The sequence below is a fragment of the Lwoffella lincolnii genome (assembly GCF_002014765.1).
GTDB lineage: Bacteria > Pseudomonadota > Gammaproteobacteria > Pseudomonadales > Moraxellaceae > Psychrobacter > Psychrobacter lincolnii.
In genome coordinates this window covers 173,015-284,277 of the sequence record NZ_MUYT01000001.1, presented here as the reverse complement: position 1 = coordinate 284,277, position 111,263 = coordinate 173,015, and the positions used below count along the sequence as shown (strand labels likewise).

General features: G+C 42.7%; 90 protein-coding genes and 2 tRNA genes (1 of these 92 cut by a window edge). 39 read left to right on the top strand and 53 right to left on the bottom strand.

Going from position 1 to position 111,263, the window contains the following annotated elements; all coding sequences use genetic code 11:
• Positions 1–149 precede the first annotated feature (149 nt).
• The 4 genes from B0682_RS01330 to B0682_RS01315 all read left to right on the top strand — a co-directional run bounded on the left by B0682_RS01330 (position 150) and on the right by B0682_RS01315 (position 6,505).
• Positions 150–1,352, top strand: a complete 1,203-nt coding sequence (locus B0682_RS01330) for an acyl-CoA desaturase (protein ID WP_078306290.1) — start codon at positions 150–152, stop codon at positions 1,350–1,352.
• Positions 1,352–2,878, top strand: a complete 1,527-nt coding sequence (locus B0682_RS01325; RefSeq protein ID WP_078306289.1) for a protein adenylyltransferase SelO — start codon at positions 1,352–1,354, stop codon at positions 2,876–2,878. Before B0682_RS01330 ends, B0682_RS01325 begins: the two co-directional genes overlap by 1 nt.
• Positions 2,879–3,064: 186 nt before the next feature.
• A complete protein-coding gene (locus B0682_RS01320; RefSeq protein WP_078306288.1) occupies positions 3,065–5,392 on the top strand; it encodes an NADP-dependent malic enzyme in 2,328 nt (775 codons plus the stop codon).
• 300 nt (positions 5,393–5,692) lie between these two features.
• On the top strand, positions 5,693–6,505 hold the full coding sequence (locus tag B0682_RS01315; protein ID WP_078306287.1) for a hypothetical protein: 813 nt from the start codon (positions 5,693–5,695) through the stop codon (positions 6,503–6,505).
• A gap of 98 nt (positions 6,506–6,603) precedes the next feature.
• On the opposite strand, the gene B0682_RS01310 is transcribed toward B0682_RS01315, so the two are convergent.
• Positions 6,604–7,269 (bottom strand): 4'-phosphopantetheinyl transferase family protein, encoded by a 666-nt coding sequence (locus tag B0682_RS01310; RefSeq protein ID WP_158077836.1) that lies wholly within the window; start codon positions 7,267–7,269, stop codon positions 6,604–6,606.
• A 108-nt stretch (positions 7,270–7,377) separates the two neighbouring features.
• On the opposite strand from B0682_RS01310, the gene xseA reads away from it, so the two are divergent.
• Positions 7,378–8,868: an exodeoxyribonuclease VII large subunit gene (gene xseA / locus B0682_RS01305; protein ID WP_078306317.1), complete on the top strand. Its 1,491-nt coding sequence runs from the start codon at positions 7,378–7,380 to the stop codon at positions 8,866–8,868.
• A gap of 39 nt (positions 8,869–8,907) precedes the next feature.
• A complete protein-coding gene (gene xseB, locus B0682_RS01300) occupies positions 8,908–9,147 on the top strand; it encodes an exodeoxyribonuclease VII small subunit (RefSeq protein WP_078306286.1) in 240 nt (79 codons plus the stop codon).
• Positions 9,148–9,197: 50 nt separating this feature from the next.
• On the opposite strand, the gene B0682_RS01295 is transcribed toward xseB, so the two are convergent.
• From B0682_RS01295 to cysS, 6 genes are all read right to left on the bottom strand, one after another.
• Positions 9,198–10,280 carry a purine nucleoside phosphorylase YfiH/LACC1 family protein gene (locus tag B0682_RS01295; RefSeq protein WP_078306285.1) on the bottom strand — a complete coding sequence of 361 codons (1,083 nt, stop codon included), beginning with the start codon at positions 10,278–10,280 and terminating at the stop codon, positions 9,198–9,200.
• A 79-nt stretch (positions 10,281–10,359) separates the two neighbouring features.
• Positions 10,360–11,379, bottom strand: a complete 1,020-nt coding sequence (locus tag B0682_RS01290) for an RluA family pseudouridine synthase (protein WP_078306284.1) — start codon at positions 11,377–11,379, stop codon at positions 10,360–10,362.
• Between the two features lie 15 nt (positions 11,380–11,394).
• Positions 11,395–12,054, bottom strand: a complete 660-nt coding sequence (pdxH, locus tag B0682_RS01285; protein WP_205760085.1) for a pyridoxamine 5'-phosphate oxidase — start codon at positions 12,052–12,054, stop codon at positions 11,395–11,397.
• Positions 12,055–12,108: 54 nt separating this feature from the next.
• Positions 12,109–13,527, bottom strand: coding sequence for a phosphoglucosamine mutase (glmM, locus tag B0682_RS01280; RefSeq protein ID WP_078306282.1), 1,419 nt, complete (start codon positions 13,525–13,527; stop codon positions 12,109–12,111).
• A gap of 112 nt (positions 13,528–13,639) precedes the next feature.
• A complete protein-coding gene (gene guaB, locus B0682_RS01275) occupies positions 13,640–15,112 on the bottom strand; it encodes an IMP dehydrogenase (protein ID WP_078306281.1) in 1,473 nt (490 codons plus the stop codon).
• A gap of 375 nt (positions 15,113–15,487) precedes the next feature.
• Positions 15,488–16,936 (bottom strand): cysteine--tRNA ligase, encoded by a 1,449-nt coding sequence (gene cysS / locus B0682_RS01265; RefSeq protein WP_420845495.1) that lies wholly within the window; start codon positions 16,934–16,936, stop codon positions 15,488–15,490.
• A 405-nt stretch (positions 16,937–17,341) separates the two neighbouring features.
• Here cysS and rluB point away from each other — a divergent pair, with 405 nt between their 5' ends.
• Positions 17,342–18,256: a 23S rRNA pseudouridine(2605) synthase RluB gene (rluB, locus tag B0682_RS01255; protein ID WP_078306277.1), complete on the top strand. Its 915-nt coding sequence runs from the start codon at positions 17,342–17,344 to the stop codon at positions 18,254–18,256.
• 80 nt (positions 18,257–18,336) lie between these two features.
• Here rluB and B0682_RS01250 read toward each other — a convergent pair whose 3' ends face one another.
• From B0682_RS01250 to B0682_RS01240, 3 genes are all read right to left on the bottom strand, one after another.
• Positions 18,337–18,912: a hypothetical protein gene (locus B0682_RS01250; protein ID WP_078306276.1), complete on the bottom strand. Its 576-nt coding sequence runs from the start codon at positions 18,910–18,912 to the stop codon at positions 18,337–18,339.
• Between the two features lie 114 nt (positions 18,913–19,026).
• Entirely contained in the window at positions 19,027–19,575 is a 549-nt protein-coding gene (locus tag B0682_RS01245; protein ID WP_078306275.1) for a hypothetical protein, read from the bottom strand.
• 404 nt (positions 19,576–19,979) lie between these two features.
• Complete coding sequence (locus B0682_RS01240; RefSeq protein WP_078306274.1) at positions 19,980–20,621, bottom strand: MarC family protein; 642 nt, start codon at positions 20,619–20,621, stop codon at positions 19,980–19,982.
• A 308-nt stretch (positions 20,622–20,929) separates the two neighbouring features.
• Here B0682_RS01240 and B0682_RS01235 point away from each other — a divergent pair, with 308 nt between their 5' ends.
• From B0682_RS01235 to B0682_RS01220, 4 genes are all read left to right on the top strand, one after another.
• Positions 20,930–21,838, top strand: a complete 909-nt coding sequence (locus tag B0682_RS01235; protein WP_078306273.1) for a LysO family transporter — start codon at positions 20,930–20,932, stop codon at positions 21,836–21,838.
• A 131-nt stretch (positions 21,839–21,969) separates the two neighbouring features.
• Positions 21,970–23,259, top strand: coding sequence for an aspartate kinase (locus B0682_RS01230; RefSeq protein ID WP_078306272.1), 1,290 nt, complete (start codon positions 21,970–21,972; stop codon positions 23,257–23,259).
• 332 nt (positions 23,260–23,591) lie between these two features.
• The gene (csrA, locus tag B0682_RS01225; RefSeq protein WP_078306271.1) at positions 23,592–23,837 is read left to right on the top strand and encodes a carbon storage regulator CsrA; all 246 of its coding nucleotides are present in this window, start codon (positions 23,592–23,594) and stop codon (positions 23,835–23,837) included.
• A gap of 14 nt (positions 23,838–23,851) precedes the next feature.
• Positions 23,852–24,226: a HopJ type III effector protein gene (locus B0682_RS01220; RefSeq protein WP_078306270.1), complete on the top strand. Its 375-nt coding sequence runs from the start codon at positions 23,852–23,854 to the stop codon at positions 24,224–24,226.
• Positions 24,227–24,312: 86 nt separating this feature from the next.
• Here the strand turns inward: B0682_RS01220 and B0682_RS01215 are convergent, their stop codons facing one another.
• Together B0682_RS01215 and B0682_RS01210 are read right to left on the bottom strand one after the other, a co-directional pair.
• A complete protein-coding gene (locus B0682_RS01215) occupies positions 24,313–24,627 on the bottom strand; it encodes a YeaC family protein (RefSeq protein WP_078306269.1) in 315 nt (104 codons plus the stop codon).
• 2 nt (positions 24,628–24,629) lie between these two features.
• Positions 24,630–25,628, bottom strand: a complete 999-nt coding sequence (locus tag B0682_RS01210) for an NAD(+) kinase (RefSeq protein WP_078306268.1) — start codon at positions 25,626–25,628, stop codon at positions 24,630–24,632.
• A gap of 339 nt (positions 25,629–25,967) precedes the next feature.
• Here B0682_RS01210 and B0682_RS01205 point away from each other — a divergent pair, with 339 nt between their 5' ends.
• The gene (locus tag B0682_RS01205) at positions 25,968–26,687 is read left to right on the top strand and encodes a Bax inhibitor-1/YccA family protein (protein WP_078306267.1); all 720 of its coding nucleotides are present in this window, start codon (positions 25,968–25,970) and stop codon (positions 26,685–26,687) included.
• Positions 26,688–26,834: 147 nt separating this feature from the next.
• On the opposite strand, the gene B0682_RS01200 is transcribed toward B0682_RS01205, so the two are convergent.
• Both B0682_RS01200 and B0682_RS01195 read right to left on the bottom strand, forming a co-directional pair.
• Positions 26,835–26,911 (bottom strand) — tRNA-Asp (locus B0682_RS01200).
• A gap of 84 nt (positions 26,912–26,995) precedes the next feature.
• Positions 26,996–27,071, bottom strand: a tRNA-Val gene (locus B0682_RS01195).
• 874 nt (positions 27,072–27,945) lie between these two features.
• Between B0682_RS01195 and B0682_RS01190 the strand changes: the two genes are divergently transcribed.
• The 3 genes from B0682_RS01190 to asd all read left to right on the top strand — a co-directional run bounded on the left by B0682_RS01190 (position 27,946) and on the right by asd (position 30,892).
• Positions 27,946–29,121 (top strand): glycosyltransferase, encoded by a 1,176-nt coding sequence (locus B0682_RS01190; protein WP_078306266.1) that lies wholly within the window; start codon positions 27,946–27,948, stop codon positions 29,119–29,121.
• 182 nt (positions 29,122–29,303) lie between these two features.
• Positions 29,304–29,426 carry a hypothetical protein gene (locus B0682_RS09705; RefSeq protein WP_276206608.1) on the top strand — a complete coding sequence of 41 codons (123 nt, stop codon included), beginning with the start codon at positions 29,304–29,306 and terminating at the stop codon, positions 29,424–29,426.
• Positions 29,427–29,758: 332 nt separating this feature from the next.
• Positions 29,759–30,892: an aspartate-semialdehyde dehydrogenase gene (asd, locus tag B0682_RS01180; RefSeq protein ID WP_078306264.1), complete on the top strand. Its 1,134-nt coding sequence runs from the start codon at positions 29,759–29,761 to the stop codon at positions 30,890–30,892.
• A gap of 161 nt (positions 30,893–31,053) precedes the next feature.
• On the opposite strand, the gene B0682_RS01175 is transcribed toward asd, so the two are convergent.
• The 8 genes from B0682_RS01175 to prfA form a co-directional block, all read right to left on the bottom strand.
• On the bottom strand, positions 31,054–31,959 hold the full coding sequence (locus B0682_RS01175) for a LysR family transcriptional regulator (RefSeq protein WP_078306263.1): 906 nt from the start codon (positions 31,957–31,959) through the stop codon (positions 31,054–31,056).
• A 220-nt stretch (positions 31,960–32,179) separates the two neighbouring features.
• Positions 32,180–34,189 (bottom strand): DNA polymerase III subunit gamma/tau, encoded by a 2,010-nt coding sequence (dnaX, locus tag B0682_RS01170; protein ID WP_240494801.1) that lies wholly within the window; start codon positions 34,187–34,189, stop codon positions 32,180–32,182.
• A 42-nt stretch (positions 34,190–34,231) separates the two neighbouring features.
• Complete coding sequence (locus B0682_RS01165) at positions 34,232–35,593, bottom strand: hypothetical protein (RefSeq protein WP_143823216.1); 1,362 nt, start codon at positions 35,591–35,593, stop codon at positions 34,232–34,234.
• Between the two features lie 55 nt (positions 35,594–35,648).
• Positions 35,649–37,172, bottom strand: a complete 1,524-nt coding sequence (lysS, locus tag B0682_RS01160; RefSeq protein ID WP_078306261.1) for a lysine--tRNA ligase — start codon at positions 37,170–37,172, stop codon at positions 35,649–35,651.
• Positions 37,173–37,311: 139 nt separating this feature from the next.
• Positions 37,312–37,512, bottom strand: a complete 201-nt coding sequence (locus B0682_RS01155) for a hypothetical protein (RefSeq protein ID WP_078306260.1) — start codon at positions 37,510–37,512, stop codon at positions 37,312–37,314.
• A gap of 12 nt (positions 37,513–37,524) precedes the next feature.
• Positions 37,525–37,767 (bottom strand): hypothetical protein, encoded by a 243-nt coding sequence (locus B0682_RS01150; protein WP_078306259.1) that lies wholly within the window; start codon positions 37,765–37,767, stop codon positions 37,525–37,527.
• A gap of 5 nt (positions 37,768–37,772) precedes the next feature.
• On the bottom strand, positions 37,773–38,258 hold the full coding sequence (locus tag B0682_RS01145) for a YfbM family protein (protein ID WP_078306258.1): 486 nt from the start codon (positions 38,256–38,258) through the stop codon (positions 37,773–37,775).
• A 41-nt stretch (positions 38,259–38,299) separates the two neighbouring features.
• Positions 38,300–39,382, bottom strand: coding sequence for a peptide chain release factor 1 (prfA, locus tag B0682_RS01140; protein WP_078306257.1), 1,083 nt, complete (start codon positions 39,380–39,382; stop codon positions 38,300–38,302).
• A gap of 345 nt (positions 39,383–39,727) precedes the next feature.
• Between prfA and B0682_RS01135 the strand changes: the two genes are divergently transcribed.
• Complete coding sequence (locus B0682_RS01135; RefSeq protein ID WP_078306256.1) at positions 39,728–40,159, top strand: RDD family protein; 432 nt, start codon at positions 39,728–39,730, stop codon at positions 40,157–40,159.
• Between the two features lie 144 nt (positions 40,160–40,303).
• On the opposite strand, the gene B0682_RS01130 is transcribed toward B0682_RS01135, so the two are convergent.
• The 4 genes from B0682_RS01130 to lpxK form a co-directional block, all read right to left on the bottom strand.
• Positions 40,304–40,657 carry a PilZ domain-containing protein gene (locus B0682_RS01130; RefSeq protein ID WP_078306255.1) on the bottom strand — a complete coding sequence of 118 codons (354 nt, stop codon included), beginning with the start codon at positions 40,655–40,657 and terminating at the stop codon, positions 40,304–40,306.
• A 47-nt stretch (positions 40,658–40,704) separates the two neighbouring features.
• Positions 40,705–41,811 carry a hypothetical protein gene (locus B0682_RS01125; protein ID WP_078306254.1) on the bottom strand — a complete coding sequence of 369 codons (1,107 nt, stop codon included), beginning with the start codon at positions 41,809–41,811 and terminating at the stop codon, positions 40,705–40,707.
• On the bottom strand, positions 41,812–42,669 hold the full coding sequence (gene kdsB / locus B0682_RS01120) for a 3-deoxy-manno-octulosonate cytidylyltransferase (RefSeq protein WP_078306253.1): 858 nt from the start codon (positions 42,667–42,669) through the stop codon (positions 41,812–41,814).
• Positions 42,670–42,745: 76 nt separating this feature from the next.
• Positions 42,746–43,924 carry a tetraacyldisaccharide 4'-kinase gene (gene lpxK, locus B0682_RS01115; protein ID WP_078306252.1) on the bottom strand — a complete coding sequence of 393 codons (1,179 nt, stop codon included), beginning with the start codon at positions 43,922–43,924 and terminating at the stop codon, positions 42,746–42,748.
• A 109-nt stretch (positions 43,925–44,033) separates the two neighbouring features.
• On the opposite strand from lpxK, the gene B0682_RS01110 reads away from it, so the two are divergent.
• Positions 44,034–46,472: an AAA family ATPase gene (locus B0682_RS01110; RefSeq protein WP_078306251.1), complete on the top strand. Its 2,439-nt coding sequence runs from the start codon at positions 44,034–44,036 to the stop codon at positions 46,470–46,472.
• A gap of 66 nt (positions 46,473–46,538) precedes the next feature.
• Here B0682_RS01110 and gloB read toward each other — a convergent pair whose 3' ends face one another.
• The 7 genes from gloB to B0682_RS01075 form a co-directional block, all read right to left on the bottom strand.
• Positions 46,539–47,315 carry a hydroxyacylglutathione hydrolase gene (gloB, locus tag B0682_RS01105; RefSeq protein ID WP_078306250.1) on the bottom strand — a complete coding sequence of 259 codons (777 nt, stop codon included), beginning with the start codon at positions 47,313–47,315 and terminating at the stop codon, positions 46,539–46,541.
• A gap of 25 nt (positions 47,316–47,340) precedes the next feature.
• Positions 47,341–48,354 carry a LysM peptidoglycan-binding domain-containing protein gene (locus tag B0682_RS01100; RefSeq protein WP_078306249.1) on the bottom strand — a complete coding sequence of 338 codons (1,014 nt, stop codon included), beginning with the start codon at positions 48,352–48,354 and terminating at the stop codon, positions 47,341–47,343.
• Between the two features lie 340 nt (positions 48,355–48,694).
• Positions 48,695–49,849, bottom strand: coding sequence for a 3-phosphoserine/phosphohydroxythreonine transaminase (gene serC, locus B0682_RS01095; RefSeq protein WP_078306248.1), 1,155 nt, complete (start codon positions 49,847–49,849; stop codon positions 48,695–48,697).
• 138 nt (positions 49,850–49,987) lie between these two features.
• On the bottom strand, positions 49,988–50,758 hold the full coding sequence (locus tag B0682_RS01090; RefSeq protein WP_143823215.1) for a hypothetical protein: 771 nt from the start codon (positions 50,756–50,758) through the stop codon (positions 49,988–49,990).
• Between the two features lie 62 nt (positions 50,759–50,820).
• Complete coding sequence (locus B0682_RS01085; RefSeq protein ID WP_078306246.1) at positions 50,821–51,360, bottom strand: NUDIX domain-containing protein; 540 nt, start codon at positions 51,358–51,360, stop codon at positions 50,821–50,823.
• A gap of 21 nt (positions 51,361–51,381) precedes the next feature.
• A complete protein-coding gene (locus tag B0682_RS01080; RefSeq protein WP_078306245.1) occupies positions 51,382–51,777 on the bottom strand; it encodes a LapA family protein in 396 nt (131 codons plus the stop codon).
• 224 nt (positions 51,778–52,001) lie between these two features.
• Positions 52,002–52,298 carry an HU family DNA-binding protein gene (locus B0682_RS01075; RefSeq protein WP_078306244.1) on the bottom strand — a complete coding sequence of 99 codons (297 nt, stop codon included), beginning with the start codon at positions 52,296–52,298 and terminating at the stop codon, positions 52,002–52,004.
• A gap of 290 nt (positions 52,299–52,588) precedes the next feature.
• Here B0682_RS01075 and hemE point away from each other — a divergent pair, with 290 nt between their 5' ends.
• The 6 genes from hemE (at position 52,589) to tadA (ending at position 59,319) form a co-directional block, all read left to right on the top strand.
• On the top strand, positions 52,589–53,755 hold the full coding sequence (gene hemE / locus B0682_RS01070; protein ID WP_078306243.1) for a uroporphyrinogen decarboxylase: 1,167 nt from the start codon (positions 52,589–52,591) through the stop codon (positions 53,753–53,755).
• A gap of 295 nt (positions 53,756–54,050) precedes the next feature.
• A complete protein-coding gene (locus B0682_RS01065; RefSeq protein ID WP_078306242.1) occupies positions 54,051–54,839 on the top strand; it encodes a hypothetical protein in 789 nt (262 codons plus the stop codon).
• Positions 54,840–54,877: 38 nt separating this feature from the next.
• On the top strand, positions 54,878–55,369 hold the full coding sequence (locus tag B0682_RS01060) for an ATP-dependent Clp protease adaptor ClpS (RefSeq protein ID WP_240494800.1): 492 nt from the start codon (positions 54,878–54,880) through the stop codon (positions 55,367–55,369).
• A gap of 156 nt (positions 55,370–55,525) precedes the next feature.
• Positions 55,526–57,988, top strand: coding sequence for an ATP-dependent Clp protease ATP-binding subunit ClpA (clpA, locus tag B0682_RS01055; protein WP_078306241.1), 2,463 nt, complete (start codon positions 55,526–55,528; stop codon positions 57,986–57,988).
• A 34-nt stretch (positions 57,989–58,022) separates the two neighbouring features.
• Positions 58,023–58,775, top strand: a complete 753-nt coding sequence (ung, locus tag B0682_RS01050) for a uracil-DNA glycosylase (RefSeq protein ID WP_078306240.1) — start codon at positions 58,023–58,025, stop codon at positions 58,773–58,775.
• Between the two features lie 13 nt (positions 58,776–58,788).
• Positions 58,789–59,319, top strand: coding sequence for a tRNA adenosine(34) deaminase TadA (gene tadA / locus B0682_RS01045; protein ID WP_078306239.1), 531 nt, complete (start codon positions 58,789–58,791; stop codon positions 59,317–59,319).
• A 40-nt stretch (positions 59,320–59,359) separates the two neighbouring features.
• On the opposite strand, the gene B0682_RS01040 is transcribed toward tadA, so the two are convergent.
• The 3 genes from B0682_RS01040 to B0682_RS01030 all read right to left on the bottom strand — a co-directional run bounded on the left by B0682_RS01040 (position 59,360) and on the right by B0682_RS01030 (position 66,829).
• Positions 59,360–61,000, bottom strand: a complete 1,641-nt coding sequence (locus tag B0682_RS01040) for a surface lipoprotein assembly modifier (RefSeq protein WP_078306238.1) — start codon at positions 60,998–61,000, stop codon at positions 59,360–59,362.
• Position 61,001: 1 nt separating this feature from the next.
• A complete protein-coding gene (locus tag B0682_RS01035; RefSeq protein WP_078306237.1) occupies positions 61,002–64,001 on the bottom strand; it encodes a lactoferrin/transferrin family TonB-dependent receptor in 3,000 nt (999 codons plus the stop codon).
• A gap of 215 nt (positions 64,002–64,216) precedes the next feature.
• Positions 64,217–66,829 (bottom strand): transferrin-binding protein-like solute binding protein, encoded by a 2,613-nt coding sequence (locus B0682_RS01030; RefSeq protein WP_078306236.1) that lies wholly within the window; start codon positions 66,827–66,829, stop codon positions 64,217–64,219.
• A 386-nt stretch (positions 66,830–67,215) separates the two neighbouring features.
• Here B0682_RS01030 and cmk point away from each other — a divergent pair, with 386 nt between their 5' ends.
• The 3 genes from cmk (at position 67,216) to B0682_RS01015 (ending at position 70,428) form a co-directional block, all read left to right on the top strand.
• The gene (cmk, locus tag B0682_RS01025) at positions 67,216–68,019 is read left to right on the top strand and encodes a (d)CMP kinase (RefSeq protein WP_078306235.1); all 804 of its coding nucleotides are present in this window, start codon (positions 67,216–67,218) and stop codon (positions 68,017–68,019) included.
• Positions 68,020–68,226: 207 nt separating this feature from the next.
• Positions 68,227–69,897 carry a 30S ribosomal protein S1 gene (rpsA, locus tag B0682_RS01020; RefSeq protein ID WP_078306234.1) on the top strand — a complete coding sequence of 557 codons (1,671 nt, stop codon included), beginning with the start codon at positions 68,227–68,229 and terminating at the stop codon, positions 69,895–69,897.
• A 120-nt stretch (positions 69,898–70,017) separates the two neighbouring features.
• On the top strand, positions 70,018–70,428 hold the full coding sequence (locus tag B0682_RS01015; protein ID WP_078306233.1) for a hypothetical protein: 411 nt from the start codon (positions 70,018–70,020) through the stop codon (positions 70,426–70,428).
• A gap of 57 nt (positions 70,429–70,485) precedes the next feature.
• On the opposite strand, the gene B0682_RS01010 is transcribed toward B0682_RS01015, so the two are convergent.
• The 3 genes from B0682_RS01010 to B0682_RS01000 form a co-directional block, all read right to left on the bottom strand.
• Positions 70,486–71,850, bottom strand: coding sequence for a serine hydrolase domain-containing protein (locus tag B0682_RS01010; RefSeq protein WP_078306232.1), 1,365 nt, complete (start codon positions 71,848–71,850; stop codon positions 70,486–70,488).
• A gap of 77 nt (positions 71,851–71,927) precedes the next feature.
• Positions 71,928–72,893 (bottom strand): MaoC/PaaZ C-terminal domain-containing protein, encoded by a 966-nt coding sequence (locus B0682_RS01005; protein ID WP_078306231.1) that lies wholly within the window; start codon positions 72,891–72,893, stop codon positions 71,928–71,930.
• Positions 72,894–73,018: 125 nt separating this feature from the next.
• On the bottom strand, positions 73,019–74,419 hold the full coding sequence (locus B0682_RS01000; RefSeq protein ID WP_078306230.1) for a 3-oxoacyl-ACP reductase: 1,401 nt from the start codon (positions 74,417–74,419) through the stop codon (positions 73,019–73,021).
• Between the two features lie 257 nt (positions 74,420–74,676).
• Here B0682_RS01000 and B0682_RS00995 point away from each other — a divergent pair, with 257 nt between their 5' ends.
• A complete protein-coding gene (locus tag B0682_RS00995) occupies positions 74,677–76,320 on the top strand; it encodes an acetyl-CoA C-acetyltransferase (protein WP_078306229.1) in 1,644 nt (547 codons plus the stop codon).
• A gap of 203 nt (positions 76,321–76,523) precedes the next feature.
• The gene (ppk2, locus tag B0682_RS00990) at positions 76,524–77,531 is read left to right on the top strand and encodes a polyphosphate kinase 2 (protein ID WP_240494799.1); all 1,008 of its coding nucleotides are present in this window, start codon (positions 76,524–76,526) and stop codon (positions 77,529–77,531) included.
• Between the two features lie 269 nt (positions 77,532–77,800).
• On the opposite strand, the gene B0682_RS00985 is transcribed toward ppk2, so the two are convergent.
• Complete coding sequence (locus B0682_RS00985; RefSeq protein ID WP_078306228.1) at positions 77,801–78,955, bottom strand: beta-ketoacyl-ACP synthase III; 1,155 nt, start codon at positions 78,953–78,955, stop codon at positions 77,801–77,803.
• A 186-nt stretch (positions 78,956–79,141) separates the two neighbouring features.
• Between B0682_RS00985 and B0682_RS00980 the strand changes: the two genes are divergently transcribed.
• On the top strand, positions 79,142–79,792 hold the full coding sequence (locus B0682_RS00980) for an AAA family ATPase (RefSeq protein ID WP_078306227.1): 651 nt from the start codon (positions 79,142–79,144) through the stop codon (positions 79,790–79,792).
• Here the strand turns inward: B0682_RS00980 and lpxB are convergent.
• Complete coding sequence (lpxB, locus tag B0682_RS00975) at positions 79,756–81,204, bottom strand: lipid-A-disaccharide synthase (RefSeq protein ID WP_240494798.1); 1,449 nt, start codon at positions 81,202–81,204, stop codon at positions 79,756–79,758. The two genes, B0682_RS00980 and lpxB, sit on opposite strands and share 37 nt — an antisense overlap.
• Before the next feature lie 217 nt (positions 81,205–81,421).
• Between lpxB and B0682_RS00970 the strand changes: the two genes are divergently transcribed.
• Both B0682_RS00970 and B0682_RS00965 read left to right on the top strand, forming a co-directional pair.
• Positions 81,422–82,519, top strand: coding sequence for a 3-deoxy-7-phosphoheptulonate synthase (locus B0682_RS00970; protein WP_078306226.1), 1,098 nt, complete (start codon positions 81,422–81,424; stop codon positions 82,517–82,519).
• A gap of 42 nt (positions 82,520–82,561) precedes the next feature.
• Complete coding sequence (locus B0682_RS00965) at positions 82,562–83,836, top strand: exonuclease SbcCD subunit D C-terminal domain-containing protein (protein WP_078306225.1); 1,275 nt, start codon at positions 82,562–82,564, stop codon at positions 83,834–83,836.
• A gap of 55 nt (positions 83,837–83,891) precedes the next feature.
• Here the strand turns inward: B0682_RS00965 and B0682_RS00960 are convergent, their stop codons facing one another.
• Complete coding sequence (locus tag B0682_RS00960; RefSeq protein WP_143823214.1) at positions 83,892–84,527, bottom strand: thermonuclease family protein; 636 nt, start codon at positions 84,525–84,527, stop codon at positions 83,892–83,894.
• A gap of 212 nt (positions 84,528–84,739) precedes the next feature.
• Between B0682_RS00960 and B0682_RS00955 the strand changes: the two genes are divergently transcribed.
• On the top strand, positions 84,740–89,194 hold the full coding sequence (locus tag B0682_RS00955; protein ID WP_078306223.1) for an AAA family ATPase: 4,455 nt from the start codon (positions 84,740–84,742) through the stop codon (positions 89,192–89,194).
• A 39-nt stretch (positions 89,195–89,233) separates the two neighbouring features.
• Here B0682_RS00955 and B0682_RS00950 read toward each other — a convergent pair whose 3' ends face one another.
• The 3 genes from B0682_RS00950 to mfd all read right to left on the bottom strand — a co-directional run bounded on the left by B0682_RS00950 (position 89,234) and on the right by mfd (position 93,841).
• Positions 89,234–89,410 (bottom strand): oxidoreductase-like domain-containing protein, encoded by a 177-nt coding sequence (locus B0682_RS00950; protein WP_078306222.1) that lies wholly within the window; start codon positions 89,408–89,410, stop codon positions 89,234–89,236.
• A 315-nt stretch (positions 89,411–89,725) separates the two neighbouring features.
• Complete coding sequence (locus B0682_RS00945) at positions 89,726–90,163, bottom strand: hypothetical protein (RefSeq protein WP_078306221.1); 438 nt, start codon at positions 90,161–90,163, stop codon at positions 89,726–89,728.
• 42 nt (positions 90,164–90,205) lie between these two features.
• Positions 90,206–93,841 carry a transcription-repair coupling factor gene (gene mfd, locus B0682_RS00940; RefSeq protein WP_078306312.1) on the bottom strand — a complete coding sequence of 1,212 codons (3,636 nt, stop codon included), beginning with the start codon at positions 93,839–93,841 and terminating at the stop codon, positions 90,206–90,208.
• Positions 93,842–94,119: 278 nt separating this feature from the next.
• On the opposite strand from mfd, the gene queA reads away from it, so the two are divergent.
• A complete protein-coding gene (queA, locus tag B0682_RS00935; RefSeq protein ID WP_078306220.1) occupies positions 94,120–95,340 on the top strand; it encodes a tRNA preQ1(34) S-adenosylmethionine ribosyltransferase-isomerase QueA in 1,221 nt (406 codons plus the stop codon).
• Positions 95,341–95,597: 257 nt separating this feature from the next.
• Positions 95,598–96,749: a tRNA guanosine(34) transglycosylase Tgt gene (gene tgt, locus B0682_RS00930; protein WP_078306311.1), complete on the top strand. Its 1,152-nt coding sequence runs from the start codon at positions 95,598–95,600 to the stop codon at positions 96,747–96,749.
• 169 nt (positions 96,750–96,918) lie between these two features.
• On the opposite strand, the gene B0682_RS00925 is transcribed toward tgt, so the two are convergent.
• The 3 genes from B0682_RS00925 to B0682_RS00915 all read right to left on the bottom strand — a co-directional run bounded on the left by B0682_RS00925 (position 96,919) and on the right by B0682_RS00915 (position 98,933).
• Positions 96,919–97,314, bottom strand: coding sequence for a GNAT family N-acetyltransferase (locus B0682_RS00925; protein WP_078306219.1), 396 nt, complete (start codon positions 97,312–97,314; stop codon positions 96,919–96,921).
• Between the two features lie 25 nt (positions 97,315–97,339).
• Positions 97,340–97,552 (bottom strand): Fe-S cluster assembly protein IscX, encoded by a 213-nt coding sequence (gene iscX / locus B0682_RS00920; protein WP_078306218.1) that lies wholly within the window; start codon positions 97,550–97,552, stop codon positions 97,340–97,342.
• Between the two features lie 133 nt (positions 97,553–97,685).
• The gene (locus tag B0682_RS00915; RefSeq protein ID WP_078306217.1) at positions 97,686–98,933 is read right to left on the bottom strand and encodes an NnrS family protein; all 1,248 of its coding nucleotides are present in this window, start codon (positions 98,931–98,933) and stop codon (positions 97,686–97,688) included.
• A gap of 287 nt (positions 98,934–99,220) precedes the next feature.
• Between B0682_RS00915 and B0682_RS00910 the strand changes: the two genes are divergently transcribed.
• Positions 99,221–101,497 carry a nitric-oxide reductase large subunit gene (locus B0682_RS00910; protein ID WP_078306216.1) on the top strand — a complete coding sequence of 759 codons (2,277 nt, stop codon included), beginning with the start codon at positions 99,221–99,223 and terminating at the stop codon, positions 101,495–101,497.
• Positions 101,498–101,620: 123 nt separating this feature from the next.
• Here the strand turns inward: B0682_RS00910 and B0682_RS00905 are convergent, their stop codons facing one another.
• Complete coding sequence (locus B0682_RS00905; protein WP_078306215.1) at positions 101,621–102,139, bottom strand: Rrf2 family transcriptional regulator; 519 nt, start codon at positions 102,137–102,139, stop codon at positions 101,621–101,623.
• A 393-nt stretch (positions 102,140–102,532) separates the two neighbouring features.
• Here B0682_RS00905 and nirK point away from each other — a divergent pair, with 393 nt between their 5' ends.
• From nirK to B0682_RS00890, 3 genes are all read left to right on the top strand, one after another.
• Positions 102,533–104,041 carry a copper-containing nitrite reductase gene (nirK, locus tag B0682_RS00900; protein ID WP_078306214.1) on the top strand — a complete coding sequence of 503 codons (1,509 nt, stop codon included), beginning with the start codon at positions 102,533–102,535 and terminating at the stop codon, positions 104,039–104,041.
• A gap of 265 nt (positions 104,042–104,306) precedes the next feature.
• Entirely contained in the window at positions 104,307–105,143 is an 837-nt protein-coding gene (locus B0682_RS00895) for a formylglycine-generating enzyme family protein (protein ID WP_078306213.1), read from the top strand.
• Positions 105,144–105,295: 152 nt separating this feature from the next.
• Positions 105,296–105,994, top strand: coding sequence for an SCO family protein (locus B0682_RS00890; protein WP_078306212.1), 699 nt, complete (start codon positions 105,296–105,298; stop codon positions 105,992–105,994).
• A gap of 138 nt (positions 105,995–106,132) precedes the next feature.
• Here B0682_RS00890 and B0682_RS00885 read toward each other — a convergent pair whose 3' ends face one another.
• Both B0682_RS00885 and B0682_RS00880 read right to left on the bottom strand, forming a co-directional pair.
• Positions 106,133–106,993, bottom strand: a complete 861-nt coding sequence (locus B0682_RS00885; RefSeq protein WP_078306211.1) for a mechanosensitive ion channel family protein — start codon at positions 106,991–106,993, stop codon at positions 106,133–106,135.
• 47 nt (positions 106,994–107,040) lie between these two features.
• A complete protein-coding gene (locus B0682_RS00880; RefSeq protein WP_078306210.1) occupies positions 107,041–107,931 on the bottom strand; it encodes an energy transducer TonB in 891 nt (296 codons plus the stop codon).
• 284 nt (positions 107,932–108,215) lie between these two features.
• Here B0682_RS00880 and B0682_RS00875 point away from each other — a divergent pair, with 284 nt between their 5' ends.
• Entirely contained in the window at positions 108,216–108,920 is a 705-nt protein-coding gene (locus tag B0682_RS00875; RefSeq protein WP_078306209.1) for a hypothetical protein, read from the top strand.
• A gap of 79 nt (positions 108,921–108,999) precedes the next feature.
• Here the strand turns inward: B0682_RS00875 and B0682_RS00870 are convergent, their stop codons facing one another.
• On the bottom strand, positions 109,000–109,926 hold the full coding sequence (locus B0682_RS00870) for a ferredoxin--NADP reductase (protein ID WP_078306310.1): 927 nt from the start codon (positions 109,924–109,926) through the stop codon (positions 109,000–109,002).
• A gap of 89 nt (positions 109,927–110,015) precedes the next feature.
• Positions 110,016–111,263, bottom strand: partial view of an NADH-quinone oxidoreductase subunit N gene (locus tag B0682_RS00865; protein ID WP_078306208.1) — the 3' portion only. The gene runs 348 nt beyond the window's last position; only the last 1,248 of its 1,596 coding nucleotides appear in the window; its start codon lies off the right edge, out of view; the stop codon is at positions 110,016–110,018.

Here is a 111,263-nt window from a genome sequence, read left to right as displayed (position 1 = left end):
GGCAACGGAGGATAAAAATAATGCGTTACAAGTGTTCACTAGAATTAATATTTTTAGTAAAATAAGCTCAGTTATTTAAAATCATGACATTGCACGATGATTGATTGATGAATATTTGATAAATGATTGATGATTAAGGAACATCTCCCATGAGCACACACCGTAAACATGATACCGCCAACCAACATGAACATGATTTTACCCACGCTTCTATCAACTGGATACCTGCTGTGATATTGGTCAGCACACCTTTACTGGCACTGATTTTAGTACCTTGGTATCTATGGACACATCAATTTAACGCATCAGTTTGGTGGCTATTTGCCTTTATGATGGCATGGACAGGTTTGAGCATCACCGCAGGCTATCACCGTTTGTTAGCTCACCGTGCTTATACCGCTCACCCCATGGTTAAATATTTTTTGCTTTTGGGAGCAACTTTTGCGGTGCAAAGTTCGGCATTTGACTGGTGTTCTGGACATCGTACACATCACCGCCATGTCGATGATGAACACAAAGACCCCTACTCTGCTCGCCGTGGTTTTTGGTTTAGCCACATTGGTTGGATGTTAAAAAATTACCCCAGCGGACAGTTTGATTATAAAAACATTCCCGACTTACTCAAAGACCCAATATTACAAATTCAGCACAAATACTATGGCATTTGGGTATTACTAACCAACATCGGTATCATGACACTGGTGGGTTGGTTGATTGGTGATATTGCAGGCACATTGATTATTGCAGGCTTGCTACGCTTGGTATTGACGCATCATTTTACTTTTTTTATCAATTCTTTATGCCACATGTTTGGCTCACGCCCTTATACCGACAGTAACACCGCTCGTGATAACTTTGTGTTGGCAATTTTTACCTGGGGGGAAGGTTATCATAACTATCATCACTACTTTCAATACGACTACCGTAATGGCGTTAAATGGTGGCAATACGACCCAACCAAGTGGTTAATTTTGGCACTATCAAAAGTTGGCTTAGCCAATGATTTACGCACCGTTGATGATGCCACCATCAAACATGCTGAAGTTCAGATGCAGTTTACTCGTGCCAATGCTCGTATGGACAAAATCACCAGCATGAATATTAATTTAATGGACTTTGATAACATCAAAACCAAAATTACCAATGAGTATCATGCCTTTAATGCCACGGTCGAAGAATGGCAAGCATTAAAAAAGAAAAGCATTGAAATGAAAAAAAATGAATTCTCAGAACGGTTGCATGAAGTAGATGAAGCACTTAAAGATCAATACAAGCAAATCGAACAAAAAATTTATGCCCACAGTCAGCAGTTAGAAAGTGTGCTTAAACAATTATATCGAGTATCGGTCTGATGCAATTTTGCAACCAATACAATCAGCTAGACCAAAGACTTTATCATCGTCAAGCCCCCAATCCTTTGCCCAATCCAGTCATTGGGCATTTTAATCATCAAGTGGCAGAGCATATTGGCTGGTCTCAAGATGTCAATTTAATGACAAATTGGGTGGACATCATCGCAGGGCAACACATACCAGACGGCTTTGCCCCCCTTGCCATGGCGTATGCTGGGCATCAATTTGGACATTGGGCAGGTCAACTTGGTGATGGACGTGGCTTACTGATGGCTCAAGTCATCGACAATCATGGTAAGCTGACAGACTTACATCTTAAAGGTGTGGGGCGTACCCCTTATTCACGCATGGGTGATGGTCGTGCGGTATTACGCAGTACCATTCGAGAATATCTGGGTGGTCATGCCCTCACTCATTTGGGCATTGCGTCATCAAATGCGTTGGGCTTTGTCAGCTCTGATTTGCCAGTGTATCGTGAGCAGGTTGAGACCGCTGCTGCCTTGATGCGAGTGGCGGATTGTCATATACGGCTTGGGCATCTTGAATGGGTGGCAAGTTATGCCCCTGATTTGTTTGATGGATTTATTGACCATGTCATGCAGACTTATTTTTCTGATTGTCAAGATGCCCCACTGCCTATTTTGGCGATGACCGAGCAAATCATTCGCAAAACTGCCCAACTGATGGCGTATTGGCAAGCTTACGGCTTTATTCATGGGGTAATGAATACCGATAATTTATCTTTAACAGGAGCAACGATAGACTTTGGCCCTTATGCCTTTATGGAACGACTAGACCCCCACTGGATTAGCAACCATTCTGACAGCTTTGGGCGATACACCCATGCCAATCAACCAAGCATGGCTTTGTGGAACTTACAAACCACATTGCCACATTTATTGCGTTACCGTGTGGGCAGTGTGCAAAGTCTGTCTCGAGCTAAGCTGGACATGGCGTTAGGGCAGTTTGAAAAAGAATTCATCACCAAATATCGTCATCTGATGTGTCAGCGTTTGGGTTTGGGTTTAAATCACAGGTTAGAGCAGGATTTGACCAACGCAACCAGCCATGATAATGGCCATAAAAATAACCATGATGAACTGGCACGTGATTTTGTGATGCTGATTCATCAAAACCAGTTGGATTATAATAACAGCTTTCGTGGTCTGTTAGGATTGTTTGATGGGGCAAGCGGTGTCCACCAATTTTTATCACAACAATTTGAAAAACAGTTGAGTGCCACTGCAAAAATCACATGGCAGGCTTGGCGACAGCGTTATCTGACGGCAATAACAGACGAAACAAAAACCATCAATCAACTTAGCAACACAAATCCTTTGTACATTGTGCGTAATGGCATGCTAGAACGTGCCATCACACAAGCAAAAGCCCAAGATTTTAGCGAAGTTGACAGACTGTATCATTTGCTTGCCAAACCATTTGATGAGCATGGCTTTGCTTGTGATACCGACCTGTTGGTCTTACCAAAGGGACAAAGACCGGTGGCGTTGAGCTGTTCATCTTAACCTATAGCCAATGGCAACCATATAATGATAGAATGTTTTTATCAGTTTTTAAAAAATACAACTTAACTTATTAACTTAACTTCAACACCTTATGACTTTAATACTTTAACTTTAATACTTTAACACTTTAACACATTATTTTTTACTCCATTCACACTCACCACATTAACGGATAACAGACAGCTTATGAGCAACACCACCTACACCACCCATGCCGATACCACACAGGCGGTTGACCAACAAAGTTTAGAACAATCCGCCCTACACTATCACCAACACCCAAGGCCTGGTAAAATCTCAGTTACCCCAACCAAACAAATTGCCAACCAACGTGATTTGGCATTGGCATATTCTCCAGGGGTCGCCGTCCCCTGTTTAGAAATCGAAAAAAACCCCAAGATGGCAGCCAAATACACCGCACGTGCCAACCTTGTTGGTGTCATCACCAATGGCACTGCCGTTTTGGGTTTGGGCAACATAGGCGCATTGGCGTCTAAACCTGTCATGGAAGGCAAAGGTGTGTTGTTTAAAAAATTTGCTGGCATTGACGTATTCGACATTGAAATTGCTCAAAATGACCCTGATAAATTCATCGAAGCGGTGGCAGCACTTGAACCAACCTTTGGCGGCATCAACCTAGAAGACATCAAAGCCCCAGAATGCTTTAAAATCGAAAAAGAGCTCAGAGAACGCATGAACATTCCTGTGTTCCATGATGACCAACACGGCACATCGATTATCGTAGGCGCTGCCCTACTCAATGCCTTGATACTGACCAACAAACGCATCGAAGACATCACCGTGGTTTGTTCTGGTGCAGGAGCAGCTGCCATTTCATGTCTTGACCTGATGTGTGCATTGGGTGTCAATAAAAATAACATCTATGTTGCCGACTCAAGGGGCATCATCAGCACAGATCGTGACAATCTAGACCCGTCAAAACAACGCTATGCCAGAGCCACAGATGCCAAAACCATTAATGACATCATCGATGGCACAGACATGTTTTTAGGCTTGTCCATGGCAGGCATCTTAACCCAAGATATGGTTAAACGCATGGCAAAAGACCCCATTATCTTTGCCCTAGCTAACCCAAATCCTGAAATCATGCCCGAAGAAGCCCACGCTGCTCGCCCTGATGTCATCATGGCAACAGGTCGCTCTGATTATCCCAACCAAGTCAATAATGCCTTATGCTTCCCTTATATTTTCCGTGGGGCATTGGACGTGGGAGCAACAACAATCAACGAAGAGATGAAAATTGCTTGCGTAAAAGCCATTGCTGCCATGGCTCATGTCGAAGCAACGCCAACCAATTATGCTAAAAAAGAGGTCGATAAACTAAAAAGCTTTGGCAAAGAGTATCTGATTCCAGGACCACTTGAACCCAACCTAATTCTTGAAATTGCCCCTGCGGTTGCCAAAGCCGCCATGGATTCAGGCGTGGCAACACTGCCCATCGAAGATTTTAACGCCTATCGGCAAAAGCTGTCTGAATTTGTCTACAACTCAGCTTTAATCATGAAACCTGTGTTTGCTAAAGCAAAAACCGCTCCCAAACGCATTGTCTTTAGCGAAGGTGAAGACATCAATGTGTTGCGTGCCGTACAAGTGGTGGTAGATGAAGGCATTGCCAAGCCAATTTTAGTGGGGCGGCCAGAAGTGATTATTGACCGCATCAATAAATTGGGCTTACGACTACAAAAAGACCAGCATTTAGAAATTGTCAATCCCAACAGCGACCCACGCTACAATGACTACTGGCAATTTTATTATAAAAACAATCAACGACGTGGGGTCAGCATTGAGCTTGCTCGCCGTGATGTGCGTCGCAAAACCACCCTTATCGGAGCATTATTGGTAGAAAAAGGCGATGCAGACGGTCTAATTTGTGGGACGTTTGGCCATTATGGACTACATCTGTCTTACATCAAAAATGTCATTGGTAAAAAAGAAGACGTCAATGATTTTTATTCGATGTCAGCGGTATTGATGCAAGACCGCACCATTTTTATTGCTGACCCATACATTCACGAAAATCCCACGGCTGAACAGATTGCTGAGATGAGCATCTTAGCAGCCCAAGAAATGCGACGCTTTGGCATCACACCTCGTGTGGCACTTTTGTCTCACTCTAACTTTGGCACATCAGACAAACAAGATGCTTGTAAGATGCGTAACGCTCATGACATCTTAACACGCATGAATGTGGATTTTGAGTTTGATGGTGAAATGCACGGCGACTCAGCACTTAATGAAGTCTTACGTCAACAAGAATTCCCATTCACTACACTCAAAGGCTCAGCCAATTTACTTATCATGCCATCACTGGATGCTGCCAACATTGCGTTTAACTTACTAAAAGCCGCCACAAACAGTGCCGCCATTGGACCCATCTTACTGGGGGCAAACAAACCTGTGCATATCCTAACACCATCAGCAACCGCTCGTCGTATTGTCAACATGACAGCATTGGCAGTGCATCAAGCACAAACGCAAAATGAACAGGGCTAAGTGCATTGGGTAATTTTAATTGCATCGATTTAACGGCATTCACTTCACCCAACAACAGGAGCATGACTACATTAGATTACATAATTTTGAGATTTGGTTACATTTAAACGGAAAAGTTAACAATTAACTTTGCACATGACCGCTAAAATATGACATAATATTTCAAGGTTAATGAATTTATAGATTTTATGGATGATGCTAGGGGCATGCTAACTGGCATCATCATACATTTCTAATTATCATCAAAACATCACCAACAGTTACTTTTGGTGACTGATTTTTCAACGTTAAGGACTTAATATGAAAGTACTTTCTTATTCTGCCATCGCTGCTGCTGTATTGGCATCTACTTCTTCTATGGCTGCCATACAAGTGGGCGAAAGTGCCACTAATTTTTTCCAAACTGCCACACACCCAGCCGCCATCAGTGCTGAGATTGGCACATTAGGTTATGGTGCTAATATTGCTTGGGGTGTGAATGAATCAACCGAGCTACAAGCAGGTTGGAGTGGTATGGACCTTAAGGGTGATACCAAACTAAACGCCAACGACTCTTGGATTAATTATGATAAAGTTTTGGGTGAAGGCTATGGTGATTTTAAAGGTAAATTAGACTATAAAGTTAAATATAGCAACCCTTACTTAGCCGTACAAATGCGTCCATTCAAAAATTCCTTTACCGTGGGTACAGGGGTAATGGTGCCTAAAAATGAGCTTAATATTAAAGTAACTTCAGAATCTACTGGCACTGACAATTCTATCAGTTTTGATAATAATAAAAATAAATTTACTCTTAGCGATGAAGCTGCCATTGAAGTACGTGCTAAAAATAAAAACCGCCTAGCCCCTTATGCCACTCTTGGTTTCCGTCCTAATATCGGCGATCGTTGGGGTGCATTTGCTGAAGTGGGTGCAGCTTATATGGGTGATTTTAAATCCACTACCAAGGTAACTGGTACCGTCAAACAAACCACAAAAGATGGCCAGAATGTAGCACAAGCTCAAGCAATCGAAAATGCTAAGCAAGAACTTGAAAATAAAATTACAAATAGTGTCAAGACTGATCTTAAGTGGTACCCAATCGCTAAAGTTGGTGTGACTTATCGCTTCTAAGCATTAAGCAACACTTAAAAAATATCGTAAAATACAGCAAAACATAAAAGGTGAGCAAAATTGCTCAGCTTTTATGTTTGTGTTCTTTTTTATTTATTTCATGATGTTGGTTTCAGCAAGATAACCAAATCGTTAAATGGCAAGTCGCTAAATTGCAAATCATTAAGCTGATGGCAATAAAAATGATAACTGCCATACCCTTTGATTTCCAACTTTATGGGCTGCTTACAAACAAGGTGATTTAAACCATCGGATTGACTATTTGCTGATAATATGGCATCTAACACATTTATCTTTAACCCATCTATCAAACTTATTTGCTCAATTTTTATCAAACATTCTTTTATTTGCCATAATAATTTACAACAAGCATCACTTTGATGCTTTGGCAACGTTGTTAGGTAATCACACTCATCTTGGCAAAAAAATCGCTCTGCCACCTTGATGCTAACAGGATTTTTCTCTATGTCTATTCCCACTGGCTCATTAGACACCACAACTGCCACATACGCTTTACTGTGACTAAAAGACACCCATTTACCATCGTCTAATCGATAAGGATAGTTGCTGTCATTGAGTTGTGTGTGAATGTGATAATAAGCCAATAACTTGGTCAGTAATTCTCTGACTGCTTGGCTTTGTATGAATTTTTTATCAGCCTTTTGATGCTTTTTATTTTGATGTTCTTTATGCAGATAAAATTGTGCCTGCCCAAACCAAACCGCATCATGATAAAAGAGATGTTGATTTTTTAACCCAAACAATGCAATTCTCATTAAATTAAAGTAAAATGAATAACATGAAGGACACACCCTCACACATTGCCCCACACATTATTAAAACCCATAATATTAAAACCCATAATCAATGCCATGACTGATGACCAACCTGACTCATATCAATCTGATTCGCATCAATCTGATTTGCTTCAGCAAACATTATCCATATCCGAAACAGAACAAGCCAAACATAAGTCTGATGATGAGTTTGATGACACGGTACTTAATTTATCTGACTATCTGTCTGCTGTCTCCATGGTGCTTAGCCACACGTTTAATCATAAAGTATGGGTCAAAGCAGAAATCCGCAATCTGTCGTCAAAGTCTGGGCATTACTATTTTGAACTGGCAGAAAAGTCAGATGATGGTAGCGTTGTGGCAAGTTGCCGAGCCACCTTATGGCGTTATCAAGCAAGTGGGGTATTGGACAAATTTCGTCATGCCACAGGGTCAGAGCTGACTGCCAATCTTAGCGTCATGCTCAAAGTGGCTGCCAATTTTCATCGTCTATATGGTTTTTCTTTAAACATAGATGACATTGACCCTAATTATACGTTGGGTGATTTGGCAAGGCAATATACCGCCATGATTGAACGTTTGGACAATGAAAATTTACTACATGCCAATCAAAAAATCCCCAAGCCTTTTGATATTCAACATGTGTTGGTCATCGCTCCCCAAGATGCAGCAGGTTTGGGAGATTTTCGCAAAGAGTCTGATTTATTAGAACAGCATGGCGTATGCCAGTTCCATTATTATCATGCCACCTTTCAAGGCAATCATGCTCCCAAAGAAATCCAAGAAGCCATCACATTGGCATTTAGACAGTTAACTTCTCGACCTGATGTTGTGGTCATCATTCGTGGTGGTGGTTCGGTGGGGGATTTGGCGTATCTTAATGACTATGAGCTTGCGGTATTGGTTGCAAAGTTACCTGTGCCTGTCTGGGTGGGAATCGGTCATGCACGAGACCGAGTCATCTTAGATGATGTGGCACAGCGTCGTTTTGATACCCCATCTAAAGTGATTACTGGCATCATCAACCAGCTACAAACCATCACGAATCAAGCTCAGCAAGCATTCATCAACATACAAACCACTGCTAACCGCTTGACCTCTTTGGCTCATACGCTGAATCACACACAAATGATGCACATCAAATCTGCCAGTATGCAACAAACTGCCATTGCCAAAACCCAATGCGTGTCTTATTTGCAGTTGGTTAAAAGACAGTCACACGTTGCAATCCACCAAGTTCATCAACGGTGTGATGCTCATATCAATCAGGTGAAACAACATGCTTTTTATGACTTAAAATCCACTTCCAACCAAGCTGACCAACAGCTTTTACAGGTCAAACAATCAGCATACTGGCAGTTAGCAACTGCTAAAAAACAAACGCAACACCAACAACAGATGATATTAACACAACACCCTAAGCGAGTGTTAGAGAAAGGCTATGTGCTTATCAAAGACCACCATGGCAAAGCAATCAGTACGGTTAAAAACTTAAATCTCGGTCAGCAGATTCAGTTAGAATTTAAAGATGGGCAAGCAAATGCCACCATCATATCCCCATCATAAAGGTAATCCCATATAAAAAATTCCATTAAAGGAACTCCCATGAAACAAACCACAAGCCCAACTCGTAAACGCAAAAATGGCCCAAAAACCTTCAAAGATGCTTACGATATTTTACAAACCAATGCGACTTTACTACAAACTCAACAAGAACCAGACATCGATAATCTGATGACAATCGTGGAAGAGTCCATCACGGCTTATAAGGTTTGTCAAAATCGGATAGAATCTGTACAACAAGCCTTGGACAGTGCATTTTCCCCAGATGACAACGATAAATAACGATAAATAAAAATGACAGATAACAATAATAGATAACAACAATAAACACATCAACATCTGACAATCAACATGGCCATTCTGCCAGTGTGCTTCTGCCCCATGTGCGTGGCTCTACGGTGTGAATAATAGGCATCATCAGCATAGCCACAAGGTGCTTGGCGGTTGTATAACTGTATGTTAATTTGAGCTTGCCTACCGATTTGCTCGAGTTGCCAAATGGCGAGTGCTTGGATATTCAGCCAAGTCTTTTGGGGTTGAGCATGTGCCTGAGTGATTAGATTAAATAGTTTGTTGTCAGCATTGTGATTTTTTACGATGCTATTATGTGCGTTGTTATGTACATTGTTGTTTGCATGACTTATGTGTTCGCTGGATAAATCGGCATGGTGTGCCAAACTTTGGCTGACAAGCTTGTGAGCTAAGTCAATGCCCACTTCATAGTTTTGTCCACCGATACATGCTCCCATAAATGCCTTTATTGTTAGCCCAGCAGGGTTTGGACAAGAATGGTTAGATGGTTGCTGATTGTTTGTGGCTGATTGTAAGGCTTTGGCTGATTGCAAAACAGTGTTGATGGTTTTTTTAATAATGCCATTTGCCAAGCCCTGCCAGCCTGCATGAATGCAAGCAATCATACCCAAATCAACAAAGTGCAGACAAATCGGCACACAATCAGCGGTCATGATGGCTAATGCCACGCCTTTATTACGGCTAAACAAGGCATCAGCATTGGGAGCTTTGATGGATAACATCTGTTCATCACCATCAATGATGGCATTGCCATGTACCTGATTTAGCCAATGAATTCGGTGAATGACATTATCACCATTGGTGGTGGGCTTATCATTGACATTAATATTGACATTGATACTGACATTGGTGGATTGTTGGCTCAAATTTGCCAATAAATACGCTCGATTTGCCAATACCTTATTGGCATCATCTTGCACATGTAACCCAAGATTAAACGCCCCATATGGTGCGTCATCAGCAATCATCGCATCATTTAAAACAAGTGTATTATCTGTATCTGTGTTGTTTTTTGCAAGGGTCTGCACCACCATGATGTCGTTGTCTTGATGAATGACTCGCCAAGGTTTAAAATCAGGCTTAAAATAAGGTGATGGTTGCATGTTGATGTCTCACGGATTCGTCTTACAGATGACATGATGGAGATTACATGGTGGCAAAGAGATAAACCAAACACACACATCACTCCTTTAGAGTGTTAATCAACGCTTGCATGTCTTGGGGTGGTGGTACAGTAACTTTAATGAGTTGACCACTTTTTGGGTGTAAAAAACCCAACTCGTAAGCATGCAAGGCTTGTCTTGGGAAATCTTTGATTGCTTGCCTTTGAATGGGGCTGAGACTGGCTCGCAACTGGTTACGTGAGCCATAGAGCGAATCACCCACCAACGGACAGCCAATATGACTTAAATGCACACGAATTTGATGGGTACGCCCTGTTTTTAGCTCAACATCAAGCAGACTATGGCATTCGTTAAGTTTAGTGATGGTAACAATATGCGTTTGGGCCTCTTTGCCATGTGCTTGCACGCTCATCTTGGTGCGAACGGTGGGGTGACGGGCGATGGGTTCGTCTATGATGCGATGGCGTGATAGGTGCTGAGCATCGCCTACCACCACACATTGATAATGGCGATAAAGGCTTTTATCTTTAAGCTGGTCGGTCAGATGTTGTTGAGCATATTTGGTTTTGGCAATCATCAACAGACCTGATGTGTCTTTATCGATACGATGCACCAACCCCGCTCTGGGCAATGGGGCAAAATCAGGATAATGAAACAGCAACGCATTGACCAATGTGCCTGTCCAATTGCCCGCACCTGGGTGCACCACCATACCAACAGGTTTATTAACCACAAGCACGCTGTCATCTTCATACACCACATCAATCGGCAAATCTTCTGGTAAGTCATCGCCATGCTCTTGTACGCTGGCATTTAGTAGCAGTTCATCACCTAAGCTTAAGCGGTATTTGCTTTTCTTAATCTGTGCATTGACTGTCAATTCACCAGAAGCTATCCAGTTTTGTAGCTGTGCCCTTGAATGTTCCGAAAAGACCAATGCCGCCGCTTTATCCAAACGCATGCCAACGGTATTGGCATCAACTTCATGCCGTCCTGTGATGGGTGGGTGGCATGCTTGAGCGACGGCCAAAGAATGACGGTCAGATAAAAATTCAAGTTCTTCTTCTGTCATCGTCATCTCATCACCATGACTTTAAGGCAACAAACGATGGACATCATATCCTTGTCCGTTATCTTTTTTACGATAAACGATGCGGTCGTGCATTCGATTGGCTCGACCTTGCCAAAACTCAACTTCGCTGACATCTAATTGATAGCCACCCCAAAAAGATGGCATGGCAATGACATCATCATCTGCATGTTGTTGCTTTAATTGCTCAAATTTATCTTCCATGACTTGTCTATTACTGACTTGTCCGCTCTGTGGGTTGCTAACCCAAGCGGCTATTTGGCTATCAATTGGGCGTTTATGAAAATACTTTTGTGATTTATCGACATCTAATTTACTGACTTGACCAGACAGACGTACTTGCCTTTCTTGACTTTGCCAAAAAAACAAGGCTTCAGCATTGGGATTTTGGGTCAAATCAATGCCCTTTGCACTGTCATAATTGGTATAAAATACCAAAGCAAAGCCATCTGTTGTCTGTTTTATTTCACGCAATAACACGATGCGTACTGCAGGTTTGCCATCAGTACCACAAGTTGCTAGGCTCATGGCGTACGGCTCAGCAACCTTGGCATCAATGGCGTGTTTTATCCAGCCTTCAAACAATGCCTTGGCATCGTTTGGTAAGCTGGTTTCATCAAGTTGTCCTTGTTCGTAAGACAAGCGTTGTTCTGAAAAATCCATGGTCATTATCATCCTCATTGTGATGTGTGTTATGGTGTGTGTACTGCATGTGTGTCATGCCAGTTCTGTTTTAATCAACTCTGCCAGCTCATTTGCCAGCACATCGCATTCTATTTCATCATCAGATTCAACCATCACTCGAATGATGGGTTCTGTACCTGATTTGCGAATAAGCAGACGACCACGCCCAGCCAACTGTTTATTTGCTTGATCAAATCGATTCACTAACGTTGGTGATTGATATGGGTCTTGTATGTGTTCTGGTCTAACATTGACCAAAATTTGTGGCCATGGTTTAAAGCCTTCTAGCAACTGAGCCAGTGATTTATCTTGTGCCACCATCAATGCCAGTACTTGTAAGGCAGCCACCAAGGCATCTCCTGTGCTGCTTTTATCCAAGCAAATAATATGCCCTGAGCTTTCTCCCCCCAACTGCCAACCACGTGCTTCAAGCTCTTGTGATACATAGCGATCACCCACCTTAGCACGGATAAACTCAATGCCCTGCTCTGCCAATGCCACCGCCAATGCCATGTTGGTCATCAATGTACCAACCACCCCATCAGGCTTGTCATCACCTTGAAGTGCTAAAACATACAAGATGCCATCACCATCTACCACCGATCCTGTGTGGTCAACCATGATGATGCGGTCGCCATCACCATCTAAGGCGATACCAACATCTGCTTTGTGTGCCAGCACTTGCTCTTGTAGGCTTTTGGGGTGAGTTGAACCACAATCAGCGTTGATATTAACGCCATTTGGCTCATGATGAATGGCAACAACCCTTGCCCCAAGCTCTCTGAATACTCTGGGAGCAACGCCATACCCTGCGCCATTGGCACAATCCACCACAATGGTCAAATTATCCAAGCTTAATTGATAAGGGAATGTGCCTTTGCAATATTCGATATAACGCCCTTTAGCATCGTCAATGCGGTGGTTTTTTCCTAATGATTTGGCATCTGTGCTGATAAATACTGATGGCAAAGATGCCAAGCCCAACTGTGTATAAAACTGGGCTTGTTGTTGCATTAAGGCATCAAGTTTGGCATTGATGTTCTCTTGCATGTCATCAGATATCTTTTTTCCTTCACTTGAAAAAAACTTGATGCCATTGTCTTCAAACGAATTATGCGATGCAGAAATCACCACCCCAATATCAGCATGAAAGCTGTGAGTCAGATGGGCAATGGCAGGTGTGGGCAATGGTCCTAGCATATACACATCCACCCCAGCAGCATTAAATCCTGCTTGCAATGCCGCTTCTATCACATAACCTGATAGCCGTGTGTCTTTACCAATCAACACGCTGGGAATCTTATTGCCATGCTTATCACCATGGTTGTCATGATGACCATTTTGTTCAACCAATACTTGACCTGTCACATAACCTAACGCCATCACAAAATCAGGGGTGATGGGAAACACACCAAAGCGACCACGAATACCATCAGTGCCAAAATAACTCATCTGCCCATCTCCTGCTGCTTAGTTTTCTACCACTTAGTTTTCTATTACTTAGGATAAACGTCTTTTTGCCAAAATGTTTGGTTTTTACTTTTTTTACTTGCCATTATCCAGATTATCCAATGCGATAATTTGGGGCTTCTTTGGTGATTTGCACATCATGCACATGTGATTCTTTCATGCCTGCTGACGTCACACGCACAAACTTAGGGTTTTTACGCATCTCTTCAATGGTGGCACTGCCTGTATACCCCATCGATGAGCGTAAGCCACCTGCCATTTGGCTGATGATGCCACTGACTGGCCCTTTATAAGGCACACGTCCTTCAATACCCTCTGGCACAAGCTTCTCCACGCCGTCTTTGGCATCTTGAAAATAGCGATCTGACGAGCCATTTTGACCAGACATTGCCCCCAAACTGCCCATGCCACGATAAGCTTTATAATAGCGACCTTGGAACAATTCAACCTCTCCTGGGGCTTCTTCTGTGCCAGCTAATAATGAGCCAACCATGATACACGATGCCCCAGCAGCGATGGCTTTTGCCATATCACCAGAGAAACGAATACCACCATCAGCAATCAATGGAATGCTGTCTTTTAAAGCAGTCGCAACATCATCAATGGCAGAGATTTGTGGCACACCAATGCCAGCAATGATGCGAGTGGTACAAATTGACCCCGGCCCAATGCCCACTTTGACCGCATCTGCCCCAGCATCACGCAAAGCAAGTGCCGCATCACCTGTGGCAATGTTGCCACCGATGACTTGAATGTGAGAGAAGTGTTTTTTAATCCAAGCGACCCGCTCAATCACGCCTTTAGAATGACCGTGAGCGGTATCCACCACTATCACGTCCACATCATTGGCCACCAAAGCTTCAATGCGTGCTTGCGTGTCTACCCCCGTCCCCACAGCAGCCCCCACACGCAACCTGCCTTTGTCATCTTTACAGGCATTAGGGTTGTTTTCTGCTTTGGCAAAATCATTGACGGTAATCAATCCTTTAAGATTAAAATCATCATCAATGACCACGACTTTTTCAATGCGATGTTCGTGCAAGAGTTTTTTGATGTTCTCGTTATTTTCACCCTCTTTGACCGTTACCAGTTTATCTTTTGGTGTCATGACATTGGCAACAGGTTGATTAAGATTGGTCTCAAATCGCAAATCTCTATGCGTTACGATGCCCACCACTTTATCACTGCCTGCTTCGACCACAGGAACACCACTGATGTTATGCTCATTTGTCAGCCGTAACAGCTCACCAACACGGACATCAGGGGTAACGGTAATCGGATCAACCACCGTACCTGCTTCAAATTTCTTGACTCGACGCACTTTAGTGGCTTGTTCTTCGATGCTCATGTTTTTATGCAAAATACCCATGCCACCCAGTTGTGCCATGGTAATTGCCATGCTAGATTCGGTAACCGTATCCATGGCAGCGGAGATGATGGGCAGATTAAGCTGAATGCCTTTGGTCAAGCGAGTGCGTAAATCCACTGATTTTGGTAATACCTCAGAGTAGGCAGGTAATAAAAGAACATCATCAAAGGTTAATGCTTCATTGACAATTCGTAACATAAGAATAGACACCTGTCATTTGCTTGTAATTAACTCAATAACTAATAAATAACTAATAACCGTGATTCGCTTTATAAGCCATTAATTTTATCAGCCATCAACTTTTTAAACTAAGTCTTTAAACTAAGAATTTGGGAAACTCATAACCACAAAAGGCTGAACAGTTGCCTGCCCAGCCTTTTGATGTCGTTTGTTGGTATAAACTGTTGGTACGAATATGAATAAGTTCAACTGACACCACCAGATAATTTTTTAGATTAACTGCATATATTATGCCAATCATGGCGTTTATGCAAATAGATTTTATGCAAGCTGACAAAAACATCTGAGCAAGCCCAATCAGTCAACCAAACCAGACTCATCATGTCATGACCATTAAATCCTTCTCCATGTCGTCCCTTGTCTACCATCTTCCAATTCAATGCCTTGAGCCAAAAGTTCAGCACGAATGGCATCAGCTTGAGCATAGTTTTTGCTTGCTTTGGCATCAGCACGTTGTTGGATTTTCGCTTCGATTTGCTCGCCACGTAATCCAGCATCACCACCAACCAACGCTTGCAAAAATTCTTGTGGCGATGACTGTAATATATTTAAAGGCATGGCCAGATATTTGAGTTTGGCGTACAAATCCATGACTAAGTTTTTATCTTCATTTTTAATGGCGACATTCAACTCTTTGGCCAAGCCAAAAAGCACGGTCAATGCTGCTGGCACATTAAAGTCATCATTCATCGCCGACTCAAATTGGCTTATCCTGTTATCCGTTTGTTTAAAGTCCGTTTGTCTCAACGCATCTGCCGATAGGTGGGGTGCAATTTCATGCTCCAAAAACTGCTCAGCCGATTTTAACGCATGATATAAACGGCTTAAGCTGGCGTGTGCTTCGTCAAGGGCTGTGTCAGAAAAATTCACCTGACTGCGATAATGACTGGATAAAATAAAATAACGCACCGTTTCAGGGTGATACTTACCAATCACATCACGAATGGTAAAAAAATTACCCAAAGATTTGCTCATTTTTTCACCATCTACATTAATAAAACCAACATGTATCCATGTGTTGGCATAATGGCAATCTGTTGCAGCTTCAGATTGGGCAATTTCATTTTCATGATGCGGAAATTGCAGGTCATGTCCACCACCATGAATGTCAAAAGTATTGCCCAAACACTGCGTACTCATGGCAGAGCATTCAATGTGCCAACCAGGGCGACCTGCTCCCCAAGGCGATGCCCACTGTGGTTCACCTACTTTGGCGGCTTTCCATAACACAAAGTCGTATGGGCTTTTTTTGCTTTTAGCAACTGCCACTCGCTCACCTGCCTGCATGTCGTCAAGTTTACGTTTGGACAGTTTGCCATAATCAGCAAAGCGGTTGACGGCATAATACACATCGCCATCATCACCCACATAAGCGAACTGCCTATCCATTAAGGTGGCTATCATGCCCTGCATGTCATCAATAAAATCGGTGGCTTTAGGTTCTTTATCAGGGCGTTGACAACCCAACGCATCAGCATCTTCGTGCATGGCGGTAATAAAGCGAGCGGTCAAGTCGTGAATAGACTCGTTGTTGTCATTGGCACGCTGAATGATTTTGTCATCAATGTCGGTGATATTACGCACGTAAGTCACATCATAACCCCGATGTCGTAGCCAACGAACAATGACATCAAACGCAACCATGACCCGTGCATGTCCGATATGACAATAATCATACACCGTCATGCCACACACATACATGCCAACTTTGGGAGCGTGTATAGGGACAAAGGGGCGTTTTTTACCCATCAATGAATCGTATATCACCATATCATTTATCATCATGTCATTTTGGCTTGCACTCATATCACTTTCAACCAACCATTATTACTTTCAAAACCATTATTACTTTCAAAACCATGATTACTTTCAACCATGATTACTTATATTACTTTCAACCAACATCATCATAAAAAGACTCAAACACTGATGATTGTCTGTCATCTGACTAATCGCTGGTTGCTGGTCTATTTTAATCAATTACCTTGCAAAAAGCCATTTACCCAACCATCAAAACTATCAAAATGCTTAAGATTGTTATAAAATGGCAGTTTTATGATTATGTTTATTCTTATTTTTAGTTTATTCTGACTGTTTGATTTGCTTGATGAAACACCAATCAAGCCAAACCTATCCTTTGGCATCTGCACACATTGTGAAATGTCTAACGCCAAATTTGGAGCCACCATGTCCCACGACAATACCACAGACAATACCACACAGACCAGCCATGCCAGTATCACCGCCAGCATCGCCACAGGCAATACCGAAAAATTACAAAAAACACTGGCAAGATTGGGCTTAGGCTCAAGACGGCAGATGGAAGACATCATCAAATCAGGGCGAGTGTCTATCAATGGGGTGATTGCCAGCATTGGCGACCGTGTTGGCAAAGGTGATGATATCCGTGTTGATGGCCGCCCCATTAAATTTAAAAGCGAAAACGAAAAACGCCGCCGAGTGCTGGCATATTACAAACCCGAAGGTGAAATTTGCTCTGCCCATGACCCCGAAGGTCGCCCCACCGTTTTTGACCGCTTACCCAAGCTTACCAATGACCGTTGGGTAATGGTCGGTCGCTTAGACATCAACTCCACAGGCTTGTTACTGTTTACGAATGATGGTGAGTTGGCACATCGGCTGATGCACCCATCTAATGAAGTGGTGCGAGAATACGCCGTTCGAGTACTTGGTGAAGTTACTCCAGAGATGGCACGCAACCTAACACAAGGCGTGCAACTAGAAGATGGGCCGGCTCAATTTGACAGCATTGTCGAAGGGGGGGGTGAAGGGGTCAACCGCTGGTATCATGTGCGGTTAAAAGAAGGGCGTAACCGTGAAGTCAGACGATTATTTGAATCACAAGGCTTGAGGGTATCACGACTATTACGCACCCAATATGGCACAGTCAATCTGCCCAAAGAACTAAGAACAGGGCGGTTTATTGAATTGGATAAAAAAGACATTCATTCTTTAATTGAGTTGGTCAATCTTCGCCCACGTCAAGGCACAGGGCTTTATGGCATGGCAAAACGCAAAACTGAACGCATCAAGAAAAACCCACTCAAAGCTCGCCGTGGCAAGCATGTGCATCGTCGCTAGCCAATCAATGATTTTGACAGGTTGAGTTTTGACAGGCTGGCAGCAAACCACTGACCACTTTTTAATTATTTTATGTCCAATCACCTTATATCAAGGTAGCGTTTGATGACATTGAGTTCATGTAAACTGTCTGATTCATGGTCATCAAGCAGAGCATCTAATCGACTTTCAACATTCATCATGATATGCTCAAGCAGTTGCAAAGATTCATCATCTGCCTTGGGCATATCAACTTTTTTTACATCAACCTTGTTTACATCAAACTTTGACACATCAAATGAATGTTTAGACAATCGCTCATGTTGATAACGGTGATAATGACCAATCGCCTGTGGCAACTCATTTTGTAACAGCCTCACCAATACAAAACGTCTCTCATCAGGGTAATGTAAAGATGGCTTATCATGATAAGATTGTAAACGTTGAGCTTTTTGGTCTATTTGAGCCAGTCTTTGTCGCATGGTAACTGGCAACGCCATAAGCTGATTTTTATCAAGTGGCAGATGCAACAACACTGGCTGATACTGCTCAGGTGGCACATAAATCATCGTTCCGGGCGTGATTCCCACCGCTTTATGAAACGCAAACCAACCTTTACGCAACACATACGCACCACCCACACCCAATACCGCCACAATCCCAAGCACTACCCCCATAATCTGCCCCCATATTTACCACATCGCTTATTTTACCGCATCGCTTCATCACATCACTGAACATCAACTTATCACATAACATCAACTTAACTTAGGGCTATCACACCATAAGACTTACCGTTGTGCTTCATCAAAACGTGACTTAAGATAACGATTGGCTATCAACAGCTTTTGCCCATCTTGATGATAAATGGCATCGGTCATGTCATCAAATTGGGCATTAATGGTATTTAGCACGTCTAATAAAGCCTGTTTGCCTGTGATACCCGATTGTGCAATGGTGATGGTTTTGGTTCTATCATCACCCAAGTCATTTAAACGCCGATAATCTGACACCGCTTGTGGGATATGTTCTTCAAGCAGTTTTTTTATCATCACATAACTTTCTGTGACGGCATCATGGTCATCTATTTTACCGTCATTGTTGGTATCGCCATAAAGCAATTTGAGCCTTTCACCCTTGGCATTAATGGCATCTAAAGTCATTTTTACATCGCTGGGTAAAGATTTTTCTGGAATGTACCCAAGTTTGGGCATGGCATGATACTCAAGCATTTTAGGTTGGGTGAGTTTTTTGAAACCTTTATAACCCAAAAAAACCCCTGCCATGGGAAGCACACCATACAAGATAAACGCAATGAATATAGCAGTCGTTTGGGTCATGGGATACCTTTACCTTTATACATATCTTTATGGTTCAATATGGTTCAATCATTAAATAATGGCATTGCAACTCAACCATACTCAATTACTTTACCATACTCAATTACTTTCTACTGCCAATTGTGGGCTGTTCCGCTTGAGCCAGTAAAACAAACGCACAGAAAATAAAAAACAAAATTTCTCATAAAATACCTCATATGGTATATGGTACAACACCAAATCATTAAATATTTTTTAAACACTTGATGAAACTTTATCACCCATTAAATGAAACATGATTGGATTGGCACAAGAACAAACAGTCATTGGAATAAACTGCCATTACCATCAACAATCACAAATCATCGTGTACAATATAATACGATATCTTTTATCCATAAGTAAGGATTGGTAACTGTGGTAAGCTAGCCTAACTGTGGAAAGATGGTACGAAGACCATTCACCAATATCTCAACTGCCACGGCAGCCAATAACATGCCCATGATGCGACTAACGATGTTAAGCCCTGTATCACCCAAAAAATGGCTGACCCGACCTGCTGCCATCAAAGACAAATAACAAAACACACTGATAAACAACCCTGCCACAATAATAGAGCCTGTCTGCCAAATGCCAGAGACTTGTGATGAATAAATAATCACCGTCGAGATGCCCCCTGGCCCTATTAACATGGGAATGGCAAGCGGTACAACAGCTGATGCCGCTGATGGGACAACTTCCTGAACATGATTAAGGTCAAGATTTTCTTCATTGGGCTTGACTGGATTGCCTTCGCCATTCATCATATTCAAAGCAATCAAAAATACCAATATGCCACCTGCCACCTGAAATGAGCCAACAGAAATGCCCAAAATCTTAAGCATGCTCTCCCCTGCAATGGTAAAAAAGCTGATGGTAACAAACACCGTCAACGCAGCAATTTGGGCAACATGACGACGAGCAGTCAAATCATAATCACGAGTTAAGTCCACAAAAATGGTCAAAGCACTAAATGGGTTAATCAACACAATAAAGGCAAGAATGATTTTGATGATTTCGGTATCCATAAAGCTGACCAATAAGAAAAAATAAGTATTTGGCAAAAAAGCTTGGTAAAATAAGCTTAGTAAAATAAAAGAACAAACCCATACGGTTTAAAGCAACAAATTCTAGCACAAATGCGATGATTTTTGTTTGTTATGCTGTTAATTGACATGCAATTGACATGCCGTTGTTTGTCATGCTGTTTCATTGTGCAAGGCAGTCGATAATCAAGACAATCGATAATATTGGCATTCAATCGCTGATGCGATAATATGGTAAGTCTATTATTGCCAGTTTACTATTGCCATTTTATTGTTGCTTTCGAGCCTGTATGTCCAATTTTACCAGTCTTATTTTGATATTATTGCCGTTATTTTTGGGATATGTGTTGCCCATCAACAAAAACATGCATGCCAAAACCGACACGGCTTTACGCCATGTGGTGCTATTATTATTGCTATTGCTTGGGATTGAGTTGGCACAGGTTAATAATCTGCTGAGTCAGCTTTGGCAAATTGGTCTGTCAGTGCTGTTGCTGATGTTTTTAACCATTGGTTTTGGACTGATTGGGCTGATGCTTTATGACAAATGCCAACCTTGGCAACGACAGTTTAACCACAAATCCAACATACAAATACTTGGTATTGCTGGCACAGCCATGCAAGTGGGCAGTGTGTTTGTTGGCATGAGTTTGGGTCATCTTATGCCAGAAAGCTTACTGCCACCAAAAGACAGCGTGCGTTATGTGCTGATGCTGTTGCTGCTTTTGGTGGGCCTTTCGCTAAAAGGCTCTGGCATTGGACTAAAAACCGTCCTGCTCAATCGCCGTGGCGTGGCAATCAGCATGATATTTACCATCAGCGTGCTGTTCGGCGGGGTTGTCTTTGCATGGCTGATGCCTGAAGTCAGTCTGTATCAAGGGCTGGCTTTGGCATCAGGCTTTGGTTGGTATTCACTGTCTGCTGGCGTGATTGGTGATGCTTATGGAGCAGTTTGGGGCAGTGTGGCACTGTTTAATGACTTGGGGCGAGAGTTTTTTGCCTTAATGTTCATTCCACTGCTGATGACACATTCGCCCAGTGCTGCTATTGGCAGTGGCGGGGCAACCAGCTTAGATTTCACCTTACCTATTATCCATCAATCAGGTGGCAAAGAAGCAGCCGCTTTGGCAGTCAGCTTTGGCTTTATCATCAATCTATTATCACCCATTTTGATGACAGTATTTGCTCAGTTGGGATAAATTGTGGTATAAAGAACGGCTTGAGTTTTTAATATCAGTGGCTTTTTAATATGGTTGCTATTTTTAATAGGTTGTGAAATTAAGTTCTTAAAATTTAAGTTTTATAAAATTCAGCAAGTAAGGTAGCTTAAATGGCATTGATTGTTCAAAAATATGGCGGTACTTCCATGGGCAGTATTGACCGAATCAAACATGTGGCAAAACGAGTCAAATGCTGGCACGACAATGGACATCAGACAGTGGTGGTGGTCTCTGCCATGAGTGGCGAAACCAACCGCCTAATTGACTTAGCTCATCAAATCAGCCCAAATCCTGACCCTCGTGAATATGACCAAATGGTATCCACAGGCGAACAAGTGTCTATTTCTTTATTGGCAATGGCACTTAAAGAAGCGGGGGTTGATGCGGTATCTTACACAGGGGGGCAGGTTGCCATCAAGACCGACAGCACCCATAATAAGGCTCGCATTGATGCTATCGACGACAGCAAACTAAAAACTGCCTTAGACGCTGGCAAAGTGGTCATTGTTGCAGGATTTCAAGGGGTGGATAAACAAGGCAATGTCACCACCTTAGGGCGTGGTGGCTCAGACACCACAGGTGTGGCATTGGCAGCTGCCTTAAAAGCCGATGAATGCCAAATCTATACCGATGTGGACGGAGTCTATACCACGGACCCTCGTATCACCTCAAAAGCCAAAAAACTTGACAAAATCACCTTTGAAGAAATGCTAGAAATGGCAAGCTTGGGCTCAAAGGTTTTACAAATCCGCTCAGTTGAATTTGCAGGCAAATATCAAGTACCGCTTAGGGTATTATCCAGCTTTGATGACAATATTGATGGCAAATTTGACGATAATTTTAAACAAAACGTGGGCACACTAATTACCATAGATGAAGGAAACAACATGGAAAAAGCCGTCATTTCAGGCATTGCCTTTAATCGTGATGAAGCCAAAATTGTGGTGCGTGGCGTGCCTGACAATCCTGGCGTTGCCTCTGCCATCTTAAGCCCAATCGGTCGAAGCAACATCGAAATTGATATGATTGTACAGAACATCTCAGACAACGGTCTGACTGATTTTACCTTTACCGTGCATCATAACGACTTAGATAAAGCCTTACATATCCTGAACACCGAAGTCAAAAATGACATCGGTGCAAAAGCCATCATTGGTGATGACAAAGTGGTTAAGGTGTCATTGGTGGGTGTGGGCATGCGTTCACATGCTGGCGTGGCAAGCACCATGTTTCAGACATTGGCAGAAAACAACATCAACATTGAGATGATATCTACCAGTGAAATTAAAATCTCAGTACTGGTACAAGAACAACATCTAGAAAAAGCAGTCAAATCACTACACACCGCCTTTGGCTTAGACAGAGAATCTGGCGTGAGTGAAGTGGCTGGTTTGGATTGATGTTCTTGTTGATGTTCTTGAGCGAAATGGCTTTTTTTCTGCGTCAATGTTATGACCTTTTTGCCAAAATTCGTTATACTATGCTGCAACAAAGGTTTTAACTGTTTGGCTCATTAATGTCTGAACAGTAACCATCTCATATCTAGGCGGTTAATGTCTAAACATTGTTGTATTCAACAATCAATGGACTGATTGTGTCCGCCTGGCATTGGGTAAGCCATTAAACGCAAAACCGATGAAATATAAAACCCCATAACATAACAACCGTAAAACATAATAACCGTAAAACATAACAACCATTGCCAGATATAAAGGACATTAGGAGCATATCAATGTTAATTCTGACTCGCCGTGTTGGCGAAACTTTGATGATTGGCGACCAAGTCAGCGTGCGTGTGCTTGGTGTTAAGGGCAATCAAGTACGCTTAGGTGTCAATGCACCCAAAGACATCGCCGTGCATCGTGAAGAGATTTATCAACGTATCCAACACGAACGCACCATGCACAACCAAATGCAACATTTGGAAGAACCCAACTATCCCACATCATTTGATGATGAAGATTATTTTAATCGCTAAAGGAGCAATCCAACATGGGCGTGCGTTCAACTGACATTTCTGCCATTTTAAATGCCATTGATAACAAAACCATGCGGTTCGATGATGTGATTAATTATATTGATGATTATTATCGTTATGTGCCAGTAACGTTTGTCAATGGTGAACAGCACAATGCGATTGGTGAAAACGAAAAAAGTGCCAAAATATTTGCCTTAGCCAAATTACATGGACTATCACAACTCGATACGCTAAAGCTATTTGCTGAGCATTATGATGCTGTCAAATCAACCCCCAATGGTACTGACCACGCCAATATCCGTAACTTTTTGCATTGGGGCTGGCAAGGCTTTTTAATGCAAGATAATCCCTTATCACTCCGTCCTGATGTCAATGTCAACAATATTTGATGTTTGATGTCAGATTTTGTTGATTGTTGTTGATGTTGATTGTTATTGATGGACGTGATGAGATGGGTGGGGTGCCATTCGTGTGATTAAGGACTTTTTTTAAAGCTAACAGGCTGTATTGCTCCTTTTGGGTTAGGTAAGTTTGGGTAATGTTGGTCATGCTCTATTTGACAATCAGCCCCCACCATCTCACCTTCATCATCAACAGGTCGGGTAATGTAGCCAATGCGTTCATGAATCGGTAGGTTTTCATGTTCCCATATCATCACCGCTTGTAGGCAAATTTGTCTTTGTTCATCGCTAAGCTTATGCCCATCTTCCCACTTACCTATCTCTATGGCAGTGCGAAATTTATCAACAATTTGAGGGGTTAGAGCATTTAAAATCTCTTGTTTTTGCATCTTTATTCCTTATCCATATCATCTGGCAATACAAAATCTTCAGCAGGGACATTCCAGTTTAGCTTGGTGCGACAAGCTTTATAAAAATCAAATCCGGGGGGGTGTAACAAAGTGAGTTTGTCAGGGTGCTTGCGAATATGTAAGCGTTGGTTTTGGTTCAGTGGCACGCTGGTTCTACCATCGGCACTGACCATCGGTTGGGTGCGATTATCACGATGAATCTGGATAATCACTTCACTTGAGCCACTGACCACAATGGGGCGACTTGACAGCGTGTGTGGGTGCATCGGTACCAAACAAATGGCATCCATGCTTGGATACACAATTGGTCCACCACCAGATAAAGCATAGGCAGTTGACCCTGTGGGCGTGGCGACAATCAGACCATCGCTGTGCTGACGATACACGTCATGCCCATCAATATCCAGCTGAAAATCAATCATATGCACCGACTTGCCAGCATGTAACACCACGTCATTGAGTGCCATGTCTTGATGCACAATCTCCCCATTTTCTTGTATCTCAAGTGTTAATAAAAATCTATTATCCAGCTCATAATTACCCATCAACACTTGAGTGAGTTTTTTGGTGATGTCTTCTGGATTAACATCTGCCAAAAATCCCAGTCTGCCACGATTGACTCCCAGCACAGGCACCCGATAGCAAGCCAATGCTTCGGCAGCATGCAAAATAGAACCATCACCACCCACCACGATGACCAAATCACAAACTTCACCAATCATCTGCCTTTTAACAATCTGCACGGCTGGTAATTGAGTCAAATCCAAAGTGGGCAAATTGGCGGTATTCACGTCCATGATAAGGCTAAGCCCAAACGTTTTATGAATCACTTGCCCAATCTGTACCAACGATTCTGTCACACTGCGTTTGCCTGCTCGCCCCATTAAGCCAATACGGCGAAAGGCAGGGTGCTGATATAAATCTACTGGGGGTATGTCTGATGGGTGGTCAGATTGAGTTTTGTTATTAATATTAACCATGGTTCATCTTTATCAAAGCAATCTTTATCAAAGCAATTTGACGCTTATTATACTGATTATTGTTAAAATTGGGTATGTCATTGTTTTTATCAAGCCAACCTTTTATGCCACGACAAATAACACACCCTAACCAAACAACATAAACAATAAACACAAATTTATTCATGGATTTCATACAATGATGATGTGTGCAATCATGGCTTTTAGACAATATTGACAATTCTCATATTGACATTATTAGCCATATTGCTTAAGTTTATCTGTTTCTTTTGTCTGTATTTTTGGTTGCAGATATTTTTTATCTATAATAGATTTTTATTTATCAATAGGATAATACATATGGCAAATCCGATTATTTCTCGTGCTGAGTTGGCGGTAGGCGGTCGTGCCATGACTGTCAAAGGTGTGATACAAAAAACCGCTTTTGTACTTGGCTTAACTGGCGTCAGTGCCATTGGATTTTTCTTTTATGCTCTGTCAGCATCGTTGAGTTTTGGCTTTATCCAAATGGTGGCATTTGGCAGTATGTTTGCCGCTTTTGGGTTGGGGTTATTTATGACCTTTAAACCCCACATGGCTCGCACGCTGGCAGTGCCTTATGCGGTTTTAGAAGGGTTGTTTTTGGGGGGCATTTCGCTGTTTTTTATGCGAATGTATCCCACCGTGCCAGTAACCGCCTTGTGTGCAACCTTTGTTACCGCAGCGGTGATGCTGGGGCTATACCGCTCTGGGGTGATTAAAGTCACTCAAAAGTTCCGCTCTATTTTGATGTCAGCGGTCATCGCCATCATGCTTTTGTATTTGGTACAGTGGGGCTTTGTTGCCTTTGGCTCTAGCTTGCCATTTTTATTTGATGGTGGTCTGGTTGCCGTTGGTTTTAGCTTATTTGTGGTGGTGATTGCTTCATTTAGTTTGTTGCTGGATTTTCATAACATTGACCGTGGCGTACAAATGGGCATTTCAGAAGATTTTGAATGGCTATTTAGCATCGGTATTTTGGCAACTTTGGTATGGATGTATGTGGAGTTTTTACGCTTGTTAAGCTATCTACAAGAATAATCCGCCATCAACGTCGTCATGTCCACATAAAACCCCAGCATTGCTGGGGTTTTTTATGTTTGTTAGTTAGGTTGATTAGATTTATTGATGATAAAAACCCCACACTGGGGGTTAGTGTGGGGCGAAACTTATGACAAGTTTTGAATATGGCGCAGCGGACGGGACTCGAACCCGCGACCCCCGGCGTGACAGGCCGGTATTCTAACCAACTGAACTACCGCTGCTTAAGTTGCTTTGATTAAACTGGTGAGCAATTTATCACTTAAGCTTAACCAATTACCTAACCAAAAAAGGCATGAGCAAGATGCTGGTGGGTGGTGACGGGATCGAACCGCCGACATTCTGCGTGTAAGGCAGACGCTCTACCAACTGAGCTAACCACCCTTGCTCTATCCTTGCTTGTGGGAGTGTATTATATAGATTTTACGTTGGCTGTCAAACTTTTTTTGCATTTTTTTAAATTTTTCACATGAAGCCTATGGTTAGCCATTTAGGGTCAGCCATTTGGCACAAGAGCATCCATTCAACACGTTCACCCTTTAACTCGCCCTTAAAAGAGCGTTAAGATTAACGCTCACCAAGCCCTATCCAAGTAAAACCAGATTATAATCTAAAATTGTCTAGCTACTTACCTAAAGTGATATATAGTAAATCTTAAATTATAATAAAAAAATAGGAACAAACGGTAACCTATGCTAATTATCGATATTGTCTAGATACAACTCTTATAAAGCGACAACGGTTACATAGCTTTTTCATACATCAATGGTGTTTTTTGCCACTTCATTTTGACTCACATAAACCGACTCTTGAGCAGATTTGTCATCCATGATGGCTTGGTTGACACTGGCAGTCAGTCTGCCATCTGCCCATAACGGCTGTCTGATGGCTAGCCTTACTGATTAAGACATTGATTTAAGCATCGCTTTAATTGGGTAGAAGCTTAGATACTCAACATGGCGATATGAGCAACTAAGGTCTTAACTGATGGTATTGACAGTAATACAACCACCAAATCATAAGTTTCTTTATTATCATTATCATGAATGCTACCTGATACTAATCATATTTGATGATGCAATAAAAATAAATAGAAGTGGACAGATTTGCAATAACTGGCAGTATCGTTATTTATAACAAAAATTACTATAAATGGTAAATGTTGGTTATAATAGTGCGTCATTGATGCCTAATTGGTTTTTATGTCACCTTATTTTTGCTTTTTTAAGCGACCACTCCTTTTTATTAGGCATTTACTATGATTGTCATGCGTCTGTTGTCTTCACTCAAACATGATGAATCTGAGCGAGGCATTTATCAGCTGGGGCGTAAGGTCATCAAAAATGGTGGTCAATCCATCATCATCGCCAGTGCTGATATGAATGACGACTTGGTTAAACGCCTTATCCGAGAAGGCAATCAATATCACCAACTTGAGATGAAAAAAAAATCTTGGCTGTCTTTATTAAAAATAAGGGCTTTACGCAAACTGATTGAACAGTATCAACCTGACATCATTCATATGCACTCACGCACACCTGCATGGGTATTGTATTGGGCATTAAGAAAAGCCAAGCTTAATAAAAACCCCAAATTAGTCAGCACCATGTATGGTTTTTATCCCATCAACCGCTATGCCAGAGCCTTACTGATGTCTGATGTCATCATCACCGTTTCAGACAGCGTTACCCAATACTTAATGGCAGGGCTGTCTGAGCATCAACTGGCAGATAAATCGATTGTACGCATCTATCGTGGTGTGGACACTCGCATGTATCCTTATCGCTACAACCCATCTGTGTATTGGTTACGGCGTACTTTTGCTGAATTCCCTGAACTTGAACATAAAAAATGGTTGCTGTTTCCTACCCTAATTGGCAAACAATATGGGCAAGAATGGCTGATTGATATTTTGGGTAATTTGGCTGAAACATATCCAAACTTGCACATCATCATCATGGATGACGACAAAGATAATGGCGACATTGTGTATGAAGAATTTCGCCAACGTGCGTATGCGTTAGAACTGCAAGACCACATTAGCTTTGTGGGCAGTCGGCGTAATGACATGCGTGAGTGGCTGGCCGCTGCCAATGTGGTGGTGGCATTGGCAAATGAACCTGAATCCATTGGCATCACCATCTTACAAGCCCTGCATTTAGGCACACCTGTGGTTGGTTGGGATAAAGCGGCGTATTCTGAGATTTTAAGACCACTTTACCCACAAGGGTTAGTCAAACAGCAAAATGCCACTACTTTAATTAAAATCATCAAAAATCAACTGGACATTGTTAGTCGACCACCCATGCCACAAGAGTTTGAGTTAACACAAACCATTGATGATACTTTTGCCGTCTATCAACATCTGATAGACGGTGAACCAATACCGCCTTTTTTTAGCCAACCAACCCAAATCGCCAAAAACAGTGCATAATAAAGAGCATAAAAAAAACCCAAGCGAGGGCAAACGCTTGGGGTCTAGGAGGAGACTTAGCCATGAGCTTAGTTTTATGAGCTTAGTTTTATGAACTTAGCGATAAACTGAGTCATTAACCGAGTTATGAACTTGCTATTTTTACTTTTACGTCAATGTCGCTTTTTGCCAAAAGCGAAACTTTGCCAAAAGCGAAACAACGACACGACGCAAACGACATTCCTTATCAAATCAAACCCAATCCATTCAACCAAAAAGTGGCAAGTAGAAAGAAGTTTAATCTCAACACTGACATCAATCCTTGATTTCCTTGTGCTGATGGGGACATTTTAGCAAATTGTGCCAATTTGCCCAGCTGACAAAAGCGGATTGTGTTGTAAGCATTTGCTGACATTTTTGTGTTGATATTTTTGTGTTGATATTTTTGACTTCATCATACAATCATAAAATCTCTCAACATAAAATTTCTCAACATAGATGCGAACAGATAAAAAGTTTGCTAATATGGCAAATTGGCAATTGCCATCATGTGTCTTTTTATTCATGTCTCTTTTATTTATTTTATTCATTATTTATTCATTGATTTTTTTATTCATTGATTGATTGTGATTTATATTGTCAAGAAGGATTAACGCTTATGAGTGAACTGTCGGTAGGATTTGTGGGTTGGCGTGGCATGGTTGGCTCAGTTCTGATGCAACGCATGCAGGCTGAGAAGGATTTTACAGGCATTATTCCGACGTTTTTTTCTACCAGTAATGCTGGCGGTGATGCCCCTAACTTTGATGGTGTGCCTGCCAGCAAACTTAAAGACGCTCACGACATTGATGCCTTAAGCCAATGTGACGTCATCATCACCTGTCAAGGTGGCGACTACACCAACCAAGTGCATAAGCCCTTACGAGATTCTGGGTGGCAAGGTTATTGGATTGATGCTGCCAGCAGCTTACGCATGGCAGAAGACAGTGTGATTGTGCTAGACCCCATTAATGGTGAGTTGATTAAAGATGCCCTTAATCATGGGGTAAAAGACTTTATCGGTGGTAACTGTACCGTGTCTTTGATGTTGATGGCAATTGGGGAGTTGTTCAAACAAGACTGGGTAGAATGGGTGTCTTGCATGACTTATCAAGCCGCCAGTGGTGGTGGTGCAAACAACATGCGAGAGTTGATAGCAGGCATGGGGGTTTTACATGACAGCGTCAAAGATAAATTGGCCGACCCTGCCAGTGCCATTTTGCAGATTGATAAAACCATTATCGATACTCAACGTGGCGATAACTTCCCCACACAATACTTTGGTGTGCCATTAGCAGGCAGTCTTATCCCTTATATTGATGGCCAATTAGACAATGGTCAGTCAAAAGAAGAATGGAAAGGCAGTGTTGAGAGTAATAAAATCTTAGGCAAAACCGATGCCAATCGCATTGCCATTGATGGGCTGTGCGTGCGTATCGGGGCAATGCGTTGCCACTCATTGGCGATGACCATTAAGCTTAAACACAATGTGCCATTACAAGACATTGAACATGCGTTAAAAAACAGCGACAACGCTTGGCTAGATGTGGTAGAAAATGACAAACAAGCCACCATGGAGCGTCTGACTCCTGTTGCCGTTTCTGGCACATTGACTGTGGCAGTGGGGCGTTTGCGTAAGCTGAACATGGGTGAGCAATACTTAAGCGCCTTTGCGGTGGGCGACCAATTACTTTGGGGAGCGGCAGAACCATTACGCCGTATGCTTGGCATCATTAAAAATCATAAAGCATAAAACAGCACACCGAACATAAAACATGATTCTTTAAGCTCATTTAAACTGAATTCACCCTTTTAAGCCAACAACCCCCTTAAACCAATCAGGGTTAAGGGGGATTTTAAGGCAGGTGTCATCAATGATGAATCAGCGTCGTCCATTGATGATTTATTCATGCTTTATTCATTGATGTTTTGAAAATACGCTTGTAACATTTCTAAACAACGCTCAACTTTAACAGGCTGGCGTTCTTTTTTTAGCGTGGCGGCATACAACACACTACTGGGCAAATCGTAATTAGGTAAGACTTCAATTAACTCACCTGATTGTAGATAAGGCTTGGCATCTAACGCCATCAATCGCACCAAACCATAGCCTTGTAATGCCATGGTGGTTGCCATCATCACATTATTGGTGGTAAAACGACTGCTCATTTTAATGCGAGTTTTTTTATTGCTGTCGTGTTCAGCAAAATCCAGCAGATGCCCATCTTTCATCAGCTCAATGCCAATGAATAAATGTGAAGATAAATCTTTTGGGGTTTGTATGGGTTCGTGTTTATTTAAATAACTGGGCGATGCCACCAATACTTGTCGCACATTGGCAAAAAAGTGAGCACTAAGGCGAGATTCAAGCGACATTGAGCCAATACGGATAGACAAATCAACACGCTCTTCAATCATATCAATGTAGCGATTATCTGCCAAAAAATCGATATTTAGCTCGTTATGGCGACTAACCCAGCCAGATATGGCTGGCAAAATGTGATTAACCCCCAACTGTGGCGTGGTGGCGATGCGTAATGTTCCTGCCAAATCATCTCGCAGTTGATTGACACGCATTCGACCTTCTTCAGCGGCGCTAACCACATCTTTAGCAGCGGTATAAAAACCCTGCCCTGCTTCGGTTAGGTTAAGTTTGCGAGTGGAACGGTGGAGCAAAATAACGCCCAAGTCTTCTTCAAGGGCGCGAATTTGCTGACTAACAGCACTGGTGGTGATGCCCAATGATTTAGCAGCCCCACTGAACGAGCCATGGTCAACAACGCTTGCAAATACTGCCATTCCACGCAAATTCTCTAACATATCTTTTCTAACCTTATTTAACCCTAAGTTACTAAGCCTAAGTTACTAAGCCTAAGTTACTTATCAATAAAAAATTCATACAGTTATTATGACAGATTATATATGAATAACTTATCCATTTAGACACATTCTAAGCACATAAAATGACACTTTATCGAAAATTGGTTAACATTATTAAACAACTATCAGTTTTTTAAATCAGGTAATTTTTAGACATTATTCAGATGTCCTTTACTTGTCTTTTAGATGTCTCATATTGAGAATATGCCCTAAGTTTTATCTGATTAATCGTTGCTCCTGACTGCTGTTTTAATTGTTGCATGACAGGTGTTTGTTCCAGAAGTTTAATGGCTTGTTGCTCTGCCAAATTTTGTCGATGTTTTTGTCTTTCTTTTGGTAATTTAGGCTCGTCTGTTTTTTGCATCATATCGGCTAACGATGCGTCAGCGGTTAGCTGAAAATTGGCATTGGGGAAATCTTGTTGCAACACGCCCACCAATCGCTCAAAAACGTTGATAAAGTTTTTGGCTTGTGTCTGGCTGACAAACACACTTTCGCCCTGCATATCACCTGTCATGACCCCTTGATTGGCAAGTGCCAATTCATCTGTGCTAAGACGCTCTTCTTGTCTGGCAAGAAATAGCCAGTAATCCCATTTTTTTTCATTCCATTGTCCAGTCAAGTCAGCTGGAGGACATTGCAACAACGACCTTGGGTCATTGGCAGATACTGACGCTGGTTCGGTCGGTAGTTTGGTTGGCGTTGCTGCGGTTAATTCTGTTTCGGTTAAAGATTGTTCAATTGGTTCGATTATTGTTGGCGTTGATGTGTTACTTTGTTGATGTCCGTGTTGATGTCCGTCATCATTGTTTGGAACATCACCATTGGCGTGATGACTGTCATGAGGATTGCCATGATTTTCGTTATCATTTTGTATGCCGTCATTTAAGGCATGCTTTTGGTTATCAGATGACTCATCATATTGATGCTGATGCTCATCATGTTCATGATGATACTCATGTTCATGATTGTGTTTATGTTCATGATTGTGATGATGGCTGACATGACCCACCCATGCTTCATTTGAACCAAGTGGTCTAAAGGCAAGCAAACGCAATAGACACATCTCCAACGCTTGTGTCGGTGAATGAGCCAATGACAAAGATTCACGAGACTTGTTGACGATTTCATAATACAGTTGCAAAGTCTCACTGGGAATTTGCCAAGCCAGCTGTTGGCGTTTAGCTAACTTCTGGGGTGATATGCCCAAGTCCATCTCTGGCAATAGCTGTAATAACGCCAAGTGGTGCAAAAGGTCTGATAACTCATTTAACACATTGCCAGCATCCAAGCTCTTTTGTCGCATCTGCATTAAGATGCCCATGACACCATGACGGTCGTCATGATGAATGGCCGTCAGCAAAGCTTGTAAATCGGTGGCGTTAATCACGCCCAACATATCAACAACCAACGCTTCTGTTAATTGCCCATCAGCAAAAGCAATGGCTTGATCAGTCAATGACAGCCCATCTCGCACTGAGCCATGTGCTGAATGTGCCAATTGCCATAAGGCTTCTGGTTGATGGCTGATTTGCTCTTTATCCAACACATGTTGCAAATGGCCAAAAAGCTGAGACTCGGTTAATGGTCTTAACACAAACTGCAAACAACGAGAAATCACGGTAATTGGTAGTTTTTGTGGGTCGGTGGTGGCAAGCAAAAATTTCACATGCTCTGGTGGCTCTTCTAAGGTTTTGAGCAAGGCATTAAAACTGTGGGTAGAGAGCATGTGTACTTCATCAATCAAATACACTTTATAACGACCTTGTGTTGGGGCGTAAGGCACGTTTTCCAACAACTCTCGGGTGTCTTCAACCTTGGTACGAGAAGCAGCATCAATCTCAATTAAGTCAATAAATCGCCCTTGATCTATTGCCACACAATGACCACAAACCCCGCATGGTGTACTGGTCATGCCCGTCTCACAATTAAGACATTTTGCTAAAATGCGAGCGATGGTGGTCTTGCCCACACCACGAGTGCCTGTAAATAGATACGCATGGTGCAGGCGATTTTGCTCAATGGCGTTGATTAATGCACGACTGACATGCTCTTGCCCAACCAATTCATGAAAATTGTGTGGGCGATATTTTCTTGCCAACACCTGATAAGGCATTGTTAAAGAAGCGTTGGCGGTTGGTTGCGTGGCTTGGGTTTGGGCTTGGTTCATTAAAAATTTATCAAGAATTTATTAAAGGTTAAAGGTTAAAAATCATCTTTGAGCTTGTTTTAGTTCGGTGAGCTGACGATGCAAATAACGCTCCAGTTCTGACATTTTAGATGCAGGTTGATGATACACGTCCATGGTTACGTTAACTTGCCCTTCTTCATTTGCTTGAGACATGTCAAATCCCAACAAAAATAAATCATTCATCACAGGGTCTTGCAACTCGCTGTTTAAGTCAATCAGCAAGTCCATGTTATCTTGGTTGATTCTTTGCCGTGTCAGTAAGCTATTGGAATCTTTGGCATAGACAATCAACATGTATGGACGACCAAACTCGCTATAGGAATGCTGATACAACACATATCCTTGACGGCGGTCTTCTAATGGCATGTTGGCATAATCAAGCACATCTTCCATCAGCTTCATACGAGTGTATAGCGATTCTTGCACCAATAAGCTGAGCATCTGCTTGGCTTTATCATCTAAGGTCATGGTGTTTTCATAAAGTCGCTGGGTCAGCTGACGCACCAATTTGACCCAAATATTTGAGCAAACCATCATTTTTTCTATCAGTTGTTTGGTGATGTGTTCATCACCTTTTTGCATGGCATTGACCAAACGAGTGTCATGTTTATCCAACATACCAATGCTGATAAGTTCATTTTCAACTTGCCATGCTCGCTGATAAAACTCAGGCGAATGAATGAAGGTCTGTGCCAACACCATTTCATTGGGATACACCGTCATATTAACCAACGCTTGACGGTGATATTCAAAAAATGCCACCAAATCATCAGGGGTGTTTAGTATTTGAATGATTTGCACAAAGCTTTTTAATCCATATACCAACAGCACCCGATGTGCATCGTCATAATCTAGCACGCACTGCTCTTGAAAATACGCACTGCCAAACTGGTGGTTGATTTGATAATCTTGTTCATTAAAGGTGACTGATAAATCTGACAGTCCCACAAAAAACGTCTTTGGCGACTGACCGCTTTGCTGAGTGTCTTTATGATTTGGCGGGCGTTGGTTTGGCAGGCGTTGCTGAATGTTAAGGTGTCGTTTTATCAAATCATTCACTGACGCTTGGCTGTGTTGGTGTAGGGCATTTTTAGACACATGCTCAGTATCTGAAAAAAATCCGATTTTGTCATACAACAGATAAATGCGAGCATTACCTATTTTAAGCACCGCATCATAACCTGCATTGAATGACGTTGCCAATTCCAATTGCACATACATGGATAAAAACGTGTCATTTAAAATGCTTTCAAAACCCATCACCACCGCTTGGCTATGCTTTGGTTTGGACTGTTCGGTATCTGTTTGCGATGATGGGCTGACCACCGTATTGGGTTTTGAAACGGTGGCTGTTTGGTGAGATTGGTGGTGGTTGATTTTCATGGCGACTTGTTGCCCTTGTGTTAAAATCATTGTTCTTATGTTGACATCAGTGCCATCACTGCTCCTTACGCCTCATGTGGGGGAACAAAATCACATCTCGGATACTTGGGGCATCGGTAAATAACATCACCAAACGATCAATGCCAATACCCTCCCCTGCTGTGGGTGGCAAACCGTATTCTAACGCTTCAATAAACTCAGCGTCATAGTGCATGGCTTCATCATCGCCTGCGTCTTTTTCTGCCACTTGTTGTCTAAAGCGTTCGGCTTGGTCTATTGGATCATTCAGCTCACTAAAGCCATTGGCTATCTCTCGCCCACCAATAAACAACTCAAAACGGTCGGTAATTTGTGGGTTGGCATCATTACGGCGAGCCAGTGGTGATGTTTCTGCTGGGTATTCAGTGATGAACGTTGGCTGACGCAATCTGGTTTCTGCGGTTTCTTCAAACACAATGGTTTGTAATTTGCCAATACCAAAGATGTCTTTCACTTCCTGATTGAGCTCATTTTTGACATAATCTGCCAAATACGCACGGTCGTTAATTTTGCTCATGTCAAAGTTTTGTGCATATTTTTCAATGGCTTTGGTCATTGGCAAACGAACAAAAGGGGCTTTTAAGCTAATCGCTTCTTGTTGATAATTCAGTTCTGTTGTGCCAAGAATGTCATTTGCCAAAGTCTCAAGCATCTCTTCGGTCAACTTCATCAAATCTTGATAATCAGCATAAGCTTGATAAAACTCAATCATGGTAAATTCTGGGTTATGGCGAGCCGATACGCCTTCATTGCGAAAATTTCGGTTAATCTCAAACACCCGTTCAAAGCCACCAACCACAAGGCGTTTAAGGTACAACTCTGGGGCAATTCGCAAAAATAACGGCATGTCTAACGCATTGTGATGAGTAACAAACGGACGAGCCACCGCTCCGCCTGGAATGACGTGCATCATTGGCGTTTCAACTTCCATAAAGCGTTCACCAAGCATGAACTTGCGAATGCCTGCAATGACTTGGCTACGCACGATAAAAGCATGACGACTGTCATCATTGGTCATCAAATCAAGATGACGACTGCGATAACGGGCTTCGGTGTCGCTTAAACCGTGAAATTTATCAGGCAGTGGACGCAAAGATTTGGTTAATAACTCAAGGGTCTCAATATGCACATACAAATCACCTTTGCCAGAACGACCAATATGACCATTGACCGCCACAATATCACCCAAATCCAAGCTTTTGATTAAGGCAAGTGTGTCATCATTCAATTCTTTGCGAGCAACATACAACTGAATACGCCCAGTCATGTCTTGCAGTACCATAAATGAGCCACGGTTAAGCATGATTCGCCCTGCCACTTTGGCATAGACTTTTTCGCCATTTTCAATGGTTTCTTTATCCACATTAGCGAATTTTTCTTGCAAATCTTGGGCGTAATCTTCACGCTTAAAAGTATTTGGATAAGCAGTTTTGCCATTGGCTTGGGCTTTTGTTTGCAATTCTTGCAATTTGGTAAGTCGTTGAGCAATTAAATCATTTTCGCTGATTTGCGTTTCTGGGGTTTGGGGCTCTTTTGACATAATTAAAACCTTAGTTAAATTTAAAAATTAAATTGTTTGTTTAAATAAGTGTAAGGTGCGTATCACGCACCATAATTAACTATTTTTCTAAAAATTGGTGCATAATACACACCTTGCGATTTAGCTTGGTTGTATTTTGTTAATCCACACACAAAAACCCACCAAATTGACCTTTATTGACCGTGCCATAACAACCAAATGGCACATTATTGCTTGGGCATACGCCTTTGACAAGTGTGCCAACTTCATCATCAAAAGATTGTCCATCAGTAACACACCGCCCTGCTTGGCATTGACTACCGTCCGTACACACTTTTTCTTTGTCGGTAAATTCCACCACACAAAAATCAAATTATCCTAATCCTTGTGGGCTAATTTTTTCACCTTGTCTTTGGCATTTGGCAATCTCGCTAGGGGTTGCGGTTTTGCCTTGTGGGTGTTTGATGTCTTTGGCAGTTAAAGGTTTATTAGCCAATAGGGTTTGGTTTATTGGTTTTGGCGTCTCGTTATTTGTTTTATTATCCATTGTCAAGTGATTTTGGGTACAAGCCGATAGCAAACCAATCAACGAAAAGTAAAGGATTTTTTTAAGCATTTTGATTATCCAATATATGATAAAACCACATAGCTTTTATCTGATGCTATTTGATAAAATTTAACAAGATTGGCAAAATAATCTTGCAAACCTTCTTTAATATCATCAATTTCACTGTCATCGTCCCAAACATTTGGATAAATTTCGGCTTTTGATAATTCTTTAAAATCTACTTGTTTAATCAATTCTAAAAAATTAATTTTTTTTAATTCAACCGCTAATTGATTAACGGTTTCTACCTTATTATAATTGGTTGGAAAATCGCCATCTTCGGTAACTTCTGGGTTCAAACAATCTTCACCAAAAATCACATATTCTAGCACTTTATGGTTTATTTCATTATTTTTAATGGAATTTAAAATAAAATTTAAACCGTGCCACATTTTATCCAAACTGCAAGTCGGATAATCATCACTTTCAAATTCTTCATCATTAAGATAATCATCAATTTTATCACTTGGTAAAGCAATCAAATCACAATACATACCCATAACAATTATCCAAAAAAGTTAATTTACAAATTATTCGCCACTCAATTCTCGCCACTCACACTCGCCATCAAATCAGCTTGATGTTCACGCAATAGGCTGTCTAAAAGCTCAGTTAAATCTCCTTCCATGATGGCATCTAATTTATATAAAGTCAGATTGATGCGATGGTCGGTCATGCGTCCTTGGGGAAAGTTATAGGTGCGAATGCGTTCACTGCGATCGCCACTACCAACCAAATTACGGCGTAAGCTACTTGCCGCATCGACTTGTTTTTGTACTTTGTCTTGCTGAATTTTTGCCACCAGCATTTTCATGGCTTTATCACGGTTTTTGTGCTGACTGCGTTCTTGTTGGCATTCTACCACCGTGCCTGTGGGAATGTGCGTTAATCGTACCGCTGAGTCTGTGGTATTGACATGTTGCCCCCCTGCCCCACTGGAGCGAAACGTATCCATTTTGATGTCAGCTGGGTTTAAGTCCACACTGTCATCAATCTCAACTTCAGGCATGACTGCCACAGTACATGCTGATGTGTGTACTCGCCCTTGGCTTTCGGTTTCTGGCACACGTTGCACACGATGAGCCCCACTTTCAAATTTTAAGCGACCATACACATCAGTGCCTGATATTCGGCTGATGATTTCTTTATAACCGCCATGCTCACCTTCGTTGGTAGACAGTATTTCCACCTGCCAGCCTTGTGATTGGGCATAGCGTTCATACATGCGGAACAAATCACCACTAAAAATCGCCGCTTCATCACCACCTGTGCCTGCTCTAATCTCTAAAAACGCTGGTACTTTATCGTTGGGGTCTTTGGGCAATAACATGACGTTAAGTTTTTCTTCAATACTGGCAAGCTGTGCTTTGGCATTCTCAATCTCTTCTTGTGCCATCTGCTTCATGTCTGGGTCATCTAGCATCTCGTGGGCAGTGGTCAAGTCAGCTTCAGTTTGTCGGTAGCGTTGCCAAAGATGGGTGATGTCGGTCAGCTCGCTATGCTCTACGGATAAATCACGGAATTTGGCATTGTCGTTGATGACATCAGGATCTGATAACAAATGGGTAACTTCTTCATAGCGGTCAATCATTTGGTCAAGGCTTTCTCGTAAAGATGCTTTCATAATTTCTCATTAAGCCATAAATTGTCATTACATAAAATGTCAGTCAGCAATTGTCAGTCAGCGTTTCAGTCAGCGCATGACCATCGCATGACACTCATTGTTTAGACATGCTGTTTTTGTTCAACATGCTATTTTGCCATAATTTTACCGCATCTGCTGATTTTTATTATTTGACTTGTTGCCAAGCTTGATAATTATGCGATATTATTCAGCTCAAATTGATGGTTTTTAACGTTTTTTTCATTGTCGCAAAACCAAACTGTGGCAACACACCCAAAACAACTTCAAAAACAACTTCAAGAACAACATCGAATCGGTTCGATTACTTAAGGAGAATTAAACGATATGAATGATAACACTCATTACACCTATGCTGGCTTTGGTGTTAGGCTGTTGGCAACCATCATAGACGCCATCATCATGATGTTGGTCATTTTCCCCATCATGTATGCCATCTATGGTGACGCTTATTTTACGTCTGAAAGCTTATATTTAGGCGTGATTGATTTTTTAATAAATACGGTATTGCCCTTTGTGGGGTCTGTGTTTATGTGGATAAAGTTTGCTGGCACACCAGGCAAGCTGATATTTAACCTTAAAGTATTAGATGAAAAAACAGGCAATCACATCACCCCCACTCAGGGCATCATTCGTTACTTTGGCTATCTCGTCTCGGCAGTGGTGTTTTGCTTGGGTTATTTTTGGGTGATTTTTGACAAGAAAAACCAAAGCTGGCACGATAAAATGGCGAAAACCGTGGTTGTCAAAGCCAGCTAACACACCATGCCATACCCAACCATATTTAGAAGTTAGATTTTTTAGAAGTTAAATTCAAAGTTAGCCACATTTAGCCACGGCATATTAAGACATGTCCTAATGTTTATTGGGGCTAAATGTGCATCAAGTTGGATAAACCAAACGCTACATGGTATACGTTGTCTGTTGGGAATCCAACTTACCTGCCAATAGGCGTTCAACTTCATTTTTCATCTGCTGCCCGATGACATCATTGCCAAATTGAATGGCAAAGCCTGCTGGACGACCTGCACTGGGTTTTTGATTAAGCCACACCACTTTACCATTTAAAGGAATACGCTCGCTTGAGCCGGGTAAGGTAAACGCCACAAACAGCTCTTGCCCTAATTGGTGTTGGCGGTCACTGGGAACAAAAATTGCCCCACGTTCAATAAAGGGCAAATAACTGGTATAAAGTACGTCAATATTTTGAATGTTACAGGTTAAAATACCTGCACCACCACGACCTGGCATTGCCATAAAAGTGTCTCCTAGTCCATACATCAGTGATGAAATCAGTCATAAGCTTACCATAATTGGGCAAGCTTTTGCATCAAGGCATCATAGATAATTTTATCTTGCACATTTTGCCTTAAAGACCGTTGCATGTCATACAGTTGGTTTTGTAACATCATGGTGGCAGTAAAGCTTGGCATGTTTTGCAGATGTATGTTTGATAAATCAATGCCAATATTCATCTCGTCTGGCTGATGTTGGGCCTTTTGTTGTGATTGCCATGGTTGTGATTGCCATTTTTGTATCGCAACAAGCATCATTAACGACAGCTCAATAAATTCCATTAAGGGCAGATGACTTTGCCAATAATCACTTGCCTGCACAGGGGTGCGTTTTTGGCTGGCCAGTGCTTGCCAAGTACCAAGCCACTCAGATTGCATCTGATACCAGCGTTTTTGTGCCAACTCAATTGCCGCCATTGGGGCATTGTCTGTTAAGGTGAGCAGTTGGCTTATCTGTGCGTCGGTTTTATCAGCCAAAGCAGTCGAAACGTATGCTTTGGCAACAGATAAAGGAATGTTCGATAAAGGCAATGCTTGTGTGCGACTGCGAATGGTGGGCAACAGTTTGCTTGGTTGGTCGCTGATTAATATCAGCTGTGTGTGGGGGTTGGGTTCTTCTAGCGTTTTTAATAACGCATTGGCGGCTGCCACGGTCATGTTTTCTGCATGGACAAACACCATGATACGCAAGCCTTGACTGCCTTGATTGGCAAAATCTTGGATACTGCGGATATCATCAACTTTGATACCAGTACCATCAGCATAAACACGCTTGTCAGATGTGTCAGTATGGGCAATGGGCAATGAGTCGCTTGGTAATACTCGCAAATTTGGATGATTACCTGCCTGCAACCATTGACAACTTTGACAATGACCACAAGCCATCTGTGGTGATGTGGCTTTGTTTTGGCACAACTGCCATGCCACCCACCGCCATACAAACGCACGTTTACCAATGCCTGTTCGCCCCCCTGCCAATATGGCATGTGGTAGGCCATCATTGGTCAAGAATTTACTCGTCAGCCGTTGCCATAGTGGTTGTTGCCATGGTAATTGTGTTACAAATGCTTGTGAACCTAAGTCATCACCACGCACCATCTTATCTGTAGGCGTCATTCACACACCACCAAATGCTGTCAGTGGTAACTGATTGAGTCTATCCAAGTCAGCTTGCGTGTCCACACCAGCAGGTAAGCTGGTTAAGGCAATGTCAATCGCTATCTTTTTTCCTTGTTCTAATACCCTAAGCTGTTCTAGGGCTTCTAACTGCTCAAGCATGCCCATTTGCCAACCACCAAATGCTTTGAGCATGGCAACCCGATACGCATATAAACCCAAATGACGATAGGCATGGGTTGGGGCTTTTTGAGCTTGAAATTCTGGGGTTTGAGCATTTGAGGTTTGGCGATTATTGACCATTGCCAAGGCGTGTTCTCGGTCACAAGGAATGCCAGCACGGCTAAAATACAAGGCATGGTTATGTTTATCAGCCACCACTTTAACCACAGATGGACGCATCAATTCTTCATATGAATGAATGGGCTCACACAAAGTCGCCATGACCGCATCGTGGCTTTTTAGCAATAAATTTTTGGTCTGTTCAAGGAGTAACGGAGGTACTAACGGCTCATCACCCTGCATATTTATCACAATGTCATCATCTGCCCAGCCTTTGATGGTAACCACCTCAGCCAGTCTGTCCGTGCCTGACGCATGATTAACATCGGTCATCAGCACATCATAACCTGCATGCCTGCACACATCAGCAATGCGTTTGTCATCGGTGGCAATGGTCAAATCATCTGCAAAGGTTGCCAAACTTGCTTTTTGAGCCACCCATAAAATCATGGGTTTACCATGAATGGGCAATAATGGCTTTCCTGGCAAACGACTGCTTTTATGGCGTGCAGGAATCACAATATGCGTCTTGTGATGCGTCTTTTGAGTATTTGGACTGGGTGTGGTGGTGGTCATGTGTTATTTTCCTAAATGTTTCACGCCAAACGTCGGATGATGTGACAAGGGCATCATGCAGGCGATGTCAGTCATGTTACAAAATCGCCAATGCTTGTAATTGTTGATGCAATCGTTGATAAACCGCTGTGGATAAATCAGCGGTGATGGGCAATACCCAAATTCGCTGTTGCCAATTTTCCCAAAATTGACGCTCATCATCAGTCATGTGATGAAATAGCGTAAAGATTTTTATGGCATCTTTTGTGGTTACAATGATGGGTAATTTAGGTAGGTGATTTAATTTAATAAAATCTGTCATGACATATTGATGGTGGTCAGGCAAAATCACGGGGGTGATTGAAAAACCTAATTTGCTTAGGCTATTAAAAAATCGCTTTGGATAACCAATCCCTGTCATGGCAATCACCGCTTGTGCTTGCAAACATTGCCCATCATCATTCATCTGTGTTTCCCAAGCATGATGACTTGCCCAAGCACTCAAGCTTATCACGTTATCAGTGCATAACGTCATGGTGGGGATATTTGCCAAGGGGCTGGTTTGGCTTAAATAAGGCAATGCGTGCAAATTAGGGGCAAGTTGTGTGATGTGATATTTAAGGTTACCATCTAAACCCGTCACATGAAACAACAGCTCTGTTTGTATGCCAGCATTGTCCATACCAACATCATCAAGTAACCGACTGACAGGCTCACGCAGATATCCCATGGGCAACAGTTGGCGATTACCAAAACCACGCACCACATCCACCACTATCCATTCAGCATCTCGATGCAACGCATGATGCTGTAACCCATCATCAGATAAAATCAGCCTAATATCAGCATGATGCTCAAGCAACAACTCAATCGCCTGTTGTCGGTTAGGACATACCGCCATCGCCACACCTGTTTGTCGTACGATTAAGGCAGGTTCATCACCCACCACGTCAGGGGAGCTATCTGTTGTTACCAACAATGGCATTTTATCCACTTGTCCACCATAACCACGGCTGATGACACCAATGGTTAAGCCTAACTTGTGTAAATACTCAATCAAAGCGATGATAAAAGGTGTTTTACCACTGCCACCCACATTGATGTTGCCAATAACAATGACGGGAACTGGGGCATGATACACCGCCTTAATGCCACAGTCATGGCAAAATTTGTTTAACTTAAACAAACCGCCATAAAACCAACTTAAAGGAGCAAGACCCCACAACCATGCTGACTGTTGTTGCCATGCACGGGTAAACACACTTTCTAACGACATAAATGGGCTCTGACTTTGTGAGTATGTGCTATCATGGTAAAAATTTTATCATACTAAATTGCTTCTGATAGAACAATTTTAAAGACCACCTTGACATGACTCCATCACCATGAATCAATGTTTTATAAATCAACACCCCACCAACTCCCATCTAAACACAAAAACTCACCAAGTTGCTGTCAGCGATTTACTCAATATCACAACAGACCAAACCGCTTTTAAGCCAACAACTAAGCCAACAACCAATCAGCCAAAAACAGACACGCTCAATTTAGCAAATAATCCCTTATTTGCTCAACCAAGGATAACCAATGCCTTAACGCTGATGACCCAATTACACACGCATAAGTTACACGCACATCAGTTACACGCACATCACTGTCAATCATTTGACTTACCTGCTGATAAAAAACCCATACAAATCCATGCCCATACTCTGTTATTAGGCACCCATGGCATGGGCAAAAGTGCATTTATTAAAGCATGGCTAAGAACTCATGCCAATCATTGCCCACCACTGTCATTTGTGGCCTTTATCGACACACAATCACCCTTTACCATTCATCATTTGCCCATCACCCATAAAACCCATTTATCATTACAGCAGAACTTAAATAAATTTTGGCAACATTTGTCTGTTTACCCATCACAAGATGCTCACACGCCATTAGCAGATGATGCCATCTTCATATGCCTAAAAACGTTGGCAGAATCACTGCCAACACCATCATGGCAAAGGTTTATCAAAACCATGCAACAGAGCATTGAACATTCACCAATGATGCCAAATGCAATGCCAAAAACAGAACAGATAAAACAGCGATTTTTTATTTATTTATCTCCATTGACCGAGCATTCACCACCCATACATACCGCCCAACCAGCAACCCCCTTAGATGTGCTTGGCGGTGTGGTTTTACCAAGCATCAATCAACCAAGCATCAGTCAACACACAGCCAATGACATCAACAGTCTGACTGATATGAACGCCACACGTCTGCCCCATTCACCTTATATGACTCATTGCCACACAAATTGCCATGCTTATTGGCATATGGGCAAGCTACTTAAGTCGCAAGGTGGGTTTTTATTAATACGATTGGTGGATTTGTTGGCACAACCAAGCTTACGCCAAGGGCTTTATGATGTGCTGACCACAGAACGGTTACCCATTAACTATCATACCGCCACATACCCACACACACTGGCATATCCCACCGCCCCACAAACTTTGCCCATGACAGTCACATTGATTGCCATTGGTGAAGCTGATGAATTTGATGAGTTATGTGAAATCGACCCAAGTTTTGCTCGTCTGTTTACCGTGCGTGCTGAATTTGATGACACAGTCTCACAAACCACAGCTCACAAAAATGGCTTTGCTCAGCTGGTTTATCAACAGTTAAATGCTTTAAATATCCATCAACACACGGTAAATGATGCTCAATCAACCCCCATATCAACCATGGCAACCGATGCCATTTGGCAGTTATATCGTCATTTTGTGCGATTAAGTGGACACAATCGCTTACTGGTGCATATGGATAAACTAGACCGCCTTATCCAAGCCAGTTTGATGACCACTTTGATGACCACCAATCACGATAACAGCCGTTTTAACCAAACTAAAAACACCCCCCAAATCCAAGCAGACAATGTCATCAAAACCCATGATGTCATCGAAGCCCATGATGTTATTGAAGCAATTAAGGCTCAAGCACAGCAAGCTGATTATCTCAAATCTTTATATTGGCAAGACATTATTCAAGGTCAGCAAAATTTAAATACGCAAGGTTGGCTGATAGGACGCATCAATGCCTTAACGGTGATTGACCATGCCAATACCCAGTTTGGTATGCCAATACAGCTAACGGCGGTGATAGAGCCACATGTTGGGCATGGTGATATCATTGATATCGAACGTGAAGTTGAGTTGGGTGGTGATTTGCATGCTAAGGGCATGTTAATCATGAGCCATTTTTTAAAAAGCACATTTAGCCCATTTTGTCCATTAAACTTCAGTGCATCACTGGCAGTTGAACAAAACTATGGTGAAATAGACGGCGACAGTGCCACCCTAGCCCAAGCTTGTGCTTTGCTGTCATCATTGGGGCAAATTGCCATCTATCAGGGCATTGCGGTAACAGGCTCTATGAACCAGATGGGCGATGTACAAGCGGTTGGGGGAATTAATGAGAAAATCGAGAGTTTTTTTGATTTGTGTCAACAGCAATCCGCCAGTGTCAACCACCGACCAACCGCTGACAATTTGCTGATTCAAGATGGCATCAACAGCACAGATGTCATTCAAGGCGTCATCATTCCAAAAGCCAACATCACCGACCTTATGCTAGATGACCGTGTGATACACGCAGTATCAACAGGGCAATTTGTTATCCATGCGGTCAGTCATATCAGCGAAGCCATGACACTTTTGACCCAAATGCCCTACAGCAACACAAACAAAAAAGGCAACCTAAGTAAACACTGTCTGCAAGGGCGGATTATTAAACAATTAAAACAATGGCAAGATGATGAGCGTGGGTAGCTGATTCAACAACCGTCCCAAAAAACCCACGTTATTCTCAATCAAACATGTTGCTTTTGGCATTCGCTAAAAGTCATCTTTTAATTGGCGTAAAGCAGCAAAGACGGTCAAGGGTTTATCGTCATCAAGCTCAACTTGTTGTGCCACAGCATTAACCACGCTGTCTTTATCACAACGTAAAAACACATTGATATCACGCTCTTGACTTAAACTGGTGGGCAGTGATGTTTGGTTATTTGCCAGTCTTTGCTCAATTTCATTCACGTGATGTTTCATCGCCATATTATTTGGCTCAATGGATAAGCCAAACGCTAAGTTATTTAATGTGTATTCATGAGCAGGATAAAACAGCGTGTCATCTGGCAATTTGGCAAACCGCTCTAAACTGTGATACAAGTCACCCACCGTACCTGTGAACACTCGACCACAACCTGCACTAAACAAGGTATCACCACAAAACACATGCTTGACTTTATCCACTTCCATCACATACGCCAAATGATGCTGGGTATGTCCTGCCACCAACCACACTTGTGCGGTCTTACCCCATAAGTTTATGGTTGTGCCTTCTTTGACTTCTTGGTCAGGGTGAATGCCATGATCGGCATGAGCCACCACGTGCGTTAGTGGGTACAACTCTCTTAGCTCAGATACCCCACCGATGTGATCGGCGTGTTTATGGGTTATCCAAATGGCGGTCAAATCCAGCCCATGTTGATTGATATAGTTTCGCACAGGGTCAGCTTGCCCAGGGTCGATGATGACAGCTTGTTTGTTGCTGGGATTGACCAATGCCCAAATATAGTTATCACTAAACGCAGGAATTGGATAAAACCTTAACATGACACATCCTTAATATGTGGCTGACTTAATATGTGGCTGAGTTGTCCAAGCTGTCTATTGGCATGGCATTGCTGGGCAATTTTAGCACTTGCCCAACTTGCACATGGTCATAAATACCAATGCCATTGATTCTGGCAAGCTCACTGAGATTGACTTTATATTTATTAGAAATGCCAATCAGCCCCTCTCCTGGTTTGACGGTATGTGTTTTAGGGGCATTGATTGTGCTGTTGGCTTGCACAGCAGTCGGTTTGGTGATGACCTTACTGACGCCTGGTATGGTCAGTATTTGCCCATTTATGAGCATATAATCGGTAGGTACATTATTGGCAGATGCCAAGGTGGTTAAAGGAATTTTATAACGAGTTGCCAATCCTGATAAGGTTTCGCCAAGCTGGACTTTATGTTGAACTTGATGGTTACCTTGATAAGAACCAGTTTGTGGCACATGACGTGATATGCTGGTTTGTGATGTTCTGGTTTGTGATGTTCTGTTACTGGTTAGATTGGTGTTTATTGGTGTGGTCGGCACAACCAATTTTTGCCCAGCAACTATGATGGTTTGTGGGCTAATGCGGTTAAGATTTGCCAATTGTGCCACACTCACGCCATAACGATTAGCAAGCATGCTTAAATTATCGCCACTTTTAATAACATAACTGTCCACATTGCCTGTGTATTCACGATTATTCGTACTGGTATTGGTTTGGTTGGCAAAACGATTGGTGGCAATAAAATTGCTTGCTCTGTCTGATGTTTGTGTGTCAGTAGGAATGTTTAACAATTGAGTGGGTTTGATGGTTGCGGTGCGTTGTATGCCATTAGCTCGCACCAAATCATCAATGCTGATGTCATACTGACGAGCAATGCTAGACAGTGTTTCACCATATTCCACTTCATGCAAGGTAGCAGCAACGCTTGGCAAGCTGAAAAATAGCAACGATGCCATCACTGAATATGATAAAAGTAACCTTTTATGAACAAGATTTTTGTTTATTAGCTGTTCTGTTGTCTGTTGTTTGGTATTGTGTGCGTACATGTCAGCTCCTAATCAACCACTCTATAAATGCTTAGCGATTATCTGCCCAGCTGTTATCTGTGTCATTGTGATGACGCATCATTGTTATCTACTTGGTTATCTATTTGGCTTTTATTGACTTAACTGTTAACCGTGATTGTTTATGGCTTTATCTTACTCAATCACCCATATAAATCAAGCAACATCAGCTCAATGGGGTTTAATTATTTGCCAAAAGGGCATCAACCATGGATTTTGTGATTATTCATCGACATCATTTGACCAATTTAAGCAACAAATGCCCAGTTTGTCTATGGTTGCTTATTTTTGTTGCTTATTTTTGGTTGCTTACCATTGATTATTAGCCATGCTGTTTTTCAAAATCTTGCATGAATGCCACTAATTGTTCAACCCAATCTAAGCCAATGGCATTGTAGATGCTGGCACGCATTCCCCCCACACTGCGATGACCTTTTAAGTTTAGTAGCCCTTGCTGTTTTGCCTTAGCCAAAAACACGTTATCCAACGTCGCATCTGCCAAAGTAAATGGCACGTTCATGATGGAGCGATATTGTGCATCAATGCCATTGTGATAAAAGTCACTGCCATCAATTGCATCATACAACAATTTGGCTTTTTGTTGGTTAATCTTAGCAATTTGTTCAACCCCACCTTGCGCCTTTAACCACTCAAACACCAAGCCTGCCAAATACCAAGAATAAGTCGCTGGCGTGTTACTCATCGAGTCAGCATCAACTTGTGTTTGATAATTAAGCAGTGCAGGACACCAATCACTGGCATGACCCAATAAGTCTTCACGGATAATCACAATCACCAAGCCTGCCGGCCCAATGTTCTTTTGCGCCCCAGCATAAATTACCCCATAATCATTAACATCAATGGGGTGTGATAAAATGCTTGATGACATGTCAGCCACCAAGGGAGCTGATACCTTAGGCGGTTCAAACAGCTGTACACCATGAATGGTTTCATTGGCACAATAGTGAAAATAGCTGGCGTTGTCTGTTGTTTGCCAAGTGTGCCTATCTGGCACGCTCTGATAATTAAGCCCACGACCATCTGCCACAAGATTAACCCGACCAAGCCCCAAATTGGCATAACGTGTGGCTTCACTAAAGGCTTTTTTTGACCACGTCCCTGTTAATAGATAATCAGCCACGCTGTTATCTTGATTAAATGACAGCAAATTAAGCGGTATGGCAGAAAACTGTAAAGACGCTCCGCCTTGCAAAAACAACACCTTATAATGATTTGGAATTGCCATCAACTCACGCAAATTTTGCTCAGCTTCACTGGCAATTTGCATATAATCTTGACTGCGGTGGCTCATTTCCATCACTGACACGCCTTTGCCTTGCCAATCCAACAGCTCTTGTTGTGCTTGATACAGTACAGGCGTGGGTATGGACGCAGGGCCAGCAGAAAAATTGGGCAATCGATGTAACTGTTCTAAAGATAACTGCTCTAATTGGTCTGATGAAATCAAGCTTGTCATAAACATCAATCCTTCAATGGTCTTCAATGGTTTGTAGTTAATTGGCTTTTCTTTTACTTAAACTGTGTCTTTACTGAAACGGTGTCTTTACTGAAACGGTGTCGCCAAATGGCTCTAGATGACCCAGATAGATTGTGCCTAGACAGATTGTAACTGTTGCCAAAATGTTTGTTTCAACTTGGGCGTTACCAACATATCCGCCAACAATGGAGCATCAACTGCTTGTTTAAGATTAACCCCGTTAGGCAATGGACTTAAGCACAGTACAGGGTGTTGGGTTTGCTGTCCTAATCGGCATAGAAATCCATCTAAACTTTGCTGAGCATACTCTGCATCAGTCATGCCCACACAAATGGGAAAGCTAAATTGATAAGACTCACCGTTTAGTACAGAAACGATGTTTTGCCAAAGTTGAATCTGCTCAGCTGTCAGCTGTTTTTTATCCACCAAGACGCTGTGATGATTAAAACTAAAGCCCTCTAACTCAAAACTGACTGCGGTCGTACTGTTTGCCGTCGTGTCTGCTGCCGTTGTGTCTGTCATCGTGTCTGTTGTTGGCGATGCTAGGACAGCAGTTTGTGATGCGTCATTGGATATGTCATAAGACGCATGACCAATTGTCGTGTCTTCTGCCAGCTGATTATCGTTGGCATGGTAACTGCTGTTATCTACGGCGTTTACTGATTGACGATTTATGGGTTGATTGTCTGCTGGTTGATTGTCAATGACAGACTGTTTATTCGGTTTGGCTAACTGTATTGGTTCAAAATAAATGGTTTGGTTGAGTTGTTGAATGGATTTTTGGTCTGATTTCTGCCTTGTTACCCACACATCAATACCCATTAAATGTAACATCTGTCGTTGACAGATGACGTGTTTAACATGTGGGCTGTGAACGTTATTAGGCATAGATTTGATGATTAAGAGGTTTGAAGATTAAGCTGTTTACGTTTAAATAAATGACCAAAAGATTACGCTTGATGCCATGCTGATAACCATGTCAATATCTGAGCATTGGCATCTGGCAGACGATATCGTCCACCAAGCAACTCTTGCCAACTGGCCCAAACCAATGGCTGTCCCAATCTGCCCAATAAGGCGGGTTGTCCATGTTGATGGCTCACCTGAGTCTGAGCCACGCTTTGATTAAATTCATGATATTGCTCAGCAGATAAACGCACTTCATACACATGCAGACGGACACATTTATTGGGATAATCATGCTCAATCTCACCCAATTTGGTTAATTCGTTCTGTTGAATGTCCAAGCCAATCTCTTCTTGTACTTCACGGATAAGGGCATCGGTTGCGGTCTCAGACGGCTCGATTTTACCACCCACAAACTCATGGCAATCGCCTTGGTCTTGCTTGGCATGTCGATGACCAAGCAAAAACCAGCTGGTATTGCTGTTGACTGTATTGCCATTGACTGCATTACCGCTGGCATCATTCAACACATCGGCATCATGGCGAATCACCGCCACTGCCACATCAATTTTGGTGGTCAACATTGATTTTGGCTTAAATTTGGCTTAAAAATGTTGCGAAGGCTTATCAACCATCGCACCCTGTTGGTTTTCTTGTTGGCTTTCGGTCTTTAGCACATTAAGATTGGCTGATTCAGAGATAATGGCATTTTGTTGTTCTACCGCTCCTGTCAACCTGGCAAGTTCTGTTTTTAAATGCGTATTTTCACGATTAAGACGACCCATCTCCCATTTATTTTGCAACACTTTAAACCACAGCAAAGATAAGAAAATACCAATGACAATGCCCAAAGAGATGGCAATAATCAACAACAAGCCTAAGTTCATCGCAGGGGCTTGATAAAACAGTAAATTCACCGCAAGCTCGGTGCTATTGGCAATCACCAAGCCCAACGCATAAGCAAAAAACACCACCAAAACCACCATCAATACGACACGCATGAGATGCCCTCACAGTAAAAAACGTTAATGCAAAAACAATTCAAAAACAACAATTCAAAAAATAACAAACAAAAAAAAGCTGACAAGGTTAAGGCATGTTCTATATGATGCCTGCTTTTATCATGCCTACTTTATGCCAACTCTTTATTAGATTCACTCAAGATACCTTTACCAAGATACCTTTATCAAGGTGTATTAGCCAAGTTGCCATTAGCCAACTTATATTAACATGAGCCAAACTCCATTAGCTCAAGTCGCAATGCCTTACCAGGTTTAAAGTGTGGTATTGCTTTTGCTTTGACCATCACCTGTTCACCTGTCTTAGGGTTACGAGAGTGTCTTTGTTGATGATGATGCAAACAAAAACTGCCAAAACCTCGTATCTCAATCCGCCCATCATCTTGCAATGTTTCTGCCATCAGCTCAAACAATCGCTTAACCGCCACTTCAATCACGTCATCATTCATGTTATCACAATTTTGACTGATGCGTTGTATCAACTCAGATTTATTTACCCACATTCATGATGCTTCCGTTTCGCTGTGTTCTTGTATTTTGTGTTTTAGGTATTCTTTTGGCATGATTTTGGCATAAATGTCATGTCATTGTCTATCGTTTTGCAAACGCCAAAGAGTAAAACAAAAACACCCAGTCATAAAGCCTCACATGTTGATGGTTTGTTGATTGTGGTTTATTGATTGTGGTTTGTCACTTACGGATATGACTGTTTATAAATCACAAAATTTAAGCTATGATGTTAAATTGACATCTTAGCCCAACTTTTATTTTTATATTTTTATTGGATAACCCCATGCCATCAGCGTCTCATTCAACCAGCACACACGCTTCAACCACACAGGCTTCAACCAACCGCCATAAATTTGCCCCTTTAAAAAATGACCGCTTACTTAGGGCGTTACGTTTTGAGCCAGTAGATTGTACCCCTGTGTGGATGATGCGACAAGCAGGCCGTTATTTGCCTGAGTATCAAAACACCCGAACGCAAGCAGGCGACTTTTTAAGCTTATGCAAAAATACTGAGCTTGCTACTGAAGTAACGCTACAACCACTAAGACGCTTTGAGTTAGATGCTGCCATTTTGTTCAGTGATATTTTGACCATTCCTGATGCCATGGGTTTAGGGCTGTATTTTGTTGCAGGGGAAGGACCTAAATTTAAATACACGGTTCGCAAGCAGTCTGACCTTGAGCAGTTGCCCAAAGTAGATGTCAATGACGCATTGGGTTATGTGATGCAAGCGGTAACCAGTATCCGTAAAGAGCTTAATGGTAAAGTGCCATTATTTGGCTTTTCAGGAAGCCCTTGGACATTGGCGACTTATATGGTTGAAGGAGGCAGCTCAAAAGACTATCGCCATACCAAGGAGCTGATGTATACTAAGCCTGAGTTTTTGCATGCGTTGTTGGATAACGTGGCGGTGGTGGTTACCGATTATCTGTCGGCACAGATTGATGCAGGTGCTCAGGTGCTACAGTTGTTTGACAGTTGGGGCGGTGCATTGGGACATCGTCAGTTTATCGAATTTTCGCATCAGTACAACCGCCGTATCATCAGTGAGCTAAAACAAAAACACCCTCAAATACCGATTGTGCTGTTTACCAAAGGGGGTGGTCTGTGGCTTAATGTTCAAGCGGATTCACAAGCTGATGCGTTGGGCATTGATTGGACCATGCCCATTGATAAAGCCAGACAAATTTTAAGCGATGAACAAAGACACTTAACCAAAAAATATAAAAAACTACAACCCTCTAAAGCCATTCAAGGTAACCTAGACCCACTGACCTTACTTGGCAGCAAAGACACCATCAAACATGAAACCACTTTAATGTTACAAGACGCCTATCGACAGGGTGATAAAACAGGATATATCGCCAATCTTGGACATGGCATCACCCAATGGACGCACCCCGACCACGCCAAGGTGTTTATTGATACGGTTCATGAATATGCTCTTTAACTCATTAACTCACTGTGCTTCTTTAACGATGCTTCGGCATGGGTGCTGGCAGTAGTGTGGCATGTTAGCATGCTTATGCTGATGAGCTTAGCAATGCGTTTGAGCCATGATTTTAGGTCATGATTTTGAGTCATCACGGAAGGGAGTGAAGGGAGTAGGGACGTTTATCTATTGCCATTCATTCTCATTTACCCTATTATCTGCCTTATGGTTATCATGCTTATCTGTTCTCATCATTTTGTATGAATGATGTTGCATTCATCTTGACACTTATGTTTAGGAACACCTTTTCATCATGACTCGGTCTCGATTGTCTAAACTTTCGCCCTTATCCCCCCCAAACAGCTTGCGTCATTGGGGCATGATGACAGGTTTACTTAGTCTGTTTGCCATTGCCATATTGGCAGTGGCGTTGTTGGTCGCTGTGTTTGCCTATCAGTTTGCTTACAAACAAGGCAAGCTAGATGCCATGACAGAAAGTGAAGTTACCGCTGATGGTAAACGCTTAACAACTCAATCATTACAAGACATCAAATTACAAAACGACATTTTACGCACCGAAGCTGACACCGCCAAGCAAGAGCGGGATATCAGCCTTACCAGCTTATCACAACTCAGACAAGAGCTAGAAGAGCTACAAATCACCAATGAACAGCTTCAACAAAGTGTGGATATTTTTCATCGACGGATTGCAGACAGTGGTGGTATCAGACTGCAAGTCATCGGAGCAGAAATCGAACCTTTACCAGAAAATGCGTTTGAATATCGCTTTGATGTGCTGATGGTGAATAAAAACGGTTCATCAACCCCACTTACCCCAACGTTAAATTTGCTCACCGACACCAGTTTTGTCAATGTGCCATTAAAGCCAAGCCGTTATCAAATCAATGGAATATCTCGTATCCGTGGTCGTTTTATCATGCCAGATGGTTTTAACCCCATGCAGGTCAAACTGACCTTATCTGCTGACGGACAAGAAGTAGAACAGTTATATAACTGGCGATTAGGTAAACGCAAGGACAATGTGCCATTATCATTAGCCGAAATACCCAAGACCAATGAACGCCCCATCTCTCCATCTTAGGTGGTGGCAATTAAATCAACAATGCGTCTCAATTAACAATGCGTTACTTATCAGTACCATTAACCATTAAACTAACCAACAAATCAACCATCATCACCATGTTAAGCAAAATACCCAACCATCACGCCCATGCACAAGACTGGCATCTGCCTTTATCGCCTGTTCGCCATAGTTACACATATCCTGACAAAAACCATCTTATTTACGCCCATGACGACACCAACCGCCATGATAAAAAAGACACAGACATCATGGTTGCTGAGCCTGAACTGGCTAAGCCACCCATGTATGCGGTGGTGATGTACAATGATGACTACACCCCCATGGAATTTGTGGTGATGGTGCTACAATCTCAATTTCGCCATTCTGTTGATGAAGCGGTGCAAATCATGTTAAGCATTCATCATTTTGGTAAGGGCATTGCGGGCATTTTTCCCAAAGACATCGCTGAAACTAAAGCAAAAACCAGCAATGGGCTTGCTCGCAAAGAAGGTTATCCTTTGCTGACACAAATTGAGCCGTATCGATGATGATTGCCAAAAACAGTTACCAAAAACGGTCGCCAAAACATTGATTTATCCTAAGCCACCATCATAATAAACGGATAGAATAATAAAAGAATAGGTTACACTGTCTGACCATACAGATTTTAGGGAAGCATCTATTTTTTATCATAAGGAATACCCATGCTAAGTCGTCATTTGGAAGTTTCTTTGCGTTTGGCTCTAACCCTAGCCAAACAACACGCCCATGAATATCTCACCGTTGAGCATTTGTTATTATCATTACTTGAAAATACCGATGCAGCCGATACGCTAAAGGCATGTGGGGCGGACATAACAACACTTAGAACAGAGCTTGAAGCCTATATTAACAGGCACACACCAACCGTTGTCAATGCAGATGAACAGCCACCACTGCCTACCCAAAGTTTTGACCGTATTTTACAACGTGCCATTTTTCATGTGCAGTCAGCGGGCAATAGACGCTTGGTTGAAGGCTCAGATGTGTTGGTATCCATGTTCTCTGAACACGACACGTATGCCGTATATTTGTTAAAAAAACAATCAATCAGCCGTCTGTCGCTGACACAATATCTGTCGCATCATGATAAAGCCAAGCAAAAAATGATGACTGGCCATGGTGAGCAAGACCGTGATAAAGCCAAAGAAAAAAACCCACTCAAAGAATACACCAATAACCTTAACCAACGTGCCAAAGAGGGTAAATCTGACCCTTTGATTGGACGTGAACAAGAAATCGAACGCACCGCCCAAATCTTGTGCCGCCGTCGCAAAAACAATCCCTTACTTGTCGGCGACCCTGGGGTGGGCAAAACTTCCATCGCTGAAGGCTTGGCATGGCTTATTGTCAATGGCAATGCCCCCAAACCCTTGTTAGACACCACCATTTATGGCTTAGACATTGGGGCATTGATTGCTGGCACTAAGTATCGTGGTGATTTTGAAAAACGCATGAAAGCGTTGCTTGAAGCGTTAAAATCACATGGCAAAGCGATTTTATTTATTGATGAAATTCATATGATTGTTGGTGCTGGTTCATCCATGAACAGCAACATGGATGTGTCCAATCTGATTAAGCCTGCCCTTGCCAATGGTGAACTTCGTTGCATTGGCTCAACCACTTTTACTGAATATCGACAAATCTTTGAAAAAGACCATGCCTTATCACGGCGGTTTCAAAAAATTGATGTGGTTGAACCCAGTGTGGCAGACACCATTGAAATTTTGCGCGGGTTAAAATCTCGTTATGAAGCGTTTCACCATGTCAGCTACACCGATGATGCGTTGGTTGCTGCTGCCAAACTGTCTGCCAAACACATTCATGAACGCTTTTTACCTGATAAAGCCATTGATGTCATCGATGAAGTGGGGGCATACAAACGCCTAAGCGAAAATGCCACCACCCAAAAAAATGCCACCACTCAATCTGACAGCACCAACACCATCAACACCGTGGAGAATATGACCAATACAGATACCCACACACAAACACCACCACAAGCACCACCACAAGCACAAGCACAACAAATTGATGTGGCAGACATAGAAACCATCATTGCCAAACTGGCTCGCATTCCTGCAAAACATGTCTCTAGCAATGATAAAGCCACGTTACGATATCTTGATCGTGACTTAAAACGCTTGGTGTTTGGACAAGATGAAGCCATCGATACACTGGCAGATGCCATTAAGCTGTCTCGTGCTGGGCTAAAGCCCTTGGATAAACCCATTGGTTCATTTATGTTTGCAGGTCCAACAGGGGTGGGAAAAACTGAAGTCGCCAAACAGCTTGCCAATTTGATGGGCATTGAGCTGGTGCGGTTTGACATGTCTGAATACATGGAAGCCCATACTGCCTCTCGTTTGATTGGAGCTCCCCCAGGCTATGTGGGTTTTGACCAAGGCGGACTGTTGACCGAAAAAATCAATCAAAATCCCCATTGTGTGTTGCTCTTAGATGAACTTGAAAAAGCCCACCCTGATGTCTTTAACTTACTATTACAAGTGATGGACCATGGCACACTGACCGACAACAACGGACGACAAGCCAGCTTTAAACATGTGGTGCTTATCATGACCACCAATGTGGGGGCAGAACACATGAGCCGTGCGTCCATGGGGTTTACTCAACAAGACCATTCCAAAGACAACACCGAAGCCCTAAACCGTGCCTTTACCCCAGAATTTCGTAATCGTTTAGATGCCATCGTGCAGTTTGCACCACTCAATGATAAAGTCATCTTATCGGTGGTGGATAAATTCTTAGTTGAGCTACAAACACAACTAGATGATAAGCAAGTCACCTTAGAGATGACTGATGATGTCAGAGCATATCTGGCAGAAAAAGGCTATGACCGCCTGATGGGTGCCAGACCCATGCAACGATTGCTACAAAACGAAATTAAAAAACCACTTGCCAACATGATACTGTTTGGACGCTTAAGTTCAGGCGGTACGGTACGTCTTAGCTTATTGCCAGATAATGCAGGGGCAGATGACAACAAGCATGTGGCATTTGATATTGATGAGGATAACCAAGCTCACGCACCAAATGGCCGTCTGTTACTCACCATCACAGAAACCTTAGATGATGATAAAACAGTACTGGAAGATGTTGTGATATGATTGACCACACTCAAGATATAATTTTGGATTGACCATGTCTTTATCACCCAATGTAAGCCCATTTTCTCCTGCCCCCATATTGACCGAACAACAAATCGCCATCTTGGCAAATGTTCGCATGCCTGATGACTGGAAGTACGCACTGGCACACGAGCTGACTTCCACCAATATGGATAAATTACGCACATTTTTACGTGAGCAATATGCCAATGGCATCATCGTCTATCCCCCTGCCAGCCAAATGTTTAAAGCGTTTGATTTAACCCCCCTATCACAAGTCAAAGTGGTGATACTAGGACAAGACCCCTATCATGGGGCAGGACAAGCCATGGGGTTGGCATTTTCAGTACCCAAATCCATACCCAAACCACCATCGCTAAACAACATCTTAAAAGAGATGGGCGATGACATTCAGATTAATTACCCACGGCATGGCGATTTGACCCATTGGGCAACCCAAGGCGTGCTATTGCTCAACACATCTTTAAGCGTGGCAGAAGGGCAAGCAGGTAGCCATCAGGGGCAAGGTTGGGAAGTGTTTACCGATGCGGTGATTGAGGCGGTCAATCACCACACAGAGCATACAGTATTCATTTTATGGGGTTCAAAAGCCAAGCAAAAAGGCAAATACATAGATACGAACAGACATTTGATATTAACCGCCAATCACCCATCGCCCTTATCTGCCAATCGTGGCGGTTTTTTTGGCACTCGTCCTTTCTCCCAAACCAATACTTATTTAAAAAGACATGGCAAAACTCCCATTAATTGGCAACTGCCAGAATGACCAAAATGATGCGATGAACTCAAACCATCTATATTGGCATCAACAAGATGACAATCATCATGCCTTGGCATTAAACGCACAAAAATGGTGGCTGCCCATTGATTATCAGTTTATGACATTGGCAATACAACAAGCCGAACTGGCTGCCAATCATGCAGAAGTGCCTGTTGGGGCAGTTTTGGTTCGTCAAGGCAAGGTGCTTGCCAGTGGTCATAATTGTCCCATTGGTTGTGCTGACCCCACAGCTCATGCTGAGATTGTTGCTCTTCGACAAGCATGTCGCTTCATTAACAACTATCGCCTACCACCTGGTACCACTTTATATGTTACTTTAGAGCCATGTACCATGTGCGTGGGTGCATTGATTCATGCTCGCCTATCTCGTCTGGTGTTTGCTACCTTCGAGCCACGCTCTGGCATGCTTGGCAGTCAGCTTAATTTGGCACAATTGACCTGTTATAACCACCGCATCAGCGTACAAAATGGACTGATGCAAAGCCAAAGTCGTGATTTATTAAAACACTTTTTTCATAAGCGACGATAAAAAACCGCCAGCCACCTTAACCTGCTCTTAGGCAATTGGGTTAAAACGACCGACTAAGCTCCAAATAAAAATTTTGTTTGTTATGGCTATAAAGTGCTGGCAAGTTACTGTTATTTTTACTGTAACGATAAGTCAGCTTTGGCGTTAATCCAAGCCAGCGAATGTCTTTGTGCCAAATGGAGGTTTGTAGGGTTAGGGTTTTATCTGTGCGATACACATCATTGGGATTGACCAGACGCAATAATTTACCATGATAACGCTCACGCTCAGCACTCACCCTACCTTGCACGGTCAGACCATTTGGTAATCTTTGCAACACCCCAAAATGTATCTTTGTGGCATGACTGCTTTTTGTTGCATCTTGCAGATGACTAAGCTGATACCCCACGCCCAAAGAATAACGACGATTTGGGCCATCTTGCAACAAAATGGTGTCATTCACATGATAACGCTTGCCATCATAACCTTGATAACGCTCGGCATAATTGCCTTTTTCCATGCGTACAAAAAACGCATTTTGCCATTTATCATTGATCCGATGATGGCTACCAAACGCCACGCCCTGACTGTCTTTTCTGGGGGATAACCTGCCATGCAGCTGCTGATTGGTGGCAAAAATACGCCCAACAAAAGGCACGACATCAACATAACCTTTTTGGTGGTCTTTTCTTAGCCCAGCATGAGCAAAAACCGCCAGTTCATTGTGGCTTTTGTCATCATAAAACTTACCATCAACATCTAGGGCTGTATAAATACTAATACCATGACTAAGTGGTGTGTATTTATTCACACCAAGCGATAAGGCAAGCCCATGAGCAGGTTTTGGTGCGTCTTTTTTAATGTTGGGCTGTGTGATGGTGGAGGCGGCATTGATATTGTCCAAATGCAGATAGTTGATGCCCAAATCCAAGCCCATTTTGTATTTTTTATGCAAATAGCGACTTTGCGACAGCACCCATCTTTGCTCTTTTTTGCTTAATTTTAAAAAGTGGGCATCGTCTTTGAGTTCATCTAGCACCATTTGGGCGTGTTTATCGTGCTTTTTGGTCAGCAGCAAAGAGACCATTTGTAATTTCACCGCCGTAAGCGTCGGCTCTTTGTTGCTCAAATCGGTCAGCAGATTTAATGCCAATTTGGTGTTGCCATCACTTAGGGCAAGTTTGCTTTGGGCAAATAACAACAAAACATCATCTTGATAATCATCAGGCAGGCGGTCATAAAATGGCAATAACAAGCGTAATGTTGCCACATCATCTTGCACAATCGCTTGATGAAAGACATGATAAAATGCCTCTGGCTGGGCAAGTAAAAAATTGACATCTACGGTCGGTGGGGCAGATTGGTTCTCATTGCTCTGATTGATGGGCAAGGCATTGATGGGTAAGGTATTGATGGGCAAGGTATTGATGGGCAAGGGGCTTTTATCACTCTTTAAGTCATCACTGATAAAACCATCGCCTAAGCCATCACCCAAACCATCTGGGCTATTCAAACTGTCCAAATCTTTACCCAAACTTTCATCTGATAAACCATCAGCAGATGGCAGCTCATGCGTGGGCATATGATGGCTGTGGGCATACACCTGTGCTGCTAATGTATCAACACAGAGCAATAACAGCAGCTGCTTTAAAAGTCTGTGCTTGACTTTTAAAGCAGGGTTGGTCTTTGATAAACAGGTCATATTAAAACTTCATTTCAAGACTGGCAAAGTAACTGCGACCTGGTGCAATGTAACGGGTTGATTGGGTACTGCTTGCAGCTTCGCTGGGCAGTTGGCGTGCCGCCTCCCATGTGGTGTAGCGGGTGTTTAACACATTGTTAATGCCAAGGCGGGCGGTGATGCTCTCAGTTGGGCTATAATAGCCTGTCATGTCTATTAAAGTATAGGCTTTGGGTATTGTGTGTGTTAAAGTTTGTGTTTCTCTTTTGCCATTTCGGATTCTAAGGGCACTAAGCTCATTTTCATCTTTTTGTTTACTGTGCGTTAAAGTTGTGCCAATGCCCCATACTTGACTGGGGTGGTCATAGTTTAGACCGACCACATAGCGTGCTGGGGTGATGGCGTCCCAAAAAGCAGGGCGAGCCTGATACCAACCATCGGCATCTTTGGGTGCAATGTAATCAAATTTCCCCAATTTGGTATGACCATAACCCAAGGTCATTTCAAGACCATCTGGCAGCTTTGATGTCATGGCATGCAAATCCAGTTTGCCTTTGACGCTCACCCCTTTGATGGTGGCATTGTATAAGTTGGCAAATACCTCATCACTGGTTTTGGGCGTGGGTGGATTGCCAACACATTCATTGGAATCCAAATGAGCCTTACAATAATCTTGCTGGGCTTTGGTTAGGTTCGGTATGGCTTTATCTAACATGTCCTTGTAACGGCTTTTGAACATGCTCATCTCAATATCCCCCCAAGGGTGCTGATAGCGAAAGCCATATTCGTTGGTATTTGAAGTTTCAGGTTTGACATCAACCGCTCGTTTGGGAAAAGACACATCAGGGTCGTTTTTATGCTGGGCGGCAGTGCTGTTATAGTTGTATAACTCATAAAAACTTGGCGTACGAAAGCCTTTGGCGGTTTTATACAACAGGCTAAAATCAGGTGTCAGATGAACCGCCGCCCCAAAATTATAGCTTTTGTTGGTGTAGGTTTTGTTGATGATGTTTGAATCGGTGCTGTGAATGCGTTGTTTGTCCAAGCGTCCACCAAAACTTAAATCCACATAATCATTTGGTGTATAAAGGTTGTTAATGCCCACATATTGGTTACTGCCATGAATGGGAGCGCGTTCACATTCATTGGCATTGCCACAGGCGTCTTTTTCTTCTAAGCGTCCAAGGCGATTTTTGACAATCCACGCTGCCCCTGATTGCTCAAATTTGGCTTGCTCTTGTGCTGTCAGCGTGCTTTTATCAATAATGGCATCGCCTTGGGTGGTGTCAATGATTGTGCGTCTGCGGTTGTTGGCACGAAATTGGCTTTTAACTTTATCTGCACCAGCCAACACCGTCAAATCGTGCTGACCTAACAGGTCAAAATTAAAATCAAGTTTGCCTGTTAAGCTGGTACGCCCTTCTTTATAACGGTAATTGTTTTGATATTCATAATGCCCAATTTCACTGATGCCACAATTTAAGTCCACCTTGGGATATTGGCTGCACGATTTTTTAATGTCATGGTTGATGATTTGGATATTTTGTTGATGTAGGTTTAATTTTGCTTGTTTAAACCATGGCGTGTCAGGCTTAAACTCAAAACCTAACCCATAGCGAGTTTTGCCATGCTCTTGGTTAAACACACTGCTTCTGGCATAAGCCAGTTTTGGAATGGGGGCATCATTAGCCCCTGGTCTAAATGATGCTTGTGATGCGTCATTGGCATTTAGATACTCTTGATAATCATCGCAAAGGACAATGGAGCCGCCATTGGCAGGCTTACCGTCATTGCCCAATCTTGCCCCATGATAACTACAATGACGCATATCACGAATGTTGTATGTTTGTTTGGTGTCTTCTAATAACAGTTTACTGACCAGATTTGGGGTGATTTTGATGTTAAGGCGTGCCAAATACGAGTCTGAACGATAGTCCATGGGGTCAGGTAACAACCGATAAGTGCCTGTATAATCTTTGGCAGAAACAACCTCATGGGGGTGCATGGACGCCAAATATTGTGCTTTTTCAGCATCATTTAACTCAGAAAAATTGCGATTGCCGATGCCATCTGGCAGGGCTTTGGTGTAGACATAAGGGTATTGTACGCAGTTTTTTGGGTCATCACTTGCCAAACAGCTTTCGGTGATGTAGCTTGTGCCTGCAAACAGTTCGTTAGGCTTTCTTAAATCATATTTTTGTTGCCATGCACCCAAGCGATATAGGCTTTGGTTGATGCCATTTAGGTCGCTGTGTGCTTTGTTTTCTTTGCCTTTACGGTAGGTATATTGTACCATCGCTTCCACACGCTCGGTTTTACCTGCCGCTGCCAGCGTCTGACTCAAATGGTCATTTTTGCTGTTATAAGTGGTTTTGCTTTGAGCACCAAGATTTTTACCAGATTTTAAGACATCGCCCACATCTTTGGTGTGAAACGCCACCGAACCGCCCAACGCACCAGAGCCTGCTTCTAGGGCATTACCACCTTTATTGATGGCAACGGCGGCAATGTTTTCAATCTCTATCTCATTCATCGCCCCAGAGCCTGCACCAGCTCGTTTGGTGGATTCATCTTTGTAAGATTGAATTTGGGCAATGCCATCTACGGTAATGCCCACTCGGTTTTTATCCACGCCATGAATGGCAAATCCACTACTGCCACCACGCCCCTGCTCAACCACACTCACCCCAGTTTCATAACGCACCAAATCACGAATGCCCTGCACTTGTTCTTTTGCCAGCGTTTCAGCGGTTTTGACCGTTTTACCAAGCCCTGTTACATCGGTGTCAAACCGAGAAACAGGGGCAGATGGGGCGGCGGTTACCGTGATGGCATCTAAATAGACGACAGGTGTTTTTGTGTCTTTGGTATCAGAGTTGGCATCTGTCTGAGTATTCTCTTGCGCCCAAACGGATAAGGGTAAAACTGCCACCCCAAATAACGCCGCTTTGATGGCAAGGTTTAAGCGGTGCGTGGTCATGGTATGGACTGATGGCGATGTGTGTGTGATAGATTTTGACATAAAAAATCCTAAACTTTATTTTCTATTTTCTGGCGATGTTTTATCAAGATATTAGCCCAAGGCAAATCTGGTGTATTTATCCAAGAATTCGCCCAAGGCATTGTTTTAAGGCATTGTTTTAAGACACCATTTCAAAGTGCTGTTTTAAGGCATTGCCAAGGGCGTCATCAACTGTTGGTCAAGCGACTAAACGACTAGCGATGATAAGGGGGGCGTTATTTGGTCTCTTTGACAGCCCCAAAGACAGCCCCTGCTTTTTCGGCGGTGTCATTGATGCCATCGCCTTTGTCATACTGTAACTGTCCTGCCAACTCTTCGCCATTTGTGCCAAAAAATTGCCCCTTGACATCAATGTCTTTGATGTTGTATAAAAATCCGCCACTGTTGTTATTGCCAATCTCATGGCGATAATCGGACACATCGGCTTTGGCGGTAAAGGCTGTGCCATCAATCTTGCCATCTTTGATGTTAAAAACAATGTCGCCATTATTGTCATTGAGATTGCCTGTCAGGCTGTTGGTGTCAAAGTTTACATCAAACTTAGCTTTATTTTTACCATCCAAGGAGAAGGTTTTTTCATAAGTAGGCTCGTTAATGGGCAAGTGCTTGTTGGCAAATTCAGGGCGAATATCACCTTTTTGATACACATTTTCTACGGCATCATCATCGGCGTCTGCATCATCATCTTGGAGGTCAGCAGATGCGACCAAATCATCGTCATCTTCTTCTGGGATAAATTCTTTGGTTAACAGATAACCTTGATGACCTTTTGCCTTGATGGTTTCTTCTTTATCGCTATAACCTTTGTCCTTTTTTTGAGTAAGATAGCCTGCCCAAAGACCGTTGTAGGTGAATTGACCTGCCTTGGGCAGCGTGGTGCTGGCATCGGCCCTACCGCCTTGCACAAAATAACTGCGTGTTGGGGTTTGGTTGGCATCGTTATACAGCGTCTCGCCAAAACTGATGTGCTGATAGCTTTTGGTACGAATGGCGGTATAAGGCTTGTCGCCTTTGGCTTCTTGTAACACGATGGTGGTAACTTGGTTGTCTTTATTTAGTTTGGCATCAGGGTATTTTTCTTTAATGGATTGGTTGGCTTTGACAGCATCAGCAGGGGCTAATTTATTAACACTGCTGGCTGATAGGTCATAATAGTTGCCATTAAAATAAAATTTATCATGTTGCCCAAAATAAGCTGGCACGACCTGAGTGCTTTTGCTGACTTTTTTGGTGAACTCTGCTTTTGGTTGACCCCAAGGATATTCATAATAACTATCATCACTGGGAGTAATTGAATATTCATCAATGTTATCATTTAACCCTTGACTGTTGATAATTCTGCCAATCGTTTCATTATCCACAAAACTGGTGCTGGGTTTTTCAAAGCCTGCACTAAAATACACCGTTTTTGTGGCGACAGGTTCAGCCGTTTTGTCTCGTTTGCCACCAAAGACCACATAAGATGCGTTGTCATTGGATAAAAATTTACCCGCCAGCTCATCGCCCGACTGACCATAAAACCCACCTTCTAGCGTATCTGAGTTGGGGTTTGGGTTGTTTGGGTTGGCAGCATCAGAGAACAGCTCTTTGATAAAAGGTGCGGTTTTTGTGTTCTCATTAACCAAAGATTTGGCCGTACCGACGAAGCGGTTGCCTTTGATTTTGGCATCAATTTGATACACATCGGTTTCATTGACTTTTTTGGTAGTGTCAAATTGGCTTTTGATATAGTTGCCTTGGGCAGTTTGCTGGTTGGGATTATCATAATAAGACAATTTGCCTGTTAATGAGTTTGTATCAAAATCCACCTGATAAGTGGCAGGCGTGTGCTTATATTGAAAGCCATTTAGATAAATGTGGGCGGCACTGACGACATCGCCCTCATTGGCTTTGCCACTGGCATTGAGATAGACCCCCACTCGATCATCTGATGCTGAAAGGGCGGGGCGTTTTTTGACATCACTTAGGTACAGCCAGTTGCCTGTGTAGTTAAATTTACCAGCACTGGGCAACTGGCTGCTGGCATTTTCTCCATGATAAAACAAAATGGGCATGGGTTTGGGAATGCGGTCTTGCTCATTTTGATTATCGGCATTTTTTTGGGTCAGGCTGCTGCCTTGTAGTTCAAGATACCCAAAACGGATATTTTCATAAGCATCGGCGGGCTTTTTGGCTTTGGCATTATCAGCTTGCTGATGATTGATGTGAGTGTTGTTGTTGGACGGTGTTGTTAAGTTGCCATAACCATACACTTTAATGGTGTTTATCTTTTGGGGGTCAAAACGATGGCGTTCACTGTCTAAGTGCAAATCAGACAATGCAGGGAATTTGTTAAAATACAAGGGTTTGATGTCATTGGCGGTGATGGGCTGACGCAAGTTTTTACCTGCTCCGATGCCATCAGGGCGATGGGCATTAATACCAACATATAATTTGCCTAACCACTGCTGTATCAAATCATTGCTATAATCTGGGTCATTTTTTGGGCTGGTATCACGAATCTTACCCATCACAAAAAACCCTGCGGCAGCGGCGGTCTTTTGTGATTGTGTCAGTTGGTTGTTATCGCCATTTGGGTCAGTTGTGCTGGTGTTGTTATCCGTGTTGTTGCCCTGATTGTTGGCGTTGTTGGCATTATTGGTGTTGTCATGACCTGTATTCGGTGTTGGTAAAACTGTGCCTTGGGGCAGTTGGGTAATATTGGGTGCATTGGCACTGATGTCATCAGAACGGCAGCCTGTTATTACCACGGCAGCAAAAATACTGGCGATGGCAAGGCTAAGGGTGCGTTTTTGGTAGAAAATATGGGGGGCTTTGACAGTACTCATGGTGGTGTCCTTACTAGAATGTAAACCAAACAAACCCTTGCTAAATAAGCAATAAAGTCTCTTAACGATAGTAAATGATAATTGTTATCAGATAATAACATAAAACATAACAAATTTAGCAAGTTATTTTCTAAATTTTATCTGATATGCTAAAAACTGCTTCAAAAAATTTACTACAGAGTAACCCTTTTTCCTAACTTATCGCCCTAACACAAGTTTACACACATTTCTACCGTACTAATTTTTATCGAACCATTTGGTTTTTAGGTTTACCCTTTTTTAGGTTTACCCTATTGAACTGCCAAGGTGGTTTTTGCTATCATATTAGGTTAAAGTACAATTTTACTTTATTGACAATTTGCCAACCACCACTACTTTAAGAACTCATGCCCAAAACCCATCAAAGCTTATCCGCTACTTCCATCAAGACCACACAAATGACTTCACGTTTCCCTGTCATTACCATAGACGGACCAAGTGGCTCAGGTAAAGGCACGGTATCATGGCGACTTGCCAATACTTTAGGATACAATTTATTGGACTCTGGGGCATTGTATCGTATCATTGGGCTACAGGCTTGGCAGTCGGGTCTGTTACCCACGTCAACACAAGTTTTACAACATCATGATTCACATCATGGTCAGTTAGATGAAAATGCTTTAGAAGCATTAACCCAATCTTTACAAATCACCATGACCCCCAACCAAACCACTCAACAAGTGGACATTTATGTCAATGGTGAGCTGATGGGTACAGACATTCGTAATGAAACGGTTGGCAGTTATGCGTCTCAAGTGGCAGTACTGCCAAAGGTGCGAACTGCCCTACTGGATTTACAAAGAAACATGGCGTTGCACGCTGGGGTTGTTGCTGATGGACGAGACATGGGAACGGTGGTATTCCCTAACGCAGATGTCAAGGTATATTTGACCGCATCGGCACAATCACGAGCCTGTCGGCGAGTCAAGCAACTTATCATGCAAGGCAGTATTCATCCACAAGATGAAGTTGGCATATACACACAGACATTACAAGACATTCAAGCACGTGATGACCGAGACGAAAGTCGCCGTGTTGCCCCCAGTCGACCTGCTGATGATGCGTTGTTACTTGACAGCTCACAGATGAATGCCGATGAGGTTTATGCTGTCATAAAACAGCATTGCCAAGCTAAGGGCATTTGTTTTTAACTTTGGACTTTTTAGATTTTAATTTTTTTAGATTTTAATTGATGTTTCTTTAATTGATGTTTCTTTAATTTTAATTGATGTTAAAAAACACATTTTAAATCGCTGTTTTTTTGCCAAAATAAGGATAAAACCAGCTTCTTTCTTATCTTGGCAATCACTTGAACCGTACTGTGCTGGACAGGCTACGGCCATATATAGGTATGAACAATGGAATCATTTGCTGAACTATTTGAAGCAAGCCTTGGTGAACAAGGCTTAGAGATTGAACGTGGTGCTGTGGTGACAGGGCACGTTGTGGCAATCGATGCAGACTGGATTACCGTGGACACGGGACTAAAATCAGAAGGTGTGGTTGCTCGCTCTGAGTTTGTCGATGAAGACGGTGAGCTTGAAGTAGAAGTTGGCAGCACGGTAGATGTGGTTGTCGAAGCCGTGGACAACGGTATGGGACAGACCTTATTGTCACGTGAAAAAGCAAAACGTGTGGAAACATGGCATGCTTTGGAAGAATTATTTGAAAATGACGAAATTGTCAAAGGCACAATTTCTAATAAAGTTAAAGGCGGTTTTACCGTTGACATTGGCTCAGTCAGAGCGTTCTTACCAGGTTCATTGGTTGATGTACGCCCCATTCGTGACACCACTCACCTTGAAGGCAAAGAGTTAGAATTCAAAGTCATCAAACTTGACCAAAAACGCAACAACGTGGTGGTCAGTCGCCGTGCGGTCATGGAAGCTGAAAACTCAGCTGAACGTGAAGAATTGCTCAACAAACTTGAAGAAGGCATGGAAATTGACGGCATCGTCAAAAACTTAACCGACTACGGTGCGTTTGTTGATTTGGGTGGTATTGACGGTTTATTACACATCACGGACATGGCATGGAGACGCATCAAGCACCCTTCTGAAGTGGTTGAAGTGGGTCAAGACCTAAAAGTTAAAATATTGAAGTTTGACCGTGAGCGTAATCGTGTCAGCCTAGGTCTAAAACAACTGGGTACTGACCCATGGGACAACCTAAGCGAAACTTATCCCATCGGCACCATCACCCCTGCTCGTGTTACCAACTTGACCGACTATGGCTGTTTTGCTGAAATTGCTGATGGCATAGAAGGTTTGGTACACGTCTCAGAAATGGACCACACCAACAAAAACGTGCATCCTTCAAAAATCGTCCAAGTGGGTGATGAAGTCAACGTCATGGTACTTGACATTGATGAGGAGCGTCGCCGTATCAGCTTAGGCATCAAACAAACCTTACCCAACCCTTGGGAAGAGTTTGATAAAAAATATCAACGTGGTGATAAACTGACTGGCTCAATCAAGTCAATCACTGACTTTGGCTTATTCGTTGGCCTAGAAGGTGGCATTGATGGTTTGGTACACTTATCAGACATCTCTTGGAACGAGTCAGGCGAAGAAGCCATTCGCAACTACAACAAAGGCGATGAAGTCGAAACCATGGTATTATCCGTCGATGCTGAAGGCAACCGCATCAGCTTGGGCATCAAACAGCTAAGCTCAGATCCCTTTATGGAATATTGTGCTGTCAATGACCGTGGTGCGATTGTCAAAGGCAACGTTAAAGAAGTCGATGCCAAAGGTGCAGTCATTCAGCTTGCCGATGATGTAGAAGGTTACTTACGTGCCTCTGAAATCAACCGTGACCGTGTGGAAGATGCTACCAAACATCTAAACGTCGGTGATGAAGTTGAAACCAAAATCATCAGCATGGATCGCAAAACTCGCAACATCAGTTTATCCATTAAAGCCAAAGATGAAGCTGAAGAACGTCAAGCCATCAAAGAGCTGAGCAACACTCAAGACACTCAACCAAAAACGCTTGGTGATCTCATCAAAGAGAAAATGGATGACTAATGTGTCATTACTGTTGATTTGATTACTCATCGATATGATGTGTAAAAAGAGCGGTCGATTGACTGCTCTTTTTTTATGACATTTTAATTAACTTAATTAACCAAAGAATAAGGAATGTTTATGAAACCATCTTGCTTATCTGTCATTGCCATGCTGGCCATCACCTTATTGACCGCTTGTGCTTCAACATCACCAAGCTCATCAAATTTAGGTGGCGTTAATGGCACTCATGTTATCCACACCAGCAAACATCTTGGCATGTCAGTGTTGAAAACAGCGGTGAATCAGTATTGTTTGTCAGAAATTAAAAACAACACGTATTACCAAACCGCCAGCCTTGTGTTGAGCAAACAACAACAAAATCAAGTTGCCAGCAGTGTCTGTCATTGCGTTACCGAACAAGCCCCACAACAAATCACCGTGGCTGATGCGACCCATGCTGCATTAGATGCCAATTACCGCAGTAAATTGGTTACTCGGGTGGTGCTAAAGTCACTACAGACGTGTGCGATAAATTTTGTGAAGCGTTGATGACGGGCATCAACACCAGCATCAATTGACACCAGTAAAGACGTCAATAAGGCCATCTCATTTGACCAATGATAACACCGCTTCGGTCAAGGCAAATTGACGGATATCGGTCAACATGGTGGTATCAAAGTTATGCACATAGACCATTGACAGATGTCGACTTGGATCACACCACGCCACCGAACCATTATAGCCCATGTGCCCAAACCCATGCGTTACGTCATGGCAGACGCTAAAAATCCGATGATATCCTAATCGCCATGCCATGTTAGCTGGCATCACCGCATCATGATTTTTTGGGGCAGCAAGGTTTTTTTGGACAGCAAGGTTTGAGGTTGATTGCTGTGTTGCTATTGTGGACAGCTGTTCAAATGTTTGTTTATCAATCAGCATGTTGCCTTGATGATAACCACCACTTGCCAGCATGTCATAGATGGCAGCCAAGGCATTGGCAGAAGCCACACAGTTAGCTGCAGGGATTTTACTCGTCAACACGTCTTGTTGATGATAATTAATTGCCACTTTTCGCTCAGGTGTCATGGCAGTTTTATAATGCTCGATTGACATGTTTTTGCCATTAAAATACAACCCATTGATGCTTGCGGTATTCACTTCTTGCTGATGAGTGTTGATAAGAGCTTGCCAACAATCATGGCTTGGCAAGCTTTGGTAAATTGCCAAAATCTCTGGCGTGTCTTGTCTATATGTTGGCTTATGATGGCGACTTTGTTGACCATCGGTTTTGTGATTGGTCTGTTTGTCGCCATCGTCCTTGCCGTCAGTAAAATACGCTTGTGGCACTGCCATGGTATTTATCAAGGACTGGGGCAATTCAAAAAAGATTGACCCTTTGATTCCTAAGGGCTTAGCCAAATAAGTGTCTAACGCTTTTTGTAATGACAAATGTGTGACCTTTTCAACCAAGCCACCCAACACCCAGCCACTGACCAACGCACTATAGGCACTCAGATAGCCCACATGTCCTTTTGTTGGCATTTGTTCGACTTTTTTTAGCATTTGTTGCCAATCAAGCAGTTCAACATTAGAGCTGGCAATGTCAGTAATGGCAAATAATCCCGCTTGATGCGTCAGCACAGCACGCAAGGTAATATCCGCTTTACCATTGGTTGCAAATTCTGACCAATAATGCCCAATGGGTTTATCGTAAGCCAACAGCCCTTTTGACACCAACATATGAATGAGCGTTACCAATACGCCTTTACCCGTTGAGTAATTTAAACAAAGCGTGTCAGCCGTCCAAGGTAGCAAGTTACCATCTATGATATTGGCTGTCCCCATTGATGTGTTTAGCACACAATGACCTTGGTGATGCACCACAAAACTGCCACCCAACGGAGCAAATGGCCGTTGTATGTCGGTAAAGATTTTTTCCAGATTATGAATGACGCTGTCAGTGGGCATGGCAGTAACAACTTATCCAAAGGCTTGTCTATCCAAAAAACTGCATAAACAAGATTAAAATTGAGTGGCTGTCAGATTTATTTGACTGATGTCACTGGGGTAATTATTCCAGATAAATGTGGTCTACTATTTTTGGCACTGTATAGAGCAAACTGCCTTGTTTTATCTTGACTTGTTTTATCCTGATTTTGACTTGTGTTTGACTTTTGGGTTACCAATTCAACTTCAGCAGGCAATAAGATGGGCAATTTAAATGACACGTCCACGCTATAGGCAGTCGGTAAATCATTGATTTGTGCCAAACATTTGGCTTTTGACCACATGCCATGAGCAATGGCTTTAGGAAACCCAAAGGCTTTAGCAGATAAGGGGTGAATGTGAATTAGGTTAAAATCCCCTGACACAAAGGCATAACGGCGACCGATGTCTTCTGGCACTTCAAAGATTCTCACCACCGCATCATCACGATTTAGGCTGTCTGTGTTGGTTTTTTTATCGCTTGGTTTTTTTGTTTTATTGTTGGCTTTTGAGCGTGAAAGATAGGTGGAGACGCCTTCCCATATCAGCTCATCGTCTTTACTGACTTTGGTAATAAAGTCGAACTGCTGACCTTTATCATGGTCTTGCAGGTTATCAAGCTCAACACTTAGACTCACCACTTCATCATCACCAATAGGGCGATATTGAGTCACTTTATTTTCGACATGCACCAGCCCAAGCATGGCAAAGGGGAAAGCTTCTTTTGCCATCATGTTCATCTGCAATGCTTGTGATAACACCGCATAGTAGGTGATTGGCACATTACCTGTGTTATAAAACCCACAAATTTTGCGATAATCATCAAGATTGTCTTTATCCAAGCTTAAGCCATCTACTTGATAACGGATTTTGGGTAACTGGTCTTTGCTGACTTTGGGTTTGTCTCCAACAGGCAACAGGCTTTTGATGATGTTGGCGTAGGTGGTATGTACTTTGGGTAATTCTTTAAAAATTTTGTTGTTAACTTTATTGTTGTTAACCTTGTTATCTGATTGTGAAGACATAAAATCATCCTTTAAGAACACAACTGTAAACTCATATGATACCGTAAATAGGCATGTTGTCCAATAAGTGAAAGACCATTAACCGCTGGATTAATGGTCTTAGTCATCATTTGTTACAATTTGGCTTATGCTCCAAGTAAGCTTTGCCCACACACACGCACGGTATTGCCATTAATACCACCTGAGGCAGGAGAGGCCAACCACGCAATCGCCTCTGCCACGTCCACAGGCAAACCGCCTTGACTCATTGAATTCATACGACGACCTGCTTCACGAATGGCAAAGGGAATGGCGGCGGTCATTTGCGTTTCGATAAACCCTGGTGCAACTGCATTAATGGTCATGCCTTTGCCATTGGCTTGCAACTGGTTGGCGGTGGCATTCACCAAACCGATGACCCCTGCTTTTGAGGTGGCATAGTTGGTTTGTCCCAAGTTACCTGCAATGCCAGAAATAGATGACACACACACAATGCGAGCGTTGTCATTTAAGGCATCATTTGCTAACAGATGGTCGTTAATTTTGGCAATGCTGGCAAGGTTGATGTTAATGACCATGTTCCATTTTTGTTCATCCATATTGGCAAGTGTTTTATCACGAGTTACCCCAGCATTATGAATGATGGCATCAAGTCCGCCACGTTTGGCAGCAGCGTTGGCAATTTTTTCACCTGCGTCATCGGCGGTGATGTCAAGCAACAGTGTAGAGCCACTGATTTGCCCTGCCACTTTTTGTAACTCTGACTGCTGTTGTGGCACATCTAAGCAAATGACATGAGCCCCATCACGAGCCAATACTCGAGCAATGGACTCGCCAATGCCACGGCTTGCCCCTGTAACCAGCATGGTTTTACCTGCCAATGGTTGTTGCCAATCAACGCTGACATGTTCTCCCTTGTTCACTTGTACCACTTGACCTGACACATAAGCTGAGCGAGCAGACATGAAAAAACGCAAGGTTGAATCTAAATGTTGTTCTTGTCCTTTTGCCACATAAATCAGTTGAGCGGTGATGCCTTTTTTAAACTCTTTTGCAATAGACTTCACAAAACCCACTAACGCTCGCTGAGCCAATGATGCTTGAATGTCATCAAGCTCTTCTGGTGGGCGACCCAATACAATCACTCGACCAGATTTGTCGATACGGCGAGCAATGGGGTGAAAAAATTCATAAATAGTGGTTAATTCATCAGCGTTATTGATATTTGTTGCATCGAACACAACGACTTTATATTTATCTTTGCCACCTGTGTCAGCCTTTGCATCTACGCTGGCATTGGCAAGAGCATCTTTGATGCCATCACTGGCGTTAACATACACATTGGCATGGACATCTGCCAAAATGCGAGCCACCGCATCACTTAGCGAGTGATCATCTCCTGCTGCTGAGCCCACCAGCACATCACCACGCACCACAGGCTTACCCATATCAAAGCGTTCCAATTCTACAGGTAATGGTAAGCCAAGGTTTTTTGCTAATTTTTTGCCAAGATTTGATTGTACAAATTCACCGTAACGGTCATTCATGATTCTATCCTTAATATAAAAACACATAAAAAACATCAAAACAAAAAATACACCTGCTTGTTAACGTATGTTTGTTAACATGGTAACTTATGATAAAATCAAAAGCAAAGTCATACAATAAAAGTTATACAATACACGCTGATTCATAAAACAATATTATCATCTTGTGCTTTATCATTTTGTATCATCTTATATTAACGTTTTGTAATCACGTTCGTTTAAACCCCCACTTAACTGACCCAACCAAAGGAATCCCCATGAGCAACAGCACCATCATCAATACCAAAGTTGTCAAACAAGTTACCGAAACTGACGATAACCAAGAACCTAACTCACCATCTTTACATGCTCAAGACACTCAAGATGAGCATGACACGAATGACCAATCAACGGTCAGCGAATCAACAGCAAGCAAAACACAAAGCAACATCACACAAAACAACACCAGCCTTGAACAGTTCGCCAACCAATCAAAACAACACAACGCTTTAGAACAGATGACGACTGCCCAACCACCAAATACAGAAGAAACACAAACAAGTACAGATGAAACAAAAACAGAAACTAAAGCTGTAGACACGGTCAATACAGCAGATGCGGCAGGCAAACACGACATCAAACATGACATCAAAGTCGCCATCTTGGGTGGCAACCGCATTCCTTTTGCACGCTCAAACAGTGTCTATGCCGATGCCAGCAACATCGACATGTTAACCGCCGCCTTAAATGGTTTGGTCGAACGCCATGACCTACAAGGCAAGCGTGTGGGTGAAGTGGTTGCAGGAGCGGTACTGAAGCTAAGCCGTGACTTAAATCTGACTCGTGAAGCGACATTAAATACCGCCTTAGACCCACAAACGCCTGCCTATGATGTCTCCCAAGCCTGTGGCACTGGATTGCAAGCCACCTTTGCAGCAGCTGACAAAATTGCCTTAGGCATCATCGACTCTGCCATTGTAGGCGGTGTCGACACCACATCAGATGCACCCATTGAACTGGGTGATGGTCTGCGTAAAGTACTTATCAAGCTTGGGGCAGCTCGCACCAACAAACAACGCTTGCAAGCCTTATTACAACTTGACCCTAAAGATCTCATCAACGCACCACGCAATGGCGAACCACGCACTGGACTGTCCATGGGTGAACATCAAGCCATCACTGCCTTAGAATGGGACATCAGCCGTGAAGCTCAAGACGAGTTGGCGGTTAATAGTCATAAAAACTTAGCAAGAGCCTATGAACAAGGCTTTATGGACGATTTAATCACCCCTTATAAAGGGTTGACTCGTGATAACAATTTACGTCCTGACTCAAGCCTTGAAAAACTGGCCAAGCTTAAGCCTGTCTTTGGCAAGAAAAACGCCAACCCAACCATGACCGCTGCCAACTCAACCCCATTGACTGACGGTGCGTCTTGTGTGCTATTAGGCACAGACGAATGGGCAGAAAAAAATGGCTTACGTCCCCTTGCCTACATCACCAATCACGAGACTGCTGCCGTTGATTTTATTGGTAAAACTGGCGTAACCGAAGGCTTGCTCATGGCACCTGCCTATGCTGTGCCTAGAATGCTTGAGCGTGCTGGTCTAAGCTTACAAGATTTTGATTTTTATGAAATTCATGAAGCCTTTGCTTCTCAAGTGTTATCCACCTTGGCAGCATGGGAAGACGACACATTTTGTCAACAGCGTTTGGGGCTAGAAAAAGCATTGGGCAGCATTGATAAAAGTAAACTCAATGTTAATGGCTCATCACTTGCTGCAGGACACCCATTTGCCGCAACAGGTGGGCGAATTTTAGCAACTGCTGCCAAGCTATTAGACCAAAAAGGCTCTGGGCGTGCGTTAATTTCTATCTGTGCCGCTGGCGGTCAAGGTGTTACCTGCATTTTAGAAAAATAAACGCCAGCATAACATGACACAAACACCATAATAAAAGCATAAAAGAGCTTATAAAAGCACAAAAGTGTTACACAAAATCCCTAGCCCTATGCTAGGGATTTTCATATCTTTCATATCTTTTGTATTGATGGCTCACATTTGTGTTAAAGTGATGGTGGGGTAGCAACAAGATAATCATAACACACATCAAGGAGAAACCCATCATGGCAAACATCACATCAGACATCACATCAGACATCACATCAGAGCCACATTCACTGACCGCACAAGAAAAAGACACCCTTATCGAACGCATGAACAAAGAAACTCATCACGATGAACTAAGACGCAAAATGCACCAAGACCTTATCGACTCGTATGATGAAGAATTAGAAAATGAACTGGATGATTATGTGCAAGATTATCGCTTTGATGGGCGAGAACTGACCGAAAGTGAAAAACTTGACCGCCGTACTTATTTTCAAGAGCTGATACGTCTGCAACGTGAACTCATCAAACTACAAGATTGGGTGGTGGAGACAGGCGAACGCATCGTGGTGTTGTTTGAGGGGCGTGATGCCGCTGGCAAAGGTGGCACAATCAAACGCATTACCCAACGACTAAATCCCCGTGTCTGCCGTGTGGCAGCCCTGCCCGCGCCAACCGAACGTGAACAGAGTCAATGGTACTTTCAACGCTATGTCGCACATCTGCCAGCGGCAGGTGAGATTGTGCTGTTTGACCGCAGTTGGTATAACCGTGCTGGGGTAGAAAGAGTCATGGGATTTTGTAGCGATGAGCAGTATGAGGAGTTTTTTCAATCTGTGCCTGAGTTTGAGCGTATGCTGGTACGTTCAGGCATTCGCTTGATTAAATATTGGTTTTCAATTACCGATGAAGAACAACACTCTCGCTTTATGAGTCGCATTCATGACCCACTAAAACAGTGGAAACTATCACCCATGGACCTAGAATCTCGCAGGCTTTGGGAAGATTATACCAAGGCCAAAGAAGTGATGTTTGAACGGACACATCTGCCTGAAGCCCCTTGGTGGGTGGTGGAAGGGGACGTAAAAAAACAAGCCAGACTCAACTGCATCTCACATTTGCTTGAGCAAATCCCCTATCATGACATTGAGCGAGAAGAAGTTACCTTACCTGAGCGTAACCGTGATGATGATTACTATCGTGAGCCAATACCCAGCGACATGTATGTGCCAAACCGTTATTAAGTCATGCTCAATCTTTGACACAATTTTAACAAAAAGGACTTTCACAAAGAAAACTTTCACAAAAAAGGACATGCCATGACATGTCTTTTTTTTATTTTTTTATTTTTTATGGTGTTGACATACTGTCTATGACATCAAAAAACAAGAACGCCCTGATTAGGTCGCCTGTGCTTACATCTCCACCTAAATCAAAGATTATGGGTGGAGAATTACGCACGATGGGTTAAATAGGCTCAATAGGCAGCTTGACAACATGTTAGGCAAACATGCTATACCTTCTTTACCAACACCGATCCCACTGAATAACCTGCCCCAAACGAACAAATCACCCCAATCTCACCACTGTCAAGCTTATGATGACGATGAAACGCAATCATAGGACTGGCAGAGCTGGTATTGGCAAATTCATCTATCACCAATGGGGCAATGTCTTTGTCGGCATCTTTACCCACCACCATGCGTAAAATCAAATCAATCATATTGGCATTGGCTTGATGCAACCACATTCTTTTAACATCTGTCGTGGCAATGCCATTGTCTTGTAACTGTTGACTAATCAGCTTGGCCACCTTAGGACAGACCTCCTTAAATACTTTTCGTCCATTTTGCATAAATAGCTTGTCAGTAACTGGTTCATGAATGTCATGATACAACTCAGTTTGTGCCGCCAAATATTCACTACGGTCTAAAAATCCATATTCATTTTTAATATTGACCGAAAATTCGGTAAATAAATCACTGTCTATAATTTCAAACGCACCATCAGTTGTTGGCGGTGTGTCAAACGCTTCGATGATGGTGGCGGTGGCGACATCACCAAAGATAAAATGACTGTCACGATTACGCCAATTAAGATGAGCAGAAGTGATTTCAATGTTTAAGACAGCAATTTTTTTGCCCAATCCTGCTTTGATTGAGCCAACTGCTTGAGCAATGCCAAAAGTGGCAGCACTGCATGCCACATTCATATCATAAGCAAATCCACCTTGCATGCCAATATAATGCTGAATTTCGATGGCGATGGCAGGATAGACACGCTGAAAGTTTGAACAAGCCACAATGATGCCATCAAGGTTATTGGCTTGTAGCCCCGCTGTTTGTAAAGCCTGATTGAGAGCCGATAGCCCCATTTCTGCCATGAGTGATGGCTCTTCACCTAGGGTGCGTTTGGGGATTTTTGGACTCATGACTTTTGGGTCTAAAATGCCTGATTTTTCCATGACATAGCGAGATTTGATGCCAGAGACTTTTTCAATAAATTCTGCTGATGATGGTTGCAACGCTTCACGCTCACCACGAGCGATGGCATCGGCATGGGCATCATTGTAATCACTGGCATATTGGTTATAACTGTCTACCAGCTCTTCATTACTGATGCGGTATGGGGGAGTATACAGTCCTGTGGCGGTGATGTACGGGGTCATGGCAGTTCCTATGATGACAATATACCAAATGGTTATGAATAATGAAAATGAATGGTTATGAATTTTTCAGTTTACGATTGTACAATTTTTTAATGTGTCTATTATGCCTTGTTCTCATTTTTTTTGCGAATAATTTGTTACAATCTCATTGCTTTTTTCAAAACCCCACGCCAATGGACACAACTTATGCCAAACACCATCTTACCAAACACCAACCTACAGCAAGTCCATGACCCCAATGTCATCAAAGTGGTGGTGATGGGGGTGGAAAGCACAGGCAAAACCACGCTATGTCAAGACTTAGCGACAGCGTATGGCAGTACATGGGTGGTTGAATACATGCGTCCGTATCTTAAACAAAAATGGCAAACACCTGAAGGCAGACTGGCAGGCATCGGTTATGATGACTTATTGCCCATTGCCAAAGGGCAAATCCATGCAGAAAATCAAGCCACCGCACAACTTGCCAAACAAGCAAGCCACAATAATAAAAACCATGCTGCTAAACTGCCGTTATTTTGCGACACGTGTCTGTTTGAGCTGATGGTATATGCCCATTGGTATCAAGGCAGATGCCCATCAAAACTCAAGCAGGCAGCATTGAGTCATCGCTATGACATGGTGTTGTTGACCAAGTTAGATGTGCCTTGGCAAGCCGATGGAATCAGAGACAGCCCTTATGAACGCAATGCCATTCATGACGTGTTTGTAACAGCACTGAACACATATGGCATTGATTATCGTATGATTGGTGGTAGTCGTGATGAGCGTGTTACTCAAGTAAAAAAATGGCTAAGCCATCAAGCATTGCTGGGAGTGTGCCAATTGTGCCAATAATGTTCCAACACCACTTTGGCAGCCTGATGCCGACTGTCTTGGCGTATTTTATCTGATAAGGCTTGTAGTGTCTTTTGTTGTTGTTGGTTAATGCTTGGGGTCAGTTGCCTATCAACAGCATCAGCGATGGCAGATGGTGTGGCAGCGTTTTGTATCAGCTCAGGTACGATGGGTTGATTTGCCAAAATGTTTGGCAACGCCACATAAGGCACTTTAATCAACCGTTTGGCCACGTGATAAGTTAAGGCATTTAGCTGATACACCACCACCATGGGGCGTTGAAGTAGCATGGCTTCAAAAGTGGCTGTGCCTGATGCCAACAGCACCACATCACAAGCCAACATCGCTTGGTGCGATAAATTTGGGTTGTGTGGGTCATGCAACACATGGCATGCTTGTTGCAATGAACCATCAGCCATCTGTTCATTAATCAGCTGATGAATCAGCTTGGCATGATGAGCGTTAATGGTGGGAATCAGCACGGTTAAATTAGGGCGTTGTTGTAATAACTGGCACACCGCTGTGAGCATTTTTGGCAAAATGGCGGTTATCTCCCCCACCCTAGAACCTGGCATCACGCATAAAATCGCCGATTGATGAGCGTCTTTGTTTGTCAGTGCCAATGGTTGGTTTAACTGCTTGTGGTTTAACTGCTTATCCAATTTGTATAAGCCATCAACTGCATATTCACGGTCAGCATCGGTATGTCTGGGTTTAATGTCATCAAGCAATGGATGCCCAACACACACCGCAGGGTGTTGATGACGCTGATACACGTCCAACTCAAATGGAAACAAGCACAACACCAAATCAGTGGCTTGTTTGATGCCTTTGATGCGACCTTCACGCCATGCCCACACCGATGGGCTGACATATTGCACACAAAATACGCCTTGCCCAGCTTTTATGCCTTTTAGATTTTGCCATTTGGCTTGAGATTTGAAGGGTAATTGAGACTTAAGTGCTTTGCCCAACCGCAAATTAAAATCAGGGGCATCGATGCCAATAAACACATCAATGTTGGCGTTGGCAAAAGCGGACAAAATGGTATTTTTGGCATGGATTAAGCTGGGTAAATGCTTAATGACCTCAACCAAACCCATGACCGACAATTCAGACAAATCAAACAGCGTTGACAGACCTTGAGCCTGCATGTGTTGACCGCCAACACCCACCCATTCAATATTAGGCTGGTAGCTCTGCATTTGTTGCATCAATACTGCCCCAAGCTTATCGCCTGACACTTCCCCTGCGACAATGCCAACAACCAATTTATTTTGCGACAACATGGCACAGTTATCCAAGTGATTGTTATCCAAGTGGTTACAGTTATCCAAGTGATTAAAGTCATCACAATGATTAAAATCAGTCATACAACTTGATGAATTAATTTGTGGAGAATGAGCTGACATAAGGCAATCATTTATGACAGCAATGACAAATCAGTATAACAAAAATTTGCCCCAACCATGTCTATTATTGTGATAAAAAACAGGGTTATTGCTTGCCATATCTGCAGACAGACTTCATAATAAAACGGATTAATCATAAAAATTAGCATTTGTCTATATATGGAAACCATAGGATATGGCAGCCATAAAAAGGACAGCAAGAACGGACCTCACACTGATGACTGACCAAACTGCCCATTCATATAATGCCCATTTACATAAAGAAATTAATGACGTGAATATCGAAGAATTTATCCCACTAATTACGCCAGCTCAACTAAAAGCTCACATTCCTTTGAGCCAAAAAGCGGCTGCCACGGTGAAAAAAGGTCGTGATACCATTAAGAACATTTTAGATGGCACAGACAAGCGACTGCTTATTGTGGTTGGTCCTTGTTCCATTCATGACATCAAATCCGCTCACGAATACGCTGATAGACTGGCAGAATTTGCCAAAGAAGTGCAAGACTCACTGTTCATTGTGATGCGAGTATATTTTGAAAAACCACGCACCACCACAGGCTGGAAAGGCTTGATTAACGACCCTGATTTAAATGACAGTTTTGACATCGAAAAAGGGCTTAAAATCGCAAGACAGCTGTTATTGGATTTGAACGAAAAAGGCTTACCCTGTGCCACCGAAGCCTTAGACCCCAATACCCCACAATACATACAAGACTTAATCAGTTGGTCTGCGATTGGGGCGCGCACCACCGAAAGCCAAACGCACCGTGAGATGAGTTCTGGTTTATCTTGTCCTGTTGGTTTTAAAAATGGTACAGATGGTGGCATGACCGTGGCAGTCAATGCCATGAAAGCGGTACAATTAGGGCATCACTTTTTAGGCTTATCGGCAGATGGTCAGGTGTGTATTATCCGCTCCAAAGGCAATCCATACGCCCATGTGGTGCTTAGAGGAGGCGATGGCAAGCCCAACTATGATGAAACAGCAGTCGCACAAGCTGAAAACGAGCTACAAAATAACCAAGTCAATGTCAAAATCATGATTGACGCAAGCCACGCCAACTCTGGCAAAGACCCTTATCTACAACCAATGGTCATTCAAAACATCGCCCAACAAATCCAAAATGGCAATCAGTCCATTATGGGCATGATGATTGAAAGTCATCTAAAAGGTGGACGGCAGAATTTGACCCAAGACTTATCTAAACTTGAGTACGGCAAATCCATTACCGATGGCTGTCTGGATTGGGACAGCACGGTGGCAGCATTGCGTAATTTGCGTCATGTCATTCAAGATGTGCGTTCAAACTGATTGCTAAGTTAAACTCATGGTTCAACAGCCAAAGGTATCACCATGCCAAAGACCTTAAATGTCTTACACACATCAGATTGGCATTTGGGCAGACGCTTGTATGGTCATGCCCGCTATGATGAGTTCACACAATTTTTGGATTGGTTATATGAATGCTTATGCATGCAAGCCATTGATGTGCTGATAGTTGCTGGCGATATTTTTGACACCATGACTCCAAGCAATAGGGCCCAACAACTGTATTATCAGTTTTTGGCACGCATCGCTCAAACTCAAGAGTGTCCTTGTCGTCATGTCGTCATTGTGGCAGGCAACCATGACTCACCGTCTTTGATTGATGCGCCAAAACATTTGTTAAAACAGCTTAACGTGCATGTCATCGGGTCAGCAACAGATGACATTGCTGATGAAGTCATCACCCTAACCGATGCCAATGGCAACCCACAAGCCATCATTATGGCAGTGCCTTATTTGCGAGACCGTGATGTGCGTGTCAGCTTTTCTGCCCAAAGTGGTGAAGACAAACACACCCAGCTTATCGCTGGCATTCAAGCCCATTATCAACACGCCCATAACATCGCCAAACAACGACTGGCACAATGCCAACAATCATACCCCAGCGACACACCACCCTTAATTGCCACAGGGCATCTGTACGCCAGTGGGGCAATCACCACCGCTGATGATGGCGTCAGAGAGCTGTACATCGGTACATTGGGTCATATCAACGCTGATATTTTTGATAAAGACATTGATTATGTGGCATTAGGTCATCTGCATGTGCCTCAAAAAGTTGGGGGACATGAACACATTCGTTATAGCGGCTCACCCATTCCCATGGGATTTGGTGAAGCCAAACAGTCTAAACAAGTGCTTAAAGTCAGCTTTACAGGGCAAAATCCTTGCATCACTGCCTTAGTCGTGCCAACTTTCCAACGTTTGACACAAATCAAAGGCAATTTGGCACACATAAAAACCGAACTCAAAAAGTTGGTTAAAGACAATCAGTCCATTTGGGTAGAAGTGGTTTATGATGGCTCGGACTCTGTGATACAGACCAACCTAAATCAACAGCTCAATGAACTGGTCGAAAACAGCAACATACAACTGCTAAAAATTTTCAATCAGCAATCATTTGACAAAATCTTACGTCAACAAGGTAAGCAAGCTGTACATTTGCATGAACTCGATGAAATAGAAGTGTTTGAACGCTGTTTACAAATAAATGCCATCAGCGATGCCGAACGACCTGCATTGATGAATTGTTATCAGCAGATTCTATATGAGATGCGTCATGAAGATGCTCAAGCAGAATAGCTAAATGAGAATGGCTAAATGAAAGTGGCTAAATATCAAGCCATGTTTGATTATCCTACTTGGCTTGTTGCTTGATTTGTTGCTTGATTTGTTGCTTGGTTTTATCACGCTGACGCCACTGCCAAGGTTCAATCGCCTTAGGGTCTGACCATAAACCTTTTTTAGCTTGTCTGGCAAAAAATTCAGCATTGGCATATGACAATTGGTCAGGCTGTGGTTGGCTTTTGATGTATCTTTTATAATGCCACGCCAAACCATCTTCTACTTGCTTTAAGTTACAATCAATATTATTCGCCAAAACTTTACCCAAAATCCTATTATATCTGTCTTTTTCTTGCCACTTTATCATAACATCAACATTGCTGACGCATTTTTTAAGATTGTCAGTACTTGCTTTGCCGTTAGGTTGCTTGCTTTCAGGAGCATCAATGCCCAACAGTCTTATTTTCTCACTTTTGCTGTTCTTAAGTAAGATTTCTATCGTATCCCCATCAATGACCTTTACTTTTGTGGCATGTAAGGTATTAAGTAAGATGCCATTTGTATTGTTTGTATTGTTTGTGTTGTTTGTGTTGTTTGATGACACAGTGGGGATAAAGTTTGAGTTTGGTGAGTTACCATTATCATTGCCACCACCACATGCCATTAAATGACCACTTAATAGGATTATTGCGAGCTTTTTTATCATCATGGATATTTACCTTAAAACATTTACCTTAAAAACGGTATTTATGTACCTTAAAAACGGTATTTATGAAAAAAACTGCATTCATAAATTCGTGTAAAATATGACTTATCAATGCCGTCTTATATGTTATCAGAACAAGAGCTGTCAGTGGCGAATATGACCCAATACTTTTCTACCATTTACCATTAATACCGCTTCTTAGAGCAAGACACATCATGCAAATCATCAAACTTACCCTAAAAAATCTAAATTCCTTAGTCGGTACTTGGCAGATTGATTTTACCAATCCTAGTTTTAAAGATGCAGGTATTTTTGCCATCACAGGACAGACAGGAGCAGGTAAAACCACCATTTTAGATGCCATTTGCCTTGCATTATATGGTGAAACGCCCAGAATTAATAACATCAGCAACAACAGTAACGACATCATGAGCAGGCGGACAGCTGATTGCTTAGCAGAAGTGGTCATCGTCATCAATGATGCGTATTACCGCTGTTCGTGGTCGCAAAAACGTGCCTATAACAAGCCAGATGGTAATCTACAAACCGCTCAACACAGCATCAGTTTATTGCCACACGCTCATGCTAAAAAAGGCGATATTCTCGAAGACAGCATTCGCAGGACTAAAGACAAAATCCACCATTTACTTGGTATGGATTTTCGCCAGTTTACTCGTTCAATCATGCTGGCTCAAGGCAGTTTTTCAGCATTTTTGCAAGCAAGCAGTGATGAAAGGGCTAGGATATTAGAGCAAATCACAGGTACAGACATCTATGCTGATATTTCCATGCGTGTGCATAAAAAAAAACAAGAACACCAACAACAACTGGAAAAATTAAAAGCCACCTTAGGTGGTATCCAATTACTCAGCGATGCACAGTTCACCGAGCTAAACACCATGTTAACTGAGTTACACACCCAACAACACAACACAAAAACACAAGTCAACATCATCAGTCAACGTCATCAATGGCTAAAAAATAAAGCCAAGTTACACCAGCAACTCACCGAACAACAGCAACAACTGACCGTCAAACAAACACAGCTTAAAGATTTTGCCAAACATGGCAAACGCTTACAACAAGCTCAACGTGCTTTTGCCATAGAAGGGACGTTTTATCATCTGCAACAACTGATTGATGACCACAAAGAACAACAACACCGACTGACCACGCTGACACATAAGCTACCAGATAAACAGCAGGCGTTAGCTGACATCAAGCAACAGGTGGACACACACAACGAACATCTACAATCGCTTGAAAAGGCATTAACACAACAACAACCCCTTTTTAAACAAATACGCATGCTTGACCAGCACATCGAACAGTGCCAACAACGACTTGCCGAAGAACATGCCCAATACAAAAAACTGAGCGATAGCATGGCACAAGAACAACAAAACAGCCAACACACCAAGCAAACTTTGGCACAACTGACCATTGACATTGCTCAGTTACAAAATGAGTTGTCTCGGTACAATCACCAAGATTTACACCACGCTCGTCAGCAGTTGCTTGAGCAAGGCCGTGCTTTATCAGACACATTACAACAGCGTCAGAAACTTGCTGAAGAACAACACAACATTTACCAGCAATATCAGCATCTTAGCAAACAAAGTGAATTGCTGGTAAATCAACGCCAACAGCTACAAAACCAACAACAACATGACCAAAAATACCTTGCACAACAACAGAAACAAGCACAACAACTACTGATACAAACCCAAACGATGACAGGCATCACCACATTTGCCCCATCATTAGATGACACCCATGATGCCAATGACGACAACGATGCCAGTGGCAACACCCCCCCTTTATCCAAAGCGGCCCTAACAACCACGTTAAAACAAATCGCCGATGCCTTAATCCAAAGCGAACAAAGCAACAACCAAAGGCAACAACAACTAACAAAACAACAGCAACTTAGCCAACAGCTACAGACAGATTGGCAACAACTGACGGATAATCTTGGCACATTGCAAACTCAACAACACACCCTAAACCAACAGCATCACCAAGAAGCACAACTGACACAAAAGCTTAACGAGCTTGATGCGGACATTCAAGATCTGCAAGACACCCTTGCCTTATATGATAAAGTCAACCGACTAGAAGAGTACATCATTCATCTGTCAGATGATGAACCATGTCCTTTATGTGGCTCAACCGAACATCCTTATCTTACCAACCTTGACCACGGCTCACATCCGCATTATTTACCCAAACAAACTGACGCTCAGCACTTTCATCACACCCAACATCGCACCAAAGACAAGCTTGCTCAACTGCTAAACACACAAAAAAACCAGCAAACCGACTTAACCAATTTACAAAAAAAAATGGCAGTCATGCACCATCAACATGCCGATAAGCGTCAGCAACACTTAAAGCTAATCACACAGACCAAACAACATCTTCAGCAACTGCTGACCTTGTGTCATCAAGCGAACAACAAAACAAACAACAACGCATTATTGATAACACAAATAACTGACAATCCAGAGCCTTCACTTCATCAGCACATCACACAGTTACAATCACAATTACAAAAACAACATCAAGCCATTCAAATAAATATTGACCAAATCAACATCAGCCAAGCAGACACATCAAGAGATAATCCAATAGATAACCCAGTAGATAACCCAGTAGATAACCCAGTAGATAACCCAGTAGATAACCCAGTAGATAACCATAGTGGGTTTGTTTTTAACAATGATGTTTTTAATGATGACATGAATGATGGTGTACAGTGTATTCATAAAATCACCAACAGTTTGCAAACGGCAGAACAACATAACCAAACTCAACTGGATAAAATACACACGTTATCAAACACACAAAGACAGCTGGCAGAAGACATAGAACGTCATTTTGCCAATCAGTTGGCTCATAAGCAACAGCAGCAACAACTAAATCATCATATTCAACATACCCAAACCAAACTTTGCCACCTACAGGACATGGACAAACGTGTCAGACAAGACACACAAGGTTTTATTAAGCAAGCACGGACACAATGCCAACAGCTGATGGCGTTAATTAACTTAATTAACATACCAACACCCACCACGCCCAAACCCACCTCTTCGCTTGTGTCTGTGCCAACATCATTGACACAATTGGCGGAGCAACTTGAACAACTTGAACAAATGGGCATAACAAACAGCGACAATCAGCCCACACAGAACACATGGACACCATTTTACTCACAACCTTATTGGCAACAATTACAAAGCGAAGACATATTGCAGCCGTTGCGAGACATCGCCATTCAATGGAAACAGCTTATCGAAACACATGCCAAAAAAACCCAACAACTGCATGAACATAGCAACCAACAGCACAGCCTAACCGCCACCCTGACAGCACAACAAACTCGACAGCAAGCATATCAACAAGAACAACAAACACTTAGCCAAACCATATCAACACAACACGCTCAGCTACAACTAAAACAGCAAGAGCGACATGACAAATTTGCCCATCACAACCCTGATGAGACAGAAGCACAACTACAAGCTGACATCACTGCCCAACGCCAAAAGCTAGAAACCAGCAAATATCAGCAACAACAACAGCAATTGGCAATACAAAATCTACAAAGTCAGCTGGCTGAGCTGAGCCAAAGTATGGATAAAAAAAGTCAGCAAATCGACGCACGACAACAAGACTTTATCAAACAGCTTAAAAAACAAGGGTTTATTGATATGAATGACTTTGTTCAAGCACGCCTGCCCACTGATGAGCGAGAACAACTGCAAGCACAACAAAACAGATTAGACACCAGCATCACCCATCTACAAAACAACCTTGATGACTTACACAGTCAGCTTGATGACCTAAAAAAGCAAGTAGAACAACAAGATAAACACAACATTAAGACATTAGAAATGACATTGGAGATGAATACAATAGATGACAGCGATGCTTTTTTAAAAACGTATCAGCAATTAACAGGCACAGCACTGACAAATGCCATTGATGCCATGAATCACAAGAAAAATCATCTAAAACAACAACTTGAAGAACAACAGCGACAGCTTGGTGGCATCGAACAACAAATCAAAACACATCATGATAATCTGTCAAAAACCCAAGCACAACACGCCCTAATCAGTCAGCAACAACAAGAAAACCAACTTTGGGACAAGCTACACGCCCTTATTGGACAAGCAGATGGCAAGAAATATCGCAACTTTGTGCAGGGGCTAACCTTTGACATCATGATTTATGAAGCCAATCATCAGCTCAAAAAAATGAACGACCGTTATCTGCTTTATCGTGATGACAACATCAGCAACAGCCTTGAGTTAAGCGTGATTGACTTATATCAAGGTGCAGAAGTACGCACCAGTAAGAATTTATCTGGTGGTGAAAGCTTCATCATCTCACTGGCGTTGGCATTGGGGTTATCGGCAATGGCAAGCCACAACATGCCCATGAACTCGCTGTTTTTAGATGAAGGGTTTGGTACGTTGGACGAAGACTCACTGGAGATTGCCCTAGACACACTGACCCATTTGCATCAAGAAGGCAAGCTGATTGGGGTTATCTCGCACATTCAAAGTCTAAAAGACCGCATCTTAACGCAGATACAAGTCAGCAAGTTAAGTGGTGGGGTAAGCAAGCTGTCTGGTGCTGGTGTCCAAAGACTGGGCTAATTTTGCAATGTCCGCCCGCTCAAGCATTAAAGACATGCCTTAGTTTGGCTTTGCTAGGTTTGCTAGGCGTTTTTGCTGTTCATCGTATGCTTGTTTTTGCATGCGATAAATGGCATAAACGCACAATTCACCACACTCACTATGACAGCATTCCCAATCTTCTGGTGGGATAGGCTCTTCGATGAGTGTTTCATTGTTGGGTAATGTTTGAGTCATGGTTATGTCAAATAATCAATCATGGGTAGTTAGGATTTGTTGTTGAATACCTTGGGGCAGTTGGTTTAGCTCAATTATCATGGTTTTTTCCTTTTGCTTTTGTTTAAGCTGTTGAATTTTTTTTGATTAATCTTGGTTCAACTACTTTTGCCTTTGAAAAATCAAAATTTGCATAGTGTGCTTGTAGTTCATCTTGCGTTTTCATAAATATTACTTAAATATCGCTTGAAAAAGAACGAATTGAATAAAAGTGCTTTTTTTTGCACTATTAAATTTAGGATAATTGATGGAATATAAAACCCATCTTGATATCTATCAGCAATGGTAGTTTTTTAACTCTACTCTTGCAATGGCTCGTCCATTCATGTCACTGTAAACATAAACATAAGTTATTCCAGCATCCATCAATCTTTGAGTTGGTTCTGACTTACAAGCAATATTATTCATTACCTCTAATCTGTCTCTATAAAAAGCTTCAATATTTTCTTTCTCTATGTTTCTAGAGTCTATATCAATAAGTTGATACATGAAATTTAATGTCTTATTTAACGCTAAAGCACCAATAAATTTTGTACTTTCATCCATCATAATGGGTGCTTGGGCATTCATCTGTTTTGCCATATCTTGAAGGGTTTTGGAAAGAAATAAATCTCTTTCCTGAATAGACTCGAAATTCCCATTTCTATCTAATGCAAATGCAGCATTATTTATCAAAGTAAAGCTGATAATAATCAAATATATAAGTTTTTTCATAAAAGTTTTCCTAATCTCATCATAATTATAGATTAAAAAAAATTATACCTTATTTTGCAATTTTTCAAGCAATCCTTTGACCACTTTAATGCGACCTTCAGGGGTAGCAAGGGCTTTATCATCAGTCATTTTGATGCCTGTTGCCCCATTCATTCTAAATTTGTCTGGCTCTGATTGTATCAGGTTGATGATGCTGATGGCTTGCACAGGGGTGTTGGGTAAAAATTCCATCAACACCGAACGATGGTTAGCATCAATCTTACTCACCTGCAATGGTTCTGCCAATAATCTGAGTTGATGCACCGCAAACAGCTGTTTGGTCTGAATGGGCAATGCCCCAAATCGGTCTATCATCTCCGTACGGATATCGGTTAGGGCATCTTTGTCATTGGCGTTACTGATGCGTTTATAAAACAGCAATCGCTGATGCACATCAGCCAAATATGATTCTGGTATTAAAGCGCTAAAGTGCAGGTTAATATCACTGGTCAAAGACAGTGGTGTGTTTAGGTCAGGCTCTTTACCAGCCTTGATGGCCTTAGTGGCTCGCTCTAGCATGTCCATGTATAAGCTAAAACCGATGGCTTGCATGTTGCCAGATTGTTGTTTACCAAGCAATTCACCCGCCCCACGGATTTGCAAATCTTCGCTGGCAAGCATGAATCCTGCCCCCAAGGTATTGGCTCGCTCAACGGCATTTAGGCGTTTTTTGGCATCACCTTTGAGTCCTTTGATAGAAGGTACAAGCAAATAACAATAGGCTTGATGGTGGCTTCGCCCCACTCGCCCACGCAACTGATGCAGTTGTGCCAGTCCAAACTTATCAGCTCGCTCAATGATGATGGTATTGGCATTTGGCACATCAATGCCTGTCTCAATGATGGTGGTGCAGACCAATACATTATGTTTTTTATGATAAAACTGGCTCATGACTTGCTCAAGCTGGCGTTCATTCATCTGTCCGTGAGCGACCGCCACACGGGATTCTGGCACCAGCTCACGGACAGTCTGTGCCATGCGTTCAATGCTTGCAACGTCATTGTGCAACAGATAAACCTGCCCACCACGAAGCAGTTCACGCAAGATGGCTTCTTTTATCAAGGCATCATTTTTTTGCATGACAAAGGTCTTAATCGCCAAACGGCGAGCAGGTGGTGTGGCAATGATGGACATGTCTCTCATGCCAGACAGTGCCATATTTAGCGTCCGTGGAATGGGGGTGGCAGTCATTGACAGACAGTCCACATCAGCTTGCATGGCTTTGATGCGTTCTTTATGCCTGACACCAAAACGATGCTCTTCATCGATAATCATCAAGCCTAGGTTGTGAAATCTGACATCTTCTTGTAGCAACTTATGCGTGCCAATCACAATATCCACCGTACCATTTGCTAAGCCTTCTAAGGTGGCATCTTGTTGTTTTTTACCACCAAATCGAGACAGTGATTCAATGCAGATGGGCCAATCAGCAAATCGGTCAAGAAAATTATCCGTGTGTTGCCCTGCCAGCAAGGTGGTAGGCACTAAAACCGCCACTTGATAGCCAGCATTGACCGCAATGAACGCCGCTCGCATGGCCACTTCAGTTTTGCCAAATCCCACATCACCACAAATCAGCCTATCCATGGGTTTGTTTTGCTTCATGTCGTGCATCACAGCAGCAATGGCATTGCTCTGGTCAAGCGTTTCTTCAAAGGCAAACTGACTGGCAAACAAATCATAAGCTGGCATGTCAACGGTAAAATGAATGCCCACTTTGGCATCTCGGCGAGCTTGGATATTTAACAGCTCAGCCGCCACATCGTGGATTTGTTCTAGGGCTTTTTGTTTGGCTTTGTCCCATTTGCCACTGCCAATCTTATGTAGTGGTGCTAGGGCTGGGTCGCCGCCACTGTAACGACTGATGAGATGTAAGTTGGTAACAGGCACATAGATGCTGGCATCTTCAGCGTATTTTAAGTGGATAAATTCCTGCTCATCTTCCCCATCATCTAAGCCACCCAACGCCAACGTGGTCAAACCCTGATAGCGTCCAATACCATGCTCAATATGCACCACAGGGCTGCCAATGCTCATCTCAGTAACCGACTTGATTAAAAACTCTTCAGACACATCAGACTGACGACGCCGACGAGTTTGCAACACCTGTCTGCCAAATAACTGTGTCTCACTGATGATGGCAAGGCGGTTAGGCACATACACACCACGCTCAAGCGGAGCAACCGTCATACCAACTAAATCAGACTGACCAGCACCCATTTGCAAAAAATCAGCGAAGTGAGCAAACTGCTTAATATTCAGCTTATCTTTTAACAAATCTAACAATATCTCTCGCCGCCCTGCGGTCTCTGCCACCAACAAAATTGGTATCGGATTATCATTAACAAATCTAAGCAACTCTTCCAACGGCTCAGGCTTATGGTGATTAACAGACAAGCTTGGCGGTTTGGCAACTTGCTCAAACACCACCTGCCCATGACCAGATTCAAGTTGCTGTCGCTCTTCACACAACAGCACTCTGGCAAAGGATTTTAGCTTACCATTGAGTTCATCAATCGGCAGATACAACTGCCGGGGAGCAACGATGGGCTTATCAATGTCATGGCGACGCTCTTCATAACGACCACTGATTTGTGCAAAAAATTGTTCAGCCTGTATTTGTGCTTGTTCATCAAGAATAAACAGGGCATCACTGGGCAAATAAGCAAATAGATTGCCTTCATCATGCCAATTGTCTGAGTCAAAAAATAACGGCTGATAATACTCCACACCAGCAGGGGCTAAGCCTTGCATCACATCATGAAACAGCTCAAACTTACGACTGCTGGTATTTGGGAACATGGCAGCAAAGTTGTTGCGAAACGTCTCCTTGCCATCTTCTAACGGAAACTCCTTGGCAGGCAAAATCTGAAAACTGCTCAATGGCTTAGACAAATCAGGTAATTTATGCAATGGCGACAGATTATTCTCTTTGTCTGCCCATTCACCTTTGCCTGACATCATGTCGGTTAAATCCTGTTGGCTTAAAGTGCGTTGAGTTTGTGGATTAAAAAATCGCATGGTATCCACTTCATCATCAAACAAATCCAGTCTCAGCGGCAACGGTTGTCCCATGGCAAAAATATCAATGACACTGCCACGAATGGCAAACTCCCCTGGTTCAAACACATTATCCACCGCCCGATAACCTGCTTTGGCAAGCATCTGCCGTTGACTCTCAATGTCAAATATTTGCCCCACTTGCAAATCAAAATGCTGTCCAATTAGCCAACTGGGCGGTGCAACCCGTTGCATTAAAGTCTGCACACTCACCAATAAAATGCCATCAGTGGGCATGTCGGTTAATAGGTTGATGCGTTCACTGACAATGTCTTGATGTGGTGATAGCTCATCATAACTTAAGGTTTCCCAATCGGGGAATACATGGGCATCGATACCACAGAACCGTAATTCTGTCTCAATCTGGTTCAGTTGATTTTGGTCTCGTGTTACCACCACTTTTAGGCGATTTGCCACGTCATTGGTGCTAAGTTTGGTCAAACTTGCCAACCATAAACTGCCAATCGCCCCATCAGTTGGAGACAGCCAGCGCCTTTCATTATGATGAATGGGAAATATCTGTTCGTTGATATGGGCAAAGACGTCAGTGAAAGCATGGGTCAAGATAGAAGTGGACATAAGGTGGCTATTTTTCGTATTTTCTTGGGGTTCTGGTAGCGTGGTTTTGATAAAAACATACAACGGACATGCACAATAGACCTGTACAACATGGCACATTATACTCATAATCTCATCAGATAACCAACCTAGCCAGTTGACCAAAAAAGCCAGCCACCACAAATCGCCAATCACACACATCAATGTGAAAGCGTTAATATGGCGGCGTTTTATCTTGAGTAATGGATAAGATTTGCTAAAATAAACCGTTTTGTTATTGTATCCACTGAGATTTTGCCATGCACTCACCTGACCGCCACCCAAGCGTCAATCAACCAAGCATCAATAACCCAAGCGTCAATTATCTAAGAGTCAATGATTATGATTATGAGTTGTCTGATGAACTGATTGCTCGCCATCCATTGGCTCAGCGGTCAGCTTCTCGGCTGTTATATTTGCCTGCCAATCAACAGCCCCAAGACAAACAATTTGCTGACTTACCCAGTTTATTAAATCAAGGTGATTTGGTGGTGTTTAACGACACCAAGGTCATGAAAGCTCGTCTGTTTGGGCAAAAGGACACAGGTGGTAAAATAGAAGTATTGGTAGAACGCATTGACCCCATTTTAAACCCTGCTTTTGGCAATTCTGCTTTTGGCAAAAATAAAAATACAGTTGATGCAACCTGCCTACAGACCTGCCTACAAAATAAAGAACATCATAAAACCTACCCATACCTTGCCTTATGCCACATCAAAGCCAGCAAAGCACCCAAATTAGAACAACACATCATATTAGCGAACGGACACATGCAAGGCAAAGTATTGGCACGACAAAACAATCTGTTTGTGGTGGGATTTACCAAACCAGTTTTGCCAGATTTAGAGCAACATGGTGAATTACCCATTCCTCCTTATTTTGACAGACGTGCAGATGATGGTGATGACCAACGGTATCAAACGGTATTTTTTGACCCCACAAAAATGGCAAGTGTTGCTGCCCCAACTGCCAGTCTACATTTTGACGATAACATTCTCAATCAATTAAACATAAAAGGGGTGAACACGGCTTTTGTTACGCTCCACGTTGGTGCTGGTACATTCGCCCCTGTCAAAACCAATCATATTTTAAGTCATAAAATGCACAGTGAATATGCCGAATTACCCCAAATGACGGCTGATTTGATTAACCAAGTCAAGTCCAATGGTGGTCAAGTAGTGGCGGTTGGCACAACCGTGACTCGAGTGTTAGAAACGGCTTTTCAAAAAACTGCCAGTTTTGATAAACCAACGTTATCAGCATGGGCAGGTGATACGGATATTTTTATTTATCCAAGCTTTAAGTTTGGAGTTGTTGACAGACTATTAACCAATTTTCATTTACCAAAATCCACGTTATTGATGTTGGTCTCAGCGTTTGCTGGCAAAACACAAATTGAACACGCCTATCAACACGCCATTCAGCAGAAATATCGATTTTTTAGTTATGGCGATGCGATGCTGTTGGATAAACTGACGTAAATCACTGTCAATCACCATCAATGAACACATATGAACAAATATGCTAAACTGAACAACTCGTCGCAACGCATGACTTTCAAGGTGAAGTGGGCAACAGCCCCTTGATAAACAGCCCCTTGATAAATAAACTTAACATCACCAATCAGACCCAGCTTGATGCTGTCGAAGCTGTTGTGATGAGCTATTTATCATCAAAATCTGCCTTTCATATTTTTTTAACTTTTATTTTTTTAACTTTATTGGATAAAAGACACTTTATGCAATTCACCCTACATAAAACTGCCACTGGCAACAGCCGAGCCAGACGTGGCACGGTTCATCTTAATCATGGTGATGTACAAACCCCTGCCTTTATGCCTGTTGGCACTTACGGCACAGTCAAAGGCATGTTACCCCGTGACATTCACGACATCGGAGCAGACATCATCTTAGGCAATACCTTTCATTTATGGTTACGCCCTGGCACAGATGTCATTGACCAGTTTGGTGGGTTGCACTCATTTATCCATTGGGATAAGCCCATTTTAACCGATTCGGGTGGCTTTCAAGTGTTTAGCCTTGGTCAAATGCGTAAAATCACCGAAGAGGGCGTATATTTTAAATCGCCCATTGATGGGGCAAAGGTGTTTTTATCACCAGAAAAATCCATGCAAATCCAATACAGTTTAAATTCTGACATCGTCATGCAGTTTGATGAATGCACGCCCTACCCTGCCAGCCATGATGAAGCCAAAAAATCGCTAGAGTTATCATTGCGTTGGGGGCAACGATGTGTTGATGAACATCGCAAACTGGGCAATGACAATGCCTTATTTGGCATCATTCAAGGCAGTATGTATCCAGATTTGCGACGGACATCATTAGATGGGCTACTTAACATTGGCTTTGATGGCTATGCCATTGGTGGATTATCGGTTGGTGAGCCTAAAGAAGAGATGATGGCGGTACTCAACTACCTACCCAATGACATGCCCAGTGATAAACCCAGATATTTAATGGGCGTGGGCAAACCAGAAGACATTTTAGAAGCCGTACGCCGTGGCGTAGATATGTTTGATTGTGTCATGCCCACTCGCAACGCTCGCAACGGCCACTACTTTGTAACAGGCAACCCTGACAATCAAGGTGTGGTGCGTATTCGTAACAGCCAATATCGTACGGACGAACGCCCCCTTGACCCAGAATGCGACTGCCATACCTGTCAAAATTTTAGCCGTGCTTATTTATATCATCTCAACAAATGTAAAGAAATGCTGGGGGCTCAGCTTGCCACCATTCATAACCTAAGGTATTATCAACGCCTAATGGCGGGCATTCGTCAGTCAATAGAAGAAAATCGCTTTGATGCGTTTGTAACCGCATTTTATGCCAAACGTGGACAATCCGTACCCAAGCTGATGCTTAAGTAGTGAGCATGGTAAGCCTGGTTACTAAATAACTTAAGTTGCTAAATAACTTAAGTTGCCAAATAACTTAACCGCCATTCGCTGCCGTCATTGGCGACAATATAAGTCAACGTGAGTTTGTCCCTTATTATGTGCTGTGATTAGGTGTCGTGTCATATTTTGGCATTTTTAATCAGGATTTTACCCATGCCCTTGGATGCTGTGTAAAGCCAATTTTGCCATAATATTCTGATGCTTTGGGTGATGCTAACAAAATCAGCTTACAAGTTTTTGGCAATTGCTCTTCTACCAACGCAATGAGCTTTTTGCCAATGCCTTGATGTTGCAGGTGTTCACTGACTGCCAAATCCGATAAATAGCAACAGTAGGCAAAGTCGGTCACACAGCGAGCGATGCCCACCAGTTTCTCTTCTTGCCAAGCGGTTACGGTCAAATCAGCATTGTCCAGCATGGCTTGCATGACACTGGCATCATCTGTTGGGCGACGCTTGGCCAAGGTGCTGTCAGTTAATACAAAAACAAACTGCTCAAGACTCACCTTTTTATTTACTTGATAGACGATGGTCATTATCATCTCCCGTCAATCTGTTTTATTAATCCGCTTCATCTATCCAGACCATTTGAATGGCTTCTAAAATTCGCTCATTGGACGCATTGGGATTGTCATCAAAACCATCCAGTTCGGTTACCCAACGATGCAAATCGGTAAAACGAACATATTGTGGGTCAGTTTCGGGAAATTTATCCGCCAATTGAATGCCAATCTCTAGGCTATCGGACCATTTTAACGGAGAATTTATTGACATGATTTCTCTCACCAGCCATTAAAATAAAAAAGAAACATACGCTTAAAAACATAAGCTTAAACATATTAGCGTAAATGCGTGCCTTTAACAAAGGCAATCAGCAAAAAATTTTTGACAAAGCCATGAATGAGCATCAACCAAACAACCCATCAGGTCTTGGTTTAGACAAAATTGGCAAATAAATGACCAAGAAAATCACAAAGCTAACCACCCATAGCCCTTGCGACAGCGTAATCAAGGTCATGTAGTGATTGGGCAGCACAATCGGTAACAGCCCACGAATGACCACCGCCGTCGTCATCAATAGCAATAGCACCGTTACCCAAGGTGATGGCTGATGAATATTACGGCCTGTATGACCAAGACTGACACGGCTCATCATCGCCAATGTCATCAAACCGATGCCAGATAACGCCAACACATGCACAGGTAAACTGTGGCTAAAGCCAAGCCAAGGCTGGACGGCAAACAACACAAAACCCAAACACATGGCAATAAACGCCCCATATAACGACCACAATAACGGCTTTTTCCAAATGCCTTTGGTGTGCCAGCCCAACAATCGCAAGCCATTAATCACTGCCACTGCCAAAGCACTCAAGCTAAGTAACCACGCATTGCCCCAAAACACATCAACCAGCATAAACACAAAAAAACTGACCAAGCTTAATTTATCCAACAACGCTGAATTTTTTAGTGTTACCTCTTCATCAACCCCACGCTCAATAAAAAACGGCAATACTCGTCTGCCAATGGTCAATACCACACCAATAATCAAATACAACCCCAAATACAGCCCCACTTTTTGTAAGCTCAGTTGCCCCATCAACACACCCACATAAAACAACAATTGGCTAACCCATAATAATGACAGCTTCGCCACGATGCCAATTTGACGTTTTTGCTTAACCTTCCATACAGGGCGAATGACCGCAAATGTGCATAACGTCCAAAATAGCATGTCCATCAAACCAGCCAGCCACATCACCACCGTTACCAGTGTGGCATCAGCACTGACCAACGGCAGAGCCAACCACATCAACCGAGCCATTGCCCACGGTAAAAAAATACCAAATAACGACCAACCATAAGGCATTGGCTGGCTTGTCCACGTTTTCACGGCGGTTAATAAAAACCCAGCAATCACCGCACAGGCATAACCATAAAGCATTTCATGGGCATGCCAATAAAATGCCATTGGCACATTTTTAAGGGGCAAACCTTGGGCATCGACCAAGTTGACATGCCCATGTAACAAGGCATACCACGCCAACATGCTCAGCACCGCAAACACACTGGCACTCACAAAAAAGATGCGAAAGCCTAGGTTTAAAATGGGGTGTGGCGATTTTGGGGGTGATTTGGGTAAAGAAATTTGCATACATATTCTCACAAAATAAATCAGTGCTTACTTACAATACATCACAATCTTGATGGAAAATATTAACATATATTTTAAATACATGTTATACTTCAATCATCTTTAATGATTCATCATCTGTCATTTTATGTCAGTTGTTTTATTTTATCGTAATTATGATGAATGATGGTTAATTGATAATGAATTTAACACCATAACCGTCTGCATAAAGACATCACCCTGTCAATCTGACCGTTATGACGTTAAAAAGCAACACATACCACCTAAACAATATGAGGAATATGGTCATGGGTGAATATAAAAAACATTGGTGGGGGCTTATCATCACATTGCTCGTTACCTTTACCTTATTGGGTTGGGGCGGTTTTGAGATTTACCGCACCACTCCACCCATTCCTGATAAGTTCGTTGACTCATCAGGTCAAACTTTAATCACAAAACAAGACATTTTAGACGGTCAATCCGCTTGGCAATCAACAGGCGGTATGCAGTTGGGTTCAGTCTATGGCCACGGTGCGTATCAAGCCCCTGACTGGACAGCCGATTGGTTGCATCGTGAGCTGGTTGCATGGCTTAACATCAAAGCCCAAGCCGAGCATGGCAAGGCGTTTGATGAGCTGACCAGCATTGAAAAAATGGGCTTACAACAACAGCTCAAAGAAGAGTACCGTGGCAGTGGCATGGGGTCAGACAACACGGTGATGTTATCCGACACTCGCATAGCAGCGATTAACCAAGTTGCACCTTATTACATTGATTTATATGGCGACACCCCAGAGCTTGCCAGCTCTCGTGAAAGTTTTGCCATGAAAAATAACACATTGCCTGATTTGACGGCTCGTCAAAATCTGGCTCATTTTTATTTTTGGACAGCGTGGACATCGTCCGCCAATCGCCCAGGAACGGTTGCCACTTATACCAACAACTGGCCGCATGAACCTTTAATTGACAATGTGCCTACCGCTGAAAATGTGATGTGGTCGATTGCCAGTGTGGTGTTCTTATTGGCGGGCATTGGTCTTTTGATTTGGGGTTGGGCATTCTTGCACAAACAAGAAGAAGATGACATTAAATTAACCGTACCAAAACAAGACCCATTAAGCCTAATTGAGCTGACACCCTCACAAAAAGCCTTAGCCAAATACGCCTTTTTGGTGGTGGCGTTGTTTGTGGTGCAGATATTCTTAGGGGGCTTTGTGGCTCACTATACCATTGAAGGTCAAGACTTCTATGGCATTCCTGTGTCTGATTTTATCCCTTATTCTTTGGCTCGTACTTGGCACATTCAATCTGCCTTGTTCTGGATTGCCACCGCCTTTTTGGCAATCGGTTTGTTTGTTACGCCCATCATTCATGGCGGTAAAGACCCCAAATATCAAAAGCTTGGGGTGGATTTGTTATGGGTGGCGTTAATCATTGTGGTGGTTGGCTCATACATCGGTCAATACCTTGCCATCGCTCACATCATGCCTGCTCATCTTAACTTTTGGTTTGGTCATCAAGGCTATGAATTTATTGATTTAGGGCGTTTTTGGCAAATCCTAAAATGGGTTGGGGTGTTATTCTGGCTGGTCTTGATGTTGCGTGGTGTGCTGGCTGGCTTTAAAGGTGAAGGCGATAAGAATCTGTTGTTCATCTTTGTTGCTTCTGTGGTTTGTGTGGGCTTATTTTATGGCTCAGGCTTGTTTTACGGTGAACATACCCCGATTGCCATCATGGAATACTGGCGTTGGTGGGTGGTGCATTTATGGGTAGAAGGGTTCTTTGAAGTCTTTGCCACCGTGTCCATTGCCTTTATTTTTTATAACTTAGGTTTGGTGAGCAAAAAAATCGCCACAGGCTCTTCAATTGCATCAGCTGCCTTGTTTTTATTGGGCGGTGTGCCTGGCACATTCCATCACTTATATTTCACAGGCACAACCACGCCAATCATGGCAATCGGTGCGTCATTTAGTGCTTTGGAAGTGGTGCCTTTGATTGTCTTGGGTTACGAAGGTTATGAACACTGGTCAATGCAACGCCATGCCAAATGGATGGAGCGTTTAAAATGGCCTGTGCTGTGCTTTGTTGCCGTGGCATTTTGGAACATGTTGGGAGCAGGTGTGTTTGGCTTTATGATTAACCCACCCATCTCACTGTTTTATCTGCAAGGTCTGAACACCACACCTGTCCACGCTCACGCAGCTTTATTTGGCGTGTATGGCTTCTTGGCATTGGGCTTTGTGCTGTTGATTGTGCGTTATTTGCGTCCTGAATATCGCTTCAGTGATAAATTGATGAAAACTGGCTTTTGGGGATTAAACCTTGGCCTGTTACTGATGATTTTTACCAGCTTGTTGCCAATTGGTATCTATCAAGCCTATGCGTCTATCACCGAAGGCTTGTGGTATGCCAGAAGTGAAGGCTTCTTACAACAAGACTTTTTAGAAACATTGCGTTGGGTGCGTACCTTTGGTGATGTGGTCTTTATCATCGGTGGCGTGAGCATCGCTTTACAGGTGGTCAAATTGGTATTTGGTCAATCACCAAAACACCCAAAACATGACACACCCATCACAGACTAACCCTCATGTGATGTCCAAAGTATTCGTTCTTATCAACAAAATTCCCCCAAAATCGTTGGGGGATTTTTTATGGTTGATAGTGGTTTGAATAAATCCAGCCATCATTGACCGCAAATGAGCAAACTACCCATCATATAAAGACAAACAGTGCCTTAGCTCATCGGTGTTGCTGATGATGTCCGCCAGCGTATAGCTGTCCAAAACCTGCAAAAATGCCTTGGTGGCTTCGGCAAAAACCTGCTTTAAATGACAAGCAGGTGAGATGACACAAGACAGGGCGGGCTGCCCCACAGACAAATCCAAAGTTTTGATTTTTATCAAATTATCTGTCATCACATCATCTTGTGCTGGCTCATCAGCAAAACACGCCACCACAAAAAAATCTGGCTCTGTTTGGCGAATGATACTACCAACATTGATGTTTTTGGGGTGCATTGCCAAGCGAATGCCACCGTTTTTACCCCGCGCACTGTCAATGACTTTAAGCTTGCTCAACTGATGAATGACCTTGGTCAAATGATTTTTAGAAATCCCATAGCTTTTGGCAATGTCATCAATGCGTACCAATTCATCATCATTGGGCATGGTCGCCAAATAAATCAGCACACGCAACGCAAAATCACTGTATTGAGTTAATCTCATAATCACACTCTGCAACCATGTTCATCTTGACACGCCATCGGTCAATTTAAAACGCTCAATCTAAAACGCCCAATCTCAATCCATGCAAATTAAATCCATGCAAACTCAAGCAAAAAATCTAGGAATTCTAGCAAATTTAAAAATTAATAACAATCATTATTGTTTTCAATGACAATTAATTTACATGATAAAACATTGATGTAAAAAGATTGAAAAATTTGTTTACTTTTAAGAAAAATGTATTTAAAATACATGTTAAGGATATGGCATTATACATGTGTTTGACATGTATTTTAAGTGCCTTTTCTAGGCATTTTAACCTTTCTGTGCTTTTTATTTTTATTGATGGCATTGAAGAAAATTACAGGCAACCTTTCTATAAGGAGAACCCATATGTCTCAGCCTATTTTGATAAAAACAACCTTAATTTGTGCCTTAAGTGCATTGATGCTCAGCGGTTGTAGCAATCAAGCGGACAAAGCCGCCCAGCCAAAAAGCAGCACGGTAGATGCTGCTGCCAAGACGGCAGAGGCAGATAATGCTGCCTCACAAGAACATCAAGGCGAGTTGCCTGTCATTGATGCCATTGTTACGCATGCACCAGAAGTGCCACCACCTGTTGACCGTGACCACCCCGCCAAAGTGGTGGTAAAAATGGAAACCGTTGAAAAAGTCATGCGTCTGGCAGATGGCGTGGAATATCAGTTTTGGACATTTGGCGGTCAAGTTCCAGGGCAGATGATTCGTGTACGTGAAGGCGACACCATCGAAGTGCAGTTCTCAAACCACCCAGATTCAAAAATGCCCCATAATGTTGACTTTCACGCCGCCACAGGGCCAGGCGGTGGGGCAGAAGCGTCATTTACCGCACCGGGTCATACATCAACCTTTAGTTTTAAAGCCTTACAGCCTGGTTTGTATGTCTATCACTGTGCGGTTGCCCCTGTTGGCATGCACATTGCTAATGGCATGTATGGCTTGATTTTGGTTGAACCAAAAGAGGGCTTGCCAAAAGTAGACAAAGAATACTATGTCATGCAAGGCGATTTTTATACCAAAGGCAAATATGGCGAACAAGGTCTACAGCCCTTTGATATGGAAAAAGCCATTCGAGAAGATGCTGAATATGTTGTCTTTAATGGTTCGGTGGGGGCGTTGACTGGTGAAAATGCTCTAAAAGCCAAGGTTGGCGAAACTGTTCGCTTATTTGTGGGTAACGGCGGCCCGAATTTGACATCATCATTCCATGTCATTGGTGAGATTTTTGATAAAGTTCACTTTGAGGGCGGCAATGGCGTTAACCACAATATCCAAACCACGCTAATCCCAGCAGGTGGTGCTGCCATCACTGAATTTAAGGTGGATGTGCCGGGTGATTATGTCTTGGTTGACCATGCCATCTTCCGTGCCTTTAACAAAGGGGCATTGGGCATACTTAAGGTGGAAGGTGAAGAAAATCATGAGATTTATTCACACAAACAAACAGACGCTGTCTATCTGCCAGAGGGTGCAGCACAAGCGATTGACACCCAAGAAGCACCCAAAATACCTGCACCAGCCAACTTACAAGAGCAGATTCAAGCAGGTAAGGCAACCTATGACTCTAACTGTGCTGCTTGTCACCAACCTGATGGTAAAGGCGTACCAAACGCTTTCCCACCGCTTGCCAACTCTGACTATCTGAACGCCGACCACGCTCGTGCTGCCAGCATCGTGGCAAATGGATTGTCTGGTAAGATTACCGTCAATGGCAGCCAATATGAAAGCGTCATGCCTGCGATTGCTCTGAGCGACCAACAGATTGCCAATGTCATCACCTACACGCTTAACAGCTTTGGTAACAAAGGCGGTCAACTCAGTGCAGATGATGTGGCAAAAGCAAAAAAAACCAAGCCAAACTAATCTTAAAGTTTGATTAAGATATCCGCTGGTTTTCATTGAGCATCATGGCTGTCTTATGTGGCAAGCCATGATGTGCTTAATGGTTTTAATGCTTTTTATGCCCAATAATACCCAAAGTGTGTGTGTGTTTAAAAGCCATGCTAAAAGGTGTATGCTAAAAAGTACAAAAGCTTGATGCTGAATTAAGTGAAAGCTTAATAAAGCTAGAAGTTATTAAAGTATTGTTAAAAGGTAGTTAAAAGCTTGTGAATAAGGAGAAAGTCTGATGAGATTAACTCACACCAACACATTGGCTCACTTAACTGCGTGGGATAATGTCATCAGCTCTTTGGTTGTGGCTTTAGTAGCGTTTGTGTTATCACCCCAGCCCATCGCCCACGCCAAAACTGACACCAATGCCATGGCAAGCATCAAAGGTGGCACATATCGCCCTTTATACTTAAGTGAAGACAGCCCCATGGTGACCGTGGGTAATTTTCACATTGATAAAATACCCGTAACCAACCAACAATTTGCCAAATTTGTCGCAAACAATCCCAAATGGCAAAAACAAAACATCGCCAAGCTTTTTGCTGAACCTGACTATTTGGCTCACTGGCAAAAAACACGCCAAGGTTATTATCCAAACCCAGCCGATGTTGATAAACCTGTGGTGAATGTCTCATGGTATGCCGCCAACGCTTATTGTAAAGCTCAAGGCAAACGCTTACCTAAGATTGCAGAATGGGAATATGTCGCACAAGCGTCAACCACTCGCATCAATGGCAGTCAAGAAAAAGGGTATAACCAAACCATTTTAGACTGGTATACCAAATCTGCCACCATGCCATTAAAGCGTGTGGCCCAAAGCCCAGCCAACTACTGGGGTGTGTACGACATGCACGGCCTGATTTGGGAATGGACACAAGACTTTAACAGCAATCTGGTGTCAGGTGAATCACGAGCAGACAGCACATTAAACCAAACCATGTTTTGTGGTTCTGGTGCAGCAGGTGCACCCGACCCATCAGATTATGCCGCTTTTATGCGTTACGGTTTTCGCTCAAGCTTACAATCTCAATTTGCCCTAAAAAGCTTGGGATTTCGCTGTGCAAAAGATTAAAAATCAGCCACGCTTAAACAAATGATTAGCAAAATTGCACAAAACGAACCAATTGATGACAATCAGAATTGATGACAATCAGTCAACCAGCGAATTAACAGTAACCACTTAGCATCTGTGGCAAAAAACGCCACATCAATCAGGAGCAAATCATGAAAAAACTCATCTTAGCCAGCAGCATTGCCCTACTTTTGAGTGCCTGCCAACAAACCGAACAAAAAGCCGACCAAACCACCCATGATGGCGAGGTGGTCTCCACAGAACACGCCCATGAACATGCTGCCCATGGCGACGCACACGGACATGATGGGCATGGTCATGGTCATCATGAACATATTGAGTTGCCTGTGGCGGACACACCAGCACCTGCCTTAGAAGAGTCAGTATATCTGGTGGAAGGCGATTGGAAAGACCAAGATGGCAACGCCTTTGACTTAAACAGTTTGGCAGGGCAAAAACAAGTGGTTGCCTTTATCTATACCAGTTGTAAAGAAGTCTGCCCATTTATGATGCGTAGCATGAAAAACATTCAAGACAAACTGCCTGAAGAGGTGCGTGCCAACACAGGATTTTTGGTGGTGAGCTTTGACCCTGAGCGAGACACCCCAGCCATTTTGAAGAACTTTGGTGAGCATTACAAGGCTGATGAACATTGGACTTTCTTAAATGGCAGTGATGATGATGTGCGTATGCTTGCCAACACCATGAATATCCGCTATCAACACGCTGAAGGTGGTATGATTAATCATTCCAACGCCATCATGGTATTAGATGAGCATGGCAAAATGATTGAGCAAGCCAATGGCACAAGCACCGCAGGTGAAGATGCTGTTGTGGCGGCGTTAACCTAAGTAACATTAACCAAAATGACATCAACCGAAATTGCATCAACCAAAATTAAGTTGATTTAAACAAACCATCAGCAAAAACATTCACAAAAAATCATGCCCTGTCTTTGGCAGGGCATTTCAAATGCTCTGTGATTATCATCACAAGCCAGTATCAGATTTTTGCCCTGCCAACAACTTATCCAATCCAACCACACTGATGCTACTTTGTGGGAATGGAATTTCAATACTGGCATTATCCATGGCATATTTTGCTTGTTCAAGCAAATCACATTTAAGATTCCACCAATCAGAATTGGCAGACCAAACGGTTAATGTCAGTTCCACAGAGCTATCACCAAGGTCTGTAACCAAAACCGTCGGAGCAGGGTCTTTTAATGCCAACTCATGACCTTGAGCAAGGGATAATAAGATGTCTTTGGCGGTCTTAATGTCATCACCATAACCAATACCCAGCACCACCTGCACTCGACGAGTGGGCATGGCACTGAAGTTGGTAACGGCAGTGGTGGTAATTTGTGAATTGGGAATCACAATTTCATGATTATCTAATGTTGTTAAGCGAGTATTAACCAGTGTGATGTCATTCACTCTGCCCTTATTGTCTTTAATTTCAATCATATCACCTTTGTTAAATGGTCGAAAAAGCACAATAATCACTCCTGCGGCAAAATTAGACAGCTGATCTTTTAGTGCCAGACCCACAGCAACCGTTGCCCCCCCTAAAATGGCAACCACTGAATTGGTGTTCACCCCAAGCCTGCTTAAGGCCGCCATCACCACAACCGCCATCAACAAGCCATATAAGATATTGCCCATGAAATTGGCAACGGTTTTATCCAGTTTGCTGTGTTGCATCATGGTATCAACCAAGCGAACAACTTTTTTTACCAACCATTTACCAATAAAGAATATCAATAGTGCAACAACCAATTGCCCCAGCATGATTATGCCCTTATTAAGCCATTGGTCAATCAGTATGTTTAGATTATTTGCTGACATAATTTCTCCTATTTGGTTTGGCATTAGTTGGTTTATTAGGGCATGTCTTAATATGCCACCTGAACATCACCCGAATAGCGCCATGTACGAATGATACGCAACTCAAGCACATCTTGCATTTCTTGGGTAAAATGCCCATAAGGGGCTGAACGACGCACCGACTGTTTAGCCGCCTCATCTAGAATGGTTGAACCTGATGATTCAAGCAGACGAATGGCTTTAACATTGCCATCTGGCTTGATAATGACCATCAAACGCACATCGCCTATGATGCCTTGAGCCAATGCCTGCATGGGATAATGTTGGTTAGCAACCCCTTCAACATGTTGACGAAACTTTTCAAGGTAAGCACTGGTTTTATCATAGGTGGTGGCATTGCTGTCAACCGTTTCAATCTTGGTTTTGGCAGCCAGTTGTTGTTGACGTTGCGACAGTTGTGCTTCTAGTGTGGCGATTTTATCTCGTACTTTTTGGGTTTGCTCTTCTAAGTTTTCATGGTTGCTATCGCTGTCATTATCATGATTTTTATTGGTTTCACGCCAGCTTAGAGTGGTTCGTAAATAACTTTGTTGATATTGGGTTTGTCGTTGTTGCTGATGTTGATTGATGACATCTTGGGTCTTTTGTAACGTTTCACTCTCAAGTGGGCTAATTTGTGATGTTTCTTGTCGTTCAATGTTGTCATGACTGCCACCACCTTGCTGACTGGCATTGGCAATGAAGTGAGCTTCTTCATTCTCTTGGGTATTTTGAGTCAAGGCAGTTGCCACATCTTTGACCGTGTCGGCTGGGTTTTTGCCCGTTGAAAATGAGATACCAAACAACACCACCACATGCACCAACAGGGCAATGCTTACTGCCATGGGCATGCTGTTGCGTTTTTTTGTCACAGTGGCAGAAAGGTAATAACTGTGTGAGTCTTTGATGTGTTGTGCCATAAACCGAACAATTCTTATCTGGCCATATTAAGACAATAATGTTAAGACAATAAAAGGCTAAAATGATAAAACAATAAAAAACTAAAGATAAAAAGCTAAAATAGTACAAAATCTCAGATAAAAAATTAAGATGACAGATTAAAATCACTTAAGAAGATGACCAAAATCTGCTGACAAATTTTTTAAACTGTGGATTTGTCAAACTGGCACATAATAGCATAAAATGACGACTGATAATTAGATGGCTAATTTAGATAAATAAGTTTAGATAAATAAGGGCAACCATGAACATAACCATGCAACCCAATGATTTTCATAGCACAATATGGCAACACATCTTTAATGTGATTGAAGAAAAATGGCATCAACTCACCGCACCCATAACCGATGAGATGCTACTGACGGTATCAGAAAAGCAGGTCAATGATGCTTTATGTCGTTTTGTAACCAAAAACGTACAAGCCATTTTACAGATGCGTATTGAACTTTATGAAGGCTGGTTTCGACTATTTGCCATCGTCAATATTCAAGGCATTTTTGCCCATGTTGCCAGCAATTTTCGTTTGGTACAGATACAACTTGACCGTCAGCGTCAACGTCTGGTATTCGCACAAATTAGCGATACCGAAATTTTAGAGTTACATAGCACCTCTTATCTTAAATCAACAGCCATTAAGTTAGGTGTTAATGCTTATCATCGCTTACTTAAAAAAGACCCATTAGGGCTGATATTAGGCAAAATTAATCTGGCTCACAGCAAAGATAACGTGCTATATATTGACATTGGGCGATGGTTAAGAAACAACCAAAAAATCATGAACACGCTGCATAAAGTGCAAGTGAATACCGCACAGACTCAATTTAAACAACTGATTTTACATGCCCAAGTCAATTACCGTGATTTGCTGGCTTCTGATGCCAGTAGCGATGTCATCACCGATGCAGATAATCCACATTCAGAAACCAACACATCTGACACAACACAGTAAGAAAAACGACCCATGGCAGATGAATGGTAGATGCTGATGGTCAGCATGTATTTGGCCAATCATTGACCAGCTCAATCATTTACCAATAGTTTTCTACCGCAATATTACCTTCACCACGGCGGTTCATGGCATAACCCATATTTTTGAGTAACTCTTTGGTATCATCAACCATCTGTGGATTGCCACACAACATGATGTGCGAATGTGCCACATTCATCTCAACCCCTGCCACTTCTTGCAACTGACCTAATAATAGCTTAGGTAAACGTTCATATAATGTGTTGGTGATGGTGATGTTTTTATTTTTAAGTTTATCCGTTACCGTAACCTGTTGCTCTCTTGTGATGATGGGAATAAAGACAAACTTAGCAGGCACATCTACCAATGCTTGAAACTGACTGGCAATTTTCGGTATGGCATTGGCGTACGCCAATTCTGCTTGTGTCCGCACGCTATAGGCTAAGACAATATTATCATACTTTTGCCAAGTATCAGGGTCTTGTAACATGGATAAAAATGGAGCAACACCAGTCCCTGTTGCCAATAGCCACAAATCCTTTGGGGCAGGTTTTTGATAGCGTGCTAAGGTTAAAAAACCAAAGGGGGTGGTGTTCAATAGGAGTGTGTCCCCCACTTGCAAATGCTGTAGGTTTGAGGTGAACTCACCATCGGGTATCACCACCGAAAAAAATTCCAAATGGTCATCATAAGGCGATGACACAATGGAATAGGCTCGAAAAATGCCTTCGCTTTGCACATCAACACGCTTTATATCAGCATTGTCATCAACATGGTCAATGCTGTCCATATCAGCGTCATTCGTCTTTGTTGTTTGCCGATAAAAAGTAAGCCATTTTGGCACAACACCCAATCGCACAAACTGCCCTGCCGTAAATTTAAAATTGCTTGGACGTGTTACTTTAAAACTAAATAAGTTGGGGGTCCAAGTGGTTTTTTCGGTCACTGTGACTGTGGCTATGTTGTTTGAGATGTTATCGTTGTTCATACATTCATTTACCAAACTTTTATTTACCGAACTTTTATTTACCAAACTTGGTTTTTTACCAGTTTTTTTACCAAAGTTTGCTTGTCGCATCATCTTAGCATTATCAGCATTGACCATTCAATCAACTGGCTTGGCAGGACACCAAAGTAAACAATTATCAAAGTCACCCCCACCAACACCAAACCACCAAACTGAACACCCCATGTCATCGGCACATCAAATATCAAATGCTTTGTGCTGACAGGGTCGTTATGGTCTATTTGACCACGTTGGTTTCTGATAGCGGTTAGACTGATAGCGGTTGAACTGACAGTAACATCGCCCTGCTGTTTTGCCAATAATATGGGATGTTGTGACGGGCGTTGATATAAGGTAATCAACACTTGCAAATAATAGTACAGACCAATGGCACTGCCCAGCACAATCATACCAGCCAAGAACCATTGACCACCCTGCACCGCAGAAAGTAGCGTATAAAATTTGGTGATGAATCCTGCTGTCAGTGGAATGCCTGCCAAAGACAATAGCATCATGGTCATCACCGCTGTCAATACAGGACGATGCCAAAACAAGCCATGATAATGCACCAACTCAACCGCTTCACCTCGAGCCTTGTATGGGCTAGACAGCAGCGCCACCACCCCAAACAGACCGATGCTACTGAGTGCATACATCGCCATATACATACTGGCCAATGCTGATGCCACTTCTTGTACACTCACCAACATCACCAACGCATAACCAATGTGAGCAATCGATGAATAAGCAAGCAGACGCTTAATGTTGGTCTGTCTTAGTGCCAATAGGTTGCCAAACAGGATTGACAATGAGGCAATCACCATCAACAATGATTGCACACTGGTAACATAAATGGCACCTGAACCAATAAAGAATCGCAACATCACCGCCATCACCGCCACCTTAGAAACAGTGGCGATATAGGTTGAGACAGGCACAGGTGCGCCTTCATAGACATCAGGTGTCCATTGATGAAAGGGAGCAGCAGACAATTTAAAGGCAGCAGCAAACACCATCATGGCAATACCAACCATCAGCAAACTGTCAATGCCACCATTCATCATCATTTGGTGCATTTCATGTAAAGACAACGTGCCAGTTGATGCAAACACCAACGCCATGCCCATCAATAAAGTGGCAGAAGCAGTGGCGGACAGAACCAAATATTTTAATCCTGCTTCTAGTGAAGGACGGCGACCAAAAGCATAACTCAACATGCCATACAGTGGCACACTCAATAACTCAAGGCTCATAAATAACGCTGCCAGATGATTGGCTGCTGTCATCAATATTGCCCCAATGGTGGCAGTCAAAATCAG

Coding starts and splice junctions, on each gene's coding strand:
- B0682_RS01035 (WP_078306237.1), bottom strand. CDS start 64,001: ATGTCAAAATCTATCACACACACATCGCCATCAGTCCATACCATGACC.
- guaB (WP_078306281.1), bottom strand. CDS start 15,112: ATGTTACGAATTGTCAATGAAGCATTAACCTTTGATGATGTTCTTTTA.
- B0682_RS01235 (WP_078306273.1), top strand. CDS start 20,930: ATGTCCAATTTTACCAGTCTTATTTTGATATTATTGCCGTTATTTTTG.
- B0682_RS01210 (WP_078306268.1), bottom strand. CDS start 25,628: ATGGTTAATATTAATAACAAAACTCAATCTGACCACCCATCAGACATA.
- dnaX (WP_240494801.1), bottom strand. CDS start 34,189: ATGAACCAAGCCCAAACCCAAGCCACGCAACCAACCGCCAACGCTTCT.
- B0682_RS01040 (WP_078306238.1), bottom strand. CDS start 61,000: ATGACCTGTTTATCAAAGACCAACCCTGCTTTAAAAGTCAAGCACAGA.
- tadA (WP_078306239.1), top strand. CDS start 58,789: ATGAACTCAAACCATCTATATTGGCATCAACAAGATGACAATCATCAT.
- B0682_RS01240 (WP_078306274.1), bottom strand. CDS start 20,621: ATGGATACCGAAATCATCAAAATCATTCTTGCCTTTATTGTGTTGATT.
- B0682_RS00985 (WP_078306228.1), bottom strand. CDS start 78,955: ATGACCCCGTACATCACCGCCACAGGACTGTATACTCCCCCATACCGC.
- B0682_RS00955 (WP_078306223.1), top strand. CDS start 84,740: ATGCAAATCATCAAACTTACCCTAAAAAATCTAAATTCCTTAGTCGGT.
- iscX (WP_078306218.1), bottom strand. CDS start 97,552: ATGTCAATAAATTCTCCGTTAAAATGGTCCGATAGCCTAGAGATTGGC.
- B0682_RS00980 (WP_078306227.1), top strand. CDS start 79,142: ATGCCAAACACCATCTTACCAAACACCAACCTACAGCAAGTCCATGAC.
- asd (WP_078306264.1), top strand. CDS start 29,759: ATGAGTGAACTGTCGGTAGGATTTGTGGGTTGGCGTGGCATGGTTGGC.
- ung (WP_078306240.1), top strand. CDS start 58,023: ATGTCTTTATCACCCAATGTAAGCCCATTTTCTCCTGCCCCCATATTG.
- B0682_RS01315 (WP_078306287.1), top strand. CDS start 5,693: ATGAAAGTACTTTCTTATTCTGCCATCGCTGCTGCTGTATTGGCATCT.
- rpsA (WP_078306234.1), top strand. CDS start 68,227: ATGGAATCATTTGCTGAACTATTTGAAGCAAGCCTTGGTGAACAAGGC.
- gloB (WP_078306250.1), bottom strand. CDS start 47,315: ATGTTAAGGTTTTATCCAATTCCTGCGTTTAGTGATAACTATATTTGG.
- B0682_RS01030 (WP_078306236.1), bottom strand. CDS start 66,829: ATGAGTACTGTCAAAGCCCCCCATATTTTCTACCAAAAACGCACCCTT.
- clpA (WP_078306241.1), top strand. CDS start 55,526: ATGCTAAGTCGTCATTTGGAAGTTTCTTTGCGTTTGGCTCTAACCCTA.
- B0682_RS01295 (WP_078306285.1), bottom strand. CDS start 10,280: ATGCAACCATCACCTTATTTTAAGCCTGATTTTAAACCTTGGCGAGTC.
- B0682_RS01320 (WP_078306288.1), top strand. CDS start 3,065: ATGAGCAACACCACCTACACCACCCATGCCGATACCACACAGGCGGTT.
- B0682_RS01150 (WP_078306259.1), bottom strand. CDS start 37,767: ATGCTTAAAAAAATCCTTTACTTTTCGTTGATTGGTTTGCTATCGGCT.
- tgt (WP_078306311.1), top strand. CDS start 95,598: ATGCAATTCACCCTACATAAAACTGCCACTGGCAACAGCCGAGCCAGA.
- B0682_RS01175 (WP_078306263.1), bottom strand. CDS start 31,959: ATGTTAGAGAATTTGCGTGGAATGGCAGTATTTGCAAGCGTTGTTGAC.
- B0682_RS01125 (WP_078306254.1), bottom strand. CDS start 41,811: ATGACGCCTACAGATAAGATGGTGCGTGGTGATGACTTAGGTTCACAA.
- cysS (WP_420845495.1), bottom strand. CDS start 16,936: ATGATAAATGATATGGTGATATACGATTCATTGATGGGTAAAAAACGC.
- B0682_RS01000 (WP_078306230.1), bottom strand. CDS start 74,419: ATGAATGACCGTTACGGTGAATTTGTACAATCAAATCTTGGCAAAAAA.
- B0682_RS01015 (WP_078306233.1), top strand. CDS start 70,018: ATGAAACCATCTTGCTTATCTGTCATTGCCATGCTGGCCATCACCTTA.
- csrA (WP_078306271.1), top strand. CDS start 23,592: ATGTTAATTCTGACTCGCCGTGTTGGCGAAACTTTGATGATTGGCGAC.
- prfA (WP_078306257.1), bottom strand. CDS start 39,382: ATGAAAGCATCTTTACGAGAAAGCCTTGACCAAATGATTGACCGCTAT.
- B0682_RS01325 (WP_078306289.1), top strand. CDS start 1,352: ATGCAATTTTGCAACCAATACAATCAGCTAGACCAAAGACTTTATCAT.
- B0682_RS00945 (WP_078306221.1), bottom strand. CDS start 90,163: ATGAAAAAACTTATATATTTGATTATTATCAGCTTTACTTTGATAAAT.
- B0682_RS00915 (WP_078306217.1), bottom strand. CDS start 98,933: ATGCAAATTTCTTTACCCAAATCACCCCCAAAATCGCCACACCCCATT.
- B0682_RS01110 (WP_078306251.1), top strand. CDS start 44,034: ATGAATCAATGTTTTATAAATCAACACCCCACCAACTCCCATCTAAAC.
- B0682_RS00895 (WP_078306213.1), top strand. CDS start 104,307: ATGAGATTAACTCACACCAACACATTGGCTCACTTAACTGCGTGGGAT.
- B0682_RS01090 (WP_143823215.1), bottom strand. CDS start 50,758: ATGCCTAATAACGTTCACAGCCCACATGTTAAACACGTCATCTGTCAA.
- B0682_RS00970 (WP_078306226.1), top strand. CDS start 81,422: ATGACTGACCAAACTGCCCATTCATATAATGCCCATTTACATAAAGAA.
- B0682_RS01165 (WP_143823216.1), bottom strand. CDS start 35,593: ATGAAAATCAACCACCACCAATCTCACCAAACAGCCACCGTTTCAAAA.
- nirK (WP_078306214.1), top strand. CDS start 102,533: ATGTCTCAGCCTATTTTGATAAAAACAACCTTAATTTGTGCCTTAAGT.
- B0682_RS01060 (WP_240494800.1), top strand. CDS start 54,878: ATGCGTTACTTATCAGTACCATTAACCATTAAACTAACCAACAAATCA.
- serC (WP_078306248.1), bottom strand. CDS start 49,849: ATGACAAGCTTGATTTCATCAGACCAATTAGAGCAGTTATCTTTAGAA.
- ppk2 (WP_240494799.1), top strand. CDS start 76,524: ATGGCAAACATCACATCAGACATCACATCAGACATCACATCAGAGCCA.
- B0682_RS01290 (WP_078306284.1), bottom strand. CDS start 11,379: ATGACGATGACAGAAGAAGAACTTGAATTTTTATCTGACCGTCATTCT.
- B0682_RS01010 (WP_078306232.1), bottom strand. CDS start 71,850: ATGCCCACTGACAGCGTCATTCATAATCTGGAAAAAATCTTTACCGAC.
- B0682_RS00950 (WP_078306222.1), bottom strand. CDS start 89,410: ATGACTCAAACATTACCCAACAATGAAACACTCATCGAAGAGCCTATC.
- B0682_RS01080 (WP_078306245.1), bottom strand. CDS start 51,777: ATGCGTGTCGTATTGATGGTGGTTTTGGTGGTGTTTTTTGCTTATGCG.
- B0682_RS00880 (WP_078306210.1), bottom strand. CDS start 107,931: ATGGCACAACACATCAAAGACTCACACAGTTATTACCTTTCTGCCACT.
- B0682_RS01130 (WP_078306255.1), bottom strand. CDS start 40,657: ATGGCAATGCCAGGTCGTGGTGGTGCAGGTATTTTAACCTGTAACATT.
- cmk (WP_078306235.1), top strand. CDS start 67,216: ATGCCCAAAACCCATCAAAGCTTATCCGCTACTTCCATCAAGACCACA.
- B0682_RS01220 (WP_078306270.1), top strand. CDS start 23,852: ATGGGCGTGCGTTCAACTGACATTTCTGCCATTTTAAATGCCATTGAT.
- B0682_RS01250 (WP_078306276.1), bottom strand. CDS start 18,912: ATGGGGGTAGTGCTTGGGATTGTGGCGGTATTGGGTGTGGGTGGTGCG.
- B0682_RS00875 (WP_078306209.1), top strand. CDS start 108,216: ATGAACATAACCATGCAACCCAATGATTTTCATAGCACAATATGGCAA.
- kdsB (WP_078306253.1), bottom strand. CDS start 42,669: ATGACCACCACCACACCCAGTCCAAATACTCAAAAGACGCATCACAAG.
- B0682_RS00925 (WP_078306219.1), bottom strand. CDS start 97,314: ATGACCATCGTCTATCAAGTAAATAAAAAGGTGAGTCTTGAGCAGTTT.
- B0682_RS01135 (WP_078306256.1), top strand. CDS start 39,728: ATGAATGATAACACTCATTACACCTATGCTGGCTTTGGTGTTAGGCTG.
- rluB (WP_078306277.1), top strand. CDS start 17,342: ATGTCCCACGACAATACCACAGACAATACCACACAGACCAGCCATGCC.
- lpxB (WP_240494798.1), bottom strand. CDS start 81,204: ATGTCAGCTCATTCTCCACAAATTAATTCATCAAGTTGTATGACTGAT.
- B0682_RS00905 (WP_078306215.1), bottom strand. CDS start 102,139: ATGAGATTAACTCAATACAGTGATTTTGCGTTGCGTGTGCTGATTTAT.
- hemE (WP_078306243.1), top strand. CDS start 52,589: ATGCCATCAGCGTCTCATTCAACCAGCACACACGCTTCAACCACACAG.
- B0682_RS01145 (WP_078306258.1), bottom strand. CDS start 38,258: ATGGGTATGTATTGTGATTTGATTGCTTTACCAAGTGATAAAATTGAT.
- xseB (WP_078306286.1), top strand. CDS start 8,908: ATGAAACAAACCACAAGCCCAACTCGTAAACGCAAAAATGGCCCAAAA.
- B0682_RS01205 (WP_078306267.1), top strand. CDS start 25,968: ATGGCAAATCCGATTATTTCTCGTGCTGAGTTGGCGGTAGGCGGTCGT.
- mfd (WP_078306312.1), bottom strand. CDS start 93,841: ATGTCCACTTCTATCTTGACCCATGCTTTCACTGACGTCTTTGCCCAT.
- B0682_RS01100 (WP_078306249.1), bottom strand. CDS start 48,354: ATGTACGCACACAATACCAAACAACAGACAACAGAACAGCTAATAAAC.
- B0682_RS01215 (WP_078306269.1), bottom strand. CDS start 24,627: ATGCAAAAACAAGAGATTTTAAATGCTCTAACCCCTCAAATTGTTGAT.
- xseA (WP_078306317.1), top strand. CDS start 7,378: ATGACTGATGACCAACCTGACTCATATCAATCTGATTCGCATCAATCT.
- B0682_RS00960 (WP_143823214.1), bottom strand. CDS start 84,527: ATGATGATAAAAAAGCTCGCAATAATCCTATTAAGTGGTCATTTAATG.
- lysS (WP_078306261.1), bottom strand. CDS start 37,172: ATGTCAAAAGAGCCCCAAACCCCAGAAACGCAAATCAGCGAAAATGAT.
- B0682_RS00870 (WP_078306310.1), bottom strand. CDS start 109,926: ATGAACAACGATAACATCTCAAACAACATAGCCACAGTCACAGTGACC.
- B0682_RS00890 (WP_078306212.1), top strand. CDS start 105,296: ATGAAAAAACTCATCTTAGCCAGCAGCATTGCCCTACTTTTGAGTGCC.
- pdxH (WP_205760085.1), bottom strand. CDS start 12,054: ATGGATTTTTCAGAACAACGCTTGTCTTACGAACAAGGACAACTTGAT.
- B0682_RS00965 (WP_078306225.1), top strand. CDS start 82,562: ATGCCAAAGACCTTAAATGTCTTACACACATCAGATTGGCATTTGGGC.
- B0682_RS01190 (WP_078306266.1), top strand. CDS start 27,946: ATGATTGTCATGCGTCTGTTGTCTTCACTCAAACATGATGAATCTGAG.
- B0682_RS00885 (WP_078306211.1), bottom strand. CDS start 106,993: ATGTCAGCAAATAATCTAAACATACTGATTGACCAATGGCTTAATAAG.
- lpxK (WP_078306252.1), bottom strand. CDS start 43,924: ATGTCGTTAGAAAGTGTGTTTACCCGTGCATGGCAACAACAGTCAGCA.
- B0682_RS01230 (WP_078306272.1), top strand. CDS start 21,970: ATGGCATTGATTGTTCAAAAATATGGCGGTACTTCCATGGGCAGTATT.
- B0682_RS00995 (WP_078306229.1), top strand. CDS start 74,677: ATGAGCAACAGCACCATCATCAATACCAAAGTTGTCAAACAAGTTACC.
- B0682_RS01005 (WP_078306231.1), bottom strand. CDS start 72,893: ATGTCTTCACAATCAGATAACAAGGTTAACAACAATAAAGTTAACAAC.
- glmM (WP_078306282.1), bottom strand. CDS start 13,527: ATGAGTTATTTTGGCACTGATGGTATTCGTGGTCGCTTTGGTGTGTTT.
- queA (WP_078306220.1), top strand. CDS start 94,120: ATGCACTCACCTGACCGCCACCCAAGCGTCAATCAACCAAGCATCAAT.
- B0682_RS01065 (WP_078306242.1), top strand. CDS start 54,051: ATGACTCGGTCTCGATTGTCTAAACTTTCGCCCTTATCCCCCCCAAAC.
- B0682_RS00910 (WP_078306216.1), top strand. CDS start 99,221: ATGGGTGAATATAAAAAACATTGGTGGGGGCTTATCATCACATTGCTC.
- B0682_RS01330 (WP_078306290.1), top strand. CDS start 150: ATGAGCACACACCGTAAACATGATACCGCCAACCAACATGAACATGAT.
- B0682_RS01075 (WP_078306244.1), bottom strand. CDS start 52,298: ATGTGGGTAAATAAATCTGAGTTGATACAACGCATCAGTCAAAATTGT.
- B0682_RS01085 (WP_078306246.1), bottom strand. CDS start 51,360: ATGTTGACCACCAAAATTGATGTGGCAGTGGCGGTGATTCGCCATGAT.
- B0682_RS01245 (WP_078306275.1), bottom strand. CDS start 19,575: ATGACCCAAACGACTGCTATATTCATTGCGTTTATCTTGTATGGTGTG.